Source organism: Sphingobium sp. PNB (genome assembly GCF_019873065.1).
In the GTDB taxonomy this organism is placed as follows: Bacteria; Pseudomonadota; Alphaproteobacteria; order Sphingomonadales; family Sphingomonadaceae; genus Sphingobium; species Sphingobium fuliginis.
The window spans coordinates 1-111,784 of record NZ_JAINEZ010000003.1 but is presented as its reverse complement, the minus strand read 5'-3'; the positions used below and the strand labels follow the sequence as shown (position 1 = coordinate 111,784).

Genomic DNA, 111,784 nt, shown 5'->3' with positions numbered 1-111,784 from the left:
GCTCTATGCGCGGCAGGCGCTGCCGCGTGGACGGCGGCTGGGGCTGCATCTGGCGGCTGGCGCGATGCTGCATGGCTTCTACCTGACGCTGAGCTGGTGGGCGGTGAACAACGGCATGCCGGCGGGCGTCATGGCGCTGCTGGGTTCGCTGCAACCGCTGATGGTGGCGGTGGCGAGCGTCGCCTTTCTGGGCGACCGGCTGCCCGGACGCGCCTGGGTCGGTCTGGCGATCGCGATCGGAGGGGTCGGTTGCGTGCTATTGCCGGCGATCGAGCGGTCGGGCGCCGGATCGATCGCGACAGGACCGGCTCTCGCCGGCGTGCTCGCCGTGCTCGGCATGGCGGGGGGCACGCTGATCCAGCGCGGATCGATAGCAGGCGACGGCATCGCGATTTCCGGGGCGGTGCAGAATGGGGGCGGCGCGCTGCTCGCCATCGCGGCCACGCTGTTCGCCGGGGAATATCGCTGGGACGGCACGCCTGTGCTGTGGATCGGCCTTGCCTGGTCGGTGCTGGGGCTGTCGGCCGGCGGACTGTCGCTGCTGGTGTGGCTGGTGCGGCATCAGGGGCCGACGCGCATGTCGATGCTGTTGCTGCTGGTGCCGCCGCTTGCCGCGGTCGAGGCATGGCTGCTGTTCGGGGAACGGCTGGGTCCGGTGCAGCTCATCGGCTTCGGGCTGGCGCTGGGTGGGGTGATGCTGGGCCGGTCGACGCAACCGACGCGCAATCAGGACATCGCCGAACCGGCCTGAACTCAGCCCTGCCTTTCCCGCAGCCGTTCATGGTGGCGGATGACCTCATCGATGATGAAGCGCAGGAATTTCTCGGTGAAATCGGGGTCCAGATTGGCATCGGTAGCAAGCTGGCGCAGCCGGGCGATCTGGCGTTCCTCCCGGCCGGGATCGGCGGGAGGCAGGTCGTGGGTCGCCTTATGCTCGCCGACGGCCTGGGTGATCTTGAACCGCTCCGCCAGCATGAAGACGAGCGCCGCGTCGATATTGTCGATGCTCTCGCGATAGCGCTTCAGGGTCTCGTCCACTTTGGTCCTCCGCAGAGCATCGCCGGCGAAAATGGACGCGGGTTTTGCGCCCTGACGATGCGTCGATCAAATATCGCGCGCTTTTTGCCGCTTCCGGACGCCCGTGCAAGCTATTCCCGCTTGCCTTTAGCATTTTGCGCCGCCACATGGCGCTTGTCATGACAGCATCCGCCACCGGCAATGTCCACCCCATCGGCCGCGCCAGCAGCGCGCCTTCGCTCGCCCCCATGATGGCGCTGGTCGCCGAGGGCATGAATCAGGTGAACGCCGTCATTCTGGACCGGATGCAGTCGCGCATTCCGCTGATCCCGGAACTCGCCGGGCATCTGATCGCGGGCGGCGGCAAGCGGATGCGGCCGATGCTGACGCTCGCCTGCGCCGATCTGGTCGGTTATGCCGGGTCGCGCCATTACAAGCTGGCCGCCGCGGTCGAATTCATCCACACCGCAACCCTGCTGCATGACGATGTGGTCGACGGATCGGGGCTGCGCCGGGGCCGCAAGACCGCCAATATCATCTGGGGCAACAGCGCCAGCGTGCTGGTGGGCGACTTCCTCTTTTCCCGCTCCTTCGAACTGATGGTCGAGGCGGAATCGCTGAAGGTGCTGAAGATCCTCTCCAACGCGTCCGCCGTGATCGCGGAGGGGGAGGTCAACCAACTCACCGCCCAGCGCAAGATCGACACCAGCGAAGAGCAGTATCTCGACATCATCGGCGCGAAGACCGCTGCCCTGTTCGCCGCCGCCTGCCGCATTTCCGCCGTGGTCGCCGACCGCACCGAGGCCGAGGAGCAGGCTCTGGACGTCTATGGCCGCAACCTCGGCATCGCCTTCCAGCTTATCGACGACGCCATCGACTATGAATCGGACGGCGCGACCATGGGCAAGGATGCGGGAGACGATTTCCGTGACGGCAAGGTGACGTTGCCCGTGATCCTCGCCTACGCCCGGGGTTCGGAAGATGACCGCGCCTTCTGGAAGCAGGCCATTGCAGGCAACCGGGTGAGCGACGAGGATCTGGCGCATGCTACGGGCCTGCTGCGCAAGACGGGCGCAATCGCGGATACGCTGGCGCGGGCGCGGCATTATGGGCAGAGAGCCGTCGATGCGCTGGGCATGTTCGACAATGGCAAGGCCAAGGCTGCGCTGACCGAAGCGGTCGGGTTCGCCATCGCGCGGGCTTATTGAGGGTCTGGCAGGCCGGTTCGTTTCCATCGTCGTGTTCCTGCGCAGACAGGTGCACTTAGCGCTTCCTTCCGCCAAGACCTCCTGCCGATCATGATCCCTTCTCCTGAAACCATCGCCTTCCTCATGGCCGCCGCGCTTATGGCGGGATGCATCGACGCAATGGCGGGCGGCGGCGGGCTGATCGCCCTGCCTGCCTTGCTCGCTGCCGGAATCCCGCCCGTTCCGGCGGTCGCCACCAACAAGCTGCAATCCTCGCTCGGCACCTTCGGCGCCTGCGTCGCCTATGCGCGGGCGGGACATATGGATCTGAAGGCCTATCGCTGGCCGATATTCGCCGCCTTCGCAGGATCGGTCGGCGGGGCGTGGCTGGTGCAGCGGGTCGATCCATCCATCCTCGCGGGGCTTATGCCTGTGCTGCTGATCGCGCTGGCGGCCTATTTCACCTTTTCGCCCAAGATGAGCGAGATCGACCGGCACCAGCGCATCGGCATGGTGCTGCTGAGCCTGCTGATCGGCGTCATCGGCTTTTACGACGGCTTTTTCGGACCGGGTGCGGGCGCCTTCTACACCAGCATCTTCATTGCGCTGGGCGGCCTGGGCCTCGTGCGCGCCACCGCGCAGACCAAGGCAGCCAATTTCGCCAGCAACCTCGCCGGCCTGCTCACCATGATCGCGGGCGGGCATGTGATCTGGATCGTCGGCCTTGCCATGGCGGTGGGCAGCATCGCCGGCGGGCAGATCGGATCGCGCCTCGCCATGCGCTTCGGCAGCCGCCTGATCCGGCCGCTGCTGATCGTCATGTCGCTGGCGCTGACGGCGAAGATGCTGCTCGATCCTGAAAACCCCATTCACGCGCTGCTGTTCGGCTGATCCTTGCACTCGGCCGGGAATGGCGCGAGAGGGACAGCCATGACTGCCCTGCCCATCGATGCCGTGCTGCCCGACCTGCTTGCCGCCCTGCGCGAAGGCAGCAACGCCGTGCTGGTGGCGCCGCCGGGCGCGGGCAAGACGACGGCAGTGGCCCCGGCGCTGCTGAACGAACCCTGGTGCACCGGGCAGGTGCTGCTGCTCTCCCCTCGCCGGCTTGCGGCCCGCGCGGCGGCGGAACGGATTGCCGAACTGATGGGCGAACAGCCCGGCGGCACGGTGGGCTATGCGACGCGGATGGATTCGCGGATGTCGGCCCGGACCCGCCTGCTGGTCCTGACCGAAGGCATTTTCGTGCGGCGGATCCAGGACGATCCGGAGCTTTCGGGCGTTTCCGCGGTCCTCTTCGACGAAGTGCATGAGCGCAGCCTGGACAGCGATTTCGGACTGGCGCTGGCGCTGGACGCCCAGGGCGCGCTGCGGCCGGACCTGCGGATCGTGCCGATGTCCGCCACCCTGGACGGGGCGCGTTTTGCCGCGCTGCTCGCCCATGACGGGAAGGACGCGCCGGTGGTGGAGAGCGAAGGCCGCATCCAGCCGCTGGAACTGCGCCATGTCGGACGCGCTGCCGAAAAGCGGATAGAGGATGCAATGGCGGCCACCATCCGCCGGGCGCTCAACGAAGAGGCGGAAGGCGACCTGCTCGCCTTCCTGCCCGGCGTGGCGGAAATCGAACGGACGGCGGAACGGCTGGAGGACGCCGGGGCGGAGGTTCACAAACTCCACGGGTCGCTCGATCCGGCGGCGCAGCGCGCGGCGATCCGCCCCTCGCGGGAGGGACGGCGGAAAGTCATCCTCGCCACCTCCATTGCGGAGACCAGCCTGACCATCGACGGCGTGCGGATCGTGGTCGACAGCGGGCTGGCGCGGCGGCCACGCTACGACCGGGCGGCGGGGGTGACGCGGCTGGTGACGGAGCGGGCGAGCCAGGCGGCGGCGACCCAGCGGGCGGGGCGGGCCGCGCGGCAGCGGCCGGGTGTCGCCTATCGGCTATGGGAAGCGGCTGCGACGGCCGGGATGCCGCCCTTCGACCCGCCGGAAATATTGGAGAGCGACCTGTCGAGCCTGATGCTGGACTGCGCGCTTTGGGGGGTGAGCGATCCGGGCGAGCTGCGTTGGCTGGACCCGCCGCCCGCTGCCGCCGTGGCGGAGGCGCGCAAGCGGCTGACGGTGCTGGAAGCGCTGGACGAGGATGGACGCATCACCGCCCATGGCAAGACGCTCGCCACCCTGCCGCTGGAGCCGCGCATCGGCCATATGCTGGTGCGGGCAGGCGAAATGGGTTTGGCGGAGATCGCGGCGGAGGTTGCCGTGCTGCTGGGCGAGCGGGGAATCGGCGGACAGGACACGGACCTGTCGCAGCGGCGGATGCGCTGGCGGCGGGAAAGCGGCAAGCGCGCCGATGCGGCGCGGGCGATGGCGAAGCGATGGGCGAAACTGGCCCCGACGGATTCATCCGGCGCAATCCCTGTCAGTGCGGCGGGAGGCCATGAAACCGGCCTCTGCCTTGCCCTCGCTTTCCCGGACCGGGTCGCAAAGCGCCGCTCCGCGGACGGAGCCGATTGGGCAAGCGTCGGGGGACGCGGCTTCCGGCTCGACCCGCTCAGCCCCCTGGCGCGGGAGGAATGGCTGGCGGTGGGCGAAGTGCAGGGCAGCGCCGCGGGCGCCCGCATCCTTTCCGCCGCGCCGATCGGCGAGGCGGAGGTGATCGACCTGTTCAGCGCTCGCGTCGCGGAACACCGCACCGTGCGCTTCCGGGCCGCCAATGGCGGGATAGAGGCGCTGCGCGAAAGGCGGCTGGGCGCGGTGCGGCTCTCTTCCGGTTCCGACGACCGGCCCGATCCGACCGCCGTGGTCGCCGCCCTGACCGACGGCGTGCGGCAGGGTGGGCTGGATCTGCTTCCCTGGTCCGACGCCGCGCGGTCGCTCAGGATGCGCGCCGCCTTTGCCGGGGTGGAGGCGCTGTCAGATAGCGCGCTGATGGAAACGCTGGACGAATGGCTGCCCCCGCTGCTGCAGGGCAGGCGCCGCCTTTCCGACATCGACCGTTCGCAGCTTTCGGGCGTGCTGGAAGGGCTGATCGGCTGGGACGGGAAGCAGCAGGTCGACCGGCTGGCCCCGCCCGAATTCCGTTCCCCCGCCGGCAGCGGCCATGAGATCGACTATGCGGCGGAGGGCGGCCCCCGCGTCGAACTGCGCGTCCAGGCCCTGTTCGGCCTCAACGAGCATCCGGTGGTCGGCAGCGGGCGCATTCCGCTAGTCCTCTCCCTCACCTCGCCGGCCGGCCGGCCGATCCAGACGACGCGCGACCTGCCGGGCTTCTGGAAGGGCAGTTGGAGCGCCGTGGCGAAGGAGATGCGCGGCCGCTATCCCAAACATCCCTGGCCGGACGACCCGGCGGCCGCCGGCGCCACGCTGCGCACGAAACGCGCCGACGCCAAGGGGAAGCCTTGACTTCGATCCAGTCGCTGGTGCAACGCAACCCGATCTTCCCTCAGGAGTCTCTATCGCGATGAGCGCGCGCATCTATCAGATCCAGAAGAACGCCCTGCAGTCCGGCAAGGCGCTGACCCGCAAATGGGTGCTGGAATATGTGGCGGCCGAAGCGAAGAAGCCCGATCCCCTGACCGGCTGGGCGGGTTCCGGCGACACGAAGCAGCAGATCAGGCTGACCTTCTCCTCGGAGGAAGCCGCCCGCGCCTATGCGGAGCGGGAGGGGATTCCCTATACGGTCATTCCGACCGCGCCGAAGACGCTGAAGATTCAGGCTTACGCGGACAATTTCCGCTAAGCCGCCCGGCAGGACAGGCCTGCGCCTTCAGCATCACCTGAGCGCCAGATCCGCTATCAACGCCGCGAAACTCGCCACCACGCCTGCCAGAAACAGCCGGTAGGCATAGCCCAGCCAGCGATATTTCCGCCGCTGGAGCACCTGCCCGTTCTGGTACATGTCGCGCAGCATCGCCCGGCACAGCGCGTCGTCATCCGCGACAAGCCGCATCATCCGATCGCTGAACTCCGCTTCGCCGAGGCTGGTGAAGACGCCGAAGAACAGGAGATTATCCCCCTCTCCCACGCCGCCGCGTGGCTGGCTCACGCTCGGCAGCACCGCCAGGATCGCGCAGGTCGCGGCCAGGAACACGCCCACCGCCAGCACCGCCACCGGCCAGACCAGCGCGCCCGAGCGCAACTGCGCCACGCAAAGCGTGAAGATCACCATCGACGCGCCGATCAGCATGTTCGCCTTCTGGTCGGCCATCTGGCTGAGTTGCATATTGGTCTGCACCGCCGTGCGCAGCAGGTGGATCGCATTGGGCACCGGCGCATTCGCCCCATCGGCCATAGTCCCCCCTTCCCCTTTTTTCGCGACAGTCATGCCCGATTGCCGCCTTATTCCCTTGCCAAAGAGCGACGCTTGAGGGCAAAAGCCGCTCTTTCACGGAAAGCACCACGGATAATGACGGATCGCCAGCCAATTTTCGACAGCGTTTTGAGCCAGATCGCGCCTTTCAACAAAAAGGGCGTCGAACTGACCGAAGCCACCACCTTCGCCGGCGATCTGGAATGGGACAGCCTGACGGTGATGGATTTCGTCGCCGCGATCGAGGATGAGTTCGACATCATCATCACCATGAACATGCAGGCCGAGATCGAGACCATCGGCCAGCTCGTGGACGCCGTGGCGAAGCTGAAGGGCTGATCCGCCTGAGACTTTAACCGCCGTTCGGGCTGAGCGAAGTCGAAGCCCTTTGCTGAGCCAAGGCGAAGCATGGAGCCGCGGCTCCGCTCGGCAAGAAGCTTCGACTTCGCTCAGCCCGAACGGTTTTGGGACGATTGAGACAATGACCGACGCCACGCAAGCCCGCGACCTTTTCTCCAAATTCGATGCCCTGATCGCAGAGCGCGAGGCGCTGCTGGCGACCGGCGTGCGCGATCCCTTCGCCATCGTGATGGACGAGGTGAAGTCCCCGACCCAGGCGGTGATCAAGGGGAAGGACACGATCCTGCTCGGCACCTATAACTATATGGGCATGACCTTCGACCCGGACGTGGTCGCCGCGGGCAAGAAGGCGCTGGACGACTTCGGCGCTGGCACCACCGGCAGCCGCGTGCTGAACGGGACCTATCAGGGTCACAGGCAAGTCGAGGAAGCGCTCAGGGACTTCTACGGCACCAGCGGCGCGATGGTCTTCTCGACCGGCTACCAGGCTAATCTCGGCATGATCTCCACCCTCGCGGGCAAGGGCGACTATGTCGTGCTGGACGCCGACAGCCACGCCTCCATCTACGACGGCTGCTTCCTGGGCGATGCGGAGATCGTCCGCTTCCGCCACAACAGCGTCGAGGATCTGGACAAGCGCCTGGGCCGCCTGCCCGCCGACGCGCTGAAGCTGGTGGTGCTGGAGGGCGTTTATTCGATGCTGGGCGACGTCGCCCCCCTGCCGGACATGGTGGCGGCGGTCCGCAAGCATCCCAATTGCATGATCCTGGTCGACGAGGCCCACGGCATGGGCTTTTTCGGCCCCAACGGCCGCGGCGTCTATGAGGAGCAGGGCGTCGAGAAGGATGTGGACTTCGTCGTCGGCACCTTCTCCAAGTCGGTCGGCACGGTGGGCGGCTTCTGCGTCTCCAACCATCCGAAGTTCGAGGTGCTGCGCCTCGTCTGCCGTCCCTATGTCTTCACCGCGTCCCTGCCGCCCAGCGTCGTCGCCACCGCCGCGACGTCGATCCGCAAGCTGATGCATGCGGGCGAGAAGCGCGCCCATCTGTGGAAGAACAGCCAGCGGCTGCACAAGGGCCTGACCGACCTCGGCTTCAGGCTGGGCACGGAAACGCCGCAATCCGCGATCATCGCCGTCATCCTGACCGACCAGACGCAGGCGGTCGCCATGTGGCAGGCGCTGCTGGAACTGGGGCTCTACGTCAACATGGCGCGCCCCCCGGCAACTCCCGCTGGAACCTTCCTGCTGCGCTGCTCGCTTTGCGCGGAACATAGCGATGAACAGGTCGGCCAGATCATCGCGATGTTCGAGGCCGCGGGCAAGGCGACGGGGGCGATCGGCTGATCGCGCCTTCCCGTCGCCGCCGCGACCGGACGGGCATTTAACGCGACGGAATTTGCGGCGAAATCGGAACCTTTCACCTACGGCATTTCTCCATTAATATTGTTCATCTAGTGTAACTGTCGATGGCGGACGGGTTTTTCATGGATGAACATGCGACAGGGTGGCGAGCGTTCGTTGCACGCTTCCTGCCGCTGGTGCTCGTCGTCCTGCTGGTGGGTTCTCTCGGCACGCTGCTCTACAGCGCCAGCCATGCGGCCCGCGACCATGAGCGCGCGCTGAAGGAACAGCGCCGCAGTTTCGAGATCATCGCCCTCGCTCGCGCGTTCGAGGCGAAGACCGCCCGCGCCGAAGTGACGCTGGCCCGCTATGTCATCAGCCTTGACCCCGATACCGGCCGCCTGTTCCAGGACCAGTGGCGCACCGCCGCAAGCCAGCTCAAGACGCTGAACTACACCACCCGCCATTCCGACTGGCAGCGCGGCAATGTCATGGCGTTGCAGGCGGCGTTCGACCAGCGCGGCAAGACGCTGAGCGAGATCGGCCTGCGCACCACCTACGACCAGAAGATGGCGGCGCTCGCGCAATTCCATCAGGCGGGCAGGTCCCGCGACCTGATGCGCATCACGGCGCTGCTGGACCGCGTCATCCAGGCGGAGAATGCCCGCTTGCAGGAGCGCAGCCAGGCCGTGTCGCTGGCCGGGGATCGCAACGCCTGGTTCGGCAAGACATCGCAGCTTTTCGGGCTGGTGCTGCTCGTCTGCGTGCTGTTCGCGCTCTGGTTCGCCAATGCCGCCTATAGCGAGCGGCGCAATGCCCGCAGGCAGGCGGATGACGAGGCGGAGCGCGCCGACCGGCTGGAGGAGGCCGTCGCCACCCGCACCGCCGAATTGTCGGACGCCTATGAACGGCTCAAGAAGGAGACCGCCGAACGCGCCGCCGCCGAGGAAAATCTGCGCCAGATGCAGAAGATGGACGCCGTTGGCCAGTTGACCGGCGGCATCGCCCACGACTTCAACAACATGCTGGCGGTGGTGGTCGGCGGTCTGGAACTCGCCAAGCGCAAGCTGCGGCTGAAACCGCAGGAGGCGAACCGCCATCTCGACAATGCGATGGAGGGCGCCAATCGCGCCGCCGCGCTGACCCGCCGCCTGCTGGCCTTCGCCCGGTCGGAACCGCTGCTGCCCAGCCCGGTCGATCCCGATGCGCTGGTGGCCGGCCTGTCCGACCTGATCGACCGGTCCATCGGGGACCAGATCACCATGGCCTTCGAAAATGAGGCGAAGGGCTGGCGGATCTTCGTCGACCAGCATCAGATGGAAAATGCGATATTGAACCTGTGCGTCAACGCCCGCGATGCGATGGACGGGCGGGGTCGGCTGATCATCAGGACAGGGCAGGCCGAACTCGCGCAGCATGAGATCGGGGAATGCGCCGGCGGGGAATATGTGACCCTGAGCGTCAGCGACGACGGCTGCGGCATGACGCCCGACATCCTCTCCCGCGTGTTCGAACCCTTCTTCACCACCAAGCCGGTCGGCAAGGGCACGGGGCTTGGCCTCAGCCAGATTTTCGGCTTCGTGCACCAGAGCGAGGGTGAGATCCGCATCGAATCCGAACCCGGCAAGGGCACTAGCGTCCACCTCTATCTGCCCCGTCATATCGGTGCGGAAGGCGAAGACGCGATGGATGCGTCTGCGCCGGACCGGGAACCGGTGCTTCACCCACCGATGCGCATCCTGGTGGTTGAGGACGATCCGCGCGTCCTCAACCAGACGATGGCGGCGCTCTCGGAACTGGGCCACCTGCCGGTCGCCTGCGATCATCCGTCGAAGGCGGCGAAGCTGCTCACCAGCCATCGGGACATCGGCCTGATCGTCAGCGACGTGCTGATGCCGGACATGACGGGGCCGGAGATGATCCGCACCCTGCCCCCCATCTATGCGCATCTGCCGGTGCTGTTCGTCACGGGCTATGCTGGCGATACCGCTGAAAGCGCCGATTTCGGGGGTCATGAGGTGTTGCGCAAACCCTATACGCTGACAGGGCTGGCACAGGCGCTGTCGAATGCGCTCAGCGGATCGCACCACCCCGGAACAGCCGCGGCAGCAGAGTAAGCGCGCCGATCAGCGGCCAGCGGCGCTGCCAGGGCTTGATCTGGATAGCGGTGCCGGCGTGGCGGTTGATCTTCCAAGCCAGATAATCGATGCCGCCGGCATAGGTGAAGCTCGCCTTGGCGAGGCGGACGACCGACAGCCATTTGCCGCGCCTTTGCAGCCGCCGCCAGAGGGCGGCCGCCTGATCCGGCTCCGGCGACGGGGGCAGGCCCTGGGCCAGCGCGGCTTCCCCGAAGCGCCGGTAACGATCCGGATCGGCATCGACGATGGAAAGGGAGCGGCCCTTGCGCTCGGCCCGCAGTTCCGCGCCATAGGTCAGGGTGAAGCCGGTCTTCCACAGCGACAGCGCGTCCTGCTCCCGCACCATCGGGCGAGCGAGCGAAAGCAGCGTCGGCGCGGCGCCGGCAACGGCGGCGATGGCGCGCTGGCGGGCAAGGTCGTCCGCCGCCCAGAGCAGCCGCGCAGGCTGGGCAAAGCGCGCCCAGACCGACACATTGTCGGCGGCAGGGCTGTTGAGGCGCGCGAAGTCGGCCTCCGAAAGCACCGCATATTTGGCGATCAGGCCGTTATGTTCGAAGGGAAAGACATTGGGCGGGATCAGCCGGTTGGCGGCCGCGAGCCAGCGCTTTCCATAAGCGGCGCGATAGTCGGATACGATCAGGTAGAAATCCAGCATCAAGCCGTCGAGATTCTCCTCCCGCAGGCAGGAGCCGTAGAAGAGCACCGCCCGCGAAGCGTCGGGATATTGGGCCGCCAACGCGCCCGCCATCGCCGCCGCGCGCGGATCGGCGGGCGCGGCCAGTTCGGCGGTGACGAGGGAGAGGAGAGTGTGGGGCATCGGTCCTTGGGCTCCCCCCTTCGCAGGAGCGCGGCAGTCTTTCAATCCCGCCGCCGGAATATCAAGGACAGATTGTTCGCGGGCATTTCGACCAGTCGCTGAAATGCCAGCCCCTCGCCCTCCGCAATCGCAATGACATCCTCGGCCCGACGCAGGCCCCACTCGGGATCGCGCGCCCGAAGGGATGCGTCGAAGGCAAGATTGCCTGGCGCGGTTTCGACATCCTCCCGCAGATAGGGCCCATAGAGATAGAGCAGGCCACCCGGCGGCAGCGCGGCCCCCGCCGCCTTCATCAAACCGAGCGTCGCTTCCCAGGGGCTGATGTGCACCATGTTGATGCACAGGATCGCGTCCGTCCTTTCCACCGGCCAGCCGGCGCTGGCATCGAGCCTGAGTGGCCGACGCACATTGGGGAGCCCCGCTTCCTGCCGCCACGCTTCTATGGATGCCAGCGCAGCCGGATCGGAATCGCTCGGTTGCCAATCGAGCGCGGGCAGGGCGGCGGCGAAGTACATCGCATGCTCGCCGCTGCCGCTCGCCACTTCCAGCACCAGGCCGGAGGATGGCAGTTCCTCCCGAAGCACCGCCAATATGGCGTCGCGATTGCGCTCCGTCGCGGGGGCGTGGCGCTTGCCCGCGGCGGCGAGGCCGGAACCGGGTTCCCACGGCTCCGGCCCGTCCGTCATTCGGCCGCTTCCGCCAGCGCCGGCTCGGTCCATGTGAGGACCGGCTTGCGCGCAGCCAGCGTTTCGTCCAGGCGGCGGCGCGGGGCGAAATAGGGCGCGCCTTTCAGCGCCTCGTCACCTGCCTTGGCGCGTTCGGCCAGGCTGCGCAGCGCCAGGATGAACTGGTCGAGCGCGGCCTTGCTCTCCGTCTCCGTAGGTTCGACCAGCATCGCGCCATGCACCACCAGCGGGAAATACATGGTCATGGGGTGGAAGCCCTCGTCGATCAGCCCCTTCGCGATGTCGAGCGTGGTGAAGCCTTCCGCCAGCCCCTTGTCACTGAACAGCGCCTCATGCATGCAGGGGCCGCTGCCGCCGAAGGGCGCGTCCAGCACATCGTCCAGGCTGCGCAGGATATAGTTGGCGTTCAGCACCGCATCGCTGGCGACCTGCCGCAGGCCGTCCGCGCCATGGCTGAGGATGTAGGTCAGGGCGCGGGTGAACATGCCCATCTGGCCATGGAAGGCGACCATGCGGCCAAAGGTCTGGCCGTGATGGTCTTCCGCCGTCTCTTCCTCGACCAGCACGAATTTGTCGCCCTGCTTTTCGACGAAGGGCAGCGGCGCGAAGGGGGCGAGCGCTTCGGACAGCACCACCGGGCCGGAGCCGGGACCGCCGCCGCCATGCGGCGTGGAGAAGGTCTTGTGCAGGTTGATGTGCATCGCGTCGACGCCCAGATCGCCGGGGCGGACCCGCCCGACGATGGCGTTGAAGTTCGCGCCGTCGCAATAGACGAAGGCCCCGGCGGCATGCACCGCGTCGGAGATCGTCTTCATGTCCCGCTCGAACAGGCCGCAGGTATTGGGATTGGTGATCATCACCGCCGCGACGTCGGGGCCGAGGCGGCCCTTCAGCGCTTCCAGATCGACCCGCCCGTCCGGTGTCGCCGGAATATCCTCGACCTTATAGCCGCAGAAGGCGGCGGTCGCAGGGTTGGTGCCATGAGCGCTTTCCGGCACCAGGATGACGCTGCGCGCATCGCCCCGCGCTTCCAGCGCCGCGCGGATCGCAAGCAGGCCGCATAATTCGCCATGCGCGCCCGCCTTGGGGCTCATCGCGACGGAATGCATGCCGGTCAGAGTCACCAGCCAGGCGGCCAGTTCATGGATCACCGCCAGCGCGCCCTGCACCGTCGATTGGGGTGCAAGCGGGTGAAGGTCCGCGAAACCGGGCATCCGCGCCACCTTCTCGTTCAGGCGCGGATTATGCTTCATCGTGCAGGAGCCGAGCGGGAACAGGCCAAGGTCGATGGCGTAGTTCTGCCGGCTGAGACGGGTGTAATGGCGCACCGTTTCCTGCTCCGACAGGCCGGGCAGGCCAATGCTGTCAGTGCGGGCCAGATCGCCGAGACGGCTGGCGACCTCCGGCGCTTCGGCAAAGTCGACGCCAGTTGTCTCGGTCGAGCCGATTTCGAAGATCAGCGCTTCCTCCAGCATCAGCGCACGGTTGCCCGTGGCGGTCGCGGGCGCGCTGTCGGCTTTGGTCAGAGCCTGCGGCGTGGTCGGCCGGCCTTCCTTGAGCATGGTCATGCCAGTTCCTCCTCCAGCGCCTTCGCGAAGATTTCGATATCCTCCACCGTCACGGTTTCGGTGACGGCGACGACCAGTCCGTTGCCGATTGCCGGCGCGTCCGGGAACAGGCGACCGAGCGAGACGCCGCCCAGCACGCCCTTGTCCGCCAGGTTGCGGACGACTTCGCGGGCGTCCTTCGACAGGATCAGGGTAAATTCGTTGAAGAAACTGTCGTTGAGCAGCGTGACACCGGGCACCTGGGCCAGCCGGTCGGCCGCCTGAACGGCCAGCCCATGGTTGAGCGCCGCCAGTTCCCGCAACCCCCTTTCGCCCAGCAGCGTCATATGGATGCTGAACGCCAGCGCGCAGAGGCCGGAATTGGTGCAGATGTTCGACGTCGCCTTTTCACGGCGGATATGCTGCTCGCGCGTAGAAAGCGTCAGCACGAAGCCGCGCTTGCCCGCCGCGTCCACCGTCTCGCCGCAAAGGCGGCCCGGCATCTGGCGGACATATTTCTGCTTGCACGCGAACAGGCCGAGATAAGGCCCGCCAAATTGCAGGCCGACGCCGATGGACTGCCCTTCCCCGACGACGATGTCCGCATCCATATGGCCCGGCGCCCTGATCGCACCCAGGGCGACCGGCTCGGTGACGACCGCGACCAGCAGCGCGCCCGCCGCGTGGGCGGCATCGGCGAGCGGCGTCAGGTCGGCGATGCGGCCAAGAATGTCGGGATATTGGACGACGACGCAGCTTGTATCCTTGTCGATCCCGGCGATCAGCGCGTCGATGTCGGTGGCGGCGTCCAGCGTCGGCGCCTGATGCACCAGCGCGTCGCCGGTGAATTTCGCCATGGTGTTGGCGACCGAGACATAATGGGGGTGCAGGCCGGAGGACAGGATCGCCTTGCCGCGCTTGGTGATGCGGCGGGCCATGCCGATCGCTTCCCAGCAGGCGGTCGACCCGTCATACATGGAGGCGTTCGCGACGTCGCAGCCCAGCAGGCGCGCCACCTGCGTCTGGAATTCGAACAGCACCTGCAAGGTGCCCTGTGCGATTTCCGGCTGATAGGGGGTGTAGGCTGTCAGGAACTCGCCGCGCTGGATCAGATGATCGACGCTGGCGGGGACATGATGCCTGTACGCGCCCGCACCCAGGAAGAAGGGCGCTTCCCCCGCCGACAGATTCTTCCGCGCAAGGGCCGCCATGTGGCGCTCGACCGCCAGTTCGCTGGCATGGTCGGGCAGGCCGGCGATCTTGTCCGAAAGGCGGGCCTCGGCAGGAACGTCCACGAACAGGTCGTCAATGGAGGACGCCCCGATGACGGACAGCATGTCCTGCCGGTCGGTGTCGGTAAGGGGTAGGTAGCGCATTTCACATATCTCCTCTCCCCTCCCCTTCAGGGGAAGGGCCGGGGGTGAGGACTATCCACCAGACGCGGCGCCCGGGACGGTCCCCAACCCCTCCCCCGAAAGGGAGGGGCTATTTGCTTCTCAAAGGCTCGCGACGAACTTCTTGTAGGCGGCTTCGTTCATCAGGCCTTCCAGTTCGCTGGCATCCGTGACGCGCAGCTTGAAGAACCAGCCATCCTCTTCGGCATCGCTGTTCACCAGCGCAGGCTCGTCTTCCAGCGCGCTGTTGGTTTCCACGACCTCGCCGGAAATCGGCGCATAGACGTCCGAGGCGGCCTTGACCGACTCCACCACGGCCGCGTCATCGCCCTTTTCGAAGGTCGTGCCCTCCGCAGGCAATTCGACGAACACGATGTCGCCCAACTGCTCCTGCGCATAATCGGTGATGCCGACCGTGGCGATTTCGCCCTCGACATCGATCCATTCATGTTCGTCGGTGAAATAACGGCTCATAAATCAATCCCCTTCCGAAAAGGACTCAGGCTTTGCGGCGATAACGGTGCGGAACGAACGGCATCGGCGCAACCTCCGCCGCGATGCGCTTGCCGCGCACTTCGATTTCGAGCGCCGTGCCGATCGCGCTGTGGGGCAGGCTGACCCAGCCCATCGCGATCGGCGCGCCCACCGTGGGCGCGAAGCCGCCGGACGTGACTTCGCCCACCTGCGCGCCGCCGGCATGGATCGTCGCGCCCTCCCGCGCCGGCAGGCGGCCCTCGATCCTCAGGCCCACGCGCTTCGAACCCGGTCCGTCGGCCAATTCCTTCATCACCCGCGCATGGCCGATGAAGCCGCCTTCTTCCCGCCTGCGCTTTTGGATGGCGAAGCCCAGATCGGCGCCGATGGTGCTGACGGCAGGCGTCAGGTCATGGCCGTAGAGCGGCAGCCCGGCCTCCAGGCGCAGGGAATCGCGTGCCCCAAGGCCGATCGGCTTCACCTGCGGCAACGCGCAGAGCGCATCGGCCAGCAGCGTCACATCCGCGGCGGGCACGCTGATCTCGAAGCCATCCTCGCCGGTATAGCCCGACCGGCTGATCCACAGCGGAACGCCGCGCCAGGTGAAGAGGCCGGACTGCATGAAGATCAGATCTTCGGTTTCCGGGACCAGCGTGGCCATCGCCTCCCCCGCTTCCGGCCCCTGCAAGGCGAGCAGGGCCTGCTCGTCCATGTGATTCATCACCACTTCATCGGGCAGATGCTCGATCATCCAGCCGATGTCGTCATATTTGGTCGCGCCGTTGACCACCATATAGATGTCCGCGCCGTCGAAGGCGCCGTCTCCCAGGCGGGAGACCATCAGGTCGTCCAATATGCCGCCTTCTTCATCGAGCAGCATCGAATAGCGCTGGCGAAAGGGCTTCAGCCCCTTGATGTCGCTCGGCAACAGGATTTCCAGCGCGTCGTCCACGCCTTCGCCGGAAAAGCCGATCTGGCCCATATGGCTGACGTCGAACAGCCCGGCATGTTCGCGGGTCCAGGCATGTTCGGCCATGATGCCTTCATATTGGATCGGCATGTGATAGCCCGCGAAGCCGACCATCCGCGCGCCCCTGGCGCGGTGCCAGCCATCCAGCGGCAGGTCCTGCAACGGCAATTCTTCTTCGAGATGGGCGATGTCGTCATTGCCGGACATGAGGGGCGGCCTTTCCGTGCGAGGGTCATTGGCGACAGACGCGCCCGTCCGGAGTCGGACTCATCGCGTTTGCCACCCCCTCTGTCACGGAACCTGAGAGCTTTGACCACCAGTCAGGCGACCGGATGGCTTACCCCTTCGGTGGGACGGCGCGAACCGTCCGCTTTCCAGAGTGCCTGCCCATGATGCGGTCCTTTGGCCTGAGAGATTCCGGGGCGGTTGCTCCTTCGGCGACGGGGCGGCCTGAAAGGCTTCCCATGCTCTCCCGCATCAAGTCCGATGACCGAATCCACGGCACCGGCGACAGTTCCGCATTGCGTGAAACGCGCCGCGCCGTCAATCGCTCAATCGGCGCCTTCCTCTTTTGCCAGCCGTTCGGCCAATATGCGCGCGGCCTGCCGCCGTTCGATCAGCCGCCGGTTGGCCGATGCGTCGTTCAGGACCAGGGCGCCAAGCCCCTCCTCCCCTTCGAACAGGCGCAGGAAGCGTTCGACGCCGGCGAAATTGGAGTCCGCGACCAGATGTCGCACCAGGTCGATCCGCCCCGACCAGAGCCGGTCGCCCTGCGCGCGCAGCAGGTCGGCAAGATCCTCAAGCTGGGCCGCGAGCGCGGCGATCTGCGGATGAAGGGCCATGACCCGATGCGTAGAGCGGTTTCAGGGCAAAGGAAATGCCGGACCGTCGCGAATCTCCGGACAATGGCTCAGGCCAGCGCCAGTTCACCGAAAATCTCGGCATGCCGCTTTTCGGCATAGCGGTCGGTCATGCCCGCGATGAAGTCCGCTATATGGCGGCTGCGCCGGGGTTCCAGCGTCGCGCAATCGTCGCGCCACTCCTGCGGCATCAGTTTCGGGTCGGCCTGATAGGCGCGAAACAGATCGGTCACGATCACGCGCGCCCGGTCGGCGGCCGCCAGTTGCGATGGGTGGTGATAGAGCGTCGCATACATGAACCGCTTGAGATCGCGCTCCTGCGCGGCGAGTTCGGGCGAGAAGCCGACCAGCGGGCGTCCGGCCCGGCGAACGTCGTCGGCGGTCTCCACGCCCGCCGCAAGGATGTTGGCGCGGGTGGCGGCGATCAGGTCGTTCGCCATCACGCCGATCTGTTCCCGCACCAGTTCGCGCAGCAGGCGATCCTCCGGCACATCGGGATAGCGCGCGCGAACCCGGTCCCAGCAGCCTTTCACCAGCGGCACGCCCAGAAGCTGGTCCAGCGTCAGCAGGCCCGCGCGCAGCCCGTCGTCGATGTCGTGATTGTCATAGGCGATGTCGTCCGCGATCGCCGCAAGCTGCGCCTCCAGCGAGGCATGGCTGGCAAGGTCGAGCGGGAACAGCGCATCCACCTCCCGCATGGCCCAGCCGGGCCGCGTGACCGGGCCATTATGCTTGGCCAGCCCCTCCAGCATCTCCCAGCTCAGATTGAGGCCGCGGAACAGCGGGTAGGGACTTTCCAGCAGCATCAGCGTGCGCAGCGTATGCGCATTATGGTCGAAGCCGCCATGCGCGTCGAGCGCCGCCTCCAGCGCATCCTCCCCTGCGTGGCCGAAAGGCGGATGGCCGATGTCGTGCGCCAGGCAAAGCGCTTCGGTAAGGTCTTCGTTGAGGCCCAGTGTCCGCGCCGTCGTGCGGCCGATCTGCGCCACCTCCAGGCTGTGGGTCAGCCGGACGCGGAAATGATCGCCGTCGGGCGACACGAACACCTGCGTCTTGTGGCGCAGGCGGCGAAAGGCGATGCTGTGGATGATGCGGTCGCGGTCCCGCTGGAACATGTCGCGGGGCCCCCGCACCTCCCCGCCGGGTTCGGCATGGAGGCGGCCCCGGCTCCGGCCGGGATGCGAGGCATAGGATGCAAGCAGCGTCATGCCGCGCCCTTTAATGCCGTTTTCGACCATTGCCGAGTCGTTCGATGTTCCGATCGATGGGAAATCGCCCTATTTCGCCGGAAGCCGCTCAACCACTTCCCCGGCATCGCTTTTCCAGGCGAACACGTCCGCGCCCGTCGCCTTCAGCTTGTCCTCCAGCGCCCTGGCCCGCGTGAAGCTGCTGAACGGCCCGACAAGCAGGCGATTGGTGCGGCCCCAGCTCGCCACCCAGGCGTCCTGCGGTTCGAGCGAGTCATATTTCTTGCGCAATCCCTTCATGGTGAAGGCCAGTGCGCCCTTGTTCGCACCCGTACCGACCTGAAGCCAGTTGCGCGAGGGATTGGCGGCAAGGCGGGCCTTTTCCTCGGCCGCCTTCTTCTTTTCCTCAGCCAGTTGCCTGGCCTTGGCATCCGCTTCGGCCTTCGCCTTGGCGGCGGCGGCCTTCTTCGCCTTTTCCGTGGCAGCGGCGGCGGATGCCTCCCGCTCGGCGCGGCGGGCGGCCTGGATCCGGGCGACCTCCGACAGGTCGACCGCGACGACGCTCGACTGGCGTTCGGATTCCGGCACATCGATGGCGTGGATGATGTCCGCCAGCGAATGGGTGACGGCCGGATCGATCTGCGGCTGCGGCGCAGGCGTTGCGGTTGGTGGCGGAGCGGCCGGCTGAGCCGACGGCGCGTCCACCCCGCCCTGTGGCGGGCTGGACGTGGGGGGCGCCGATGCCTGCGCCAGCGTGATCGCGTTGAGCTGGCTCGGCGGCGGGCTGGCGGGCGCCGGGCTTTGCGCCGGGACGGATTCGAAGCCGGGCGCCGGCGGGCCCTGCACATTGGAGGTGGCGGGAGCGGCGGCGGAGGCGGCAGCTTGCGGCGCGCGCTGCGGCGGAGGCGGCGTCTGGGTCTGGGTCTGTGGAATGGTGGAGGTGGGATCGGGCTGGCCTGGCGCTGGCGCGTTACGGGCCGGCGCTTCGGCCTGCGCAAGCCTCGTGGCGGTTTCGGTGCCGCGCGAACGACGATCCTGCTGCGCGGATCGGGCCGGCGGCGGCGTCCGGGCAGCGGGTTGGCTGGCTGGCGGTGCGGCAGGCGTGGCGGACGCGAAAGCGGGCGGCGTGGGCGTGATGGCGGCGACGGTCGAACCGACATTGGCCGGGAAATGCCCGAAATGCACCGCCGCCGCCTTCTGGGCAGCGGTCAGATAGGGCATTTTCTGCATATAGGGCAGGATTGCCGTGGCAAGCTGCGACGGCATGGTCTGCTCCGCGATCTTCCTGGCGTCGGCCTGTCGGTTGTTCATCGCCAGGATGAACGCCCGGTAGCGCCAAGCCGCCCGGTCGCTCTTGTAGAGCAGCGGTTTCAGCACTCGTTCCGCCGCATCGACCTGGCCGGAAATACCAAGCGAGGCGGCATAGCGGTGCGTGAGTTCGACATCGTCCGGTGTCCGCTGGAGCGCCGCCTGATAGTCGCGCTGCGCGCCCGCCTGATCGCCGGTCATATCCTTGGCAAGGCCCCGGTCGGACAACAGGGTCGCTTCGGGAAAGCCCAGCCGCGTCGCCTGATCGAACAGGCGCAGCGCTTCGGCGGGGTTCTGGTTCTTCAGCATGACGCGGCCAAGGCCCGCCTTCACCTTGCCGTTGTTCGGCGCCAGCGTGTCGGCCCGGGCAAAGAAACCCGCCGCCGCCCGCGCGTCGTCCATGTCCAGCGCAGCCTCGCCCGCGCCGATCAGCGCCGTCACGTCACGCGGATTGGACGCCAGCCGCGCCAGATGATTGTTGAGGTTTTCCGCGCTGGAAGGACGCATCGCCTGCACCTGGGCGGGCTGCGCCAGAACCGGTTGCGCCAGCGCGGTGCCCGCTAGAAGCAGTCCGCGGAGAATCCATATGTCATAACGTCTCACAGACAGCCCTTTAGCGGATGGAGGCGGGACAAGGGAATATGTCGAAAGAAAAAGCGCGCCCGGTTGCCCATGGCAGCCGATGGCGCGCTTGTCAGTATGCCCCGGGGCGAACCCCGCAGCCGATTACTGGTTGCTCTGACGGTTCAGGAAACGCGGAATGTCGGGCGTCGGCGCGCCCTCATCGCTGGCGGCGGCGCCCTTGTCGGCGCCGCGGGTCAGGCCCGCCATCCGCTCGAACAGCGTGCCACCGGTGGCGACGCGCGGCGCGGCCTGCGGCGCCGGAGCGGGCTGAACCGGCGCTTCTTCAGCCGCATCCTCACCCAGCAGCAACTCGTCCTGCGAAGGGTCTTCATCCGAAAACACTGCGGCAGGACGCTGCGGACTGAAAGGCGCAGGCTTCGCCGCCGCCGGCGCTGCGGCAGGCGGGGTCAGCGGAGCCGGGGCCGGCGCGGCGGGCACGTCGAGTTCCAGCGTTTCAGGCTCGGCTTCCGGCGCGGGCGCAGGAGCCGCGACCGGAGCCGGCGCAGGCTGCGGCGCGGGCTTGGGCGCGGCGGCGGTCGGCACCGCGACGGCCGGACGGCTGGCGAAGCTGAACGGCTGGGTCAGCGGCGCGGCATTGGCTCCCGCATCGCTGTCGATGCCGGTGGCGACCACCGATACGCGGATCTTGCCGTTCAGATTGTCGTTGAAGGCCGAACCCCAGATGATGTTCGCATCGGGATCGACCAGTTCGCGGATGTGGTTGGCGGCCTCGTCCACTTCCATCAGGCGCATGTCGTCGCCGCCCACGATGGAGACGATCACGCCCTTGGCGCCACGCATCGACACGCCGTCCAGCAGCGGATTGGCGATGGCCTTTTCAGCAGCCTGCAGAGCGCGGCCGTCGCCTTCGGCTTCGCCGGTGCCCATCATCGCCTTGCCCATTTCGCCCATCACGGAACGGACGTCCGCGAAGTCGAGGTTGATGAGGCCCGGCATGACCATCAGGTCGGTGATGCCGCGCACGCCCTGCTGCAGCACCTCGTCCGCCATCTGGAAGGCTTCCTTGAAGGTGGTGTTCGGGTTGGCGATCAGGAACAGATTCTGGTTCGGGATGACGATGAGGGTATCGACATGCTTCTGCAGTTCCTCGATGCCCGCCTCCGCCGACTTCATGCGGCGATTGCCCTCGAAGGTGAAGGGCTTGGTCACCACGCCGACGGTCAGGATGCCGCGGTCGCGGGCGGCCTTGGCAATGACCGGCGCGGCGCCGGTGCCGGTGCCGCCGCCCATGCCTGCGGCGATGAAGCACATATGCGCGCCGTCCAGCGCCTGCTCGACCGAGGCGATGGTCTCTTCAGCGGCGGCCTTGCCGATTTCCGGGCGAGAGCCGGCGCCCAGCCCTTCGGTGATCTGCGGGCCAAGCTGGATGCGCCGTTCCGCGGGCGAGGCATTCAGCGCCTGCGCGTCGGTATTGGCGACGATGAAATCCACGCCCTCGACGGAGGCGGCGATCATGTTCGCGATGGCGTTGCCGCCCGCGCCGCCGACGCCGATCACCGCGATGCGTGGCTTCAACTCGTCCACATGCGGCGGGCTGATTTCAATGCTCATAAATTCTAGCTCCCTCCAGCTTCGGTGACGTGAGCGAAACTGTCATCGAAGGTTAATGCAACAGATGATGGCGTATTTCACCAGTAAAATTCGTCTGACCTGTGTTTATTTCAATAGTTCGTCTTCATCGCCTTCACCATTCTCTGCCACCATGCTGGCGCGCCGATACGATGAACGGTCTGGGGAGCGGGCGCTATCGTTCTAAGATCAACCGGGTTCGAAGCGCCGTAAAGCGCAAGTCCGGCCAGCGTCGCGAAGGCCGGGCCGCTATGCGCCTCCGGCATGGCGGCCAGGCCGCGCGGCCGTCCGATCCGCACCGCGCGGCCCAGCGCGCCCTGGGCATAGTCGGCAATGCCCTTCATTTCCGCGCCGCCGCCAGTCAGCACGACCTGCCGTCCGGTAGGCGTGTTGAAGCCCATGCCGGCGAGCGCCGCATTCACCTCCACCATGATCTGGTTCAACCGCTCGCAGATCACCGCCACCAAAGCGGCGCGGGTGATCTTGCCGCCATCGGCATTGGGGCCGGCGCTCTGCCCCGGAATGGCGACGTCGCCATGGGGCGCGGCGATCTCTATCATGTCGCGGAAGTCGCGGCGGTTCTGCATGGCCGACCCATAGAAGCATTTAATCCGCTCCGCCTGGCTGCGGCGGATGCCGAAGGCGGAGGCGATGTCGTCCGTGATGTCGGACGCGCCGATCGGAATGCTGTGCAGCCCGACCAGCATGCCGCCTGCATAGAGCGAGACATTGGTGACGCCGGCGCCCAGTTCGACCAGCGCCACGCCCAGGTCCCGCTCCTCTTCCGACAGGCAGGCGAGGCCTGTGGCAATGGGGGAAGCCACGATGGAGTTGACGTTCAGATAAGCGCCGCGCACGCAGAGGTCGAGATTGGCGAGCGGCGCCCCGTCGGCCAGCACGACATGGATGTCGACGCCCAGCAGGTCCGCATGCATGCCTAGCGGCTTCTTCACCGGCACGCGGCCGTTGATGGTGAAGCAGGTCGGCTGGGCATGCAGAACCACGCGCCCGTCCGGATCGATCCCCTGCTGGCCGGTGGTCAGAAGGTCATCGATGTCCGCCTGTTCGACGCGATAGCCGCCCATGTCGCGCTCGACCGTGACGACATCGCTGACCAACGAGCCGCCGGAGAAGCTGACCCACACATCCTCGATATTCGTGCCCGCGACGCGTTCCGCCTGTTCCACGGTTTCCCGGACGGCGAGTTCGGTCCGCTCCATGTCCGCGATGAAGCCGCGCCGCACCCCCCGGCTTTCGCGCTGGCCGGTGCCCAGGATCGCCAGTTCGCCATTTTCGGTGCGCCCCGCAATCAGCGCGGACACCTTCCACGATCCGATGTCGATCGCGGTGACGAACTTCTCGACCTTGGGTTGAGCCATGGGGGTTCAGCCTTCCTCGCCCTTGGCGGGCGCTTCGGCGCTCGCATCGGGCTTGTCGCCGGACGAACCGCTTCCCTGGCCCTGCGGCAGGCGCAGCACGAAACGGTCGGGATCGCGCATGTCGAACTTGACGATGCCCCGGCCCAGCAGGCGGTTCACCCCGTCCATCCGCGCGAAATTGACCAGCGCCGTGGCCGACGGCTTGTCGCCTTCCGGCAGGGAAAGCGTCTCCCCCGACTGAAAGCGCAGGTCCCAGCGCCGGTTCCCGACCCAGGTGGCGCCCGCCAGCATGGGTTTGAGCGCGGGCGCATTTTCCATCAGCCTGTTGAGGCCCGCGGTCTGGAGATTGGCGTTGGGACCGACCACCAGCGGCAGGTCCGGCATCGCCCCGGCGGACACCGATTGCAGCACCACGCCGGCCACGTCGATCAGGTGAAGCTGTCCATCATGCTGCCACACCGCGACAGGATCGCGTTCGACGATGTCTACCACCAGCGTATCGGGCAGGCGGCGGGAAATGCGCGCATCCTTGACCCAGCCGAGCTTCAGCATGTCGGCCCGCACCTTGGGCAGGTCGAGCGAAAGCATGGACCGGCTCACCTGGCCCAGGGCGATATTGTAGATGGGCAGTTCGTCCATCCGCTCGACGCCGCGCACTTCGACCTTCTCGACTTCGAAACCGGCCTGGGCGGCAAGTTCGGACGCCTTCTGCCCGGCCATGGCGGGAACGCCCATCAGCATGGCGATGCCGACCAGCGCCGCCAGCACGATGCCGACGATGGTCCAGCTCGCCATGCGCTGGAGCGCTTCCTCGCTCACCGGCAGCTGGTCGATCAGGCCGTCGATCCAGCTCCGCTGCTTGACCGAACGCCCTCGCCCCCCGCTGCGGCCGCGCGCGCCGGTCGTTCGCGTCAGCCGCGCCGTTCCGCCACGCCGGATGCGTGCTTCAGCCATGCTTCGCCCCCCCATTGGCTGCAATTCGGGCGCCGTTCAGCGCGTCCTCGACTATACGCTCCACCAGCTCGGCATAGTCAATGCCCAGCCTGACCGCCTGTTCGGGCACGAGACTGAGCGGCGTCATGCCCGGCTGGGTGTTCACCTCCAGCAGGAACAGCCCGTCGATCCCCTGTTCGTCGTCCCAACGGAAATCGGCGCGCGACGCCCCCTTGCAGCCCAGCAACCGATGCGCGCGCAACGCGATTGCCTTGCAGGCTTCGCTGATCTCCTGCGGAATATCGGCGGGACACACATGCTCGGTCATGCCGTCGGTATATTTGGCGTCGAAATCGTAGAAGCCGCTTTTCGGGCGCAATTCCGTGACGAGCAGCGCTTCGTCGCCCAGCACGGCGGTCGTGAGTTCCCGGCCGCGAATATAGGGCTCGGCCAGCAATTCCTCGAAATGCAGCCACGGTCCCTCGACATCCCGGCCGATGGGCGATCCATAATTGCCGTCCCGGGTCACGATGGCGACGCCGACCGAACTGCCCTCATTGACCGGCTTCACCACATAGGGGCGCGGCAGGGGATCGCCCTCGAACAGGCTTTCGCTGGGCACGATATGACCGCCGGGCATGGGGATGCCATGGGGCACCAGCGCCTGCTTGGTAAGCTGCTTGTCGATCGCGATGACCGAGGTGGCGAGGCCGGAATGGGTGTAGGTGAGGCCCATCAGGTCCATCATGCCCTGCACCGTGCCATCCTCGCCGGGCACGCCGTGAAGGGCGTTGAACACGACATCCGGCCTGGCCTCCGCAAGGCGCAGCGCGACGTCGCGGTCCATGTCGATCCGCGTAACCCTGTGGCCGCGCGATTCCAGCGCCTTGGCGACGCCCTCGCCCGACGAAAGCGAAACGGGCCGTTCGGCGGACCAGCCCCCCATCAGGACGGCAACATGCCAGGGGCCACGAGTCATGTATCTGTTCCTTCAACCAGCTGAACGCCCACCCTTTGAATTTCCCATTCGAGGTCAATGCCGCTCTTTTCCTTCACCCGGCGGCGTACCTCCTCGCCCAGCGCCTCTATATCCGCGCTGGTCGCATCGCCCAGGTTGAGGAGGAAATTGGTGTGCTTTTCCGAAACCTGCGCGCCCCCCCGTTGCAGCCCCCGGCACCCGGCCTCATCCACCAGCTGCCAGGCCTTGTGACCGGCCGGGTTCTTGAAGGTGGACCCTCCGGTCTTGCTGCGGAGCGGCTGGCTTTCCTCGCGGGCGGTCGCGATGCGGTCCATCTCCGCCTGGATGGCCGCGGGCTCGCCGGGAAAGCCCCGGAAAACCGCGCTCACCACGACAGCGCCGTCGGGAAGAGTGCTGTGGCGGTAAGTGTAGCCCAATGCATCGACCGGCAATGTCACCCGCTCGCCGGACCGCAGTACAACCTCGCATTCCACGAGAATATCGCAGGTCTCACGACCATAGGCGCCCCCGTTCATCCGCACGAAGCCGCCGACCGTGCCCGGAATGGAGCGCAGGAATTCAAGCCCGGCGATCCCTGCATCCCGCGCAGTCGATGAAACGAGGATGCCCGAGGCCCCTCCCCCGCAGCGCAGGCTGGTCGCATCGACCTGCTCCACCTTGGCAAGGGGCTTGCCAAGACGCACCACAACGCCCGGAACGCCGCCGTCCCGCACGATCAGGTTGGAACCGAGCCCCAGCGCCATCACCGGGATCGCCGGGTCCAGCCGGGTGAGGAAATCGGAAAGATCGTCCGCGTCCTTCGGCTCGAACAGCCATTGCGCGACGCCGCCCGCCTTGAACCAGACGAGCGGCGCCAACGGCGCATCGGCCTTGAGCGAACCGCGAACCGGAGGAAGGGACATTGCCGCCAGCGTCAATCGCGCATCCCCCAAAGCCGCATCCAGCCCTTCATCGCCTTCATGCCCGCCTCGCCCGCGCGGGTCGCGGCGAGGCCCGCATCCACATTGCGCTGGGCGGCGTCGACCATCTGCTGCGCCGCTTCGACGCCCTGCATCTGGATGTCGATCATCCGTTTCTGCATTTCCAGCCCGACATTGAGCAGTTCGAACATCAGGCGGCTTCCCTCTCCGCAACGGCGGAGGCCAACCCCGCCGCCCATTTGGTAATGTCGCCCGCGCCAAGGCAGATGATCATGTCATCCGCCTGCACATCGGCGGCGATCAGGCGGGCAAGATCGTCCGCGCCCTCGACCGTCGCGGCGTTGCGATGGCCCCGGCGCTTCAGCCCTGCGACCAGTTCCGCGCTGTCCACGCCCTCGATCGGCTGCTCGCCGGCTGGATAGACCGGGGCGGCATAGACGATGTCGGCATCGTTGAAGGCCTGCTGGAACTCGTCCATCAGGTCGCGCAGGCGGGTGAAGCGATGCGGTTGGACCACGGCGATGACCCGGCCTTTCGCCCCTTCGCGGGCGGCAGCCAGCACCGCCTTGATCTCGACCGGGTGGTGGCCGTAATCGTCGATCACCGTCGCGGCGCCGCCACCGACCGCGATTTCCCCGACCTTGGTGAAGCGTCGCTTGACGCCGCCGAACTTGGCGAAGCCGGTCTGGATCGTCGCGTCATCGATGCCCATCTGCAACGCCACGCCGATCGCCGCCATGGCGTTCAGCACATTGTGGCGGCCCGGCATCGGCATTTCGATACCCTCGATCCGGCGGAGCGAACCGTCGCGTTCCCGGATCTGCACGTCAAAGCGGTTGCCGCCGGGAATCGGCTGCACATTTTCGCCGCGAATATCGGCCTGGGCGGAGAAGCCATAGGTGACGATGCGCCGGTCCTGCACGCGCGGCAGGATCGCCTGCACCTCCGGATGATCGAGGCACAGCATCGCCGCGCCGTAGAAAGGCACATTCTCGACGAATTCGACGAATGCGTCCTTCACCTTGTCGAAACTGCCATAATGGTCGAGATGCTCGGGATCGATATTGGTGACGACCGCCAGCGTGCCGTCCAGGCGCAGGAAGCTGCCGTCACTCTCGTCGGCTTCCACCACCATCCATTCGCTGTTGCCGAGGCGGGCGTTGGAGCCGTAGCTGTTGATGATGCCGCCATTGATGACGGTCGGGTCCACCCCGCCCGCATCCAGCAACGCCGCGACCATCGATGTGGTCGTGGTCTTGCCGTGCGTGCCCGCGACGGCGACGGTCGATTTGAGGCGCATCAGTTCCGCCAGCATTTCGGCCCGGCGGATGACGGGGACGCGGCGCTCCAGCGCCAGATCGACCTCCGGATTGCCCTTCTTGATCGCGGTGGAGGTCACGACCACGGCGGCATCGCCCAGATTTTCGGCCTTGTGACCGATCATCACGGGGATGCCCTTCTTGCGCAGCCCCTCGACCACATAGCCTTCGGCGACGTCGCTGCCCTGAACCCTGTAGCCCAGATTATGCATCACCTCAGCGATGCCGGACATGCCGATGCCGCCGATGCCGATGAAATGGATCGTGCCGATGTCGGTGCCGACACCCTTCATGCGTGGGATTCCTTGCTGACAGAATAGAGAGAGCCGTGGGGGGAGGGTTTGGCGTTCTTCATGCAGGAACACCCTGCAAATTGAGGCTGGTGGGCGTCGGACCGACACGCAGCGGGTCATTGATGATGGGCGCCGGGCCAATGCTTTCCAGCAGATCCGCCATGTCGCGGGCCGCATTCGGGCGACCGCAGGCGCGGGCGCGCTTGGCCGCATTCTGGAGCGCGCCGGGTTCCAGCGCCATCTTCTGCATCTGCTTGGCAAGTTCCACAGCCGTGAAGCGCGCCTGCGGAATGGTGCGGGCGCCGCCGGCCTCGGTCATCTCGCGGGCATTGGCGGTCTGGTGGTCGTCCATCGCGCTCGGCAGCGGTATCAGGATCGCCGGACGCCCCGCACAGGTCAGTTCCGCCAGCGTCGAAGCGCCCGCCCGCGCGATGACAAGGTGCGACCAGCCCAGTTTTTCCGGGACATCGTTGAAATAGGTCGCCAGGTCCGCCGGGATTTCGAGATCGGCATAGAGCCGGCGCACCCGCTCAATATCCTCCGCCCGGCATTGCTGCGTCACCTGCAGGCGCCGGCGCAGGCTGAGCGGCAGCATGCCCAGGCCATCGGGCACGACGCTGGAAAGGATCGTCGCCCCCTGGCTGCCGCCGATGACCAGCACACGGAACACGCTCTCGTCGGTCAGCGCGGGAAAATCCTCCTCGCGAAGCTGCTTCACCTCCTCGCGCACCGGATTGCCGACGAGGTGGACCTTGCCGGCATATCTGTCCTTGAGCCGCTCGACATCCGGATAGGCGGTCGCGATGGCATCCACCCGTCCCGCCAGATAGCGGTTCACCCGGCCAAGCACGGCATTCTGTTCGTGAATGGCCGTCGGAATGCCATCGGCCAGCGCGCCCAGCAACGCGGGCATGGCCGGATAGCCGCCAAAACCCACAACGGCCGTCGGGCGGAACGTCTCGTTCAGACGCCGCGCCATCGCCCGGCCCGCCAAAATCGCCTTCAACGCGCCCGGCCAGCTCCTGGGATTCCGGGTCATCCGCCCGGCGGGCATGACATGGACCTGTGCCCGGTTGTCAGGGGCCTTGTCGAAAATGCCAGGTATCTTGGCGCCGCGCTCATCCGTCACCAGCGCGACATGATGGCCGCGCAGCATCAGCTCTTCAGCAACGGCATGCGCCGGAATCATATGACCACCCGTCCCGCCGGCGGCGAGGACGAAGTGTCGGGAAATGCTCATCGACCACTCCATTTGACGACCGTGTGCCGACCCATGAAGGGGTTGCGCCGCGTGAATGCGAGCAACAGGCCGACGCCGATACAAAGCGCCAGCATAGAGGAGCCGCCATAGCTGATAAAGGGCAGCGTCATGCCCTTGGACGGAAATATCTGGGCATTGACGCCCATGTTGATGATCGCCTGAAGCCCGAACTGGGTGGTGAGGCCCGCCGCCGCGAGAATGGTGAAATTATCGTCCTCGTCCAGCATGCGCAGGAACACCCGCACGACGATCGCCAGATAGACGCAGGCGATGCCGATGCAGGCGAGCAGGCCGAACTCTTCCCCGATGACCGAGAAGATATAGTCGGTATGCGCTTCGGGCAGGCGGAACTTGTTCTGCCCGCCGCCCGGCCCGACGCCCAGGAAGCCGCCATGGGTGATGGTGCGGAAGGCCAGTTCGGTCTGGTCCGGCCCGACATCCTGCGCGACGCCGATGCCCAGGAAGTCGTTGATGCGCTGACGTCCGTTCTCATAGAACATGTACATCAGCACCAGCCCGCCAAGCCCCGCGCCCGCCATCCCGCCGATGAAGCGCATGGACACGCCCGACAGCAGCAGCAGGCCGCCCCAGCAGGCGAGGAAGATCACCGTCTGGCCGAAGTCCGGCTGCTTCATCAGGATCGCCGCGATCAGCAGCGTCAGCACGCCGGTCAGCGGGATCACGGGCAGCGTCATGTCCTTGCCGCGCAGCGACAGCAACCAGGCCATGGTGACGACATAGACGGGCTTGAGGAATTCCGACGGCTGGAACCGGAAACCCGGCAGGTCGATCCAGCGCTTGGCGCCGTTCACCACGGAACCCAGCACCGGCACCAGCAGCAGCGCCACGGCAAAGACGATGCACAGGATAAAGGCCAGCCGGCGCGCCTGCGTCCGGGGCAGCATGGAGATCACCAGCATGATCGGCAGGCCGATGAACACCCACATTAACTGGCGGTAGAAATAGATGAGCGGCGTCACCGAAACCGTACTGGTCGACCGGTCGATCGCCGCCACCGGGGAGGCCGCCGCCACGGCGACCAGCCCGATCGCCATCAGCGCGACGATCAGCGACAGCAGCACGCGGTCGATTTCCCAGAACCAGATGGCCAGCGCCGTACGCTCACGCGGGACGGTGCGGTTCCTGAACTCCTTTACAAGATCGCCTGCCCTCGACATGCCCCCCAAAGCTCCTCCGATTCCCTTTATTCCAGCGCGGCGACGGCAGCGGCGAAGGCATCGCCCCTCGCCTCGAAATCGCGGAACTGGTCGAAACTCGCGCAGGCTGGCGACAGCAGCACCACGTCACCCGGCTGCGCCACCCGCGCAGCGCGGCGAACGGCGGCCGATAGCATTTCCGAATCGTCCACCGCCATATGCGGGCGCAACAGCTCAGCGAACATGGGGCCCGCTTCGCCGATGGTATAGGCCTGGGCCACATTGGCGAACCAGGGCGCGCACTCGTCCAGATTGTCGGTCTTGGCCAGGCCGCCGACGATCCAGTGCAGCCGCCTGCGGCCATCGACCGGCGGATAGGCGGCCAGCGCCGGCGCGGTCGAGGCGGCGTTGGTCGCCTTGCTGTCGTTGACGTAGAGGACGCCGTTCAGTTCCCGCACCCGCTGCATCCGGTGGGGTAGGCTGGCATAGCTTTGCAGGCCCTGTTCGATTGTCGCTTCGCCGATGCCCAGCGCGCGGGCGACCGCGATGGCGACGGCGGCGTTCTGGGCGTTATGCGGGCCTTGCAATGCGGGCCAGCCGGCCTGAGCGGAGGGATCGATGTCGCCCGATCGCACCTTCACAACCCCGCCATTCCCGCCTTGCCGGGAATGACGGATGGAATGGAATATCCCCCGGCTCGGCTCATCTTCCGTCGCGATTACCGCAACATGCCCGGCTGACTGCATCGCGAACAGCCGCGCCTTGGAGGCTACATAGCCTTCAAAGCCATTATAACGGTCGAGATGATCCGGCGTGATGTTGAGCAGCACCGCCACATCGCAATCCAGGCTGCCCGTCAGGTCGATCTGGTAGCTCGACAGCTCCAGCACATAGACGCCGCCCTCCGGCAACGGGTCCTGTCCCAGGATCGGCAGCCCGATATTGCCGCCCATCCGCGTGGGAATGCCCGCCGTCTCGACGATATGATGGACCAGAGCGGTCGTGGTGGACTTGCCGTTGGTTCCGGTGAGCCCCACCACCCGATGCTTGGGCAGGCTGGGCCGGGCGAGCGCGAACAGCTCTATGTCGCCAATGACCGGCACCCCCGCGAGCTTCGCATGCATGGCGATGGGATGCTTGTTGAGCGGCACGCCGGGCGACACCACCACGCCGTCAAAGCCCTTGAGGTCGATTTCGGTGGGATCGGCCAACTCCGCCTTGCCCATAACGGCGGCGCGCGCCTCGTCCCGGCTGTCCCATGCCACGACCTCAGCCCCGCTCGCCGCCAGGCACTCGACCGTGGCGAGGCCGGACCGCGCCAGCCCCAGCACCGCATATTTCCTGCCTGCAAAGACGTCGGAAACGATCCCCATGGCGCTCACCGCAGCTTCAGCGTGGCGAGGCCGGCCAGCGCCAGCACGAAGGAAATGATCCAGAAGCGGATCACGACGGTCGGCTCGGCCCAGCCCAATTGTTCGAAATGATGGTGGATCGGCGCCATCTTGAACACGCGCTTGCCGGTGCGCTTGTAGAAGAAGACCTGGATGATGACGGACATCGCCTCCACCACGAACAGCCCGCCGATCACGCCCAGCACGATCTCATGATGCGCGGTGACGGCGATCACGCCGATCGTGCCGCCGAGCGCCAGGCTGCCGGTGTCGCCCATGAAGACGGCGGCGGGCGGCGCGTTGAACCAGAGGAAGGCGAGGCCCGCCCCGATGATCGCGCCGCACAATATGGTGAGGTTGCCCGCCCCCGGCACATGCGGAATGCCAAGATAGCCCGCAAAGTCGGCGCGCCCGACCAGATAGACGATGGCCATGAACGCCATGCAGGCGATGATGACCGGCATCGTCGCAAGCCCATCCAGACCGTCGGTCAGGTTCACCGCATTGCCGAACGCCACGATCACGAAGGCCGCGAAGAGGAAATAGAACGGCCCCAGTTCGATCGCCGGACCGTTGTAGAAGGGCACGTACAGCGCGGTATTGCCATGCTGGCTGACGATCAGCCACGCCGCGAAACCGGCGATCAGGAACTCGAAGGCCAGGCGCATCTTGCCCGAAAGCCCCTTGTGGCTGGCTTTCGTCACCTTGTCATAATCGTCGAGGAAACCGATGGCGCCGAAACCCAGCGTCACGAATAGGCAGGCCCAGACATAGATGGAGGAAAGGTCCATCCACAGCAGCACCGACGACACCATGGACGTCAGGATCATGAGGCCGCCCATGGTCGGCGTGCCGCGCTTGGCGAGGTGCGTCTGCGGGCCGTCGTCACGGATCGGCTGCCCCTTGCCCTGCCGCACGCGCAGCCATCCGATGAAGCGCGGCCCGATCAGCAGGCCGATGATGAGCGCGGTCGCGATCGCCGCGCCCGCCCGGAAGCTCAAATAGCGGATGAGGTTGAACACACCCGCGAAATCCATGGTCTGGGCAAGCCAGTAGAGCATCAGTTCTTTGCTTCCTGTAGCGCGGCGACAAGGCGCGAGAGGCCGATGCCGTTCGATCCCTTCACCAGGACCGCATCGCCCGCGCGTATTTCATGTCGAATGAGGTCGGTGGCGCTGGCTGCGTCGGATACATGGTCGAAGGCGATGATGCCGCCCAGCGCTTGCGCCAGCGGCTCCATCTCCTCGCCCACCAGCACCGCATAATCCACTTGGCCCGCCGTCAGCGGTTCGACCAGCCCGGCATGCAATTCGCGGCTGCGGTCGCCCAGTTCGCGCATCCCGCCCAGCACGGCAATGCGGCGCTCCGCCTGCTCCCGGCCCAATTGCCTGAGCGTCGCCGTCATGCTCAACGGATTGGCGTTATAGCTTTCGTCGATCAGCAACGCCTCGCCGCCCTCGACAGGCAGGATGCTCCGCTGACCCCGACCCGGAAGACCCGGCATTTCCGCCAGCGCCAGTCCCGCCGCCGCCAGATCGCCGCCCAGCGCCTCCACCGTCGCCAGCACCGCCAGAGCGTTGGAAACCCAATGTTCGCCCGGAGCCCCCACGGTGAAGCACAGTTCGACGCCCGGCAGCGCCGCCGTGACCAGCGTGCCGCCGCCCACCGCAGGCACGGTTTCGCGGGCGCGGACATCGGCCTCCGGATCGAAGCCGAAGGTCAGGATTCGTGCCGCATGCTTCTCCGCCTTGGCATAAAGGGTCGCGACATGCGGGCTGTCATAGGGGATGACCGCCGTGCCGCCCGGCTCCAGCCCTTCGAAAATCTCGGCCTTGGCCTCCGCGATCTTCTCCTCGGTGCCGAAAAATTCGATATGGGCCGGCGCGATGGCGGTGACGATGGCGACATGCGGCCGTACCTGCCGGGTCAGCGCCGCCAGTTCGCCGGCATGGTTCATGCCCATTTCGAACACGCCAAAGGCGGATTGGCGCGGCATGCGCGACAGGCTCAGCGGCACGCCGACATGATTGTTGTAGCTCTTGACGGAGCGGTGGACCTCCCCCGGACAGGTACGGTCGAGCGCATGGAACAGCGCCTCCTTGGTGCCGGTCTTGCCCACCGATCCGGTGACGCCGACCACCTTGCCCCGCATCCGCGCGCGGGAGGCGCGACCAATATCCTCCAGCGCCGCCGCGCTGTCGGGCACCAGCACATGCGGCTGCGCGATCGGCTGGCTGACGATGGCGCCCGCCGCGCCCTGACCGAACGCCTTGTCGACGAAGCGATGGCCATCCGTGGCCTCGCCCTTCATCGCGACGAACAGGTCGCCGCCCGTCACTTCGCGGCTGTCGAACGCCACGCCAGAAACGGCGAAGGGCGCCGAAGCGACGCCCCCCGTGGCCTGCGCAATCTCTTCGGAGGTCCAGAGTGCGCTCATCCGGCGCATTCCCGCGCCACGGTCACATCGTCGAAGGGCAGCACCCGGTCCCCGATGATCTGGCCCTGCTCATGCCCCTTGCCTGCCAGGAGGACAATGTCGTCCGCGCCTGCCTGAGCGATGGCGGCGGCGATGGCGGCGCGGCGACCGCCAATCTCCTCCGCGCCCGGCGCGCCCGCCATGACGGCGGCGCGGATGGCGGAGGGCTCCTCCGAACGCGGATTGTCGTCGGTGACGATCACATGGTCGGCAAGGTCCGCCGCCACCTTGCCCATTTGCGGCCGCTTGCCCGCGTCGCGATCCCCGCCCGCGCCGAACAGCGCGATCAGCCGACCCCGCGTATGCGGCCGCAGCGCCTCGATGGCGGCACGCAACCCGTCGGGCGTATGGGCATAGTCGACATAGACCGGCGCGCCCGTCCTGGTGATGACGGCCCGCTCCAGCCGCCCGCGCACGGGCTGCACCCGGCCCAGCAGTTCCAGCACCTTGCCCGCATCCTCGCCGCCGGCAATCACCAGACCGGCGGCGGTGAGCGCATTGGCCGCCTGATAGGCGCCGATCAGCGGCAGGTTGACCTTGTGGCTTTTGCCTTCAACCTCGACGTCCAGCGTCTGGCCCAACTGGGTCGGGGTGCGGTTGGCAAGGCGCAATGCCTGCCCCTGCACCCCGACGCTCAGCACACGAAGCCCCCGCTTCGTAGCCCGCTGGATAACCTTTTCCGACCATGCGTCATCGGCCCAGACGACCGCCGCGCCCTGCGGCTCGACCACCTCGTCGAACAGCCGCATCTTGGCATCGAAATAGCTGTCCATGTCGCCATGATAATCGAGATGATCCCGCGACAGGTTGGTGAAGGCGGCTGCGGACACGGGCAGTCCTTCAGTGCGATATTGCGCCAGCCCGTGGCTCGACGCCTCGAACGCGGCATGGGTGATGCCCTCGCGCTTCAGGCCCGACATGTTGGCGAGGAAGGTCACGATGTCCGGCGTGGTGAGCCCGGTGGAAACCTGATCCACGGAGGTGGTCACGCCCAGGGTGCCGATGGAGGCGGATTTATGCCCCAGCATCCGCCAGAGCTGCCGGGTCAGTTCGACGGTGGAGGTCTTGCCGTTGGTCCCGGTGACGGCAACGGTCACCTCCGGAAACGGCGCGAAATAGCGTGCGGCGAGCTGCGCGAACAGGCGGCGGGGGTTGTCCGACGCGATATGGATCGCGCCGTCCACCCGCGCCTCCGGCCGGGCGACGACCGCCACCGCCCCTGCCTGCACGGCGGCGGGAATGAAGTCCTCGCCATTGACCCGCGCTCCCTGGAAGGCCCCGAACACCGTGCCCGGCGCGACCTTCCGGTTATCGATCGCGAAGCCCGATACCGGCAGGTCCAGCGACGCGCCTGTATCGAGCTTCGCATCCAGCCCCTCGATAAGCGACCCGAGGCGCATTATTCTTTCTCCTTGTCGCCGTGCAGCAGCGGCATGAGGTCGGAAATGTCGACGTCGCGCCGCTCGTCGGGCAGCACGCCCAGCATCGGCCCGGTGCGTTCCACCACCCGCTTCACGACCGGCGCCGCCGTCCAGGCGGCCGTGCGCAGGCCATATTGACCCGTCGCCTCGTCCATAGTGACGAGGACCACATAGCGCGGATTGTCCATGGGAAAGGCAGAAGCGAAAGTCGTCACCAGCGAAGTCTTGTTATACCGGCCCTCTTGGGGCTTTTCGGCGGAACCCGTCTTGCCGCCCACCCGGTATCCCTTGGCGTCGGCGCTGCGACCTGTACCCGCCGCCACGATCATGCGCAACAGTTGGCGCATGCGCGCGCTGGTCGCGGCGGAGAAGACGCGGCGGCCCTCCGGCACCTCGTCCGCCTTCAATTTGCGCAGGGTAGCGGGCCGCCACAGTCCCCCATTCACCAACGCCGCATAAGCCGAAGCGAGATGCAAAGGCGTTACGGCGATGCCATGGCCATAGGAAACGGTCAGCGTCGTGATGCGCCCCCAATTGGCCGGCCAGAGCGTGCCTGCCCGTTCGTTGAGCTCGATCGGCGCGCGCTGATCGAAGTGCAACTCCCGGAAAAGATGCTGCAAAGGCTCCGCGCCCATCTGGTCGGCGATCCGCGCAGTACCGATGTTGGAACTGTGCACCAGGATTTCCGGCACGTTGATCCAGCGGCCGAGCGGATGGTCGTCCTTGATCCGGAAGCCCGCAATGGCGAGCGGCGCCGTCGCGTCATAGGTCTTCGCCATGGAAGTGACGACGCCGCGATCCATCGCCGCGGCAATGGACAGCGGCTTGAACGCCGATCCCAGTTCATAGCGCGCCTGCACCATATGATTGCAGAGCGGCGATTCGCTGCAACTCTTGCCCGCATAATTTTGCAGCTTGTTGGGATCGAACACGGGGATAGACGCCATGGCGATCACCTCGCCGGTATTGGCGTCCAGTATCACGCCGCCCGCCCCCTTTGCGCGGGTCTGGACGAGCTGCGCGTACAGCTCGCTTTCCAGCGCGCCCTGCACGCGGCTGTCGATGGACATGGCGAAGGGCTGGCCGCGCAGCGCCGCATCGGTCAGCCGGTCGTTGAACGCCGCTTCCACGCCCATGCCGCCCTTGCCGTCCGTATTGGGCGCAAAGCCCATCACATGCGCCGCCAAGGTGCGCTGCGGATAGAGCCGCTCCTTCTCGCGCGGGAATTCGATGCCGATCTCGCCCAGGGCGTTCACGGCCGCCACCTCTTCCGGCAACGCGCGACGGCGCAGATAGGCCCAGCCGCGCCCGGTCAACTTCTTGTGGAAGGCGGCTTCCGGTTCGTCGGGGAATATCTCATGCAGCTTGCGCGCCAGTTCAGACGGGTCGCCGATCAGTCGCGAAGGCCGCACCGCAATCGAATAGGCATCCATGGTGCGCGCCAGCGGCACGCCGTTGCGGTCGACAATGTCGGCCCGCGCAGGAAGGCCGCCCATCGCGTCGCCGCCCCGCCCGTTGCCGGCGAAGACCCCCACCCAGGTCAGGCGCAGGATCAATACCGCCGTGATCGCCATGAACAGGATCAGCAGCAACATCAGCCGGTTATGCGCGATCGCCGTCAGGTCGACGCGCTGCTTGCCCGCTCTCGCGCCGCCCGGCTGAACGATGATCGTCGCCATCTAGCGATCCCCCTTGGCGCGCTCGCGCTTCGCCTTGGCGCTGATGTCCCCCAGCGTGCTGTCGTCGAGCAGCTTCGCGTCCAGCATCGCCATCCGCTCCGCGCGGCGGGCGACGGGGTTGGGCTTCGTCGTATCGGCGTCCTCCTTCGCCTTTTCCTTGGGCGTCTTGACGGGCGGCGCCTTGGCGATCTTGTCGACATTGTCCGCCGCATGCGCCTCCCGGATCACGGCGATGTCGCTGCGGATCTGGGTCGGCGCGGGGCTGGCGGGCGCGGCCTGCGGCGCCGACGGCAGATCGGCGGGCGTCTGCACCATCGCCACCATCACCGGCGGCGCGACATAATCGGGCCCATTGGGCTGCACCCCGTCGAGATGCGCCAGCGCCCGCTCGCCCGCCAGATATTGCTGGGCGGTGGGCGTCGCATACATGAAGTCGTCCTGGTTCCAGCGCTCAAGCTGCCGCATGTTCGCCCGCGCGCTGAACTCGGTCTCCAGATAGCGGATGTCGGCCTTCGCCCGCGCGATCTGCGCCCGCACCTTCATCAACTCATTACGCTCGGTCGCGACCTTGAGCGACACCAGATAAGCGCCCAGCGCCCCCAGCGCGACCAGAAGGATCCAGATCAGGCTCTGCAATCTCTTGACCGCGATCATGAGCGGGGTTTCCTGTCTTGGGTTCGGCGGGGGGAAACAGGGGCGGACGTGCGAACGGCGCTGCGCAGCGTGGCGGATCGGGAGCGGGGGTTGCGCGCCAGTTCCGCCATGCCGGGCCGCACCGCCTTGGCTGGCCTTTCGAAAGTCGGCACGGGACCGGACTGGAGCTGGGGCAAATGGCGCGATCCGCTCGCCTCGCTGCCGCTGCGGTTGCGCAGGAACTGCTTGACGATGCGGTCTTCCAGGCTGTGGAAGGTGACGACCGCCAGCCGGCCGCCTTCCTCCAGCATCGCCTCGGCCGCTTCCAGCCCCCGCTCCAGTTCTTCCAGCTCGCGATTCACATGGATGCGGATCGCCTGGAAGGTGCGGGTCGCGGGGTCCTTCTTGTCATGCGGCTTGTGGCCAAGCGCCTTGCGCACGACGCCGGCAAGCTGCCCGGTACGCTCCAGCGGCCGCGCCTCGACGATCGCCTTCGCCACGCGGCGCGAGCGGGGCTCCTCGCCATAGCGATAGAGGATGTCGGCAATCTCCTGCTCAGGGGCATTGTTCAGGAAATCGGCGGCGCTCATCCCGCTCCGGCTCATCGTCATGTCGAGCGGCCCGTCGCCCTGAAAGGAAAAGCCCCGCTCCGGCCGGTCGAGCTGCATGGACGAAACGCCGATGTCCAGCGTGACGCCGGAAACCGATGTCACGCCCCGGTCCGCCAGCAGTTGCTCCATCCGCGAAAATTCGCCCGCGATCAGGGTGATGCCCTTTGCGTCGGCCAGCGCCTGCCCTTCGCGAATCGCGTCGGGGTCGCGGTCGAAGGCGAAGACCCTCGCCCCCTTGTCCGCCATGGCGCCCGAATAGCCGCCCGCGCCGAACGTGCCGTCGACATGGACCTCGCCGGGGTTGATGGCGAGGGCGTCGAGCACTTCGTCGATGAGCACCGGAATATGGCGCTCGGGGTCCTTGGCATGATCGGCGGAAGCGCTCACCTGGCCCCTCCCGCCGTCCGCTGGTCCAGCCAGCGGCGAACCTTGTTGCGGATCAGTTCCGGCCGGTCCTTGCTGTCGACCAGCGTTTCCGGCTTCCAGATCTGGATGTAGCGACCCACGCCGTAGAAGAAGACGGCGTCGGCGATGCCATATTCCTCCTTGATGTCGGGATGCATGGCGAAGCGGCCGCCGTCATCGAAATTGACCTCCTCGATCGTGCCGAGGCGGCGCTCCAGTTCCAGATCGGCATCATAGTCGCGCCCCGCGGCGCGCGCTTCGCGGGCCAGTTCCTCGACTTCGGTGAACAGGTGGCGGCGGTGCGATTCGCCAAAGCCAGTGGCGCAGGGGTTGCCGCCATGGACCGAGAGAAAAAGCCGGGTTTCATTGCCGCTGGACAGCTTGACCTGCCGGCGCATCTCCAGGGGCAGCACGAAACGGCCCTTGCCGTCCGCGACGCTGAATGCGTTGCCCGTATAGAGAATGACTTCCGACACTTTTGGACTGCTGCCCCTCTGTTCCCGGGGCGCAGGCTATCGCCAGCCGGATTCGCGCAGAGACGAACCGGCTCACAGGACTAGCAAAGCCTGACAAACCCCTATGGCTTTCAAATACCAAGCCACGGGGTGCAAGAAAAGGGATATTTTGGGAAAAGCCGGGAAATCCTGTTTTGTTCTGGTAATTAACCCTCTTTAAATGGCGTTGGCCGGGCAGGACGTGGCGAAGAAAGGTCCAAGGGAGCCGCCCCGCGCCGCCGGAAAAACACGGTTCCCAAGGCCGCCCAGAAAATCCCGACGAGGACCGCCCAGCGAACGGCGTTGACCAGCGCGTCACCCGACCGGACCCAGCGCCGCCCTGCCGGAAGCGTGGCGCCCAAAGCTTCCGCCACGAACTGCGGGGTATCGGCGGTCCATTGTCCGGGCTCCAACGACGCGGCGGCATCCGCGAGCCAGAGCCTGTCGTCGATCAGATCGGCATCCGCGACGATGGTTGCGCTGCCCTTCCCCACCATGCAGCGCGCCACCAACCCCCGCCCCACGATGCGGCACTTCGGCCCCGCATCCTCGAAACCGGAGGCGGAATAGACGGTCAACACCCGCCCATCGCCCAGAAAATGACGCTTTTCGCCCGCGCTGGGGGGCGTCAGCCTGACGCCCCAATATTCGATCATCGCCGCGAGCAAGGTGACGGCCGGCGGTCGCCGCCGGTCGCCCAACGGCAGGTCCATCGGCCAACGCAGTTCCGGATCGGCCAGGACCAGCGCCTTGCCGCCCCGGCCGATCCATCCGTTCAACGCGACCAGTTCATCCATCGAAAAAGCCCGCGGCTGGGCCAGGAGAAGCGTCTTGGCAGGGCTGTTTTCCAGAGCGAGCGGCGAATCGAGGGGGCTCAGATCGAATCGCTGGCGGAGGACGGTGACGATGGGCGCATCCACCTGGGCGCCATCGCGCCAGAATAGCGGCAGTCCGGTGATGACGGACAATTTGGCAGGATGAGGCGCGCGCTGAACAGCCGGCTCCTGAGCCAGCCAGCACGCCGCGAGAGCCAGCAAGGCCAGGCCCATCGCAGCAATCCGCCCTGTTCCTGCGAAGGCAGGAACCCAGTCCCGCCATTTGGACCGGGCGGTCGCGAGCCATTCGTCTCTCTCGAGCGCGTTGGTGGGAACACGGAACATCAATCCCGCAAACGTGGCCGCCAGCACCACCGCAAGCAACCAAAGCACGGGCAGCAAAGCCGGCACGCGCCAAGCCGCCAGAAACGCGCAGGACAGCACCGTCCCAACCGTTCCCAGCCCGGCCCACCACGCCGCCCAGTCCCCCCGCCGCGCCTTCAGCACAGCGGCCATCGGGATCGACAGCAGCGCCGGAACCATCCAGCCCCGAGGATCGACCTGCCCGGTCCGCAGCAGCGCGGGCAACCCGCCGAGCAGCACCAGGAGCCCGGGCAGAGCCAGCATCACAAATGTCCGAAGCGCAGCCTTCAAGCCGAACCCGCCAGCATCAGCGCGAAGCCGGCGGAATCTCGCGATCCATGGGTTTCTTGAGATTGGGGTCGGGTTGCAGGTCCGGTACGATCGGCGCCTGCTCCGGCGCGGGCTGCACGCCCAGTTCCGCCAGCGGCTCCTTGGGCGATACCGCATTCACGTCCAGCGTAGGCACGGTCGGCGGCGGCACCGCCGGATCGTCTATCCGCGCCTTGTCGATCACGATATTCGCCAGACCCACGAGCAACACCACGCCCGCCAGCCCGGTGAGGCCAATCTGGACACGCTGCAACCCTTCCTGTTGGCGGGGTGTTTCAGCCATGAAGCGCTCTTTTTTATCGCCGCCGCGACCTGTGTCGGCGGTCAACGAGTTTGCGCGAGCCAGGGGAAGACAGTCAAGCCCTTCAATTCCAGCCATTCGCGATTATAAAGCGTTGAAAGATAACGGAATCCGGTATCGCACAGGATCGTGACGATCCGCTTGCCGGGCCCAAGACGCTTCGCCAGCGCCACCGCGCCCGCGACATTGATGCCCGACGACAGGCCCAGGCACAGCCCTTCCTCGGCCAGCAGACGCCGTACCCAGAGCAGCCCTTCCTCATCGGAAATGCGGAACTGGGTATCGATCGGCGCGCCCTCCAGATTGGCGGTGATGCGTCCCTGCCCGATGCCCTCGGCCACCGAAGACCCCTCCGCCTTCAGCTCGCCATGGGCATAATAATTGTAAAGCGCCGCGCCATGCGGATCGCTGAGCGCGATGGTGATATTCTCGTCATGCGCCTTCAGGCCCAGCCCGACGCCCGCGATCGTCCCGCCCGTACCCGCCGCGCAGGTGAAACCGTCGATCTGCCCGTCCATCTGGGTCCAGATCTCCTCGGCCGTGCCGATGATATGCGCCTTGCGGTTGGCGATATTGTCGAACTGGTTGGCCCAGATCGCACCTTCCGTCTCTTCCGCCAGGCGGCGGGAGGTGTGGACGAAATGGCCGGGGTTGGAATAGGGCGCCGCCGGCACCGTCACCAGCTCTGCGCCCAGCGCGCGCAGCGTGTCCATCTTCTCGCGGCTCTGCGTCTCGGGCATGACGATGATCGTCCGATAGCCCTTGGCGTTGGCGACCAGCGCCAGCCCGATGCCGGTATTTCCCGCCGTCCCCTCGACGATGGTGCCGCCGGGCTTCAACAGCCCCTTTTCCTCCGCATCGTTGACGATGAACAGCGCCGCGCGATCCTTTACCGAAGCGCCGGGATTGGCGAATTCGCATTTGGCGTAAATGTCGCAACCCGTCTCTTCCGAAGGGCCGGCAAGGCGCACCAACGGCGTGTTGCCAATCAGGGCGAGACTATCTTTCTGAACCAGCATGGCTTCCGCATAGCGGACCAGATACGCGCTTGCCAAGCAACGGATTGATGGCCGCGCGAAAGTCGGGATTGTCGCTGGACTCGTTAAGCTTTGCATCCTCCACCGTCTCAGAGCGGGACAGGCCGGATTCCGCAGGGGAACTGGCGAGGCTTTTCCCCTATGATAAGCGCCAACATGCGGATTTTCGGGGGAAAAGGGGCTTTGAAGGGCCAGCGGACAGGGGTGAGGCACGGCGTCGTCGCCGCGCTGGCGCTGCTCGCCCTCGCTGCGCCGCGCCTGATCACTGCGGCACCGCTTGACCTGCTGGCCGCCAACCATGCGCAGGATGATCCCGCGGAGAAGCCCGGTGAGAATTTCCCCGGATCCGCCTTCTTCTTCGCGCAGGGCGCCTTCGATCCCGCGCCCGGCGCCGCAACGCTGCGAAGCGAGCATGTACTTGGGCTTGATGCCGTGCAGGCTGCTCCCGCCATGGCTTTCCGGGGCCTGACCGCGCTCGACAGCTATCGGGCGCTCAACTGCCTGACATCCGCCGTCTATTATGAGGCGGGGAGCGAGCCGGAGGACGGGCAACGCGCCGTGGCGCAGGTGGTGCTGAACCGCGTCCGCAACCCCGCCTGGCCCAAGAGCGTGTGCGGCGTCATCTACCAGGGGTCGGAACGCACCGACTATCGCTGCCAGTTCACCTTTAGCTGCGACGGCTCCATGACGCGCGGCGCGAGCGCGGACGGATGGGCGCGCGCCCGCCGCATCGCCGCTCAGGCGCTTTCCGGCATGGTCTATCGGCCTGTCGGCCTTGCCACCTATTATCATACGCTGGCGGTGCGACCCGAATGGGCCGGCGCGATGCGGCCGGTTGCCGTGATCGGCGCGCATATCTTCTACCGCCCGCCCGGCGCCGGTGGCACGGCCGCCGCTTTCCGCATGGCTTATTCGGGGCGCGAAACACAGTCGGGGCCTGCCCGGCTGGCATTGACCGCGAAGTCCCCGATGTTCGATCCCATGGTGGCGGAACCCGTCACGGCATCCCCCTCGCCGGCCGCGCCCGTTACCGGGCCTTTTGTCCCTCTGTATCCCGATGCGCCGGGCCTTCCCCAATCGACGGTTCGCCCCGAATATCGCAACAGCGGCCGGCCGCTGATCTGACGAGCTTTTTTTGCGGAAAAATGCCGATTATTTTATGGTTACCGTTTCAGAAACCAATCAAACCGTTGAAAAATAACGAAATAAATTTCTCATCATTTTTTTGGACTTGGGGAACCTAATCCTTCCTTCATGGGTTCTGCACTGCGGATAGCAAATCTTTTGCCCCCCGCTCTTGCTATCCAAAAAAACATGAGCCCGGAACGCATCTCCCCCCCCCGACGCGTTCCGGGCTCAGAATTTTTTAGCCAACCCCCCGGAAATCAGAGATATTTTCGCTCTCGGAACGCTTTTCCGGGCAGCGGGTTGTTCACTGGTCACCGGCATGACGCCCGGTTGAAGCATTTCCTGCCAGCTATGCAGGACAAGGCTCTGAAAAGGAGACGATGATGACCAGGAAGATATTGGCCGCCCTTCTATTGACCGGTTCGTTGATGGTCGCGGCCTGCAACACGGTCGAAGGCGCCGGCAAGGATGTGCAAAGCGCCGGCCAGGCGGTCGAAAACGCCGCCAACTGATCCGATGGAAAGGCTCGCTTCACAGCGAGCCTTTTTTCAACCCGCAGCGTCAGCCGCTTCGCTGGTGGCCAGATCCTTGGCCTGCTTCCGGTCGGTGAACCAGATGGCGACGATGGTGATTTCATAAAGCGCCAGCAGCGGAATCGCCAGCATGAGCTGCGAGACCACGTCCGGCGGCGTCAGCACCGCCGCCAGCACGAAGGCGGCCACGATCATGTAGCGGCGCAGGCCAATCAACTGCGCCCGGCTCACAAAACCAGCGCGGTTGAGCAGCATCAGCAGCACCGGCATCAGGAAGCTGATGCCGAAGGCGAGGATGAACTGCATCACCAGCCCCAGATAACTGTCCGCGCTCGGCAACGCCTCCACCTGCAGGCCGCTGCTGTTGCCCTGAAATTCCAGGAAGAAGTGGAAGGCCGTGGGCATCACCACGAAATAGGCCAGCGATGCGCCCATGGCGAAGAGGAAGGGCGTGGCGATGAGGAACGGTAGCAGCGCCTTCTTTTCCTTCGCATAGAGCCCCGGCGCGACAAAGGCCCAGAGCTGGTTCGCGATGATCGGAAAGGACAGGCAGAAAGCGCCGAAGACCGCGATCTTCACCTGAACGAAAAAGGCTTCATACAGCTTGGTGTAGACCAGCCGCCCGCCATCGTCGCCAAAGGCTTCCTTCAGCGGATGGACCAGGATCGCGAACAACTGCTCGGAGAAATAGAAACAGATCGCGCCCGTTATGAACAGCGCATAGACGCATTTGAGCAGCCGTCCGCGCAGTTCGATCAGATGGTCGAGCAAAGGCGCCTTGCTGTCGTCGATGTCCTTCATGCCGCCGCGTCGTCCTTCCGCACCGGTTCCTGCGCCACATAGGGCGGTCCGTCCGTCGCTGGCGGGGCGACATAGGGGGGCGCTTCGCTCGCCGGGGCCGATTCAGCGACGAAGGGCGGCACCTCTCCGGCTGCCGCTGCGGCGGCGGGTGCTGGCAAGGCTCCGGTTTCACCGGCGGTTTCAGGCGCAAGCGTCTCCGGCGGATGCTCTTCCATGATCCGCTTGTTCTGCGCGGCCCATTTCTTCTCCAGTTCCTCCAGCTCCACCTCGCGGACCATCGCATCGATGCCGGTGCGGAAATGGCGCGCCATGGACTGCGCCTTGCCCACGATCTGCCCCACCTTGTAGAGCGCGCGCGGCAGGTCCTTCGGGCCGATGACGATCACCGCGATGATGACGATCACCAGAAGTTCAGACGAATCGATACCAAACATGCGTGCCTACCGCCCCGGCCGAAGGAAAAATCAGGCCTTGGTCTTTTCTTCCGTCGCGGTGGGCGCGTCCTGTTCGGGCACGCGATGGCCCTCGATGCGCGTGGCGGGCTTGGTGGGCACGTCGTCGTCCTCCATGCCCTTCTTGAAGCTCTTGATGCCCTTGGCGACGTCGCCCATCAACCCGGAGATGCGGCCGCCGCCGAACAGCAGCATGACCACCAGGAGAACGATGACCCAGTGCATCAGCGAAAAGGAACCCATTTGAACACACTCCTGAAACTGCGTCTTATCTAGAGTGATTTCGCGTGAAATGGAAATATTTCACGGCCCGGAAATCACGGCGAACAAACCCGCAGATCATGTTTCGGCCCGACAGGGGCCGAAGCATGATCTAGGCGTCTTCCTCGTCATTTTCCACAACGGATTGGGCGCCCAGACCCTCAAGCGCCAAATCGACGGGATCGAGCAGGCCGGCGGCCCGCAAGTCGTCGATACCCGGCAGGTCCCTGCGGCTGCTAAGGCCGAAATGTGACAGAAATTCTACCGTGGTGGTGTAGATCAGCGGCCTTCCCGGCACCTCCCGCCGCCCGGCGGGCCTGACCCAGCCCGCCTCCATCAGCACGTCCAGCGTGCCTTTCGCCACCTGGACGCCGCGAATGGCCTCTATCTCGGCCCGGCTGACGGGTTCATGATAGGCGATGATCGCCAGCGTCTCCATGGCGGCGCGCGACAGCTTGCGCGTTTCGTCCTTCTCCCGGCGAAGGATATGGGAAAGGTCGGCCGCCGTCTGAAAGTGCCAGCGCCCGCCCCGCTCGACCAGATTGACGCCGCGCCCCGCATAATGACCGCTGATCGTCGCCAGCGCGGCGGCAAGATCGCCCGCCTCCCCCACATGCAGCTTGATTTCGCCAAGGGTCAGCGGCTGTTCCGATACGAACAGCACGGCCTCCACCGCACGAAGGAAATCGTCCTGTTCCTCGATCACAATAGGCGCCCCGCATTCGGTTCCGGCACGGCGGCCCGCAGGAAAATGGGTTCGAAAATCCCGTCCTGCTGGATTTCCAGCCGCCCCTGCCGCGCCAGTTCCAGCGCGGCGACGAAACTGCTGGCCAATGCCGATCGTGCCATCGGCCCATCCTGCCCGCTCGGCAGGAAGGCTTCAAGCGCGGTCCAGTCGATCGCCGCCCCCACCAGCGTGCCGACGCGCTGTATCGCCTCGTCCAGGGTCATGACCGGCCGCACCGCGACCATATGCACCACCGGCTGCGTCCGCGCACGGACCTGGCCGTAGGACTGGATCAGGTCGAACAGGCTGGCCGCCCATTTCGCCTTGCGGACGAGGCGCAGGCCTTCGGGCCTTTCGCGGACGAAAACGTCGCGGCCGATGCGGTCGCGCGCCATCAGCCGGGCGCCCGCCTCCCGCATCGCCTGAAGCCGCTGGAGCCGCAATTGCAGACGCAGCGCCAGTTCCTCGGGGCTGGGTTCGGGCTGCGCCTCCCTCGGCAGCAGCAGCGAGGATTTGAGATAGGCCAGCCACGCCGCCATCACCAGATAGTCGGCCGCCAGCTCCAGCTTCAGCTTCCGCGCGCCCTCTATATAGGCGAGATATTGTTCGACCAGCGCGAGGATGGAGATTTCGCGCAGGTCGACCTTCTGCGTCCGCGCCAGCGCCAGCAACAGGTCGAGCGGCCCCTCCCAGCTTTCGAAACTGACGGTCAGCATGTCGGGCCGGGCCGCGGCGGCAGGGGCGAAGAGGTCGTCCATCGCTAGCAGGGCGCTTTCCGGCAATCGGCGCCCCGCCTCACGCCGGCACCATCGCCAGCAAGGCGTCGCGGGTGGCGAGCAGTTCCTCCAGCGGCGGTCCCCCGGGCGGTGCGCCGCTCGACGCCATCGCCCGGTCCAGCCTTGCCTTCGCCTCGGTCCCGATGTCCGGCAGCAGGCCGGCAATGCCGACCATATCGTCCATCCGCCCCCAGCAATTGAGCGCCAGATCGCAGCCTGCCGCCACCGTTGCCGCCGCCAGTTCCGGGATGCTGCCCTTCAACGCCTTCATGTCCAGATCGTCGGACATCAGCAGCCCGGCGAAGCCGATCCGCCCACGGATGATCGTGTCGATCACGGAACGGGAGAGGCTGGCCGGCAGGTCAGGGTCCCAGGCCATATAGACGACATGCGCCGTCATCCCCATGGGCGCATCCTTCAACGCCTGGAACGGCGCCAGATCGATCGCCAGGGCATCCTCGTCGGCGGTGACGATGGGCAGTTCATGATGGCTGTCGACCATCGCCCGGCCATGCCCGGGCATATGCTTGACGATGCCGACCACGCCGCCATCGGCCAGCCCCTCGATCACCGCCCGCCCCAGCGCGGCGACCCGCATCGGCTCCGCGCCGAGGGTGCGGTCGCCCATGATGTCGCTTGCCCCTTCCTGCCGCACGTCGAGCAACGGCAGCGCATCGACGGTAATGCCGACTTCCGCCAATGTGGTGGCAATGGCCCGCGCATTGGCATGGGCCGCCGCGATGGCGCTGGACGGAGCGATTTCGTAGAGCTTGTCGAACACCGCGCCAGGAGGAAAGCTGGGCCAGACCGGCGCCTGCATCCGCGCGACCCGGCCGCCTTCCTGATCGATCATGATGAGCAGATCGGCCCGGCCATGCAACGCGCGCAGATCGTCGGTCAATGCGCGAAGTTGCCCCCGATCCACGATATTGCGGCGGAAGAGGATGTAACCCGCCGGATCGGCCTCCGCGAAGAAGGCGCGTTCATCGGAAGTCAGTGTCTCGCCGGAAAGGCCGAAGATAACGGGTTTCATGCGGAGCGATGGTAGCGGCTGAAAGCGGCTCTGTCGAAGGGGTTGTTCCGGCCTTGCCGCAGGATCGGTGGGATTTGGCCGAGGGACATAAATGGGCGGGTCCAAGACATTCCCCCTCCCGCCTGCGGGAGGAGGAATGTTTCAGGACGGCCATTCCCCTAATTCACCACCATGCAGCTTTCGCCCGCGACCTTGAGCTTGCCGCAGAGCGTACTCGCCTGCCCGCCCGCCGCCGCGCGCAGGCGATATACGGTGCTGCCGCCCACCTCGGCCTGCTCGATCGACATGGGCAACGGCTCCAGATAGGTGAAGCGCTTGGACAGCCGCTTCCACGCATCCTTGGCGAAGGCCTGGTTGCCATAGGCGCCAAGCTGGATCATGCCGCCGCCCGCCGGCCGGGCCGCCGCCGTCGCCGGCCTCGCGCTGGTCTCGTCCGCCACGCGCGCCGTGACGCTCTGCGACGGCTTGCCCTGCACCGCAGGTCGCGCATTATCCGCTGTCCCGGTCGGCGTGATCGGCGCCTCCGGCACGCGGGTCGGATCGATTCGCCCGTCACGCGCCACGCCCTCGCTCGCGGCATAGCTGGCATCGCCCTCACCATCGAACTTCTTGGCGTCGGCTTCCTTGGCCGGAATCTTATAGTCGCCGGCAGGCGCGGCGATCAGCTTACCCTCGCCCCCGGCGCCGCCCGTCCGGTTCTGGATCAGCCAGACCCCCGCGACGACCGCGCCGATCAGGACCAGGCCAAAGAGAATGAAGCCCAGCAGCCGCAGCGGCGACAGCCCCGGTTCCTCCTCATCCTCGATGGCGGGTTCCAGCCAGGGCAGACGCTCCTCATCGTCCAGGTCCAGCCTTCCCCGCGCATAATCGCCCATCTCGATCAAACTCCGCCGGTCATTGCATCTCGTTCAGGGCCGCAACGCCCATCAGCGCCAACCCGTTGCGGATGATCTGCCCGATTCCCCGGCTCAAGAAAAGCCGCGCGGAAGTGGTGGCCGGGTCGTCCGTCAGGATGACCCGCGCCCGCGGATTGTCGTTGCCCAGATTCCACCAGCTATGGAAGGCCGAAGCCAAGTCATTGAGATAGAAGGCAATGCGATGCGGTTCACGGGCCGAAGCCGCCCCCTCCACCACACGCGGGAACTGCGCGGCGAGCTTCACCAGCCCCAACTCCTCCGTCCCAAGGCGGGACAGGTCGGGCGCGGGCAGGTCGATCCCCGCCTCCTCCGCCCGCCGTCCGAGCGAGGAAATGCGGGCATGGGCATATTGCACATAGAAGACCGGATTGTCCTTCGACGCCTCCACCACCTTGGCGAAGTCGAAGTCCATCTGCGCGTCGGCCTTGCGCGTCAGCATGGTGAAGCGGACCACATCCTTGCCCACTTCGCGAACCACATCGGCCAGCGTCACGAAATTGCCGGCGCGCTTGGACATCTTCACCGGCTCCCCGTCGCGCAGCAGGCGGACCATCTGGATCAGCTTGACGTCGAACCGCGCCTTGCCCTCCGTCAGCGCGGCGACGGCGGCCTGGATGCGCTTCACCGTGCCGCCATGGTCCGCGCCCCAGATGTCGATCAACTGGTCGGCCGTCTGCGCCTTCTGGAAATGATAGGCCATGTCGGCGCCGAAATAGGTCCAGCTTCCGTTCGACTTCCTGATCGGCCGGTCCTGGTCGTCTCCGAATTTCGTCGAGCGGAACAGCGGCAGTTCGACCGGCTCCCAATCCTCCGGCGTCTCGCCCTTGGGCGCTTCCAGCACGCCGTCATAGACGAGGTCGTGCGCGCGCAGCCATTTTTCGGCCGCTTCGGGCTTGCCTGCCGCCTGCAACTCGGCCTCGGAAGAGAATATGTCATGATGGATGCCCAGCAGCGCCAGATCGCTGCGGATCATCTCCATCATCGCCGCGACCGCTCTGGTGCGGAACGGCACCAGCCATTCGCTCTCCGGCGCACCGACATATTTGTCGCCATATTCGGCGGCCAGAGCCTGCCCCACCGGCACCAGATAATCGCCGGGATAAAGACCCTCGGGAATCTCTCCTACCGCCTCGCCCAATGCCTCGCGATAGCGCACATGCGCCGACCGGGCGAGCACGTCCACCTGCCCGCCGGCATCGTTGATATAATATTCGCGGATCACCTTGTGCCCGACATGCTCCAGCAGCGTGGCGAGCGCGTCGCCCACAACCGCGCCCCGGCAATGGCCCATATGCATGGGGCCGGTCGGATTGGCGGAGACATATTCGACGTTGACCGTCACGCCCTCGCCCGTCGAGGAGCGGCCATATTCCTCCGCCTCCGCATGGATCGCGGCGAGTTCCGCCCGCCAGGTGGCGTCGGTCAGCTTCAGGTTGATGAAGCCTGGGCCGGCAATCGATGCGCTCTCTACCTCGTCCAGCCTTTCCAGGCCCGCGACGATCTTCTCCGCCAGCGCGCGCGGATTGCTGCCGGCGGGCTTGGCCAGCACCATGGCGGCGTTGGTGGCAAGATCGCCATGGCCTGGATCGCGCGGCGGTTCGACCGTCACCGGCTTGCGGTTGAGGCCGGCGGGCAGCGTGCCGTCAGCCTCCAGCGCGTCGAGCACGGCATCGAGATGGGCGGTGAAGCGGTTGTAAAGAGACACTGGGCGAACTTTCTACCAGGACCCGTTCACCCTGAGCCTGTCGAAGGGTCGCCCTTTTTCTTCAAGAAACAAGGGCTTCGACAAGCTCGGCCCGAACGGGGAAATGAACTGAGCTAAGCTTAGCGGGTCGCGTTGTAACGGAGCTGATCCTGGGTCAGGTTGAAACCCACGAGCAGCTCGAAGCTGGTTCGCTGCAAGGCCGCCTTGACGTCCGGCTGCGCGAAGGGGTCGATCGCCGCGTCGGCATCCCCCGCCTTGCGCTTCTCCGTGATCTTGCGCTGGATGTCGGCCGGCAGCGTCGCGGCGGCCCTGTTCACATAGGAGCCGGCCTTGGCGGTCGTGGTGGCGCGATATTGCCCCGCCGGAAAGTCGAGCACCACCTGGCCAACACGCTTGGCGACGACGGCGTTGCCGCCCCGCACCACAGCGGAATAATAAGGCAGCGTCACCTGCCGCGCCGCGCCCGCATCGCTGCGGCGGGCGTTCACGGTGAAGGTCGCCTCCGTGTAAAGCTGGTCCCCTTCCGAGCAGGTGGAGCGCAGGTTGGTGATCTCCGCCACCACGTCGATCGCACGGGCATCCGTGCTGCCCGCCGGATTGAACAGGGTGACGTCGCCGGTCTGCGCCGGGATCGCCGCGACGGGACAGGCCGATCGCACGGCCACGATGCCGCCGGTGGGATCGATTTCGCCCCGCTGGGAACAGCCCGCAAGGGCCATGGCGATCATTCCGGTCAGCGCAAATCGAGAAAAGGTCACAGGCAATCCCTTGGGAACAGGCGTTGGGCTTCTTATCCATAGCCCGTCCCCCACGCAACTCAAACTGCACAGCGCGGCAAGGAAGCGGCTTTCCTCCAAAGCCACATTGGCCTAAGCGGCAGGCATGACCGATCTTCCGCCCATGAAGCTGCTGATCGCCGCCCCGCGCGGCTTTTGCGCCGGTGTCGACCGCGCCATCGTCATCGTCGAAAGGGCGATCGAGAAATATGGCGCGCCTGTCTATGTCCGGCACGAGATCGTCCACAACAAATATGTGGTCGACGGACTGAAGGCGAAGGGCGCGATCTTCGTCGAGGAACTGGACCAGGTTCCCGACGGCTTGCCCGTGGTCTTTTCCGCCCACGGCGTTCCCAAGACGGTCCCGGCCAAGGCGGAGGAGCGCGGGCTCGACTATCTGGACGCCACCTGCCCGCTGGTCAGCAAGGTCCACCGCCAGGCCGAACGGCAGGTGGAAGCGGGGCGCCATATCCTCTTCATCGGCCATAAGGGCCATCCGGAGGTGATCGGCACCTTCGGTCAGGTCGAGGCGGGGCATATGACCCTTGTCGAAACGGTGGAGGACGCAGAGGCCTTTACCCCCGCCGATCCCGACAATCTCGCCTTCCTGACGCAGACGACGCTGTCCGTCGACGACACTGCCGCGATCGTCGCCACGCTCCAGCGCCGCTTCCCCACCATTCATGCGCCCAAGGGGGAGGATATCTGCTACGCCACCTCCAACCGGCAGGCGGCGGTGAAGGCCATCGCCGCCCGGTGCGACGCCGTCTATGTGATCGGCGCGCCCAACAGCTCCAACTCGCTGCGGCTGGTCGAGGTTGCGGAGCGCGAAGGCACGCCCGCTCGCCTGATCCAGCGCGCGGACGAGATCGACTTCGCCTGGCTGAAGGGCGTGAACACGCTGGGCCTTACCGCCGGCGCATCCGCCCCCGAAGTGCTGGTGCGGGAAGTGGTGGACCGGATCGGCGAAAGATTTTCCGTGGCCGAGGAACAGGTCGAAACCGCGCGGGAAAGCATTGCGTTCAAACTCCCCCGCGGACTGGAGGCCGCGTAACTCCATGGCCGTCTATACCCAGGTTCCCGCCGAAGAGATCGACGCTTTCCTCACCCGCTACGACGCCGGACGCCTCATTTCCGCCAAGGGCATTGCGGAGGGAGTGGAGAACAGCAATTATCTGCTGGAGACCACCGGCCCGGACGGCAATGGTCATCGCTATATCCTCACCCTCTACGAAAAGCGGGTGAATGAGGCGGACCTGCCCTTCTTCATGGACCTGCTCGACCATCTGGGCGCACGCGGTTGCCTCGTCCCCCGTTTCATCGCGGACCGGGAAGGCGGGCGGCTTCAACAGCTTGCCGGTCGCCCCGCCTGCCTGATCGAATTCCTGACCGGCATCTCCGTGACCGAACCGACCGCGGGCCAGGCCCGGGCCGCGGGCGCGGCGCTGGGCGCGATGCACCGGGCGGCGGAGGGCTTTGCCGGCACGCGCCGCAATGCCCTCGATCTCCCCGGCTGGCATGATCTGGCCGCCAGATGCGGCGCGGACTTCGACCGGATCGCGCCGGGCCTCAAGGCCCGCGTGGCGGAGGAACTCGCTTTCCTCGACGCCCACTGGCCCGCCGAGCTGCCTCGCTCCGTGATCCATGCCGACCTCTTCCCGGACAATGTGCTGATGCTGGGCGATCGGGTGACGGGCCTCATCGACTTCTATTTCAGTTGCACCGACATCCGCGCCTATGATCTGGCCGTCACCCACAGCGCCTGGGTGTTCAGCAATGACGGCGCGACATGGCACGGCGATCGGGCGGCGGCGCTGGGTGCCGGCTATCGGGAAACGCACGGCCTGACCGAAGCCGAACGGGCCGCCTTTCCCGTCCTCTGCCGGGGTGCGGCGCTCCGCTTCCTGCTGACGCGCGCCTATGACTGGATCAATACGCCCGCCGATGCGCTGGTGACGCGCAAGGACCCGCTGGCCTATCTGCGCCGCTTGGAATTCTACGCCGCTGCCGATCCGGCCATGCTGCTCGGCGCATGAGCCCCCTTCCCCAGGTCGAGATCTTCACCGACGGCGCGTGCAAGGGCAATCCCGGCCCCGGCGGCTGGGGCGCCGTGCTGCGCTTTGGCGAGACGGAGAAGGAGATCTCCGGCGGTGAAGCGCAGACGACCAACAATCGCATGGAGATGATGGCGGCCATGCAGGCGTTGGAGACGTTGAAGCGCCCATGCCAGGTGACGCTCTATACCGACAGCAAATATGTGATGGACGGCATCACCAAATGGGTGTTCGGCTGGCAGAAGAATGGATGGAAGACGGCCGACAGGAAGCCGGTGAAGAATGCGGAACTCTGGCAGGAGCTGGTCAGGGCCGCGGCCCGCCACAAGGTGACGTGGCAATGGGTGAAAGGCCATGCCGGCCACCCCGAAAATGAGCGGGCCGATCAACTCGCCTGCGCGGCGGCGGAGCAATTCCGCAAGTAGATGGGTTGACCCAGCCGGCGATCGGCGGCGCTGGGGCCCCTCGACTGGCTCCATCCCGTCAGGATTGGACGCCATCCTCCCCATCCAGGGGGTTGCGGCCGAATATATTGCCCGCCGGATAATAGCGGCAGACGAGATAGTCGTAGCTCTGCCCCTCCGCCAGGGCGCAGCCGACCTTGCGGGTGCCGCGCCAGATGATCTGGGTATAATGGCCGACATCTTCCCATCGGCCGGTGACGCTGAGGTCGGGCAGCTTGCCGCTCCGCCGGAACAGCCGCTTCTCATCGATGAAGGAGCCCACCATCAGCTGATAATCATAGAGGCCGCGCGATCCCATCCAGAGATTCTCGCCGCTGGGAACGGCGCGGCTGGCGCGGGCGGAATGGCGGAAGATGTTGGTCTGCGCCATCTGCCGGGCATAGCGGGCCGCATCGGCGGCCAGGGCGCTATCCCAGGCCAAGGGCGAAAGCCCCAGCGATTCCCGTTCCTCATTGTGCATGCCCAGCACGACGTCGCGCATCAGACCCTCGTCCCGATCCGCTTCCTCAAGACCATAATAGGAAGCGGGCCTGGCCGGAGGCAATTGCCGCGCCCCGGGCGACGGCTCCGCGCCGCCATGCTCCGGCGCTGCCGCCAACAGGCCGAGCAGCGCTAGCCGCGCAGGCCAAAGCCGTTTAAGAAGGCCCCCATTCATGTCGCCCGACCCCTTTATCCCCGCTGCCGCGCCCGATGAGCCCCTGGCTTTATATGTGCATTGGCCATTTTGCGTTTCCAAATGTCCTTATTGCGATTTTAACAGTCATGTCCGGGCCGAGATCGACAGCGATGCCTGGCGCGCGGCGCTGCTGAGCGACCTTGCCCATGAAGCGGCGCTGAGCGGCGGCCGGCCGCTCTCCTCGATCTTCTTCGGCGGGGGCACGCCGTCGCTGATGCCGCCCGACATCGTGGAGGCGCTGATCGACGCGGCCACGCGCCATTGGCGACCGACGAGCGACATCGAGATCACGCTGGAGGCCAATCCCAGTTCGGTCGAGGCCGCCCGCTTCGCGGACCTGGCGGCCGCCGGGGTGAACCGTGTGTCTCTGGGCCTTCAGGCGCTGGAGGATGAGGCGCTGCATTTCCTCGGCCGCGCCCATGACGTGCGGGAAGGGCTGGCCGCGCTAGACGTGGCGCAATCGGTGTTCGGCCGGGTGAATTTCGACCTGATCTATGCCCGTCCCGGCCAGAGTCTGGCGGATTGGGAAAGCGAACTGGCGCGCGGACTGTCCTTCGGCACCGATCATCTCTCGCTCTATCAGCTCACCATCGAACCGGGCACCCGCTTTGCGACGCTGGTGGCGCGGGGCGAGTTGAATCCAGCCGATCCGGACCATGCCGCCGACCTTTACGAACGGACGCAGGCGATGACCGCCGCCGCCGGCATTCCCGCCTATGAGATCAGCAACCACGCCCGGCCGGGGCAGGAAAGCCGGCATAACCTTACCTATTGGCGCTATGGCGACTATGTCGGCATAGGCCCCGGCGCCCATGGCCGGCGCGATGGGCTGGCGACGCTGCGGCACAGGAAACCGGAAAACTGGATGAACGCCGTCGCGCGCAATGGCCATGGCCTGCAAAGCGAAGACCCGCTCGATGGGCACGACAGGGCCAGGGAAGCGCTGCTGATGGGGCTGCGGCTGGGCGAAGGGGTAGAGCTGGAGAGGATTGCGCGGATGTCGAGGATGGCGGTCGAGGCTCTGGTGGATGCCGAGGCGGTGGCGCGGCTGGCCGACCATGGGCTCGTGCGGCGAGAGGGTCAGCGGCTCCGCATCGAGCCTGCCGGGATGCTGCTGCTCGACGCCATCCTGCCGGAGATCGTGGCGGTCTGAACGACGGGCGCGGCATCCGCCACAAACGCGTCATGCTGAACCCGTTTTCAGCATCCATCCAGCCTTCAGGCAGCCTATGCCTGCGGAGAGAAATGGATGCCGGAACAATCGGGGCAGGCAGGTGCATGGGATAGTGGCGGCGGCGCCCTCCGGATCTTACCCGTCAATCCTCGCCATCCATATGCGCGATCTCCTTGTCCAGATCGCGCAACACCTCGGCCCGGACCTTGTCCGACATCCGCGCAGCCGCAGCGATCTGGGCGCGGGCGGCCATCAATCCGGCCCGGGCGGCGCGATGGGCCTGCGCCTCAATCTGGTCCTGGCAGATGCGGACGCGGATATGGCGGCGGCCATCGGCATCCACCATCTCCCGCTGGCTTACGCTCTTGCCGTTCTCGCAGCCATTGGCGACGTCGACATGCGGCACCATGCGGCGGATTTCAGCCTCGCTCGGCATGGCGTGGCTCAAGGCGCGGTCGCCCTCGTCGCGCAGGCCGGCGGGCGGCGCCGGGGGAACCGGCGGCGCCATGTCGGCAACGGGCGCCGGAGGAGCAGGCGGAGCGGGAGGCGCCGGCGGCAGGACGGCCATCTCCTCAGCGTCTCTCGCATCAGACGAGGTCGGGGACGGAGGCGTGACCGCGGCTTTCGGCGCTTCGGTCAGGGCGATCTCGCTGGCGGAGGCAGGCTGGGCGACCAGATCGGCCAGCCTGCCGAAGTTCATCGAATCCACCTTGTCGGTGATCGCGGCGACCTGCTGCACCGCCCGGCTGCCGGACGCGGTCAGCGCCAGGCCGGACGCGGTCACCAGGGCGACCGCCGCCATGCCCCAGCTGATGCGGCGCAGCGACACTTCATGGGCAGAGAGCATTTTCAGCCTCCCTTTGAGTGCGGTTATGCGATTGAGATGACAGGCGCCGGCAAACTGGCGGCCGCCCGCAGCCTTCAAGATGGCGCGGCCATAGGCATGCGCCTGATCCCGGCCGTAGAGCGACAGGACCCGGGCATCGCAGGCCTGTTCCTGATCCGCCCGATAGGCGCGATAGGCGATCCACGCGACGGGATTGCACCAGTGCAGGCCCAGCAGCAACAGCGCGACCATATTGGCGACCAGGTCGCCGCCCTGATGATGGGCGCGCTCATGGGCGATGGCCATGGCCTGTTCCTGGGGATCGAAACGCAACGCGAAATCAACGGGCAGCACGATGACGGGGCGGAACACCCCGAAGGCGAGCGGTCCGCCCGCCCGTGGGCTGCTGACGATGCGGATGCGGCCTTCTTTCCCGATCGGCGTCGCGTCCTTCAGGATGAAACGCCGGAAGCGGACATAGCCGACCGCCTGGACGATCAGAAAAAGGACCACGCCCAGCAGCCAGATCGACACCGCGACCTCCAGCCAGGGAATGCTCCATTCCGACCTGACCGGGAGCGCCACCGGCGCCGCATCCAGCAAGGTCGGCAAGCCCGCCTGGTCAACCGCCCGTTGCAGGGGCGAAGGGCTGGCGACCTCTCGCGGCAGGGCCGGCAAGCCCATGCGAGCGAAGGGCAGCAGCCATAGCCAATAGGCCGCCCCTGCACCCAGCCAGCGCGCCACCGGCTGCCGCAGCAGCATGACCAGCGCCATCAGCAGGGTCATGGCGATCAGCGTTTCCGCGATCCAGACGCTCATGATTTCAACCCCTTCAGGATTTCCTCAAGCTGGGCAATATCTTCCGCCGTCAACTGGTCCTGGCTGGCGAGCTGGGCCACCAGCGGCGACACGCGCCCGCCGAACAGCCGGTTCACCAACCGCCCCGACTCGCTGGCAACATACTCCTCCCGCGCGACGAGCGGGCGATATAAAAAGCGACGGCCATCCTGATCGGCGGCGATGACGTCCTTGGCCATCAGCCGGGACAGCAGCGTCTTGACGGTCTGGACGCTCCAGTCGCGCCCGGCGGCGACGCGGTCCGCGACATCAGCGGCGGTCTGCGGCGCACGTTCCCACAGCGCCTCCATCACCACCAGTTCCGCTTCGCTGATCTTCTCGCTCAAGGGACTCGTCCGCATCAGAATCGACTACAGACGTAATCGCATTGATTACATCTGTAGTCAAGTGGATGTCATGAACTGTCGGTGCGGTTTACAGCGCCGGTATCGGCCGGACCGGCATTAACCTTTTCAAGGCGCTGGAACGGGCTATTCGCGATGGTTGGCACAGGCTTTGCTTCGTTTCAGGCATACCCGATCGTTCGACTACCCGGGAGGATGCGGCACCAGTCTCCGCCGCATCCTCCCACCCGGGTTTCCCGTGCAGCGCCGGGCCTTAAACCAGACCTGTCGACTGGCTTGCCTCGATGGCGGCCGAACTCGTCGAAGAAGGACCGGTCTCGACGGCCATTTTCCATGCGGGCCTTCGACAAGCTCCGTCCCCACTCAGCATCCCGTCATCCGAAGGGCCGCATCAGGACCTGGCAGGCATGAAAAAGGCGGCCCGGATGACCGAACCGCCCGCCCATTCGCTTTAGCCAGCGCTCAATTGGCCGCGGCGACGCCCTGATCGGCCATCAACTGCTGCAACTCGCCGGCCTCGTACATTTCCATCATGATGTCGCTGCCGCCGACGAATTCGCCCTTCACATAGAGCTGGGGAATGGTCGGCCAGTCGGAAAATGCCTTGATCCCCTGGCGAACCGCCTGATCCTGCAAGACGTCGACGCTTTCATAGGCGACGCCCAGATGTTCCAGGATCGCATTGGCGCGGCTGGAAAAGCCGCATTGCGGGAACAGTGGCGTGCCCTTCATGAAAAGCACGACATCATTGCCGTTGACGATCTCCGCAATCCGCTGCTGCACGGCGTCGGTCATTATCTGGGTCCATTCCTGTCAGGCGCCGCTATCAAGGCGCATTTCGTCCAATGGCCGTTAATTGGGAACGGCGGTGGTCAGTTGCAAGGCGTGGAGCACGCCGCCCATGCGGCCGCCCAGCGCGGCATAGACCGCCCGCTGCTGCGCAATGCGGCTCATGCCCCGGAAACTCTCCGCCACGACACGCGCCGCATAATGATCGCCATCACCGGCAAGGTCGGTGATCTCGACCTCCGCATCGGGGATCGCGGCGCGGATCATGTCCGCTATTTCCTCGGCTGCCATCGGCATGGCGAAAGGGTCCTGATGCTTATTGGGCTTCGATGAACATGCGGCGGGCGATGACCTGCTGCTCGTCCAATGCGGCGCGAACGCCTGCCTCGTCGATGTCGATGCCCGCCTGCGTCATGTCGCCCAGCAGCTTGCGGATCACATCCTCGTCGCCCGCTTCCTCGAAATCGGCCTGCACGACCGCCTTGGCATAGGCGTCCGTTTCCTCGGGGGTCAGGCCCATCTTCGCCGCCGCCCATTCACCGAGCAGGCGGTTGCGCCGCGCCTGGATGCGGAACTGCATCTCCTGATCGTGCGCGAACATATTTTCAAAGGCCTTTTCGCGGTCGTCGAAGGTTGTCATGCCTGTGCCCTGTAAAAGGTGAAATGGATCGTCCGATCCGAAATAGGAAGATCGGGACGCTTACGCAACGGCGGGGACGAGCCAGGGACGCGTTCCGGCGTCCTTCGCCTCGAACGCGCCGATCGCGTCCGCCTGCCCCAATGTCAGCCCGATCTCGTCCAGACCGCCGAGCAGGCAATGCTTGCGGAAGGGATCGATCTCGAACTGAAAGCGGTCCTGAAACTGTGTCGTGACGGTCTGATGCTCCAGATCGACATGGATGGGGTCCGTCCTGGCCACCTCCATCAGCCGGTCTATCGCCTCCTGCGGCAGGACGACCGTCAATATGCCGTTCTTGAAGGCATTGCCGGAGAAAATGTCCGAGAAGCTGGGCGCGATCACCACCTTGATGCCAAGGTCGGCCAGCGCCCAGGCGGCATGCTCGCGGCTGGACCCGCACCCGAAATTGTCGCCCGCGATCAGGATCGGGCTGCCCGCATAGTCGGGATCGTCGAAGACATTGCCCGGTTCCTTGCGCAGCACTTCGAAGGCGCCCTTGCCCAAGCCCGCACGGGAAATGGTCTTGAGCCAATGCGCCGGGATCACGATGTCGGTGTCGACATTCTTCATCCCGAACGGATAGGCCCGGCCGTCGACGATATTCAGCTTTTCCATCAATGCGCCTGCTTGCTCGCCGGGCGCGGCGTGTCTTCCGCGCGCCCCAGGGTCGCCGCCATGGCGGCACTTGCCAGCGCGCCCAGCGCCAGCAGCCAGAATACCTTCTTCATGCGACCGCCTCTCCCCTTTTTTCACCCATCAGTTCGCGTACGTCCGTGAGATGTCCGGTGATCGCGGCAGCGGCGGCCATGACGGGCGAGACGAGATGCGTCCGCGACCCCGGCCCCTGCCGGCCCATGAAATTGCGGTTGCTGGTGGATGCGCAGCGCTCGCCGGCGGGCACCTTGTCCGGGTTCATGCCCAGGCAGGCGGAGCAGCCCGGCTCCCGCCATTCGAAACCGGCTTCGGTGAAGATGCGGTCCAGGCCTTCGGCTTCCGCCTGGCGCTTGACCAGCCCGGAACCGGGCACGACCATGGCATGCTTGATGCCGCTGGCGATCCGGCGGCCCTTCAGCAGGCCAGCGGCGGCGCGCAGATCCTCGATCCGGCTGTTGGTGCAACTGCCGATGAAGACATGTTCGATCGCCACATCCTCCATCCGCTGTCCGGCGGAGAGGCCCATATAGTCGAGCGACTTCTGCGCGGCCGCGCGCTTGGAGGCGTCGGCAAAGCTTTCCGGATCGGGCACCACGCCAGTGACCGGCACGACATCTTCGGGGCTGGTGCCCCAGGTGACGCTCGGCACGATGTCGGCGGCGTCGATGACCACACTCTTGTCGAAAACCGCGCCTTCGTCCGTCGCCAGCGTCTTCCAATAGGCGATGGCGGCATCCCACTCCGCGCCCCTGGGGGCCATCGGGCGGCCTTCCAGATAAGCGAAAGTCTTTTCGTCAGGCGCGAACAGGCCAGAGCGCGCGCCGGCCTCGATCGACATGTTGGCGACGGTCAGCCGTCCCTCTATCGACATGTCGCGGAACACCGATCCGCGATATTCCATGACATAGCCGGTGCCGCCCGCCGTGCCGATCCGCCCGCAGATCGCCAGCGCGACATCCTTGGGCGTGACGCCATAGCCCAATTCGCCCTCGACCACGACTTCCATGGTCTTGGACTGCTTCAGGAGCAGCGTCTGGGTGGCGAGCACATGCTCGACCTCCGACGTGCCGATGCCGAAGGCCAACGCCCCCAGCGCGCCGTGCGAGCTGGTATGGCTGTCGCCGCAGACCAAAGTCGTCCCCGGCAGGGTGAAGCCCTGCTCCGGCCCGACGACATGCACGATGCCCTGTTCGGGGTCCGCATCCCCGATCAGGCGGACGCCGAATTCCGGCGCGTTCCGCTCCAGCGCCGCAAGCTGCTGCGCGCTTTCCGGATCGGCAATGGGAATGCGGCGGCCCGCGGCGTCGCGCCGCGCCGTGGTCGGCAGGTTGTGATCCGGCACCGCCAGCGTCAGTTCGGGACGGCGCACCTTGCGCCCAGCGATCCGTAGCCCCTCGAACGCCTGGGGACTCGTCACCTCATGCACGAGATGGCGATCGATGTAGATCAGGCAGGTTCCATCGGGACGGCGCTCGACGACATGCGCGTCCCAGATCTTCTCATAGAGTGTGCGGGGCTTGACCATAGTGATTTCCCCCTAGACCCAGACAGGACAGGGGAAAAGGGGAAAAGCGGCCATTTTTTGCTGACGCTGGAGATAGCCCGACCGCAGGACGCCGCGCCGACGGGTTAGCCGGAGGCGGCGTGCACGCTGGACATCGGGCTCAAATCGCCCGGTCGTCCCGCACGATGCGCCCCGCGGCGCCGAGTTCCGCTTCATGGCTTTCCTCGCGCCAGGTTTCGGCCAGCGCCGCGCTTTCCCATTCGCGCATCGCGGGCAGCGCCAGCATATGATCGACCCAGCCAAGCGCCACCGGACCGACATCGAGGCCATAGGTGCGCACCCGGAAAACGACCGGTGCATAGAAGGCGTCGGCGGCAGTGAAGGCGGGCCCGGCCAGGAACGGCCCCCCGAAGCGGGACAGCCCCTCCCCCCATAATTCGGTGAGCCGGGCGATGTTGCGGTTGAGGGAGGGAGAAGGCAGGTGCGGTTCCACCCGCACGCCGACATTCATCGGGCAATCATTGCGCAGGGCGGCGAAACCGCTGTGCATTTCCGCCACGGCCGATTGCGCCCACGCCCGCGCCGCTTCTTCCTTCGGCCAGACTTCCGCATGCCTGTCCGCGAGATAGAGCGTGATGCCCAGCGAATCCCAGACGGTCCGGTCCCCGTCGATCAGGGCAGGAACCTGGCCCGTTGGCGAAAATTCGCGGAAGGCAGCGTAGTTTTCGGCGGCGGCGAATGACGCCATCCGGTCTTCGAAGGCTATGCCCAGCGCCTTCATCAGCACCCAGGGGCGCAGCGACCAGCTCGAATAATTCCGGTTGGCGGTGACGAGGGTATAGGACATCGGCTTCTCCCGGTAGAACGGAGCGTCCGGAATAGACCTGCCTGCCGCCCTGCGAAAGCCGGAACGGGACAAGGGTTTCACAAGCTGGCCTTATGCAAAAAACGGCCCGGAGCGCGAGGCTCCGGGCCGCCAAGTCCTTCCACCCTGATCACGGGAACTGCACTCCCGCGATCCGGACCGTTCGGCAGCCTTCGGGCTGCAAACTGGTTCCCGCCGCAGCCCCTAGGCGGCGAACTGATTCATCGTGTTGTGCGCGCCGCCGGCCTTCAGCGCCGCTTCACCCGCGAAATATTCCTTATGGTCGTCGCCAATGTCCGAACCGGCCATGTTCTGATGCTTGACGCAGGCGATACCCTGGCGGATTTCCTTGCGCTGAACACCCTCGACATAGCCGAGCATGCCTGCCTCACCGAAATATTCCCTGGCAAGATTGTCGGTCGACAGAGCGGCAGTGTGATAGGTCGGCAGGGTGATGAGGTGATGGAAGATGCCGGCCCGCGCCGCCGCATCCTTCTGGAAGGTGCGGATCTTCTCATCGGCCTCGCGGCCGAGGTCCGTCGCGTCGTAATCGGCGCTCATCAGCTTCGCCCGGTCATAGGCGCTGACATCCTTGCCCTCGGCGGTCCAGGCGTCGAAGACCTGCTGGCGGAAGTTCAGCGTCCAGTTGAACGAGGGCGAGTTGTTGTAGACCAGCTTCGCATTGGGCACGACTTCGCGGATGCGGTCGACCATGCCGGCGATCTGCTCGACATGCGGCTTTTCGGTTTCGATCCACAGCAGGTCCGCGCCGTTCTGGAGCGAGGTGATGCAGTCGAGCACGACGCGGTCCTCGCCGGTTCCGGTGCGGAACTGGAAGAGGTTCGACGGCAGGCGCTTGGGACGGAACAGCTTGCCGCCGCGGGCCAGGACGACATCGCCGCGCAGGCTGCCCAAGTCGGTGACCTCCTCGACGTCGAGGAAGCTGTTATACTGGTCGCCCAGGTCGCCATCTTCCTTGCTGTAGGCGATCTGCTTGGTGAGGCCGGCGCCCAGCGAGTCGGTGCGGGCGACGATGATGCCGTCGTCGACGCCCAGCTCCAGGAAGGCGTAGCGGACCGCGCGGATCTTCGCGAGGAAGTCCTCATGCGGAACCGTGACCTTGCCGTCCTGGTGGCCGCACTGCTTTTCGTCCGAGACCTGGTTTTCGATCTGGATGCAGCAGGCGCCCGCCTCGATGAACTTCCTGGCCAGCAGGTAGGTCGCCTCGGCATTGCCGAAGCCCGCGTCGATGTCCGCGATGATCGGGACGACATGGGTTTCGTAATTGTCGATGTCATGGCTGATCTTCTGCGCCTTGACTTCGTCGCCGGCTTCACGGGCGGCGTCGAGGTCGCGGAACATCATGCCCAGTTCGCGGGCGTCGGCCTGGCGGAGGAAGGTGTAGAGTTCCTCGATCAGCGCGGGGACGCTGGTCTTCTCATGCATCGACTGGTCGGGCAGCGGGCCGAATTCGCTGCGCAGCGCGGCGACCATCCAGCCGGAGAGGTAGAGGTAGCGGCCCTTGGTCGTGCCGAAATGCTTCTTGATGCTGATCATCTTCTGCTGGCCGATGAAGCCGTGCCAGCAGCCCAGCGACTGGGTGTAGTTGGCCGGATCGGCGTCATAGGCGGCCATGTCGCGGCGCATGATGCCGGCGGTATAGCGCGCGATGTCGAGGCCGGTGTGGAAACGGTTCTGGAGACGCATGCGGGCGACCGATTCGGCCGCGATGCCGTCCCAATGGCCCTGACCCCCGATGGTGGCGCCAGCCTTGGTGATTTCCTGTTGGTAGGTCATGACAGCTCGATCCCATGAACGATGTGGTGAATGAATGGCGTTTTTCTAATCGGGCTTTCGCGGGTGCGGCAGGGGGCGTGAAGTTCAGTTGTAGAACTTTACAAGAATTGCGTGTAAAGTTGTAAAGGCTGCACAGGAGCGCTTGACGAATGGCCAAGGATCGACCGGTTTACATGGGGCCGCGGCTGCGCAGGCTGCGGCGCGAACTGGGTCTGACGCAGGCGGACATGGCGGCGGATCTGGAGATTTCCGCCAGCTATGTGGCGTTGCTGGAGCGCAACCAGCGGCCGCTGACCGCCGACATGCTGTTGCGCCTTGCCCGCACCTACAAGATGGACATGAGCGAGCTGGCGGGCGACGGCGGCGCCGAGCAGACCGCGCGATTGCAGGCGGTGCTGAGGGACCCGATGTTCGCGGACATCGACCTGCCGGTGCTGGCGACCGGGGATGTCGCGGTCAATTATCCGGGGATCACAGAGGCTTTGCTGCGGCTGCACACCGCCTATCGCGAGGAGCAACTGGCGCTGGCGGACCGGGGCGTGGAGCGGGAAGATGCCGCCGAGGCGCCCGATCCGGTGGCCGAATCGCGGCGATTCCTGGGCGCGCGGCGCAACAGCTTTCCGCTGCTGGACGATGCGGGGGAAAAGCTGGCGCAGGAGGTGGAGACGGCGGGGAGCCTGTCGGCATGGCTGAAGGCGAAGCATAATCTGCGGGTCCGGCGCCTGCCGCCCGACGTCATGGCGGGATCGATGCGGCGGCTGGACCGGCACCGCGACGCGGTGCTGCTGGACGACGCGCTGGACGGGGCGAGCACCCAGTTCCAACTGGCGTTGCAGATCGCCTATCTGGAGATGCGCCGCGATTTCGACGCGGTGCTGAAGGACGGCCAGTTCGCGAGCGAGAGCGGGCGGCGGCTGACCCGCAGGGCGCTGGCCAGCTATGGCGCGGCGGCGATCCTGATGCCCTATACCGCCTTCGCCAAGGCGGTGGAGGCGCGGCGTTACGATGTGGAGGCGCTGGCCCGGCAGTTCGGCGCGAGCTTCGAGCAAACCGCACATCGCCTCACCACGCTGCAAAAGCCGGGGCAGGAGCGCGTTCCCTTCTTCTTCCTGCGCGTCGACCATGCGGGCAATGTCAGCAAGCGGCTGGACAGCGCGGGCTTTCCCTTTGCCCGCCATGGCGGCTCCTGCCCGCTCTGGTCGGTGCATCATGCGTTCGAGCGGCCCAGGGAATTGCTGACGCAATGGCTGGAACTGCCCGACGGGCAACGATTCTTTTCCATCGCGCGGACGGTGACGGCGGGCGGCGGCGGCTGGGGCGCGCCGAAGATCGAGCGGGCGATCGCGCTATGCTGCGCGGCGGAGCACGCCCATCGGCTGATCTACACGACCGGCGAGGCCACGCCCGAACCCACGCCGATCGGCGTCACCTGCCGCCTGTGCCATCGCAGCCAGTGCATGGCGCGATCCGCCCCGCCCATCGGGCGCGACATGCTGCCAGAGGATTTCCGGCGAACCCACGCGCCCTTCGGTTTCGCCGACGGTTGAGCGCGGCGGCGGCGGATCGTGGCGGGTCCGGCTGACCTGCGCCGGACCCGTCCGCCCCTTTTTGGCTTCAGCGCGGATCAGGCCCGCGCACATCGTCCTGCCTCAGCCGCGAGACCGAAGGCGCCATGCGGTGATCGACCGGCTCATGCACCAGATCGTCGAACAGCGCGCGATAATGGATCATGGCGCGACGCAGATCTTCGGTATCCGCGTCGCCCCGCGCATGGCGCAGGGCGATGTCATGGGCCGCGCGATAATTCTGGACGACTTCGGGATGGTCCACCGACAGGTCGGCCGAACGCTGCTCGAAGTCCACGACGGGATAGCCGCGCACCTCCATCACCTCGGCCAGCAGCACATCGGCCCGCGAGACCGCGCCCTGCGGGTCGTCGACGAACTGCGCCTGCACCCGCACCCAGGCGTCGGTGAAGGCATCGGCCTGTTGCGGCGAAAGCGGACGGATGGGGAAGGCGGCGACGCGCTTCTCACGCTGTTGCAGTTCCGCCTCCGCCTTGCGCGCGCTGCCGGTCATTTCCACGGTCCGGCCATATTCCGGGCCGAACCGGGCGCGCAGATCGGCGCGGCGGCGATGGGCGATGGCCATGACGGCGACCGCCACGACAAGAACAAGCGCCAGAAGCGCCAGGCCGACTTCCAGCGGGGTCAGAGTGACCATGACATCTCTCTCCTCCACGGCCTTCGCAAAGCCGCTGTCGACGCCCGCCGCCTGCACGGGATCAACCTGTTTTGCCGGGCTTTGTTCCGGGGTCGAGAGAGGCGCCGATGGCCCCGGAAAGCTAACCCTCCATAAGATCGAGATAAGCCACCACATCATTGTCCGTGGCAAGGAAAAGGCCGTCCTGCACATCCTGCGGCTGCTGCTCCGCGATGCGCAGGGCTTCGCTCAACGGGCCGTAAAAGAGCGTCGTCGCCGCGCCGCCGCCGTCAGCGTCGCTAAGATGATAGAGGCGGACGGTGGCCGAGTTGTAGGTGGTGCGCATGGGCGGGGATTATCGGCGTGGCGGTCAGGCCATGCAAGTCGGATCGGATGCATTTCGGGGTGAGAAGCAACCTTTGCTCCTCAGATCGCAACCCGCCAGCCGTCGAGCGGCTGAATGGTGGCGCAGGACGGGCCGTCATCCCTGGCGCGGCCGGGCAAGTGACATTCCAGCGCCGCAGGCGGCGCCGCCTGTTCCAGAAGATCATGAGAAATATCGTGAACGTCGATCTTGGCACGGCGGCTCCACGGTGACGCAGGATCGCCGGCCTGACCGCCGACGGCGATATAGACGAAGCGACGCTCCGGACCTTCCCGGCGGACGAACTCGCCGCTGAGCTTCGGCCCCGGCGCGAGCTGGACCGGCACATCGAAGCGAAGGGCTTCGTTGCGCGCGACCACCGGGCCTACCGGCGCACCCTTTCTGTCTTGCAGGCTATAGGTGACATCCGGAACCGGATTGTCGATCACCAGACGGAGAATGATCGTCCGCTTCGCCATGATCGCTTGCCCTCCAATCGCTTCGGAAAGGGTCAAGCTTATAGGAGAATGCGAGCCGATAGCGGAATTTGGCGCCGTCAGCGGCGATCGGTGATCCTGATGCCGGCTGCCAGACGGTTCGGGCCGATCTTCACCGCGTCGTCGGTGAAATTGGCGACGAAGCTGCTGTTGCGCTGCAACCCCGGCACGAAGGAGGCGCGGTTGTTCGCGATGGAGAGGTTCGTGCTGTCCTGCTCCCTCCCCTCCGGCGCCACGGTGATGAAGGCGCTGTAATTGTCCTTGTCGCGGCCCTGCACCATTTCATTGCCGCTGATCGTCCCGCTCGCGCCGTTGGAAAGGTCGATCATATAGTTGGTGAGCCGCCCGCCGCTGTCGTCGAAGCTGTTGTCGGTGATAATGACGCGGGGCGTGCGGGTTTTCAGATAATGACCGCCATCGCCCTGGTCGAAGCGGGACCGGGTGACGGTCAGGCTGCCGTAGCGGCCCGCATAGATGCCGTGGGCGCAGGCGAGGTCGCGGTCGCAGCGCCCCAGATGGCGGAAGGTCGACCTGTCGATGCTGATCGCGTTGCCCGGCGCGTCGCCCGTCAAAATGCCTTCCTCGCTGTTGCGGAACAGGCTGTTGGCGACGGTCAGGTTGCCGCTTTCCAGCCGGATGCCCGCGCCATTGCCATCGGGCACGCGCAGATTCTGGAAGATGAGGCCGTCTATGGTGCTCGACCGGCCGCGCAGCACCAGCGCCGCCTTCTGCTCGCAGGCCACGCCGTCGAGGATGGCGGTGCCCGGCTTCTGCGCGCGGATGGTGACGTCGCCGCCCTGCTGCACCGCGCATTGCGCATAGCTGCCCGGCGCCACCAGCACCGTGCCGCGGCCATTGCCGATCGCCCTGATCGCGTCCCCCAGCGTCGCATAGCTTCGCCCGCTTTCCGCCACGGTGAAGGGCGACGTCACCCCCTGCGCCAGCGCGGTTGCCGTCACGGCGGCGGATACAAGCAGGAGAGTCGAAAAAAGGCGCATATCCAAGGATATAGAGGAGCGCCTTTCTGCGGCCAATGCGGAGTCATGGTTAATGAAATATTGTTCCGCTATGGGACAGCGGGGAAAGGCCTCCTTGCGCCTGACCGGGTTCCCGCGATTCCGCGACTTTGAGCGGTCCCCGCACATGCCGCATCATGACGGTTGGCGCGGGCGCGGTTGCGGGTTAAGCCTTGTCCGGACATGGTTTCCGCCCCTTCCCGTCCCTTTCCCGCCTGGCTGACCCTTTGCGGAGCCGCCCTGATGGCGGCGATGACGGGCGGCTGCTCTGACGAGGGGAGCGGACCGGTGACGGTCAGCGTGATCGGCAGCCCCGCCGATTTCGCCACGCCCCTGGAGAATCTGCCGGACCCCGGATCGAAGCTGTTCCTGGAAACCACCGCGCAGGGGCTGGTGGCGTTCGATGCCGGCGGCGAGATCCTGCCCGCCCTCGCCCAGCGCTGGATCGTGGAGGACGATGGCCGCAGCTATATCTTCCGCCTGCGCCGCGCCTTCTGGCCCGATGGCAGCAAGGTGCTGGCGAAGGATGTCGGGCGGCTGTTGACCGCGCGGATAGAGGCGCTGCGCCGGCTGGACCCCGCCGGGCCGCTGGACGCCGTGCAGGACGTGGTGGCGATGACGGGCGAGGTGATCGAGATCAGGCTGGCGGCGCCGCGCCCCTATGTGTTGCAGATGCTGGCCCAGCCGCAGATGGCGATCCTGTCGCGGGAGGGGGGAACCGGCCCCTATCGGCGGGAGAAGCGGGGCGGCGTTCCGGGGAAGGCGCTGGTGCTGACGCCGGTGGAGCGGGCCACGAACGAATCCGGCGACGAACTGCCGGTGCCCGCCTGGCAGACCCGGATCGTCCGGGCGGAGCGGGCGGCGCTCGCCATCACCCGTTTCCAGCAGGGCAAGGCCGCGCTTGTGCTGGGCGGACGTTTTTCCGACCTGCCGCTGCTGGTGCCGGCGGGGGTCGACCGCGACGATGTGCGGATCGATCCGGTGCAGGGGCTGCTGGGACTGGCGGTGACGGGCCGGAGCGGGGCGAGCGGCAAGCTGCTGGAGGATGACGGCGTGCGGCGGGCGATCAACATGGCGATCGACCGCAGCCGCCTGCCGGTGATGTTCCCCGTCGGCGGCTGGGCCACGACGGAGCAGATCGTGCCGGGCCAGCTCGACCTGCCCGCGCCGCCCGCCGTGCCGGATTGGTCCCGCCTGTCGCAGGATGAACGCTGGGCGCAGGGACAGGCGGTCATGAAGCGCTGGCGCAGCGAGCATGGCGATCCGCCGGCGTTGCGCGTGGCACTGCCCAGGGGGCCGGGCTCCACCCTGCTGTTCGGGCTGGTGCGGCATGACCTGGGCATGATCGGCCTGGCTGTCGAGCGGGTCGACATGGCGGCCGATGCCGATCTGCGGCTGGTCGACGAGGTTGCGGCCTATGACAGCGCGCTCTGGTATCTGGGGCGGATCGGCTGCGCCCGGAAGGTGCATTGCTCGGCGGAGGCGGAGGCGCAATTGCAGGCGGCGAGCCTTTCCGCCAGCCTGGACGAGCGCATGGCCCGCGTGGCGCGGGCGGAGGCGCTGATGCAGGCGCATAACGGCTTCATCGCGCTGGGCGCGCCGGTGCGCTGGTCGCTGGTGGCGCGGCGGCTGACCGGCTTCATGGCTTCGCCCCGGGCGCGGCACCCATTGAACCATCTGTTCAGGAGCACCAACTAGAGCATCGAAAGCCGATGCTTGGAGGACGGATGATGGCGATTTCGCAGGACCAGTTCGACCGGATCGTGCGCGACATGCCCGGATTCGGCCGCGATCCGGCTTCGGTGCGCAGGCGGATCGAGATGATGGAGGCGATGCTGGAGGGGCTGTTCGTCCTTCCCGGCACCAACCGGCGGGTCGGGCTGGACAGTCTGGTGGGGCTGATCCCCGTGGTGGGCGATTTCGCCACGGCCGCCATGGGGGCGTGGATCGTGTGGGAAGCGCGGAACCTGGGCATGTCGAAATGGCAGCTCACGCGCATGGCGGCCAATGTCGGCTTCGATACGTTGATCGGTGCCATTCCCTTTGCCGGGGATGTTTTCGATTTCTTCTACAAGTCGAATACGAAGAATCTGCGCATCATCCGCAACCATCTGGACCGGCATCATCCATCGACGGTGATCGTAGAGGGTTAGGCTGTATCGACATGCAGCCCTGGCGGCCTGCAAATGCGCCCAGCGGCGGGCAAGCGCCGGGGCGCATGCGCGACTTCAGGCAAAGGCAAAATCGAGGCCGATGTCGGCGGCGGGGGCCGACTGGGTGAGGCGGCCGACGCTGATATAGGTGACGCCGGTTTCCGCCCTGGCGCGGATGGTGTCGAGCGTGACGCCGCCCGATGCTTCGGTGGGGACGCGGCCGCCGACCAGCGTGACCGCCCCGCGCAGGGTGGGCGCGTCCATATTGTCGAGCAGGAGGTGCGTGGCCCCGGCGGCGAGCGCGGGTTCGATCTGGTCGACGCGGTCCACCTCCACGATGATGCTGGCGATTCCGGCGGCGGCGGCGCGGCGGACGGCCTCCTCCACCGATCCGGCGACGGCGACGTGATTGTCCTTGATCATCGCCGCGTCCCACAGGCCCATGCGGTGATTGGTCGCGCCGCCCATGCGCGTTGCATATTTCTCCAGCACGCGAAGGCCCGGAATGGTCTTGCGCGTGTCGAGCAGCGTCGCGCCGGTGCCGAGGATCGCGTCGACATAGGCGCGGGTCATGGTCGCGATGCCGGTCAGGTGCTGGACGGTGTTGAGGGCGGACCGCTCGGCCGTCAGCATGGCGCGGGCCTTGCCGCGAATGCGCATGATGTCGGTGCCGGCCGCCACGCGATCGCCGTCCTCCTTCAGCAGTTCGATCTCCACAGCCGGATCGAGCGCGCGGAAGAAGGCGGCGGCGATCGGCAGGCCCGCCAGCGTCACGGCGTCGCGGCTGTCCATCACCCCGTCGAAGATCGCGTCGGCGGGGATCACCGCCTCGCTGGTGACGTCGCGGCCATCGGGGCCAAGGTCTTCCGCCAGGGTGGAGGCGATGAAGGCGTCAAGATCGAAGCCGGGGAGAGCGAAGGTCATGCTGCCGCCAGCCTTTTTGCGATCATTTCCATCATGGCTGCCTGCTCGCTGCCGGCCGGGAACGTCCAGAAGTCATGCTTGCGCCGCGGCCATGGCCAGTCGCGGCGCAGAATGCCGCGCAACCGCTTGTCCGATATATGGTGGCGGCGCGCGACTTCCACGGCCGTGACCATCCGTTCCATCAGCGCGTGCCCAAATCGCCCTGCCCGACCGTGCCGCTCGCCATTTCGAGCATGCGGTCGAGGCTCTTCTTGGCGGCGAGGCGCAGCCCCTCCTCCATCTCGATGCGCGGCTGGAGGTCGCGCAGCGCCAGATAGAGCTTCTCCATCGTGTTGAGCGCCATATAGGGGCAGATGTTGCAGTTGCAGTTGCCGTCCGCGCCGGGCGCGCCGATGAAATTCTTTTCCGGCACCGCCTTCTGCATCTGGTGGATGATATGCGGTTCGGTGGCGACGATCAGCGTGTCGCCGGGCATGGTCTTGGAAAATTCCAATATGCCGCTGGTCGAGCCGATATAATCGGCATGGTCGACGATATGGGGCGGGCATTCCGGGTGCGCGGCGACAGGAGCGCCGGGATGCTGGGCCTTGAGCTTCAGCAGTTCCGTCTCGCTGAACGCCTCATGCACGATGCAGACGCCCGGCCAGAGCAGCATGTCGCGGCCCAGCTTGCGCTTCAGATAGCCGCCCAGATGCTTGTCGGGGCCGAAGATGATCTTCTGATCCTTCGGAATCTGCGCCAGGATCTTTTCCGCCGAGGAGGAGGTGACGATGATGTCGGAAAGCGCCTTCACCTCCGCCGAGCAGTTGATGTAGCTGAGCGCGATATGGTCGGGATGCGCCTCCCGAAAGGCCTTGAACTGGGCGGGCGGGCAACTGTCCTCCAGACTGCATCCCGCATCCATGTCCGGCAGCACCACGATCTTTTCCGGCGAGAGGATCTTCGCCGTTTCCGCCATGAAGCGCACGCCGCAGAAGGCGATGACATCGGCGTCCGTCTCCGCCGCCTTGCGCGAGAGTTCCAGCGAATCGCCCACGAAATCGGACAGGTCCTGGATCTCCGGCTTCTGGTAATAATGGCCGAGGATGACGGCGTTGCGTTCCTTGCGCAGCCGGTCGATCTCCGCGCGCAGGTCGATCCCCTGCGGGATTCCGGTGATGGCGTTCATGTCCCTACCCTGCTCCTTGAAGGGCCTTCATCCAGCGCCCCCTAACGGGCGTTGCGGCTGTTGGCCAGTACATCGTTGATGGGCGTCGTCACATCCCATCGATCCCGGTTGCGGTCGGCGCGTTCCGGCGGGAAGGTGACGATCACCCGCGCGTCGCCATAGCCCAGCGCCCCCAGCGGCGCGCCGAGCAGCCTGCCGAGCGCGGCGCGGCCATAATCGCGCGCCTGCGCCATGCGTTCGGGCGAGCGCGCTTCCCTGTCCGCGCGTCCCTGCGCGTGGAGCGAGGTGCGGCGGCTGAGTTCCTCCCCCGCCTGCCGGGTCACGAACAGGCCGTTGGTCTGCACCAGCGTCCGGCGGCTTTCGTCGATATTGGGCCGCCCCGGCTTCACGTCCGGCGCGTTGACGATGAGCGTCCGGTTCTTTTCATTCCATTCCAGATCGCCGGCGCCGATGCCGCCGACGTCGATGAAATAGGCGACCGAAAAGGGCATCTTCACCAGCTGGTCCGACTTCAGCAGCCCGAAGCCGCGCACATCCTGCGCCGTGCTCTGTATCGTGCCGGACAGTTCCGACACCTTGAGGCTGGAAGCGCCCGCGAAACGTTCCGCGATGACCCTGGTGACGGCCGAGCCGTCCTCCTCCACCGTCACCGCATAGTCGCGTTCATAGCGGTGCCAGCCGACCAGCATGGCCGCCCCTGCGGCGAGCAGGGCCAGGACGGCCAGGACGGGGCCGGCGAAGCGCTTCAGCGCAACTGCCATCGTCCGTCCCCCGTCGCGGCGGCGATGCCGCGCCCGTCGAGGTCGATGAGATGCGCCAGCACCGAACGCCCCGCGGCGCTGTGCAGCCGGGGATCGACGCCCCTGTACATTTCCGTGACCATGGCGGGGATTTCCGATGCGCCGTTGCGTTCCAGAAAGCGCAATATCTGGCCTTCGCGCTGCTTTCGGTGGCCCATCATGCCGCGCACCAGCCGCTGCGGATTGTCGACCGCGTCGCCATGGGCCGGATAATAGACCGCGTCGGTCCGGTCGAGCAGCCGCTGCATCGAGGCCATATAGGCGGTCATGTCTCCGTCCGGCGGGGAAACCACGCTGGTGGACCAGCCCATCACATGATCGCCGGTGAACAGGGCATTTTCCTCCGCCAGCGCGAAGCAGAGATGGTTGGAGGTGTGGCCCGGCGTCGCGACGGCCGTCAGCGTCCAGCCCCGGCCGCCAAGCTGTTCGCCATCCGCCAGCACCCGGTCCGGACGATAGGCGGCGTCGAAGGCGGCATCGGCGCGGGGTCCGTCGTCGTCCAGCGTCAGCGGCGCGCAGCCGACGACCGGAGCGCCGGTCCGGGCGCTGAGCGGCGCGGCGGCCGGGCTGTGGTCGCGATGGGTGTGGGTGCAGAGGATCGCGCTGACCGGACGCCCGCCGATCGCGTCGAGCAGCGCGGCCAGATGCGCCGCGTCGTCGGGGCCGGGATCGATGACCGCCACATCCTGCGCGCCCACCAGATAGGTCTGCGTGCCCGTATAGGTGAAGGGCGAGGGATTGGGCGCGAGCACGCGACCCACCAGCGGAGAAAGCCGCATCAGCGCGCCGGTGGGCAGGTCGGCCGGATCGAAGGGTGTTGCCATGTCCGATCCCATGTGCCCATTTCCGGGCGGTTTTCAAGGGCGATCCCCTGCCCTATCATGGCGCCATGGCGGCTTCGGACGATCTTTGCGAACAGTGGCGGCGGCATCTGGCGCTGGACCGGCGGCGGTCGGTGCATACGGTGCGCGCCTATGTGGCGACCGCCGAACGGTTGCTGGCCTTCCTGGAGGAGCATCGCGGCGAAGCGGTGACGGCGGCCATGCTGGCGGGCATCGAACAGGCCGATCTGCGCGCTTTCCTGACGGTGCGGCGGATGGACGGCATCGGCAACGTCTCGGCGGCGCGGGAATTGTCGGCGGTGCGCGGTTTCCTGCGGTTCGTGGGCGGCGAGGATGCCCGCGTCCCGATGCTGAAGGGGCCGCGGGTGAAGCGCGGCCTGCCCCGCCCCGTGTCGCCCGACGAGGCCGTGGCGCTGGCCGGGGACATAGCCGAAACCGCGCGGGAGCCGTGGATCGGCGCGCGGGACTGGGCGGTGCTGCTGCTGCTTTACGGGGCGGGACTGCGCATCGGGGAGGCGATGGGATTGACCGGCGCGGTGCTGCCCCTGGGGAAAACCCTGCGCGTCACGGGCAAGCGGGGCAAGACCCGGATCGTGCCGTTACTGCCGCAGGTGCGGGAGGCGATGGAAGCCTATATGTCGCTCTGTCCCTTTGGGCAGGAGAAGGACGGGCCGCTGTTCCGGGGCGCGCGGGGCGGGCCGCTTTCGCCGGCGCTCATCCGCCGCGCCGTGCAGGGCGCGAGGGGACGGCTGGGCCTGTCGGACCGGACGACGCCCCATGCGCTGCGCCACAGTTTCGCGACGCATCTGCTGGGGCGCGGGGCGGACCTGCGGTCGTTGCAGGAATTGCTGGGCCATGCCAGCCTGTCCTCGACGCAGATCTATACGCAGGTCGACGCGGCGCATCTGCTGGATATTTATCGCAATGCCCATCCCCGGGCGTGAAGCCGTTTCCTCGTCCGGACCGGGTTCCTGCCTGCGCGGGGGCATGACGATCCGGGATCACCCCCTCGGCTTCCAGGTGGCCAGCCGCCAGAGATAGAAGAGGACCGCCCCTACCACGCAGGCGGTCGCCACGGGTCCGACATATTTGTCGATGTCGCGGAAATTCTGGCCCAATATATAGCCTGCATAGGCAAGGACGATGTTCCACACCAGCGCCCCGCCGCTGGTCCAGAGCAGGAAGCGGACATGCCCCATGCGGAACAGGCCGGCGGGCAGCGAGATCATCGTGCGGAAGGCGGGCATGAAGCGGAAGACGAACACCACGATCTGCCCATATTTGCCGAAGATATGGTCGAGCGCCTCGACATCCTTCCACTCCAGCGTCGCCCAGCGGCCATAGCGGTCGACGATCGGCTTCAACCGGCCGAAGCCCAGCCGGTGGCCGATCATATACCAGAAATAATTGCCGATGGTGGTCCCGACGGTGCCCGCGAACAGCAGCCATCCCATCTCCATCCGGCCCTGTCCGACGCGGATGCCGCCAATGCCCATGATGAGTTCGGACGGGATCGGCGGGAAGACATTTTCCAGCACCATCAGGACGAATATGCCCCAATAGCCGCCCGCATCGATCAGGCGGAGAACCCAGTCGGTCATCCGATCGCCCATCCCGTCGCGCGGTCGGCCCTGCCGCATGGCGTCCCCGCCCCGGCCGGGATGACGCCATATCGATTCAAGCGGCTGCCCGCGCCGCCAGCCGGGCGTCGATCGCGTCCCAGATCATCCCGCCGGTGTCCGTGCCGTTGAAGGCGTCGATGGAGACGATGCCGGTCGGGGACGTCACGTTGATTTCCGTCAGCCATTCGCCGCCGATCACGTCGATGCCGACGAACAGCAGGCCGCGCCGCCTGAGTTCCGGACCCAGCGCTTCGCAGATTTCCAGTTCGCGTTCGGTCAGCACCGTCTTCGCGGCCGAACCGCCCACGGCGAGGTTGGAGCGGATCTCGCCCGCGCCGGGAATGCGGTTGACCGCGCCCGCGACTTCGCCGTCGACCAGCACGATCCGCTTGTCGCCTTCCGCGACGCCGGGGATGAAGGCCTGCACCATGAAGGGTTCGACCCAGGAGGATTTGAACAGTTCCACCAGCGCGGAGAGATTCGCGCCGGACCGCCCGACATGGAAGACGGCATTGCCCGCATTGCCGTAGAGCGGCTTCACCACGACTTCGCCATGCTGGGCGAGGAAGGACTTCACCTCCTCCAGGTCGCGGGTGATCATCGTCGGCGGCATGAAGCGCGCATAGTCGAGCACGAACAGCTTTTCCGGCGCATTGCGGACGGAGGCGGGATCGTTCACCACCAGCGTTTCTTCCTGCACGCGCTCCAGCAGGTGCGTGGCGGTGATGTAGCTGAGGTCGAAGGGCGGGTCCTGCCGCATCAGGACCACGTCGACGTCCCGGCCAAGGTCCAGCACCTCCGCCTCCCCGAAGGCGAAATGATCGCCCTCCACCTTCTGCACCCGAACCGGGCGCGCCCGCGCCAGTACGCGGCCGTCGCGATAGGTGAGGTCCGGGGCGAGATAATGATAGAGCCGGTGTCCCCGCGCCTGCGCCGCCAGCATGATGTGGAAGGTCGAATCGCCGCCGATCCTGATGCCCTCCATCGGGTCCATCTGCACGGCGACGGTGAGCGGGTTGAGTTCGGTCGTCATCGACTTGCTTTTCCTACCGTTCGGGTTGGGCCTGTCGAAGCCCATCCCTTTCCTGAAGAGAAGTTTCGCCGTTGAGCAAGCTCGGCCTTCGGGTCGACAGGCTCAGGGCGAACGGAACGGGAGGATCGGTTCAACCTACCCCCCGTGCCAGACATTGGCCAGATGGCGCGGCGGGCGGCCCGGCGCAAGGAGCATCACGTCGATTCGCATGTCGTCGCCCGGTTTTGCAAGGTCGTGGAACAGGATTTCCGCCGCCGCCGCGACGCGGGAGAGGCGGCGTTCGTCTATGGCGAGGTGAAGATCGGCATCCGTCGCCCTTGCCTTGACCTCGACGAAGGCCAGCATCCTGCCGCGCCGGGCGACGAGGTCGACCTCCCCCGCGGGCGTGCGCAGGCGGCGGCCGACGATCTGCCAGCCCTTGAGCCGCAGCCACCAGCCGGCGATGCGCTCCGCCTGTTTTCCGCGCTTTTCGGCTGCCCAGCGCTTTACCCCCCGAATTCCCGTCACCCCCTGAGTTCCAGCGCGCGATCATAGAGGGCGCGGCGATCGAGACCGAGCTTCTTCGCGACCTCCCCAGCCGCCTTGGACAGGGGGAGGCGTTCCATCGCCTCCAGCAGCGCCGCGTCGGCATCCTCGGCGCTGGCGGGCGGCGCCTCGCCGGGGGGGCCGACGGTGACGACGATCTCCCCCCTGGGCGGGGCGTCGGCATAGCGGGCGGAGAGTTCGCTCAGCGTGCCCGTGGCGGTTTCCTCGAAGGCCTTGCTGATCTCCCGCGAGACGGCGGCTTCGCGGTCGCCCAGATGCTCCGCCATGGCGGCAAGGCTTTCCGACAGGCGCGGGCCGCTTTCGTAGAAGACGAGCGTGGCGCGCAGGGCAGCGACTTCGGCGAGGACGTCGCCCCGCGCCTTCTGCTTCGACGGCAGGAAGCCCATGAAGAGGAAGCGGTCGGTGGGCAGGCCCGACAGGGTGAGCGCGGCGATGGCGGCGCTGGGGCCGGGCAGCGTCGTGATCCTGCGTCCGGCGGCGCGGGCGTCGCGCACCAGCTTGTAGCCCGGATCGGAGATCAGCGGGGTTCCCGCGTCCGAGAGAAGCGCCACCGATTCGCGCGCCATCCGCTCGATCAGGCGGGTCCGCACCCCCTCCGCACTGTGGTCGTGATAGGGGACCATCGGCCGGTCGGACCCGGCATGGCGCAGCAGCCGTGCGCTGACCCGTGTATCTTCCACGGCGATCACATCGGCCAGACGCAGGACTTCGGCCGCGCGGGGGGTTAGGTCTGCAAGGTTGCCGATCGGCCCCGCAACGATGTAAAGGCCCGGTTCAAGCCTAGACGGTTCAGTTTCCATAAGGATGCCAGATGACAGAGACGGATGCCCCCCGGCAAGCGGACTTGTTCGCTTCGATGCGACGCGCCGGGCGGATTTTGTTCGCCGCGACGGCTTTGCTGGTCGCCGCCTGTCAGTCGATCGTGCCCAAGGGCCCCGGTCCGGCGCAGCCCAGCGGGCCGGTGCAGACGGGCCCCGACGTCACCGAAGGCCTGCCCACCGACACGCTGCGCCATCGCGTCGCGCTGCTGGTGCCGATGAGCGGTCCCAATGCCGGGGTCGGCCAGTCGATCGCCAATGCGACCACCCTGGCGCTGCTGGACACCAAGGCCGACAAGGTGCGCATCACCACCTACGACACCGGGGTCGGCGCGGCGGCGGCGGCGAACAAGGCGCTGGCGGACGGCAACAAGCTGATCCTGGGGCCGTTGCTGGCGGAGGATGCGCGGATCGTCGGCCCCATCGCGGCGCGGGCCAATGTGCCGGTGATCAGCTTCTCCAACGACACCAGCGTGGCCGGGAACGGCGTCTACATCATGGGCTACAACCCCAACCAGTCGATCGAACGGGTGGTGGAATTCGCCAGGGGCAAGGGCCTGTCCAAATTCGCCGCGCTGGTGCCCAAGGGAACCTATGGCGAGCGGTCGGGCACCGCCCTGTTGCGCGCGGTCGAGGGTGCGGGCGGAACCGTGGTGTCGATGCAGACCTTCGACCGCAGCCCCGCCTCCATCACGGCGGCGGTCAGGAAATTGCAGGCGTCCTCCAGCTATGACGCGCTGCTGATCGCGGACAGCGGCCGGGTGGCGGTGCAGGTCGCGCCGATCGTGCGGAAGAATGGCGGCGCGACGGCGCGGCTGCTGGGCACCGAATTGTGGAATACGGACAGCGGCCTGGCGTCCAGCCCGGTGCTGCGCGGCGCCTGGTTCGCCAGCGTGTCGGATGGCCTCTACCGCCAGCTCGCGACCAAATATCGGGCGCGCTACGGCAATGCGCCGTTCCGATTGTCGGCGCTCGGCTATGACGCGGTGCTGCTGACCGTGCGGATCGCGCGCGACTGGAAGCCGGGGACGACCTTCCCGGCGGCGCGGCTGCGCGATGCGGGGGGCTTTGCCGGGATCGACGGCGCGTTCCGCTTCGGCCGGGACGGCATTGCGGAACGGGCGCTGGAAGTATCGGAGATCGGCGCGGGCACCTTCACGGTCGTCGCGCCCGCGCCACGCGCCTTTGCCGAATAGCGTGCCGCGTGCTCCTGCAACGGCGGGAGCACGCCGCAGATGACGGTCAGGACGCGGTTCGCCCGGTCGGCAGGATCAATGGCCAGTCGCCGTCCGTTTCTATGCGCGCCGAAATGCCGTACACTTTGGCGAGATTCCCCGCCGTCAGCACGTCCAGCGGCGCGCCGTCGGCCACCGGCGAGCCGCGATCCATCAGGACCAGCCGGTCGCAATAGCGCGCCGCCATGCCCAGGTCGTGCAGCACGGTGACGACCAGCGATCCCGCCCGCGCCTCTGCCCTGAGCAGGTCCATGACGTCGATCTGATGCCCCGGATCGAGCGCGGCCAAGGGCTCGTCCGCGATCAGCGCGGGCGCGCCGACCGCCAGCGCCCGGGCCAGCAGCACGCGGGCGCGCTCGCCACCCGACAATTCGGTCGCCACCCTGCCCTTCAGATGCAGTGCGTCGGCGCGCATCAGGGCGGCGTCGATCAGCGCCTCATCCTCCACGGAAAGGCGGGACAGCGGCCCCAGATGCGGCAGGCGGCCCAGCGCCACCAGCCGCTCCACCGCCAGCGGCCAGTGCAGCGTCTGTCCCTGCGGCAGATAGGCGATGCGCCGGGCGATCTGCTGCCGGCTGAGCCGCGCGCTATCGGCGCCGTCGATCAGGACGGAGCCGTTTTCCCGTTTCACAAGGCCCAGCATGGCGCGGATCAGCGTCGACTTCCCTGCGCCATTGGGACCGATGATGCCGACCAGCTCGCCCGGCCCGAGCGCAAGATCGACGCCGCTTACCGCCGGATGGCGGCCCAGCCTGACGGAAAGCCCCTGTGCGCGGATCGTCACCATAGCCGCCTCTCCCGCATCAGATGCATCAGGAACACCGGAACGCCCAGCAGCGCCGTCAGCACCCCCAGCTTGAGTTCGCTGCCGGTCGGTATCAGCCGCACGCCGATGTCCGCCAGCGTCAGCAGCGCCGCGCCGCCCAGCATGGAGGGCAGCAATATGGCGGAGGGGGAGCGGTCGGTCAGCGGCCGCACCAGATGCGGCACGATCAGGCCGACGAAGCCGATCGCCCCGGACACCGCCACCGCGCCGCCGACGCCGATGGCGACGCCCAGCATCAGGCGGATGCGCGCCCGGCGAAGGTCGATGCCGAGCGCCTGCGCCCCATCCTCCCCCAGCGTCAGCGCGTCCAGCGTCCGTCCGTCCGCGATCAGCAGCGCCGCCCCCACCACGACGCAGGGCAGCGCGATCCAGACATGGCCGTAGGCGCGGTTTTCCAGGCTGCCCATCAGCCAGCTCATGATCTCCATGGCGGCGAAGGGATTGGGCGACAGGTTCAGCGACAGGCTGATCCCCGCCCCCGCCAGCGTCGCGATGGCGATGCCGGCGAGGATCAGCGTGAGCGGGCTTTCCGCGGGGCCCGCGAGCAGGAACAGCGCGGCGATGCCGATCAGGCCGGTCATGATGGCCAGCGCGGGAAGCGCCAGCGGATGCGCCTGCGCCAGCCCGAAATAGAGCGCGCCGACCGCGCCCAGCGCGGCGCAGTTGGATGCCCCCAGGACCGAAGGTTCGGCCAGCGGGTTGCGCAGATAGCCCTGAAGCGCCGCGCCCGCCAGCCCGAGCATCGCGCCGACGATCAGGCCAAGCAGCATGCGGGGCAGGCGCAGGTCGAGAAGGATGGCGCGGGCGACGTCATCGCCGCCGCCGCCGAGGACGGCGAAGATGCGCGCCGGGGAGAGCGGAACCGCGCCCAGAGTGAGGGAAGCAAGGGCGGCCAGCAGCGCCATCGCCGTCAGCGTGGGGATCAGCAGCGGGTGACGGCGGGCGCTCATGGCTTGCGCGTCCTTCCCTGCTTGCTACAGCGTGCCGTGCTCCTGCGAAGGCGGGAGCACGTTGGTTTGTTGAGGCACGATCCGGGAGCAGCAGCGTGCGGTGCAGAATGATCTTTACAACGTTCTGCGCCCTGGCCCTGACCGGCGCGGCGCCCGCCCAACCCCGGCGCATCGTGTCGCTCAACACCTGCGCCGACCAATATGTGCTCGCTCTGGCGGACCCGGCGCAGATCGCCGCGCTCAGCCCCTATGGGCACGACCCGGAACTGTCGGCGGCGGTCGGCAGGGCCCGCGCCTTCCGCACCCTCAAGCGCCCGGCGGAGGAAGTGCTGGCGATCCGCCCCGACCTGCTGATCGGCTTTCCTTCCGGCGGCAGCGTCGTCGGCGCGCCGCCGGGCCAGTGGCGGACCCTGGGGCTGGCGAGCGCGGACAGCTATGCCATGATCCTGACGCAGATCCGGCAGGTGGCGGCGGCGGTCGGCCATCCCGAACGGGGCGAAGCGATGATCGCCCGGATGAACAGCGACCTTGCCGCCCTGCCCCGCCCGAAGCGTCGCGGGGTTGCCGCCTATTATCAGCGGCGCGGCTATATGACCGGCACCGGCACGCTGGTCGACGACCTGATGCAGCGGGTGGGCCTGATCAATCTGGCCCGCAGGCTGGGCAAGCCGGCGCTGTCGCAACTGTCGCTGGAGGAGATGATCGCCGCCCGTCCGGACTGGCTGATCGTGGAGACCGGCAGCGAGAAGGTGGTCGATCAGGGGACGGAAATGCTGCACCACCCCATCCTGCGCGCCATCCCGCGCATCCGCGTGCCGCAGGCGTGGACGGTGTGCGGCGGCCCCGCCTATGTCGAGGCGGCGCGGGGCATCGCAGCGCAGCTTGACGGCGCTGCGCACAAGGGCACAGCGCAGCTTGACGGCGCTGTGCACCAAGGCACGGCGCAGCTTGACGGCGCTGCGCGCAAGGGCACGGCGCAGCGCAAGGGCGCGGCGCGGGTGAACGCCGCGCCGCGCCACTAGGCTATTTTCAGAAGCGCGCACGCACGCCGCCGAAGGCCGACCGGCCGTAGGTGCCATAGCCATGGACCGTGGCATATTTCTCATCGGTCAGATTGTCGATGCGGCCGTAGATCTCCAGATTTTCCCGGATCGGGAAGGATGCCCGCACGTCCGTCACGGCATAGCCGTCCAGCCGGATCGCGTTGGTCGCATCGTTGAAGCTGTCGCCCACCATCGTCACGGTCGCGCCGGTCGACAGGCCGAAGGGCCAGACATAGTCCGCCGAAACGCTGACCGCATCGGCGGCGCGGCGCGGCAGCCGGGCGTCGGTATTGCGGTCGCGCGCATCGACATAGCTGTAGGCGGCGGTGACGGTCAGCGCATCGACGGGCTTCAGGGCCAGCATCGCCTCCACCCCCTTGGCGCGGGTGCGGTCGAGATTATTGTAACCGCCGTAAAGACCGATCGAATAATCATAGTTGATCTGGTCTTTGGTGTCGCGGCGGAAAGCCGTGACGGAGAGGATCGCCCGGTCGCCGTCCAGCCTTTGGTCGAAGCCGATGTCGTAGCTTTTCGACCGCTCCGGGCGCAGGCCCGCATTGCCGACGTCGGCGCCGTAAAGCTGGTAGAGCGAGGGGGCCTTGAACCCCTCCCCATAGCTCATGCGGATGTTGGTCGCGCCGGCGTTGGGCGTGTAGTTCGCATTGGCGCCGAAGGTGGTCGCGCCGCCGAACTGGCTGTGATCGTCATGCCGCGCGCCGGCGGTCAGCGACAGGCCGGCGACCGGCTTCACGATGGCCAGCGCATAGACGCTGTCCATATCGGCCCGGTGGCTTTCGGTCGAGCCGAAGCCGGAGAAGTCATAGTCGGGCCGTTCATGTTCATAGCCGAAGACCATCTTCGCCTGATCGACCGGCTGATAGACGCCCTCATATTCGAAGCGCAGATTGGTGCCCGAATAGCCATAAGGGCCGAATGCGGATGTATAGTCGCGGTCCATGCGGAACCAGGTCACGGCCGCCCGGCTGGTGAGCCTGCCGTCGAACAGCGACAGGTTCAGACCGGCATAGCCGACATATTGATCGGATTTCGAGCTGTCGGCGGTGCTGTCCACCACGCCGTTGTCGGTATCCAGATCGGCATGGATATAATAGCCGCGCAGGTCGAGGCTGAGCGTATCGGTAAAGGCCAGCTTGAGCTTGGCATTGGCGGCGATATTCTCATACCCGTCCTTTTCCGTGCCGCTGGCGGCGGAGGAAATGCCGTCGGTGTTGAAATAGGCGATGCCGACGCCGCCCGAAGCGATGCCGCTGCCGCCCGAAACATCCGCCTTGGCGTTCAGCGTATTGCTGTAACCGTAATCGACCGAGGCATTGCCCGCGAAACCGGCGGCAGGCGTGCCGGTCATGATGTTGACGACGCCGCCTATGGCCTGGCTGCCATAGGCGATGGAGTTGGACCCCCTCAAAATTTCGATTCGCCGGATATTGCCGGTCAGCAGATTGCCGAAGTCGTACATGTCGCCGATGCCGCTGGTGTCGTTGACCTTGACCCCGTCGATCAGCACCAGCGTCTGCGTCGTTTCCGCCCCGCGCAACGAAACCCCGGTCACGCCGCCAAGGCTGCCGCTGCGGTTGAAGCGCACCCCCGGCGTGGTGGCCAGCAGGTCGACGACGCTGACGCTCTGGCGGGTGCGGATGGTGTCGGCGTCGATGACCGTGACCGCCTGGCCGACCTCGTCGCGCGGCTGTTCGATGCCCAGCGCGGTGACGATGATCTCATCCTCCGCCAGGGCGGGAGCGGCCGCGAGCAAGGCGGCGATGGAAATGGAAATCCTCAACATGTCTATATTCCCCCAGAGCGCCGGTGCAACATGGCTCAGGGCGTCCGCTCGCGCGGCCGGACGGGGGAAATGGCCGGCGCTCGCGCCCTCCCCCCGCACCGATGCGGCCCTGCGCCGCTTCGTCGCTCAGACGGAGAACACCGTGCCATGGCCATACCCTGGACCAAGGCAAGAGCGACCATGCGCCGGCAGGTCTCCTGGCTCGCGGGTCAATGCGGCGATGCACGCCTTCCCGGACTTGCGTCCAGTGGCCGGCCCCTGGGCCGAAGTGCATCGCGCTCACCGCTTACAGTTGCAGGGACAGCCGCGGAATAGGACGGTTTCCCGTCCGCACCGCATTCCCGTTTTCAGCCCCCTTCGGGGCACCGGCGCGATCTTCTTTTTGCGCGCGAAGGCATTGCCCCGCCCGCGTCCCGCGCCATAAGGGAAAGCGGCGGCCATGCCAAGAGGCAGCCATGGAAGGAGATTGCATGCCGTTCGCCATCAGCCCCGCCGATGTCGAGGATGCGGCGCGGGTCATCGCCCCTGCCGCCATCCGCACGCCGCTGCTGGAAAATGCGGCGCTCAACGCCCGCTGCGGCCGGCGCGTGCTGGTGAAGTTCGAAGGCGCGCAGCACAGCGGATCGTTCAAGTTCCGCGGCGCCTACAACCGGCTGGCCCGCCTGGGCGCGGCGGAGCGAAAGGCGGGGGTCGTCGCCTGGTCTTCGGGCAATCATGCGCAGGGCGTGGCCCTTGCGGCGCGGTTGCTGGGCATGGCGGCGACGATCGTGATGCCGGCCGACGCGCCCGCGATCAAGACGGCGAATACGCGGGCGCTGGGCGCCGATGTCGTGCCCTATGACCGCTTCACCCAAAGCCGGGAGGAAATCGCCACGAGGCTGGCGAACGAACGGGGCGCGGTGCTGGTGCCGTCCTTCGACGATCCCTTCATCATGGCCGGCCAGGGGACGATCGGGCTGGAGATCATGGAACAGGCCGCCGAAGCAGGGGCGGAGATCGGCCAGATCCTCGTCAATTGCGGCGGCGGCGGCATGGTGTCGGGAATCGCGACCGCCGTGAAGGCGCGCCAGCCCGGCGTGGCGATCCTGGCGGTGGAGCCGGAAGCGTTCGACGATACGGCGCGCTCGCTGGCGAGCGGCGTGCGGGAAAGCGTATCGCCCGATGCGCGGTCGATCTGCGACGCCCTGCTGTCTCCCGCGCCGGGGGCGCTGACCTTTCCCATCAACCGGGCCTATCTGTCGGGCGGCCTTGCGGTGAGCGACGATCAGGTGCGCGACGCGATGCGCTTTGCCTTTTCGGCGCTCAAGCTGGTGGTGGAGCCGGGCGGGGCCGCGTCGCTGGCGGCGATGCTGGCCGGGCTGGCTCCGGATGCCGAGGGGGCGAGCGTCGTGGTGATCTCCGGCAGCAATGTCGATCCCGACAGCTATGCCCGGATCATCGCGGGCGGCGCATGATGCGGCTGATGGGGGCGGTTCTGGCCGGCGGGCGGTCCAGCCGGTTCGGCAGCGACAAGGCGCGGGCGATGCTGGATGGGCGCAGCCTGCTGGAGCATGCGGTGGCGGCGCTGGGGCGGCAGGTCGAAACCGTGGCGGTCTGCGGCCGGCAGGTGGAGGGGATGATCGGGCTGGCGGATCGGCCGGCTGCGGACATGGGGCCGCTTGGGGGCCTGAACGCGGCGCTGCATCATGCGCGGGCGCAGGGTTATGACGCGGTGCTGACGACCGGATGCGACGTGCCCGCCTATCCGGACGGGCTGGCGGAGGCGTTGATCGGACAGGGAGCCGCCATCCTCAAGGGGCAGCAGCTGATCGGCTTCTGGCCTGCTTCGCTGGCTGGCGAGCTGGACGCGCATCTGGCGGAGGAGAATAACCGGTCGATCCGTGGCTGGCTGGAGCGGGTGGGCGCGCGGATCGTGGAGCGGCCGGAGTTCGTGCTGCCCAACATCAACCGGCCGGAGGATCTGGAGAGACTCACCCGGCCGGGTCGAGACGGTCGTCAGGCGTGAAGGCCAACATGCGCGGCGAGGTCGGCAGGCGCATGCGTCCCGGCCACCGCCTCCCCGATCAGCAGCAGGGTCGGGTCGTCGTCGCTGATCGTCCGCACCAGAAAGGCGAGCGCCGACAGCTTGCCGCGGATCAGGCGTTCATTGGGCAGGGAGACGTTGACCGCCACCATCACCGGCGTTTCGGGATCGCGTCCGGCGGCGATCAGGCAGCGGCCGATCTCGCCCGCCGCCGCGCGGCCCATATAGATGCCGAGCGTGCCGCCCGGACGGGCCAGCGCTTCCCAGTCGAGCCGCAGCGGCTCGCCCGCCTTGAGATGCGCCGTCACCAGCGTCAGCCCCCGCGCCACGCCGCGCAGGGTGAGCGAGGCATGGCCGCTCGCCGCCGCCGCGCTGGCCGTGGTGACGCCGGGGCAGATGCGCACGGCAACGCCCGCCTCCGCCAGATGGGCGATCTCCTCCGCCGAGCGGCCGAAGACCGAGGGGTCGCCGCCCTTGAGGCGGACGACGCGGCGGCCCGCCCTGGCGGCCGCGAGCAGCAGGTCGTTGATGCTGCCCTGCGCCTTCGAATGGCGGCCCGAACGCTTGCCGACGCTGACCCGCTCGACGCCTGGGGGGATGAGGTCGATCACGCCCGGCCCGACCAGCGCGTCGTGGAAGACGACATCCGCCGCCGCGATCAGCCTTTCGGCCTTGCGGGTGAGCAGGTCCGGATCGCCCGGCCCCGCGCCGACCAGCCAGACCTGTCCGGGGGCGATAAGATCATTCGGCTGCATGAAGCGTCTCCTGCATGTTTTGGGCAAGGATATTGGCGAGCGCGGGCCGGCACGATCCGCAATTGGTGCCCGCGCCCAGCGCCCTGCCGATGGCGGGCACATCGACCAGTTGCCGTTCGCGGATCGCGGCGACGATCTGGTTGAGGCCGATGTCGAAGCAGACGCAGACGGTCGCGCCCTTGTCTCCAGCGGCGCCCGGTCCCCGCGCCGCGAGGACGGAGCCGCCCACCCCCTCTGCCTGCAACTGGCCGATCAGCCAGTCGCGCGAGGGCAGCAGGCCGCTGCGCGTCACGAACAGCACGCCGTTCAGCCTGCCTTCGCCGATGGTCGCGATGCGGCGCGTGCCGCGCGATGCGTCCATCGCCTCGACGCGGTCGCCCTTCGGAAGAAAGGCGTCGAGGCGGGCGGGGTCGCCATTGCCGGCGATTTCGTAGAGCGCGCCGCCCGGCACGGCGATGCGGGTGGACCAGAGGCAGGGCAGCTTCACCGGCTGCCCGATCCCTTCCCGATCGCGCAGGATGAGGAAACCGCTCCACCCGGTCGCGACCTTCCCGATGCTGGCCGGGGTGGATTTGAAGCCCGGCTGGCCCGAATGGGGATCGACCAGCGGACGCGGGAGCAGGCCGGTGCGCCCGCCGCTGGACGTCTGGTCCGTCCAGTGGATCGGGGTGAAGATTTCGCCGCGCCGCTGGCCTTCGTTCAGGCTGACGCGGAAGATGCTGTTGCCCTGCGCCGTCTCGACGCGGGCAAGGTCGCGGTCGGCAATCCCCAGCGCCGCCGCGTCCCGCGGGTGGATTTCCACCAGCGGCTCTTCGCGATGGCGGGCGAGTTTCGGGGACAGGCCGGTGCGGCTCATCGTGTGCCACTGGTCGCGATAACGGCCGGTGTTGAGCGTCATCGGCCACTGTTTCAGCGGCTCCTGCATGTCCATCTGCTTCGTCAGGACCAGCCGCGCCCGGCCGTCCGGCGTCGGGAAGCGGCCGTCGGCAAAGGGCGTGCCGCCCCAGCGGAAAGGCTCCATGGCGTCATAGGCATCATTGCCGATGGCGGCCCAGGCGCGCAGGTTCAGCACCCGCTGCCCATCATTGCCATAAGCGGTGAGCCGCGCATGTTCGCGCCAGATGTCGGCGGGCCGATCATAGGCGAAGGCATTGCGCCACCCCATGCGGCGGGCGACCTCCTTGACGATCCACCAGTCCGGCTTCGCCTCTCCGGGCAGCGGCAGGAAGGGGCGCTGGCGGCTGATCGTGCGGTCCGAATTGGTGACGGTGCCGTCCTTTTCCCCCCAGCCGGCGGCGGGCAGGCGGACATGGGCATGCGCGCCCGTATCGGTGTCGGCCATGATGTCCGACATGACGACGAAGGGACAGGCGGCCAGCGCGTCCCTGACCCGGTTCGCGTCGGGCATGGAGACGGCCGGGTTGGTCGCCATGACCCAGAGCGCCTTGATCCGGCCCTCATCCACGGCGCGGAACAGGTCGACGGCCTTCAGGCCCGCTTTGGTCGCCATTTTCGGCGCGGCCCAGAAGCGGCCCACCCGCGCCACATTGTCCGGCGCGAAGTCCATATGCGCGGCGAGCGTCGAGGCGAGGCCGCCGACTTCCCGCCCGCCCATGGCGTTGGGCTGGCCGGTGATCGAGAAGGGCGCCGCGCCCGGCTTGCCGATGCGGCCGGTGGCGAGGTGGACGTTGATGATCGCGTTCACCTGATCGGTGCCGCGGATCGACTGGTTGATGCCCTGGCTGAACAGCGTCACCGCGCGCGGCGTGGCGGCGAACAGCGTGTAGAACTGCTCCAGCAGCGCGGGCGCGACGTCGCAGGTCTTCGCGGTCGTCCAGAGATCGTGCCCGGTGCGGACATGTTCCCAGAAACCCTCGGGCGCGCTGACATGATCGGCGAGGAAGGCCGGATCGGTGAGCCCCTGCTGCGCTATCCAGGCCAGCAGGCCGTTCATCAGAGCAACGTCGGTGCCGGGCTTCACCGGCAGATGCAGATCGGCCCCTTCGCAGGTTTCGGTGCGGCGCGGGTCGATGACGACCAGTTTCGTGCCGCGCGCGGCGCGGGCCGCCTGTATGCGCTGATAGACGATGGGGTGGCACCAGGCGGTGTTGGAACCCACCAGCACGATCAGATCCGCCTGCTCCAGATCGTCATAGCTGGCGGGCACGACATCCTCGCCGAAGGCCCGGTTGTGTCCGGCGACGGCGCTGGACATGCAGAGGCGGCTGTTGGTGTCGATGTTCGCCGAACCGATAAAGCCCTTCATCAGCTTGTTGGCGACATAATAATCCTCGGTCATGAGCTGGCCGGAGACGTAGAAGGCCACGCTGTCGGGACCGTGGCGGTCGATGGTTTCGCGGAATTTCCGCGCTACCAGGTCCAGCGCCTTGTCCCAGCTTGCGCGCCTGTTGCCGATCATCGGGTGCAGCAGGCGGCCGGTCAGGCCCACCGTCTCGCCCAGATGCGTGCCCTTGGAACAGAGGCGGCCGGCATTGGCGGGATGCGCCTCATCGCCCTTGATTTCGGCCGAGCGAGGCCCGGTCGGCGTGGCCGAAATGCCGCAGCCGACGCCGCAATAGGCGCAGGTGGTGCGGACATTTGTCATAGCCCCTCCCTTGAAAGGGAGGGGAGAAAGGAGATTGGCCTTCATGCAGCCGCCTTGAGCGAGGCCGGGCGGGCGATGAGGATGCGGCCGCCCTCCTGCTTGACCGCGACGGTCGGGGTGCAGCCCTCGTCATTGCCCTGCGCTTCACCCGTCTTGAGCGCGATGTTCCAATTGTGCAGCGGGCAGGCGACGCTGTGGCCGTGAACGATGCCCTGACTCAGCGGGCCTTTCTTGTGCGGGCATTCGTTGATCAGCGCGAAGACTTGGTCGTCGCCGGTGCGGAAGACAGCGATTTCCTTCTGCCCGGCAATCCGCACCGTGCGGGCGCCGCGCTGGGGAATGTCGGCCAGCGTTCCGATGTCGATCCAGTCGGTCATGTCGTTCACTCCGCAGCGATGGCGCCAAAGGGCATTGGGGGTTCGAGGGGCTGGTGCAGTTCGCTGTCCGCACCGGCTGCGCGCTGCGCCCAGGGATCATCCTGGGAGAAGCTCTGCGAATAGAGGAAGCGGCTGCGCAGCGCCTCGCGGCCTGCTTCGTCCTCGACGATCCGCTGTTTCACATAGTCGACGCCGACGCGCTCTATCCACGGCGCGGTGCGCTCCAGATAGCGGGCTTCCTCGCGGTAGAGCTGGATGAAGGCGGCGCAATGATCGAGCGCCTCCTGCTCGGTCGCGACCTTGCAGAGCAGGTCGGTGGCGCGGACATGGATGCCGCCATTGCCGCCGACATGAAGTTCATAGCCCGAGTCGACGCAGACCACGCCGAAATCCTTGATCGTCGCCTCCGCGCAGTTGCGGGGGCAGCCCGACGCCGCGATCTTGAACTTGTGGGGCATCCACGATCCCCAGGTCATCCGCTCGATCCTGACCCCCAAGCCCGTGGAATCCTGCGTGCCGAAGCGGCACCATTCGGACCCGACGCAGGTCTTCACGGTGCGCAGCGACTTGCCATAGGCATGGCCCGACACCATGCCGGCGGCGTTGAGATCGGCCCAGACGGCGGGCAGGTCTTCCTTCCTGATGCCGAAGATGTCGAGCCGCTGGCCGCCCGTCACCTTCACCATGGGCGCGTTGTACTTCTCGACCACGTCGGCGATGGCGCGCAGTTCCCTGGGGCTGGTGAGGCCGCCCCACATGCGCGGCACGACCGAATAGGTGCCGTCCTTCTGGATGTTGGCGTGCATCCGTTCGTTGACGAAGCGGCTCTGCTGGTCGTCCCGATATTCGCCGGGCAGCGCGCAGAGCAGATAATAGTTCAGCGCGGGGCGGCAGGAGGAGCAGCCGTCCGGCGTCGACCAGTGCAGCAGTTGCATGACTTCCGGGATGGAGCGCATATTCTGCGCCACGATTTCCCGCCGGACATCGTCATGGGTGAAGCTGGTGCATTTGCACAGGGTCTTCGGGCCGGACTGGACCTCATCGCCCAGCACGACGCTCAGCAGATTTTCGACAAGGCCCGTGCAGGAGCCGCAGCTTGCCGACGCCTTGCAGGTGGCGCGCACCGCGTCGAGGCTGCATGCGCCCTTTTCGATGCAGGCGACCACCTGGCCCTTGGCTACGCCGTTGCAGCCGCAGATCTCGGCATCGTCCGAGAGCGCCGCAACGGCGGCCTTAGGGTCCAGCGCGCCCCCTCCCGAGGCGCCAAGGGCGGCATAAGCCTGACCGAAGATCAGCAGGTCGCGAATGCCGCTGACATCCTCCTCGCGCTTCAGCAGGTCGAAATACCAGCCGCCATCGACCGTGTCGCCATAGAGCACCGCGCCCACGATCCTGTCGTTCCTGACGACGACGCGCTTGTAGACCCCGCGCGAGGCGTCGCGCAAGACGATGTCCTCGCACCCCTCTCCGCCCGAAAAGTCGCCGGCGGAGAAGACGTCCAGGCCCGCGACCTTGAGCTTGGTGGAGGTGACGGAACCCCTGTAGCCGCTGTGCCGGTCGGTCAGGCCGTCAGCGAGGCTGCGGCACATCTCCCACAGCGGGGCGACGAGGCCGTAGACATTGCCGTCATGCTCGACGCATTCGCCGACAGCGAGAATATCGGGGTCGCTGGTGACCATATGGTCGTCGACCCTGATGCCGCGATCGACCTCCAGCCCGGCTTCGCGGGCAAGAGCGGTCGAGGGACGGATGCCCACAGCCATCACCACCAGACTGGCGGGGATTTCGCGGCCGTCCTTCAGCCGGACGCCCTCGACCTTGCCGTCGCCATAGATAGATTCGGTGTTGGCGCCGGTCAGGATGGTCTGGCCCCGGCCCTCCAGAGCAGACTTCAGCAGCCAGCCCGCCGCTTCGTCGAGTTGCCGCTCCATCAGCGTGTCCATGAGGTGGATGACGGTCACCTTCATGCCGCGCAGGGTCAGGCCATGTGCGGCTTCGAGGCCGAGCAGGCCGCCGCCGATCACCACCGCGTCGCCGCCCTTTCCGGCGGCCTCCAGCATGGCGTCGACATCCTTCATGTCGCGGAAGCTGATGACGCCGGGCAGGTCCTTCCCCGGAACCGGGATGATGAAGGGGTCGGACCCGGTGGCGATGAGCAGCTTGTCATAGCCGACGGTGCGACCCGATTGGCTCGTGACGGTCTTTCCGGCGCGGTCTATCGCCGTCACCGGATCGCCCGCGATCAGTTCGATATTGTTGTCGCTGTACCAGTCGCGGCTGTTGATGATGATGTCGTCGAAGCTCTTTTCCCCGGCCAGAACCGGCGAGAGCATGATGCGGTTATAATTTACATGGGGCTCCGCGCCCAAGATGGTGACGCGGTAACGGTCCCTGTCCCGCGCCAGCAGTTCCTCGACCGCGCGGCAGCCGGCCATGCCGTTGCCCACCACCACCAGATGTTCGCGAACATCGTCCGAAGGCGTGAAGAGCGCCTCTTCACTGGCCGTTTCCGGTCCGGCGTTGTTCTGAAAATCCATCCTTCGACTCCAGAAAAGAAAAAGGCCGCCATCCGGACCCCCGGTCCTGAAACCGGAAGTCTGGATGGCGGCCTTGCCATCATAAGCGCCTTGATCGTCCGTCTGTGGACCACCGCGGCTATGGAAGAAGGACAACCCTGTCCCTTGCATTGCAGCATATGCTCTTGACGATTCGGGTCAAGCGATTCCTCGCAGCACGATGTATTTTTGTTGCGGCGCCCCTGCGCCTTGCCGCAGGCGCGAAAAGGGCGGCGGCCTGTCGTGGGCCGCCGCCTCCCTCTCCTTGCCGTAACCCGGTCAGATGCGCGCCGCGCCGGTCCAGGTCGCGCGCCAGCGGGCGCGGACCAGCGTGATGCCGAGGAAGGCGGCCAGCGCAAGGCCCGCGAAGATCAGGAAGCCGGGCGCGAAGCTGCCGGTGAACTGTCTGGCGATGCCCAACGACGAGGCGAGATAGAAGCCGCCAATGCCGCCCGCCATGCCGACCAGCCCGGTCATGACGCCGATTTCCGCCTGAAAGCGCTGCGGCACGAGCTGGAAGACCGCGCCGTTGCCGACGCCCAGCGCCAGCATCGCGGCGACGAAGAAGCCCAGGGCGGAGAGCAGCGTCGGCGCATAGGCGACGCCCGCCAGAGCCAGCGCGGCAGCGATATAGACCATCATCAGCGCCTTGACGCCGCCGATCCGGTCGGCCAGCGCGCCGCCCATCGGGCGCACCAGCGACCCGGCGAAGACGCAGCCGGCGGTGCAATAGCCCGCGACCACCGGGGTAAGGCCGAATTGATCGGTGAAGTAGATCGGCAGCGAGGCGGCCAGTCCCACGAAACCGCCGAAGGTCACCGAGTAGAAGCCCATCAGCCACCAGGCGTCGGCGCTTTTCAGCGGATGGAAATAATCGACCAGCCGCTTGGGCGCGGGCGCATCGGGCGCGTTGCGGGCCATGACCATATAGAGGATGAAGACGATGGTCAGCGGAATGCAGGCAAGGCCCAGCACCGCGTTCCAGCCGAACAGCCTGGCCAGCATCGGCGCGAACAGCGACGCCAGCACCGTGCCGGAATTGCCCATGCCGGCAAGGCCCATCGCCTTGCCCTGATGTTCGGCGGGATACCAGCGGCTGGCGAGCGGCAGCGCGATCGCGAAGCTGGCCCCGGCAAAGCCCAGGATCACGCCCAGCGCCAGCGTGCCGCCGAAGCTGTCGACGCCGAGAAGCCATGCCGTGAAGAGGCCGAGGATGACGACCACCTGGCTGATCGCCCCCGCCTGCTTGCAGCCGATCCGATCGACCAGCAGGCCGTTGACGACCCGCAGCACGGCGCCCGCCAAAGTCGGGACGGCGACCATCAGCCCCTTTTCGGCCGGCGTCAGGCCCAGGCTTTTGGAGATGGAGGGCGCCAGCGGCCCCAGCAGCACCCACACCATGAAGGCAAGGTCGAAATAGAGGAAAGCGGCGATAAGCGTGGGCGTGTGCCCGGCCTTCCAGAAACTGGTCTGGCCGGCTTCTCCTTCAACCCCCGGAGCCTGGTCCTCCGGACGCTCCCAATATGCAGTTGCCATGATGACGTCCCTCGAATCTTGTGAAATGGGCACGAAAAAAGCCGCTTCCGGACCTCGCTCCTGCGAAATCCGGCCAGCGGCTTTGCTGTATGATCGGAGGGAGAACGCGATCCCGACCTTGGGAAGGGCTCATCCCGGAAAACGCGCCTCGTCGCGCGACTCTCGTCTTATCTCGTGATTCGATCCATGTTGCAAGGCACAAATTGGCGAGCGCGAGGGTGGGTTTTCAGAAGCTGGCGAGGAAATCCTCGATCCGCTCCGGATCGAATATCCGGCCGTCGAAGAAACGGTCCGGCCCCAGCGTCAGTTCGCCCCGTTTCGATCCCACCGCGAGCGGAGAGGCCACCGCCCCTTCCACCTTCATGCTGGCGCCCGGCATCGCGACGTCGCTGTCCGCCAGCGCCCGGCGGAAGATGTCCGGCCGGAACACCGACGCGGCCCGGGCGGCATTGTCCGCGCTATGGTCCACCATCTTCCAGCGGACGAGCTGCGAATAGATCCACAGCGCCTGGCTGCGCCACGGAAAGGGCGTCGCCTCCCGCGAGAAGAGCATGAAATCGGGCATGGAGAGCGGCGCCATGTCGATGCGGGGCACGATCCTGCCCGACAGCGCGCGCAGGATCACCTCCGCAGGCTGGTCCACATATTGGGGGCGCGAGAGAAGATGCGCCAGCGCCTCCTGATTTTCCGGGTCGTCGCACCAGCCCGCCGCCCGCACCAGCGCCCGCAGCAGCCGGTCGACGCTGTCGGGATTCTCCTCCAGCCAGGGCGTGCGGAAAGCCAGCACCTTCTCCACCCCGCGCCGCCAGATGCGCTCGCCAATGGCCACGGCTTCGGCCAGCCCGGCATCGACGGCCGCGCTGCCCCAGGGTTCGCCCGCGATGAAGCCGTCAATCTCCCCCGCCCCGATCGCCTCCACCGTCAGCGAGGGGGGAAGCACGCGCAGGATGACGTCGCGATCCGGATCGACCCCCGCGCTCGCCAGCCAGTAGCGCAGCATGACGGAATGGCTGGAAAAGCGATGGACGACGCCGATCACCGGCTTGCGCTTCCAGAGGCCGATGGCCGCCGCGAAATCATGCGCGGTGCCCAGCGGGTCGTCCAGCCGCGCCGCTATGTCCGGGTCCAGCGCCTGCGCGAACGCGCTCGCCATCACCAGCATGTTGCCGTTGACGTTGAGCTTGTAGGGCGCGGCAAGCGGCGCGGCCTGCTGGCTCAACCCCAGGGTCACGGCGACGGCGAGCGGCGCCAGCATATGGGCGGCCTGCACCTGGCCGAACACCAGCCGGTCGCGCAACGTCGCCCAGCTTGTCGTGCGGACCAGGTCGAGATGCAGCCCCTCCTCCTCCGCGAAGCCCCTTTCCCGCGCCACCGCCAATACGGCGGCGTCGGTCAGCGGCAGGAAGGCGATGCGCAGGTCGGTCGTCATCACATCCCTCCCAACAGGTCGCTGGCGGTGATGAGGGCCTGGGCGACGTCCACGATCTTCTTTCCCTGATTCATCGCGCTCGACCGCAGCAGCGCATAGGCGTCCGGCTCCGAAAGGCCGCGCTGGCTCATCAGGATGGACTTGGCGCGATCGACGATCCTGCGGTCGGACAGCGCGGTGCGCGCCTCGTCCAGTTCGGACTGCAATTTCGCGAAGGCGTTGAAGCGACGCACCGCCAGTTCCAGCACCGGCTTCACCCTCTCCTTCCGCAGCCCGTCGACGACATAGGCGGATACGCCCGCGTCGATGGCCGCGCCGATCATCGCCTCGTCGGACTGGTCGACGAACATGGCGATGGGACGGGCGAGCGCCCGGCTGACCGTCAGCATCTCCTCCAGCGTATCGCGGCTGGGGCTGCCCAGGTCCATCAGCACGACGTCCGGGGCCATGCGTTCCAGCCGCGCGACGAATCCGCCGCGCGGGGGGACGATATGAATATCGTCATAGCCCGCCTCGCGCAGCCCTTCCTCCAGAACCGTCGCGCGCAGGCCGCTGTCGTCGATGATGACGATTCGCATGAGACCCCAAGCCTTTTTCGCCACTCAGTGGCCGCGATGTTGCGCCGCGTCAATCGGGCGCGACCGACGACAGTTGCCAAGGATGACGCGCCGCTGTATCCCCCGATCCCGTTTCCCGGAGGATGACGTCATGGACAACTATCTGATCGCAAAGCCCAATCGCTCTGCCCTCAGGAAAGTTGCCGTCCATGCCCTCCATCGTCATTTCCCAGCTCGGCTGGTCCGCGCCTGACGGCACGGCCGTCCTTTCCGGGCTCGATTTTCGTTTCACCGCCGAACGACTCGGCCTTGTCGGACGCAATGGAGTCGGCAAGTCGACCTTGCTCGCCCTGATCGCCGGGCAACGCGCGCCCGCCAGCGGCACGATCCGCATCGACGGCGGCATCGCGACGCTGCGCCAAACCGTTCAGGTCGACCCGGAGGAACGCATTGCCGACCTGTTCGGCGCGCGGGAGGCGCTGGCCCTGCTCGGCAAGGCGGAGCGGGGCGAGGCCGATATGGCGGAGCTGGAGGCCTGCGACTGGACGCTGCCCGGGCGGATGGAGGAAGCGCTGGCCTCCGTCGGGCTGGCGGCCGATCCCGACACGCCATTGCTGGCCTTGTCCGGCGGCCAGCGCAGCCGCGCCGCGCTGGCCGGAGCGGCCTTTGCCCGGCCCGACTTCCTGTTGCTGGACGAGCCGACCAACAATCTGGATGCCGAGGGGCGCGCTGCCCTGTCCGACCTGCTTTCGCGATGGAAGGCCGGCGCGATCGTCGTCAGCCACGACCGCGCGCTGCTGGAGCAGATGGAGGCCATTGCGGAACTGACGAGCCTTGGCATCCAGCGCTATGGCGGCAACTGGACCGCCTATCGCGAGCGCAAGGCCGTCGAACTCGCCGCGGCGGGCCAGCAACTGGACCAGGCCGAACGGCGCATGACGGACATCGCCCGCCGGACGCAGATCGCAGCCGAGCGCAAGCAGCGCCGGGACGCCGCCGGAGCGCGCAAGGGTGCGAAGGGCGACATGCCGCGCATCCTGATCGGCATGCGGAAGAACCGGGCGGAAGGGTCCGGCGGCGATGCCGCGCGATTGGCCGACCGCCTGCGCCGGGAGGCGGAGGAGGCGGCGCAGGCGGCGCGCAGCCGGATCGAGATCGTCGAAAGCCTGACCGTCGCCATGCCCTCGACCGGATTGCAGGCTGACCGGCAGATCGTGCGGATCGACAGGGTGTCGGCGGGCTATCGCGCCGATGCGCCGGTGCTGCGCGACTTCAGCCTGCGGATCGACGGGCCGGAGCGGATTGCCGTCACCGGGCCCAATGGCGCGGGCAAATCGACGCTGCTGAAGCTGATCGCCGGTCTGATCCCGCCGCTGTCCGGTACGGTGCAGCTATCGGTCGATTGCGCGCTGCTGGACCAGAGCGTCGGCCTGCTCGACCCGCGGGCCAGCATTGCCGCCAATTTCGCCCGGCTGCACCCCCGCGCCACCGAAAATGCCGTGCGCGCGGCATTGGCGCGGTTCCGGTTCCGCGCCGATCTGGCGCTGCAGAGGGTGGGGACGCTCAGCGGCGGGCAGTTGTTGCGCGCCGGGCTCGCCTGCGTGCTTGGCGGCGACACATTGCCGCCGCTGCTGATGCTGGACGAGCCGACCAATCATCTCGATCTCGATTCCGTCGCGGCCATCGAGCAGGGGCTTGCCGCCTTCGACGGCGCGTTGATCGTGATCAGCCATGACTCCGCCTTTCTGGAAGCGGTCGGCATCGGCCGGGAGGTCAGCCTGAAATAGGCGCGCCGGTCAGTGCGCCGCCGAACGATCGACATTGCCGGTGGGGCGCGGGGCAAGCCACACCACGGCGGCGGCCAGGAACAGCACCAGCGCGGCGATGAAGAAGACATGGTTCATCGACACCACCTGCGACTGGGCGTCGACCAGATTGCCCACCGTCTGCCGCGCCTGTTCCTGCGTGAAGCCGCGGCTGGCCAGGTCGGCCATGGTCGCATCGCCATGCAGCGTCCCGACCACCTCATTGCGCCACACCCGCTGCCCGTTCCCCCAGCCGGTCAGCACGATCGACGTGGAAATGGCGATGGCCAGCGTGCGCAGGAAATTCTGCATGCCCGCCGCAGAGGCGGTTTCCTCCGGCCGGACCGACCCCAGGGTCAGCGTCGTCAGCGGGATCATGAACAGGGGCATGCCGAAACCCTGGGCCAGTTGCGGAAGGGAGATCGTCCAGAAATCCGCATCGGTGGTCCAGTGCGCCCGCCAAAGCGTCATCAGCCCGATCCAGGCGACGCCGGTCGAAATCATCAGGCGCACGTCGACCTTGCTCACCAGCCGCCCGACAATGGGCGCCACGAGCATGGCGGTCATCGCCGTGAACGCCGTCGCCAGCCCCGCCCAGGCGGCGGTATAGCCCATCGAAATCTGCAGCCATTGCGGGATGACGACGATACCCGCGAAATAGGCCCCGAAGCAGAGCGCGAGCGTGAACACCCCGGAGGTGAAGCCGATATGGCGGAACACGCGCAGGTCGACGATGGGATGTTCCTCGGTCAGTTCCCAGATCAGGAAGACGCAGAAGCCGATGGCCGCCAGCACCGCCAGCGCGACGATCAGCGGATCGCCGAACCAGTCATGGTCGCGCCCGATGTCCAGCATGATCTGAAGGCAGCCGATCCAGAAGATGAGCAGCGCAAGGCCGATATAGTCGATGGGCAGCTTCATCCGATCCGTCTCCACCGGGGGCAGCAGCACCATGGCGGCAAAGACGCACAGGGCCGCGATGGGCAGGTTGATGAAGAAGATCCAGTGCCAGCTCCAGTTGTCGCTGATATAGCCGCCGACGATGGGACCGAGCGCGGGGCCGAGCAGCGTCGTCATCGCCCACAGCCCCATGACGCGCCCGCGCTGTTCCGGCGGAAAGATGCGCATCAGCAGGGTCTGCGACATCGGCATCAGCGGCCCGCCGCACAGGCCCTGGCCGATGCGGCAGACGACGATCATGCCCAGCGTCATGGACAGGCCGCACAGCAGGGAGAACAGGCCGAAGCCCAGCATGCCGAAGGTGAACAGCCGCACGGCGCCGAAACGCTGCGCCAGCCAGCCGGTCAGCGGCACGCAGATCGCCTCCGCCACGGCGTAGCTGGTGATGATCCAGGTGCCCTGATCGGCGGAAATGCCCAGATTGCCCGCGATATGCGGCACCGAGACATTGGCGATGGTAAGGTCGAGCACGACCATGAAATTGCTGAGCGCCAGCGTCAGCCCCGCCAGCAGGCGATGACGGGGCGACAGGAGCGTGAAGGTTTCGGCCGGGCGGCTCACCACGGGCCTCCCTATTCGCCCGAAAGGTCGATTTCGGCTTCCATGGAAAGCCCGATGCGCAGGGGATGTTCGGCCAGTTCCCTGGGATCGAGCGCGATGCGCACGGGCAGGCGCTGCACCACCTTGATCCAGTTGCCGGTGGCATTCTGCGCCGGGATCAGCGCCATCGACGCGCCGGTGCCGCCGGCGAAGCCGATCACCTTACCATGATAGACGACGTCGCCGCCATAAAGGTCCGAAGTGACCGTGGCGGGCATGCCGACCTTCACCCGGCCGAGCTGGCGTTCCTTGAAATTGGCGTCGACATAGACCTGGGCGAGCGGCACGATGCTCATGATCGGGCTGCCCTGCGCGACGCGCTGGCCGACCTGCACCGACCGCCGGATCACGACGCCGTCGATCGGGGCGCGGATGATGGAGCGGTCAAGGTCGAGCCGGGCATTGTCCAGCTTCGCCTTCGCGGCCAGCACGGCGGGATCGGTGTCGACGGTCGACCCGCGCACCAGCGCGTCATTGGCGGCAAGCTGACCGCTGGCCGCGCCGCGTGTCGCCTCGGCCGTCGCCACCCCGGCCTTCGCCAGATCGAGCGCCGCCTGCGCCGCGGCATAGGCCTTGCGCGCGCTGGTCAGTTCCTCGCCCGAGACGGCGCCGTTGGGGGCCAGCGCCTCCCGCCGACGGAGGTCGATGCGCGCCTTGTCGAAATCGGCCTGCGCCGTCGCGAGCTGGGCCCGCGCCTGGTTGATGTCGGCGCCGCGCGCCTCCACCTGCGCCGCCAGCGAGCCGCTGGTCGCGAGGGTCTGGCGGAAGCGGCGGCGGGCTTCGGCAAGGTCGGCCTCCGCCTGCGCCACGGCGATGCGGGCGTTGGTGGGGTCGAGCTTCACCAATATGTCGCCGCGCTTGACCGCCTGGGTATCCGTCACCAGCACTTCGACCGCCTGGGCGGAAATGAGCGGCGTCACCTGCGCCACTTCCGCATTCACATAGGCATTGTCGGTGCTGACATGGTTGCGGCCGACCAGCAGGTACCAGAGGGCATAGGCCGCGCCGACGACCAATATGACCAGCGCCAGCCGCACGAGCCATTTCTTGCGGGTTTCCATGCGCCGGGCGGCGGCATCGGCCGCATCGTCGGCCTTGCTCGCTTCGGACGTGAATTCGGGCTTGGCGTCAGCCATGGGGCGTATCCTTGGGCAACTGGAGCGGGTTCTGCGCATCGCTGGCGGCAAAGCCGCCGCCCAGCGCGCGGATGAGGGCGATGTCGAGCGTGAAGGCGCTGGCCTCCAGCTCCGCGACGGTCTGGCGGGCGGCCAGAAGCTGGTCCTCCACGTTCAGCACGTCGAGATAGGTGTTGAGCCCGCCTTCATAGCGCTGGCGGGCGATGTCATAGGCTTCCTCCGACGCGGTCAGCGCCGCGCGGGCATCGGTCAGCCGCTGGTCCAGCGTCCGCCGTCCGGTCACGGCGTCGGCCACCTGTTGATAGGCGCCGAGCACGGTCCGGTCATAGCTGGCCACCGCCTCTTCATAGGCGGCGCGGACGCCGCGATATTGGCCGCTGAGCGCGCCGCCATGGAAGATCGGCAGGCTGACCGCCGGCCCCGCATTGCCGAACAGCGAATCCTTCTTGAACAGCGTGTCCGCGAAGGAGCTCGATCCGCCGGAGAAGGCGCCGTTCTGGAGCACCGTCTGATAGCCGAGCGATTGCACGCCGATCAGCGCGCTCAGGCGAATGGCCGGAAAGAAGTCGGCCCGCGCCACCTTGATCCGCTTGGCCGCCGCTTCGGTCCGGGCGAGCGCCGCGGCGACATCGGGGCGGCGGGCGACCAGATTGGTGGTGACGTCCGCCGGCAGGCCGAGCGGACCGGGTCTGCCGAGCCGGGGCCTTGCAATGGCGAGACCCCGGTCGGGTCCGGCGCCGATCAATGCGGCGATCTGATGCTGGCGGACGGCAATCGCCTGGTCGGCGGCGGCGAGCTGCGCCTTGGCGGAGAATAGGGTGGCGTCGGCCTGCCGCTCGCTGCCGCGCGTTTCCAGCCCGTTGGCGCGGCGGTCCGCCACCAGCTTCCGGCTGGCGGTGCGGATTTCCAGCGCGCGGGCCTGAATGTCACGCTCGTCATAGAGCCGGGCGAGATCGGCATAGGCGTCGGCCACGCCGGCCGCCAGCGCCAGCCGGGCCTGCCGCGCATCGATCTCCGCCGCGCGGGCTTCCGAAGTCGCCGCCGCCAGCGCCGCCCGGTTCCTGCCCCACAGATCGAGGTCGAAGCCGAAATCCAGCGCCACCCGGCCGGTACCCAGCCAGCCCTTGGGAACGAATTCCTTGGGCATGCCCATATTATAGCTGGATTTGGTGACGCCGCTGCTGGCGTCCAGATCGCCCGAAGGCAGCAACGGCGCGCCCGCCTGCTGCGCGGCGGCATTGGCCTGGGCGAAGCGGGCGGCGGCGGCGCTGACGTCCGGCGAACCCTTCAGCCCTTCCTCGATCAGCGCGTCCAGTTGCGGATCGCCATAGCCCTTCCACCAGCCTTCGGACGGCCATTGCGCGGAACCGTCGGCCTGAAGGCTGCGCTCCGCCGCGATGCTGGCGGGCGCGCGCACGACCGGCTGGGGGCCAAGGTCGGGCACCGCCGCACAGGCGGACAGCAGGGCCACGCCCCCGGCAAGAAGCCCGGCGCGAGCGGAAGGGGGAAAGGGATTTGGAAGGCGACTCACGGGCATAAAACCGTACCAAATAGTATGAAATGAGCCTTTGCGCCTGATGCGAATCCTTGTCAACCAAAATAGCGTACTATATGGTACGATTTCATGACGGAGCCCATTCCCCCGATCAGCCGCCGCGAAGCGCGGCGCCGCGACCGGCGCAAGACCATATTGAAGGTCGCGTCGCGTTCCTTCATGGAAAAGGGCTATGCCGCGACGACCATGTCGGGGATCGCCGCGGCGCTGGGCGGATCGAAGGGCACCCTGTGGAGCTATTTCCCGTCCAAGGAAGAGCTGTTCGCCGCCGTTCTGGACGACGCGACCACCGCTTATCGATCGCGCCTCGCTGAAATCCTCGATCCCGACGGCGACCTTGCAGGCACGTTGCGGACCCTGGGCGTCAACCTGCTGACGAAGATCACCTCGCCCGAAAGCGTCGCGCTATACCGGCTGGTGGCGTCCGAAGCGGGCCGCTTTCCCGAAATGGGGGCGATCTTCTACCAACATGCGCCGGGCAATACCCGGCGATTGGTGGCCGAATTCCTGGAAAGGGCGATGGATCGCGGCCTTTTGCGCCGGGCAGACCCCGAACTGGCGGCGCGCACCTTCACGATGCTGATGCTTACGGGCTGTCACCAGTCGCTGGTCTGGGGACAGATCGAGCGGGCGACGGCAGAGCAGATCGAGGCCGATGTCGACAATGGGCTGGACTGTTTCCTGCGCGCCTATGCGCCGGAGCCGCGTTAACCATTTCTTTGCCCGCCGATCCTATGCTGCGCGGTGGCAAGAGGTGGGACGTCATGCAATTCTGGAAACGCGACAGCATCAGCAGGCCGCAACAGGCGCAGGGTCCGGACGGCGGACGCGCGCCCCGGCGATTGCGTCTTCTGCTGGTCGATGAAGACGCCACGTCCCGCGCCGTCGTGGCCCGGCGGCTGTCGCATCTGGGCTATGACGTCGCGCTGGCGGAAAGCGGTTTCACCGCGCTCAACATGCTGGTCACGCGGCCGGTGGACATCATCCTGATCGACATGGGACTGGCGCTGCTGCCCGGCCTGACGACGATGCGGAAGATCCGCGCGGCGGGACTGGCCGAAAATGCCTGCTTCGTCATGATCGGCGGGCGGAACGACAGGGTGTCCGCGGTCGACGCGCTGGATGCGGGGGCCGACGACCATGTGGTGAAGCCCTTCGATTTCGACCTGCTGGATGCGCGGCTGCGCCATTTGTGCGCAAGGGCGGAGCAGGTCGGTGCGCTGGCACGGCATAATGCGGAACTGGACGCGCGGATCGCCCGCCGCGCGCTGGAACTGGGCGAAACGCGCGATGCGCTGGCGGAGATGCAGGCGGACAGGGCGCGGCTGGTGTCATCGATCCAGGCGCTGCATGACGAGATCGCCCGGCTCAACGCGGCACGGAACTAGGCCCTGAGGCCGTCATCCCGGCGCAGGCCGGAATGACGGGCCGGAATCACTTCAGCCACTGGGTCGCCGCGAACCAGCCGGCAATGCCGGCCGCCATGGCCATGCACACACCGACCACGCCCCAAAAGGCCCAGGGTTCATGGGCATAGGGTATGCCGTCCACATTCATCCCCAGCAGCCCGGTCAGGAAGGTCAGCGGCAGGAACACCAGCGCCACGACCGAGATGATCAGCGCCTGCCGGTTCATCTGCTCCGCGCGCAGGTCGGTCAGTTCTTCATGGGCGAGCGCCGACCGTTCGCGCACCGCTTCCAGCTCCTCCGCCATGCGGGCGCAGCGGTCGGCCGCTTCCTGGAGGTGCAACCGGTCGTCGGGTTCCAGCCATGACGCATCGGCGGCGGACAGTCTTTCCAATGCCTGCCGCTGTGGCGCGATGAAGCGGCGATAGCCGATCGCCGTCGCGCGGATTTCCGACACGCGCCGCCGCGCCTCCGCCGGGCCATGTTCGGTCAGCGCGCTTTCGATCTCGTCCAGGCCGTCGCCCAGTTCGGCGACTTCCGGGTCGAGCGCTTCGGTGATCTGCTGCGCGAAGGCGGCGATCAGGTCGCCCGGATCGCGGATCAGACCCCGCAGCATCTGCTGCATGACGGGCTCCATCGCCGCGAGCGGCCGATAGCTGACGGAAATGACCCGCGCCTCTTCGGCCCAGAGGCGGATCGACACCAGCGGGTCGCCTCCATCGTCATCCGCCGCGCCAAGCCCGCGCAGGTTCACCAGCGCGCCATGGGCCATCAGCGTGCAGCGCGGCCGGGTCTCCTGCGCCAGCAGCGCGGACAGCGCCGCTTCGGGCATATGGTCGCAGCGGGACGCGACGTGGCGGGCATCCTCCTTCCAGCCATCGGCATGGACCCAACTGAACGGCGCGTCCTGCGTCCGCGCGCAGAAATCGTCGAGCGAGATTTCCTGCGCCCGAGCGCCGTCGAAGAGGAAGACCCGGCTTATGGCGTCCTCTCCATCCAGAGCGACAGGCCTGCCCCCGGATCGTCGGGCGGCGCGTCTGCCAGGATGCGCACGGCATCGGCCCGCGCCCGGTCCAGTATCGCGGCAGGCACGTCCGGCGCGTGATAGACGCGATCCGCCTCGCCCAGCAGGCGGGCGGCGCGCAGGCTGAGATCGTCGGGATCGCCCGACAGCAGGCGGATGTTTTCCAGCCTGTCGGCCCCGGTCCCGAGCCCGCCCCCTTCGGAAAGCCAGTGCGGCACGGCGTCCACGGCTTTGTCGGACAGCGGATCGATCGGCCCGCGCACGGCAAGGCCGGCGTCGATCGCCCGCCGCCTTGCCGCGGCATCGGGCCAGCGCTGGCGGATCGCGGCGCGCGCATCGTGAAGCGCCGTCGCCAGCAGCCCCAGACGGGCCGGCAGCAAAGCTTCGATGCGTTGCCTGAGCGCCTTGGCGAGACCCGCCGAAGCGCCGCCCGTGCCGATGGCGATCAGCACCGGCTCCCGGTCGACAATGGCGGGCAGGGTGAAGTCGCAAAGTTCCGGCCTGTCGGTCGCGTTCACCAATATGCCCCGGGCCCGGAGCCGCTGCACGGTCGCCGCATCGCCATCCGACACGATAGCGAGCGTGGCCTCAGCCGCCTCCCCCACGATCCGCGCGCCCGCGCGTTCGAGCAGGCGGCGCTTGGCGTCCGCCGCCTCCCCTTCGCCGGTCAGGATGACGGCCCGCCCTTGCAACCGCAGGAAGACGGGCAGGCTGTGCATCAGTCCTGCACATCCTTCGACGCTATCCAGGCCGGAATGCTGTCCCCCTCGATCAGCGCCTCTACCGGCGGACGGGCGCGGACCACGGCCCATTTGTCGCCCGACACCAGCACTTCGGGCGTCAGCGCGCGGCTGTTATAGGTGCTCGCCATGGTCGCCCCATAGGCCCCGGCGGTCATGAAGGCGACCAGATCGCCCGCCCCCACCACATCCATGTCGCGGTGCATGGCGAAGGTGTCGCCCGTCTCGCACACCGGGCCCACCACATTGGCGGCGGCGCGCTCGCCCTTCGGTTGCACGGCGCGGATGTCGTGCCAGGCGTCGTAGAGGCTGGGCCGCAGCAGGTCGTTCATCGCCGCGTCGACGATCACGAAGGGGGCCTGCGCGCCCTGCTTCACCCGCACCACCTGCGACAGCAGCACGCCCGCATTGCCGACGATCAGGCGGCCCGGCTCGAACATCAGGCGGACGTTCCAGCCCTGCGTCACCCGCGTCACCATCGCGCCATAGTCGGCGGGGCTGGGCGGCAGCGGCTGCGAGGGATCATAGGGCACGCCCAGCCCGCCGCCGAGATCGGCGGTGCGGATGTCATGGCCTTCGCCGCGCAGCCTTTCGATCAGCGCGCCGACCTTGGCGAAGGCGGCTTCCAGGGGCGCGAGATCGGTGAGCTGGCTGCCGATATGCACCGCCACGCCCTGCACGTCGAGGCCGGGGAGGTCGCGCGCCGCGGCATAGCTGGCCAGCGCCCGGTCATAGGGGATGCCGAACTTGTTTTCCGACTTGCCGGTCGAGATCTTGGCATGGGTTCCCGCGTCGACATCGGGGTTGATGCGATAGGCGACCGGCGCCCTCTTCCCCATCGACAGGGCCACTTCGGAGAGCATTTCCGCTTCGGGCTCACTCTCCAGATTGAACTGGTAGATGCCCTTTTCCAGCGCGATGCGCATTTCGTCGGCCGTCTTGCCGACGCCTGAAAAGACGATGCGGTCCGCCGGAATGCCCGCCGCCATGGCGCGCAGCAGTTCGCCCACGGACACGACGTCGGCGCCGAGGCCCAGCTTCGCCAGCGTCGCCAGCACGGCGGCGTTGGGATTGGCCTTCACCGCGAAGGCGATCAGCGGATCATGGAGCTGCGACAGTCCTTCGCGGAACACGCCGACATGGCGGGTCAGGGTCGCGGTCGAATAGATGTAGACGGGCGTGCCGACCTGCGCGGCGATCTCCGCCATCGGCACCTGCTCCACCAGCATCGCGCCGTCGACATAGGTAAAATGGTCCAAGTCAGTCTATCCTAGAATCTGAGCGCCAAAATCAGCGGGGGTCGCTTTCGGGCGGCAGGTCGAACGGGTCGTCGCCGCGCACCTTCGATTGGGTCAGCAGTTCGACATTCCGTTCCGGCCGCGCCTGGATCGTGGGCGTGGTGAGCTGCGCGGCGGTGGGCGCCGTCGCCGCGCCCACCGGCACGGCGGGCAGGCGCTGCCCCTGCACCGGCTTCAGCGGCTGGCGACCGCCGCAGGACGCCAAGGCCAGCGCAAGCGCCGCCAGCGCAACCCCTTTGGCGATCCGTGCCGTCATCACTTCTTCTGCCCTTTCGCATCGTTCCGGGCCTCAGCGATCCGCGCGCGCACCTGATCGGGCGCGGTGCCGCCATGGCTCCTGCGGCTGGCGACCGAGGCGTCGACCGTCAGCACCGCATAGATACGCTCATCGATCCGCGCATCAATGGCCTTGAGCGTTTCCAGCGGCAGATCGGCAAGCTGAACGCCCGCCGCCTCCGCCGCCGCGACCGCGCGGCCCGTGATATGATGCGCCTCGCGGAAGGGAATGTCGCCCTCCCGCACCAGCCAGTCGGCGAGGTCGGTCGCGGTGGCGAAGCCGCTTTCCGCCAGGCCGCGCATCCGGTCGGTGCGGAACGTCACCGTCTCGATCATGCCGGTCATCGCCGCGATGGACAGGCCCAGCAGGTCATGCGCCTCGAACACCGGCGGCTTGTCGTCCTGCATGTCCTTCGAATAAGCGAGCGGCAGGCCCTTCATCGTGACGCAGAGCGCATTCATGCAGCCCATGATCCGCCCGGCATGGCCGCGCACCAGTTCGGCGGCGTCGGGATTGCGCTTCTGCGGCATGATCGAGCTGCCGGTCGAATAGGCGTCGGGCAATTTCACGAAGCCGAAGGGCTGGCTCGCCCAGATGATGAATTCCTCGGCCAGCCGCGAGAGGTGCAGGCTGCACTGGGTCGCCGCCATCAGATAATCGAGCGCGAAGTCGCGGTCCGACACGCTGTCGAGGCTGTTGTCGGTCGGCTTGGCGAAACCGAGCGCCGCCGCCGTGGCGTGGCGGTCGATCGGGAAGCCGGTCCCGGCCAGCGCCGCCGCGCCCAGCGGGCACTCGTTCAGCCGCTCCCGCGCGTCGGCGAAGCGGCTGCGGTCGCGGCGGACCATCTCATGATAGGCCATCAGGTGATGACCGAGCGTCACCGGCTGCGCGGACTGGAGATGGGTGAAGCCGGGCATCACCGCATCGGCATGCTCCTCTGCGCGGGTGAGCAGCATGGCGGACAGGCCCTGCAGGCCCGCCTCCACCTCATCGATGGCGTCGCGCACCCAGAGGCGGAAATCGGTCGCCACCTGATCGTTGCGCGAGCGCGCCGTGTGCAGCCGTCCCGCCGCCGGACCGATCAGTTCGGCCAGCCGCGACTCCGTGACCATGTGGATGTCTTCCAGGTCCAGATCGACCGGCACGCCGTCGGCTTCATATTCGGCGGCGATGCGGTTCAGCCCCTCGGTGATGGCCTGCGCGTCCTCTCCGTCGACGATGCCCTGTTTGGCGAGCATCGCGACATGCGCCTTCGACCCGGCGATGTCCTGCTTCCACAGGCGCTTGTCGAACGGGATCGACGCATTTATCTCCCGCATGACCGAAGCCGGACCGGCCGCGAAGCGTCCGCCCCACATGCTGTTGGAGCTTTTCCCCGTGCGATCATCCTTACGCTGCGTAATGACACTGCTCCTGCTGGCCGGCCTTGGCGCGTGCGATAAGCAATCCCCGCCCGCCGGGCAAGGCCAGAACGCCACCAGCGGCGAGGCGACGGGACCGGCGCAAAGCGGGAAAGGCGCGTTCAGCTACACGCTCGACAGGTCGAAGGCCGGAACCGCTGCCCCCGATTTCACCTTCCAGAATCCGGACGGCAGCGATGCCAGCCTCAAGGATTTCGCGGGCAAGCCGGTGCTGGTCAACCTCTGGGCGACCTGGTGCGCGCCCTGCGTGGCGGAAATGCCGACGCTGGATGCCGTGGCGGCGGATTATGGCAGGAAGGGGCTCGCCGTGCTCACCATCTCCCAGGACAGCCAGGGGGAGACGGTGATCAAGCCCTTTTTCGAAAAGCATCCGTTGCCGCATCTGAAGGGCTGGATCGACCCGGAAAACCAGTTCGGCTTCCACTACAACACCGGCATGCTGCCGACGACCGTCATCTATGATGCGCAGGGCAAGGAAATGGTCCGGGTGGTCGGCGCGATGGATTGGGCCAGCAGGGAAGGCCGCGCGCTGATCGAAGCGGCGATGGCGAGCTGATCCCCTGCTCCCCCTGTCCACTCGTCATGTCGATAGGTTCGGCATGACGAACAGGGGCAAGGTTTTCCTGAAACGAACTTCCGTCAAAAATCCGCCATGTGCGCTGCTTGCAAAATGCGCCGCGCTACATGCACCCTAATCAATTGCCATTCTACCTCATGGCGTCGCAATCTGTCTGATTTTCCTCCTAGAAATAAAGAAGAAATATTTAATTTTTCTATTTTTTGTGCGATGCGGTAGAGGTTTCATCCTAAAAGTTCGTTGATCCCCCTGTCATGGATAAATGCAAAACAGGGGGCATAGATGACAAGATTATCCGCTCTTCGCCTTTCATTGGTGCTGGCCTCGTCCTGGTCGGCCTGTGCGATGGCGCAGGAGGCGCAGACCGCGCAAGCCGATGATGGCGCCGCCATCATCGTCACCGGCACCCGCGCCGTCGGCATGCAGGCGGCCGAAAGCGCCGCGCCGATCCAGGTGCTGAGCCAGGAGGCGATCAGCCATGTCGGCCAGCCGAACCTCAACCAGGTCCTGACCCAGATCGTCCCGAGCTTCACCGCCCAGACGCAGGGCACCGACCTTTCCAGCTTCTCGCTCTCCGCCCGTCTGCGCGGCCTCAGCCCCAACCACACGCTGGTGCTGGTCAACGGCAAGCGCCGCCACGGCAACGGCATCCTCCAGGTGATCTCCGGCGCGTTCCAGGGTTCGGCGGCGCCCAGCATCGACCTGATCCCGCCGGACGCCATCGCCCGCGTCGAAGTGTTCCAGGAAGGCGCAGCCGCCGTCTATGGCACGGATGCCATCGCGGGCGTCATCAACTTCATCCTGAAGGACAATAATGAAGGCGGCAGCTTCAAGGTCACGGGCGGCCAATATTATGACAGCGAAGGCGAATTGTTCTCCGCCTCCGGCAATATGGGCTTCAAGCTGGGCGAGGACGGCTTCTTCAACCTGAGCCTGTTCCACCGCCGCCAGGATTACACCACGGTCGGCACCGGGCAGGTCCAGATCACCAGGCCGGACGGCACGCTTCAGCCCAACACGCCCGCCCAATGGTCGAACCTGGCGGGCGATGCGCTGTCGGGCATCAACGGCGGCCAGCCCAAGACCTATCTGACCGAAGCCTTCTACAATATGGGCTATGATTTCGGCGGCATCGAACTCTACAGCTTCGGTGATTATGCCCGCCGCATCGGCTATGCCAAGCAGGGCTACCGCCATCCCAAGCGCATCTGCTATAATCCTGCGAACCCGAACGGCGTTATAAATACGGCTGCTTATGATCCCAGCACCTGTTACAGCGATACCGGCATCTACGGCATGGTTCCGCTCCAGCATGTGATCGAGGATGAATATAGCTTTACCGTCGGCGCCAAAGGCGAAGCTGCGGGCTGGAACTACGACCTCAGCACTACTTACGGCTATCAGAAAGACGACATCTGGACAGAACAGTCAGCGCACCGTGAACAGTGGATCGAATCTTATACTGACTCGCTAAAGCCCGGCGCGACCACGGTTCCCAATAGCCCGGATAAGGCCTATGACGGCGGCTTCCGCCTGAGCCAGACCACCGTCACCGCCGACATCCGCAAGGAATTCGAAGTCGGGCTGGCAGGCCCCCTCACCTTCGCCTTCGGCGGCGAATATCGCCGGGATACCTATGAGATCGTCGCGGGCGATTATTATTCGACCTACAAGACCGGCGTCCAGTCCTTCCCCGGATACAAGGCGACCGACGCGGGCAAGTTCCGCCGCAGTTCGCGCGCGGGCTACATCAACCTGATCGCGGAGCCGGTTGAAAACTGGTCCGTCGACCTTGCCGGCCGTTACGAGGATTATACCGACTTCGGCGACACCACCATCGGCAAGATCACCACGCGCTACGACTTCAGCCCCGCCTTCGCGGTTCGCGGCACGGTCAGCACCGGCTTCCGCGCCCCGACGCTGGCGGAACAGAAATATTCGACCATCAACGTCGGTCCGACCAGCGCCGTCGCGCAGCTTCCCGCCGGCACGCCTGCCGCCGCGCTGCTGGGCTTCAACTCGCTGAAGCCTGAAAAGTCGAAGAACTTCTCGGCCGGCGTCGTGCTGCGGCCGGTGCCGAAGCTGGCCATCACGGTCGACGGCTATATCATCAAGATCAAGGACCGCATCACCGGCACGGCGGCGCGCAACGCCGTCCTAAACGGCGTACCGCAGGCTGGGGGCAGCGAAATTCTGAACGCCCTGAACGCGGCGGGCATCGTCCTCGACAGCGCGCTGTTCACCAGCGGCACGATCGGCGTGTCCAGCTTCACCAACGGCATCGACACCCGCACTTGGGGCATCGATTTCTCGGCCGCCTACCCCGTCGCGCTGGACTTCGGCACGCTGAACCTGTCGCTGACGGCGAATTACAACAAGACGAAGATCACCAACAACAAGGTGGGCTACCCCATCTTCAACGCGGCGTCGGAAAGCAATATCGAACGCTCCAACCCCGATTATAAGATCGTCGCCGGGGCGCTGTTCAAAAGCGGCAAATTCGCGCTCAACCTGCGTGAAACCTTCTACGGCAAGACCAGCGTGCTTGTCCGCCCGGCCTTCACGCCGTCCGCTGGCTTCATCCCGAATGGCGGCTTCCTGATCGCGGACGGCGCCATTGTCAACGGGATCAACGCCAACCAGCTCTACTTCAACGGCGTGGTCAAGGCGACCGCGCTCACCGATCTGGAGGCAAGCTACGACTTCACCGATGCCGTCACCTTCTCTGTGGGTGCGAACAACCTGTTCAACAAGCGGCCGGAAGTGCCCGCGCTGATGCAAGGCGTCACGCCGGGCGCTGGCGTCTCGCCCTATATCAACGGCGCCGGGGCCTATAACAGCTATTATGGCCACGGACCCTACAGCACGTCGGGCGGCTATTATTACGCCCGGCTCGACTTCAAATTCTGACGCGTCACGAAGGAAGGGCCGGTCCGCCAAAGGACCGGCCCTTTTTGCATCGGGGAAATAGGCATATGAAGAAATGGTTCGCCCTGGTCCTGGCTGTTGGCGCCACGCCGCTGGCCGCGCAGCAGCCTCCCTTCTCCCCTGCCGTGCGGGCAGGCGATACCCTGTATCTTTCCGGCCAGATCGGCCGGGTGCCGGATGGCATGGACCCCCATAAGGAGGGCTTCGATGCCGCAGTCCGCAATTCCATGGATTCCATCGGCAAGATCCTGAAGGACAATGGCCTCGACTTCGGCCATGTCGTCAAATGCACGGTGATGCTGGACGACATGGCGGATTGGCCACGATTCAACGGCATCTATGTCAGCTATTTCCAGGGCAAGCGGCTGCCCGCCCGAAGCGCGTTCGGCGCGGACGGGCTGGCGATGGGCGCGCCGCTGGAGATCGAATGCATCGCGAGCTTCAAATAGCCGAAGGCCATCCGGCTTTTGGGCCGCGTGGACAAATTCGGAATGTCGGGAAATGGCCAATCCAAGACATTCCCCTCCCGTAAACGGGAGGGGTTAGGGGTGGGCGCGAGCGTAGCGAGCTTCCAGCTTAG

Annotated in this window: 109 protein-coding genes and 2 riboswitches (1 of these 111 cut by a window edge); of the genes, 28 read left to right on the top strand and 81 right to left on the bottom strand. The window is 66.7% G+C overall.

What is annotated here, in order from left to right; translation table 11 throughout:
* Positions 1-751, top strand: partial view of a DMT family transporter gene (locus K7W03_RS02100; protein ID WP_222885415.1) — the 3' portion only. It extends 146 nt beyond the left edge of the window; 751 of the gene's 897 nt are visible here — the last part of the coding sequence; the start codon falls outside the window, past its left edge; its stop codon occupies positions 749-751.
* Between the two features lie 2 nt (positions 752-753).
* Here K7W03_RS02100 and K7W03_RS02095 read toward each other — a convergent pair whose 3' ends face one another.
* Positions 754-1,038 carry a chorismate mutase gene (locus K7W03_RS02095; protein WP_025549589.1) on the bottom strand — a complete coding sequence of 95 codons (285 nt, stop codon included), beginning with the start codon at positions 1,036-1,038 and terminating at the stop codon, positions 754-756.
* A gap of 158 nt (positions 1,039-1,196) precedes the next feature.
* Here K7W03_RS02095 and K7W03_RS02090 point away from each other — a divergent pair, with 158 nt between their 5' ends.
* The 4 genes from K7W03_RS02090 to K7W03_RS02075 all read left to right on the top strand — a co-directional run bounded on the left by K7W03_RS02090 (position 1,197) and on the right by K7W03_RS02075 (position 5,943).
* Positions 1,197-2,225: a polyprenyl synthetase family protein gene (locus tag K7W03_RS02090; RefSeq protein WP_222885414.1), complete on the top strand. Its 1,029-nt coding sequence runs from the start codon at positions 1,197-1,199 to the stop codon at positions 2,223-2,225.
* A 90-nt stretch (positions 2,226-2,315) separates the two neighbouring features.
* Positions 2,316-3,095, top strand: a complete 780-nt coding sequence (locus K7W03_RS02085) for a TSUP family transporter (RefSeq protein WP_222885413.1) — start codon at positions 2,316-2,318, stop codon at positions 3,093-3,095.
* 39 nt (positions 3,096-3,134) lie between these two features.
* The gene (hrpB, locus tag K7W03_RS02080; RefSeq protein WP_222885412.1) at positions 3,135-5,606 is read left to right on the top strand and encodes an ATP-dependent helicase HrpB; all 2,472 of its coding nucleotides are present in this window, start codon (positions 3,135-3,137) and stop codon (positions 5,604-5,606) included.
* A gap of 58 nt (positions 5,607-5,664) precedes the next feature.
* Positions 5,665-5,943: an ETC complex I subunit gene (locus K7W03_RS02075; protein WP_025549586.1), complete on the top strand. Its 279-nt coding sequence runs from the start codon at positions 5,665-5,667 to the stop codon at positions 5,941-5,943.
* 33 nt (positions 5,944-5,976) lie between these two features.
* On the opposite strand, the gene K7W03_RS02070 is transcribed toward K7W03_RS02075, so the two are convergent.
* Positions 5,977-6,495 carry a Pycsar system effector family protein gene (locus tag K7W03_RS02070; protein WP_226869627.1) on the bottom strand — a complete coding sequence of 173 codons (519 nt, stop codon included), beginning with the start codon at positions 6,493-6,495 and terminating at the stop codon, positions 5,977-5,979.
* A 114-nt stretch (positions 6,496-6,609) separates the two neighbouring features.
* Between K7W03_RS02070 and K7W03_RS02065 the strand changes: the two genes are divergently transcribed.
* The 3 genes from K7W03_RS02065 (at position 6,610) to K7W03_RS02055 (ending at position 10,332) form a co-directional block, all read left to right on the top strand.
* Entirely contained in the window at positions 6,610-6,852 is a 243-nt protein-coding gene (locus tag K7W03_RS02065) for an acyl carrier protein (protein WP_044660120.1), read from the top strand.
* Between the two features lie 142 nt (positions 6,853-6,994).
* Entirely contained in the window at positions 6,995-8,218 is a 1,224-nt protein-coding gene (spt, locus tag K7W03_RS02060; protein WP_025549585.1) for a serine palmitoyltransferase, read from the top strand.
* A 122-nt stretch (positions 8,219-8,340) separates the two neighbouring features.
* Positions 8,341-10,332 carry an ATP-binding protein gene (locus K7W03_RS02055; protein WP_025549584.1) on the top strand — a complete coding sequence of 664 codons (1,992 nt, stop codon included), beginning with the start codon at positions 8,341-8,343 and terminating at the stop codon, positions 10,330-10,332.
* On the opposite strand, the gene K7W03_RS02050 is transcribed toward K7W03_RS02055, so the two are convergent.
* The 29 genes from K7W03_RS02050 to K7W03_RS01910 all read right to left on the bottom strand — a co-directional run bounded on the left by K7W03_RS02050 (position 10,289) and on the right by K7W03_RS01910 (position 41,989).
* The gene (locus tag K7W03_RS02050) at positions 10,289-11,170 is read right to left on the bottom strand and encodes a hypothetical protein (protein ID WP_222885410.1); all 882 of its coding nucleotides are present in this window, start codon (positions 11,168-11,170) and stop codon (positions 10,289-10,291) included. The two genes, K7W03_RS02055 and K7W03_RS02050, sit on opposite strands and share 44 nt — an antisense overlap.
* 41 nt (positions 11,171-11,211) lie before the next feature.
* Positions 11,212-11,856 carry a DUF938 domain-containing protein gene (locus K7W03_RS02045; RefSeq protein ID WP_222885409.1) on the bottom strand — a complete coding sequence of 215 codons (645 nt, stop codon included), beginning with the start codon at positions 11,854-11,856 and terminating at the stop codon, positions 11,212-11,214.
* Complete coding sequence (gcvPB, locus tag K7W03_RS02040; protein WP_044660124.1) at positions 11,853-13,424, bottom strand: aminomethyl-transferring glycine dehydrogenase subunit GcvPB; 1,572 nt, start codon at positions 13,422-13,424, stop codon at positions 11,853-11,855. The genes K7W03_RS02045 and gcvPB overlap by 4 nt, the downstream gene beginning before the upstream one ends.
* Positions 13,421-14,779 carry an aminomethyl-transferring glycine dehydrogenase subunit GcvPA gene (gene gcvPA / locus K7W03_RS02035; RefSeq protein ID WP_025549580.1) on the bottom strand — a complete coding sequence of 453 codons (1,359 nt, stop codon included), beginning with the start codon at positions 14,777-14,779 and terminating at the stop codon, positions 13,421-13,423. The genes gcvPB and gcvPA overlap by 4 nt, the downstream gene beginning before the upstream one ends.
* Positions 14,780-14,899: 120 nt before the next feature.
* Entirely contained in the window at positions 14,900-15,271 is a 372-nt protein-coding gene (gene gcvH, locus K7W03_RS02030; protein WP_013040940.1) for a glycine cleavage system protein GcvH, read from the bottom strand.
* Positions 15,272-15,296: 25 nt separating this feature from the next.
* Positions 15,297-16,448 (bottom strand): glycine cleavage system aminomethyltransferase GcvT, encoded by a 1,152-nt coding sequence (gene gcvT / locus K7W03_RS02025; protein ID WP_222885408.1) that lies wholly within the window; start codon positions 16,446-16,448, stop codon positions 15,297-15,299.
* A gap of 178 nt (positions 16,449-16,626) precedes the next feature.
* A riboswitch (glycine riboswitch) is annotated at positions 16,627-16,726 on the bottom strand.
* Positions 16,727-16,792: 66 nt separating this feature from the next.
* Positions 16,793-17,083, bottom strand: a complete 291-nt coding sequence (locus K7W03_RS02020) for a hypothetical protein (RefSeq protein ID WP_025549578.1) — start codon at positions 17,081-17,083, stop codon at positions 16,793-16,795.
* A gap of 68 nt (positions 17,084-17,151) precedes the next feature.
* A complete protein-coding gene (locus K7W03_RS02015) occupies positions 17,152-18,309 on the bottom strand; it encodes a deoxyguanosinetriphosphate triphosphohydrolase (RefSeq protein ID WP_025549577.1) in 1,158 nt (385 codons plus the stop codon).
* A gap of 69 nt (positions 18,310-18,378) precedes the next feature.
* On the bottom strand, positions 18,379-20,199 hold the full coding sequence (locus tag K7W03_RS02010) for a tetratricopeptide repeat protein (protein ID WP_319024282.1): 1,821 nt from the start codon (positions 20,197-20,199) through the stop codon (positions 18,379-18,381).
* A 123-nt stretch (positions 20,200-20,322) separates the two neighbouring features.
* The gene (gene ftsZ, locus K7W03_RS02005; protein ID WP_140042427.1) at positions 20,323-21,792 is read right to left on the bottom strand and encodes a cell division protein FtsZ; all 1,470 of its coding nucleotides are present in this window, start codon (positions 21,790-21,792) and stop codon (positions 20,323-20,325) included.
* A 110-nt stretch (positions 21,793-21,902) separates the two neighbouring features.
* Entirely contained in the window at positions 21,903-23,189 is a 1,287-nt protein-coding gene (gene ftsA / locus K7W03_RS02000; protein ID WP_025550635.1) for a cell division protein FtsA, read from the bottom strand.
* A gap of 6 nt (positions 23,190-23,195) precedes the next feature.
* On the bottom strand, positions 23,196-24,143 hold the full coding sequence (locus K7W03_RS01995; protein ID WP_222885407.1) for a cell division protein FtsQ/DivIB: 948 nt from the start codon (positions 24,141-24,143) through the stop codon (positions 23,196-23,198).
* Complete coding sequence (locus tag K7W03_RS01990; protein WP_222885406.1) at positions 24,136-25,101, bottom strand: D-alanine--D-alanine ligase; 966 nt, start codon at positions 25,099-25,101, stop codon at positions 24,136-24,138. Before K7W03_RS01990 ends, K7W03_RS01995 begins: the two co-directional genes overlap by 8 nt.
* Positions 25,098-26,003, bottom strand: a complete 906-nt coding sequence (gene murB, locus K7W03_RS01985; protein WP_413469293.1) for a UDP-N-acetylmuramate dehydrogenase — start codon at positions 26,001-26,003, stop codon at positions 25,098-25,100. Before murB ends, K7W03_RS01990 begins: the two co-directional genes overlap by 4 nt.
* Positions 26,004-26,014: 11 nt before the next feature.
* On the bottom strand, positions 26,015-26,212 hold the full coding sequence (locus K7W03_RS01980) for a hypothetical protein (protein WP_025550630.1): 198 nt from the start codon (positions 26,210-26,212) through the stop codon (positions 26,015-26,017).
* On the bottom strand, positions 26,212-27,633 hold the full coding sequence (gene murC, locus K7W03_RS01975; RefSeq protein ID WP_025550629.1) for a UDP-N-acetylmuramate--L-alanine ligase: 1,422 nt from the start codon (positions 27,631-27,633) through the stop codon (positions 26,212-26,214). Before murC ends, K7W03_RS01980 begins: the two co-directional genes overlap by 1 nt.
* Before the next feature lie 58 nt (positions 27,634-27,691).
* Positions 27,692-28,873, bottom strand: a complete 1,182-nt coding sequence (gene murG, locus K7W03_RS01970) for an undecaprenyldiphospho-muramoylpentapeptide beta-N-acetylglucosaminyltransferase (protein ID WP_025550628.1) — start codon at positions 28,871-28,873, stop codon at positions 27,692-27,694.
* Positions 28,870-30,072 (bottom strand): FtsW/RodA/SpoVE family cell cycle protein, encoded by a 1,203-nt coding sequence (locus K7W03_RS01965; protein WP_025550626.1) that lies wholly within the window; start codon positions 30,070-30,072, stop codon positions 28,870-28,872. Before K7W03_RS01965 ends, murG begins: the two co-directional genes overlap by 4 nt.
* A gap of 26 nt (positions 30,073-30,098) precedes the next feature.
* On the bottom strand, positions 30,099-31,424 hold the full coding sequence (gene murD, locus K7W03_RS01960; RefSeq protein ID WP_222885445.1) for a UDP-N-acetylmuramoyl-L-alanine--D-glutamate ligase: 1,326 nt from the start codon (positions 31,422-31,424) through the stop codon (positions 30,099-30,101).
* A 5-nt stretch (positions 31,425-31,429) separates the two neighbouring features.
* Positions 31,430-32,503, bottom strand: coding sequence for a phospho-N-acetylmuramoyl-pentapeptide-transferase (mraY, locus tag K7W03_RS01955; protein ID WP_025550622.1), 1,074 nt, complete (start codon positions 32,501-32,503; stop codon positions 31,430-31,432).
* Positions 32,503-33,879 (bottom strand): UDP-N-acetylmuramoyl-tripeptide--D-alanyl-D-alanine ligase, encoded by a 1,377-nt coding sequence (locus K7W03_RS01950; protein WP_222885404.1) that lies wholly within the window; start codon positions 33,877-33,879, stop codon positions 32,503-32,505. The genes mraY and K7W03_RS01950 overlap by 1 nt, the downstream gene beginning before the upstream one ends.
* Positions 33,876-35,318: a UDP-N-acetylmuramoyl-L-alanyl-D-glutamate--2,6-diaminopimelate ligase gene (locus K7W03_RS01945; RefSeq protein ID WP_044660137.1), complete on the bottom strand. Its 1,443-nt coding sequence runs from the start codon at positions 35,316-35,318 to the stop codon at positions 33,876-33,878. Before K7W03_RS01945 ends, K7W03_RS01950 begins: the two co-directional genes overlap by 4 nt.
* Entirely contained in the window at positions 35,318-37,018 is a 1,701-nt protein-coding gene (locus K7W03_RS01940) for a peptidoglycan D,D-transpeptidase FtsI family protein (protein WP_222885403.1), read from the bottom strand. The genes K7W03_RS01945 and K7W03_RS01940 overlap by 1 nt, the downstream gene beginning before the upstream one ends.
* The gene (locus K7W03_RS01935; protein WP_025550614.1) at positions 37,019-37,672 is read right to left on the bottom strand and encodes a hypothetical protein; all 654 of its coding nucleotides are present in this window, start codon (positions 37,670-37,672) and stop codon (positions 37,019-37,021) included. It abuts the gene before it with no gap.
* Positions 37,669-38,649, bottom strand: coding sequence for a 16S rRNA (cytosine(1402)-N(4))-methyltransferase RsmH (rsmH, locus tag K7W03_RS01930; RefSeq protein ID WP_222885402.1), 981 nt, complete (start codon positions 38,647-38,649; stop codon positions 37,669-37,671). Before rsmH ends, K7W03_RS01935 begins: the two co-directional genes overlap by 4 nt.
* Positions 38,646-39,143 carry a division/cell wall cluster transcriptional repressor MraZ gene (locus K7W03_RS01925; protein WP_025546944.1) on the bottom strand — a complete coding sequence of 166 codons (498 nt, stop codon included), beginning with the start codon at positions 39,141-39,143 and terminating at the stop codon, positions 38,646-38,648. The genes rsmH and K7W03_RS01925 overlap by 4 nt, the downstream gene beginning before the upstream one ends.
* A gap of 185 nt (positions 39,144-39,328) precedes the next feature.
* On the bottom strand, positions 39,329-40,603 hold the full coding sequence (locus K7W03_RS01920) for a hypothetical protein (RefSeq protein WP_226869626.1): 1,275 nt from the start codon (positions 40,601-40,603) through the stop codon (positions 39,329-39,331).
* 43 nt (positions 40,604-40,646) lie between these two features.
* Positions 40,647-40,952 (bottom strand): hypothetical protein, encoded by a 306-nt coding sequence (locus K7W03_RS01915; protein ID WP_020821203.1) that lies wholly within the window; start codon positions 40,950-40,952, stop codon positions 40,647-40,649.
* Positions 40,953-40,993: 41 nt separating this feature from the next.
* On the bottom strand, positions 40,994-41,989 hold the full coding sequence (locus K7W03_RS01910; protein WP_044662761.1) for a cysteine synthase A: 996 nt from the start codon (positions 41,987-41,989) through the stop codon (positions 40,994-40,996).
* Between the two features lie 174 nt (positions 41,990-42,163).
* Between K7W03_RS01910 and K7W03_RS01905 the strand changes: the two genes are divergently transcribed.
* Both K7W03_RS01905 and K7W03_RS01900 read left to right on the top strand, forming a co-directional pair.
* Complete coding sequence (locus K7W03_RS01905) at positions 42,164-43,132, top strand: cell wall hydrolase (RefSeq protein WP_222885443.1); 969 nt, start codon at positions 42,164-42,166, stop codon at positions 43,130-43,132.
* 386 nt (positions 43,133-43,518) lie between these two features.
* A complete protein-coding gene (locus tag K7W03_RS01900) occupies positions 43,519-43,647 on the top strand; it encodes an entericidin A/B family lipoprotein (protein ID WP_025546951.1) in 129 nt (42 codons plus the stop codon).
* 36 nt (positions 43,648-43,683) lie between these two features.
* On the opposite strand, the gene tatC is transcribed toward K7W03_RS01900, so the two are convergent.
* The 9 genes from tatC to K7W03_RS01855 all read right to left on the bottom strand — a co-directional run bounded on the left by tatC (position 43,684) and on the right by K7W03_RS01855 (position 51,068).
* Positions 43,684-44,469, bottom strand: coding sequence for a twin-arginine translocase subunit TatC (gene tatC, locus K7W03_RS01895; protein WP_025546953.1), 786 nt, complete (start codon positions 44,467-44,469; stop codon positions 43,684-43,686).
* Positions 44,466-44,903 carry a Sec-independent protein translocase protein TatB gene (tatB, locus tag K7W03_RS01890; protein WP_025546955.1) on the bottom strand — a complete coding sequence of 146 codons (438 nt, stop codon included), beginning with the start codon at positions 44,901-44,903 and terminating at the stop codon, positions 44,466-44,468. The genes tatC and tatB overlap by 4 nt, the downstream gene beginning before the upstream one ends.
* Before the next feature lie 30 nt (positions 44,904-44,933).
* Positions 44,934-45,164, bottom strand: coding sequence for a twin-arginine translocase TatA/TatE family subunit (locus K7W03_RS01885; protein WP_007685564.1), 231 nt, complete (start codon positions 45,162-45,164; stop codon positions 44,934-44,936).
* A gap of 130 nt (positions 45,165-45,294) precedes the next feature.
* Positions 45,295-45,888, bottom strand: coding sequence for an SMC-Scp complex subunit ScpB (gene scpB / locus K7W03_RS01880; RefSeq protein ID WP_222885401.1), 594 nt, complete (start codon positions 45,886-45,888; stop codon positions 45,295-45,297).
* Positions 45,885-46,667, bottom strand: coding sequence for a segregation and condensation protein A (locus K7W03_RS01875; RefSeq protein ID WP_044660143.1), 783 nt, complete (start codon positions 46,665-46,667; stop codon positions 45,885-45,887). The genes scpB and K7W03_RS01875 overlap by 4 nt, the downstream gene beginning before the upstream one ends.
* Positions 46,668-46,704: 37 nt before the next feature.
* Positions 46,705-47,718 carry a beta-N-acetylhexosaminidase gene (nagZ, locus tag K7W03_RS01870; RefSeq protein ID WP_222885400.1) on the bottom strand — a complete coding sequence of 338 codons (1,014 nt, stop codon included), beginning with the start codon at positions 47,716-47,718 and terminating at the stop codon, positions 46,705-46,707.
* A 158-nt stretch (positions 47,719-47,876) separates the two neighbouring features.
* Positions 47,877-48,593, bottom strand: a complete 717-nt coding sequence (locus K7W03_RS01865; protein ID WP_025546963.1) for an SPOR domain-containing protein — start codon at positions 48,591-48,593, stop codon at positions 47,877-47,879.
* 19 nt (positions 48,594-48,612) lie between these two features.
* Positions 48,613-50,340, bottom strand: coding sequence for an arginine--tRNA ligase (gene argS / locus K7W03_RS01860; protein WP_044660145.1), 1,728 nt, complete (start codon positions 50,338-50,340; stop codon positions 48,613-48,615).
* 119 nt (positions 50,341-50,459) lie between these two features.
* Positions 50,460-51,068 (bottom strand): hypothetical protein, encoded by a 609-nt coding sequence (locus K7W03_RS01855; RefSeq protein WP_037481428.1) that lies wholly within the window; start codon positions 51,066-51,068, stop codon positions 50,460-50,462.
* A 154-nt stretch (positions 51,069-51,222) separates the two neighbouring features.
* Here K7W03_RS01855 and ispH point away from each other — a divergent pair, with 154 nt between their 5' ends.
* The 3 genes from ispH to rnhA are packed head-to-tail and all read left to right on the top strand — an operon-like array spanning position 51,223 to position 53,595.
* Positions 51,223-52,170, top strand: a complete 948-nt coding sequence (ispH, locus tag K7W03_RS01850) for a 4-hydroxy-3-methylbut-2-enyl diphosphate reductase (RefSeq protein WP_025546969.1) — start codon at positions 51,223-51,225, stop codon at positions 52,168-52,170.
* A 4-nt stretch (positions 52,171-52,174) separates the two neighbouring features.
* Positions 52,175-53,152 (top strand): homoserine kinase, encoded by a 978-nt coding sequence (gene thrB / locus K7W03_RS01845; protein ID WP_222885399.1) that lies wholly within the window; start codon positions 52,175-52,177, stop codon positions 53,150-53,152.
* Positions 53,149-53,595, top strand: coding sequence for a ribonuclease HI (gene rnhA / locus K7W03_RS01840; RefSeq protein WP_222885398.1), 447 nt, complete (start codon positions 53,149-53,151; stop codon positions 53,593-53,595). Before thrB ends, rnhA begins: the two co-directional genes overlap by 4 nt.
* Before the next feature lie 58 nt (positions 53,596-53,653).
* On the opposite strand, the gene K7W03_RS01835 is transcribed toward rnhA, so the two are convergent.
* Positions 53,654-54,289 (bottom strand): CAP domain-containing protein, encoded by a 636-nt coding sequence (locus K7W03_RS01835; protein WP_226869625.1) that lies wholly within the window; start codon positions 54,287-54,289, stop codon positions 53,654-53,656.
* Here K7W03_RS01835 and hemW point away from each other — a divergent pair.
* A complete protein-coding gene (gene hemW, locus K7W03_RS01830) occupies positions 54,288-55,463 on the top strand; it encodes a radical SAM family heme chaperone HemW (RefSeq protein ID WP_048575440.1) in 1,176 nt (391 codons plus the stop codon). The two genes, K7W03_RS01835 and hemW, sit on opposite strands and share 2 nt — an antisense overlap.
* Before the next feature lie 163 nt (positions 55,464-55,626).
* Here hemW and K7W03_RS01825 read toward each other — a convergent pair whose 3' ends face one another.
* The 9 genes from K7W03_RS01825 to K7W03_RS01785 all read right to left on the bottom strand — a co-directional run bounded on the left by K7W03_RS01825 (position 55,627) and on the right by K7W03_RS01785 (position 63,800).
* Positions 55,627-57,129 (bottom strand): M56 family metallopeptidase, encoded by a 1,503-nt coding sequence (locus K7W03_RS01825; protein WP_222885397.1) that lies wholly within the window; start codon positions 57,127-57,129, stop codon positions 55,627-55,629.
* Positions 57,126-57,494 (bottom strand): BlaI/MecI/CopY family transcriptional regulator, encoded by a 369-nt coding sequence (locus K7W03_RS01820; RefSeq protein WP_025546982.1) that lies wholly within the window; start codon positions 57,492-57,494, stop codon positions 57,126-57,128. Before K7W03_RS01820 ends, K7W03_RS01825 begins: the two co-directional genes overlap by 4 nt.
* Positions 57,495-57,974: 480 nt before the next feature.
* Positions 57,975-58,307, bottom strand: coding sequence for a Grx4 family monothiol glutaredoxin (gene grxD, locus K7W03_RS01815; protein ID WP_222885396.1), 333 nt, complete (start codon positions 58,305-58,307; stop codon positions 57,975-57,977).
* Between the two features lie 57 nt (positions 58,308-58,364).
* Positions 58,365-58,598, bottom strand: a complete 234-nt coding sequence (locus tag K7W03_RS01810) for a BolA/IbaG family iron-sulfur metabolism protein (RefSeq protein WP_025546986.1) — start codon at positions 58,596-58,598, stop codon at positions 58,365-58,367.
* 19 nt (positions 58,599-58,617) lie between these two features.
* Positions 58,618-58,941: a DUF1476 domain-containing protein gene (locus K7W03_RS01805; protein ID WP_025546988.1), complete on the bottom strand. Its 324-nt coding sequence runs from the start codon at positions 58,939-58,941 to the stop codon at positions 58,618-58,620.
* Positions 58,942-59,001: 60 nt separating this feature from the next.
* Positions 59,002-59,595, bottom strand: a complete 594-nt coding sequence (leuD, locus tag K7W03_RS01800; protein ID WP_048575443.1) for a 3-isopropylmalate dehydratase small subunit — start codon at positions 59,593-59,595, stop codon at positions 59,002-59,004.
* A 109-nt stretch (positions 59,596-59,704) separates the two neighbouring features.
* Positions 59,705-61,159 (bottom strand): 3-isopropylmalate dehydratase large subunit, encoded by a 1,455-nt coding sequence (gene leuC / locus K7W03_RS01795; protein ID WP_103001903.1) that lies wholly within the window; start codon positions 61,157-61,159, stop codon positions 59,705-59,707.
* A gap of 139 nt (positions 61,160-61,298) precedes the next feature.
* Positions 61,299-61,985, bottom strand: coding sequence for a glutathione S-transferase family protein (locus K7W03_RS01790; RefSeq protein ID WP_222885395.1), 687 nt, complete (start codon positions 61,983-61,985; stop codon positions 61,299-61,301).
* 222 nt (positions 61,986-62,207) lie between these two features.
* A complete protein-coding gene (locus K7W03_RS01785; protein WP_025546991.1) occupies positions 62,208-63,800 on the bottom strand; it encodes an isocitrate lyase in 1,593 nt (530 codons plus the stop codon).
* A 149-nt stretch (positions 63,801-63,949) separates the two neighbouring features.
* Between K7W03_RS01785 and K7W03_RS01780 the strand changes: the two genes are divergently transcribed.
* A complete protein-coding gene (locus K7W03_RS01780; RefSeq protein ID WP_222885394.1) occupies positions 63,950-65,347 on the top strand; it encodes a helix-turn-helix domain-containing protein in 1,398 nt (465 codons plus the stop codon).
* 67 nt (positions 65,348-65,414) lie between these two features.
* On the opposite strand, the gene K7W03_RS01775 is transcribed toward K7W03_RS01780, so the two are convergent.
* The 4 genes from K7W03_RS01775 to K7W03_RS01760 form a co-directional block, all read right to left on the bottom strand.
* On the bottom strand, positions 65,415-66,023 hold the full coding sequence (locus tag K7W03_RS01775) for a hypothetical protein (protein ID WP_222885393.1): 609 nt from the start codon (positions 66,021-66,023) through the stop codon (positions 65,415-65,417).
* Positions 66,024-66,144: 121 nt separating this feature from the next.
* The gene (locus K7W03_RS01770; protein ID WP_025546994.1) at positions 66,145-66,348 is read right to left on the bottom strand and encodes a hypothetical protein; all 204 of its coding nucleotides are present in this window, start codon (positions 66,346-66,348) and stop codon (positions 66,145-66,147) included.
* 80 nt (positions 66,349-66,428) lie between these two features.
* Positions 66,429-66,845, bottom strand: a complete 417-nt coding sequence (locus tag K7W03_RS01765) for a DUF5990 family protein (protein ID WP_222885392.1) — start codon at positions 66,843-66,845, stop codon at positions 66,429-66,431.
* 77 nt (positions 66,846-66,922) lie between these two features.
* Positions 66,923-67,861, bottom strand: coding sequence for a right-handed parallel beta-helix repeat-containing protein (locus tag K7W03_RS01760; RefSeq protein ID WP_048575448.1), 939 nt, complete (start codon positions 67,859-67,861; stop codon positions 66,923-66,925).
* A 201-nt stretch (positions 67,862-68,062) separates the two neighbouring features.
* On the opposite strand from K7W03_RS01760, the gene K7W03_RS01755 reads away from it, so the two are divergent.
* Complete coding sequence (locus tag K7W03_RS01755) at positions 68,063-69,577, top strand: ABC transporter substrate-binding protein (RefSeq protein ID WP_020821201.1); 1,515 nt, start codon at positions 68,063-68,065, stop codon at positions 69,575-69,577.
* Positions 69,578-69,609: 32 nt separating this feature from the next.
* A complete protein-coding gene (locus K7W03_RS01750; protein ID WP_025547000.1) occupies positions 69,610-70,032 on the top strand; it encodes a DUF4112 domain-containing protein in 423 nt (140 codons plus the stop codon).
* A 75-nt stretch (positions 70,033-70,107) separates the two neighbouring features.
* Here K7W03_RS01750 and nadC read toward each other — a convergent pair whose 3' ends face one another.
* From nadC to K7W03_RS01725, 5 genes are read right to left on the bottom strand one after another with little or no spacing between them, the layout of a single operon-like run.
* Complete coding sequence (nadC, locus tag K7W03_RS01745) at positions 70,108-70,956, bottom strand: carboxylating nicotinate-nucleotide diphosphorylase (RefSeq protein WP_222885391.1); 849 nt, start codon at positions 70,954-70,956, stop codon at positions 70,108-70,110.
* Positions 70,953-71,138 carry a hypothetical protein gene (locus tag K7W03_RS01740; RefSeq protein WP_025547004.1) on the bottom strand — a complete coding sequence of 62 codons (186 nt, stop codon included), beginning with the start codon at positions 71,136-71,138 and terminating at the stop codon, positions 70,953-70,955. The genes nadC and K7W03_RS01740 overlap by 4 nt, the downstream gene beginning before the upstream one ends.
* Complete coding sequence (gene nadA / locus K7W03_RS01735; RefSeq protein ID WP_044660157.1) at positions 71,138-72,124, bottom strand: quinolinate synthase NadA; 987 nt, start codon at positions 72,122-72,124, stop codon at positions 71,138-71,140. The genes K7W03_RS01740 and nadA overlap by 1 nt, the downstream gene beginning before the upstream one ends.
* Positions 72,125-72,165: 41 nt before the next feature.
* A complete protein-coding gene (locus K7W03_RS01730) occupies positions 72,166-72,885 on the bottom strand; it encodes a DUF4230 domain-containing protein (RefSeq protein WP_222885390.1) in 720 nt (239 codons plus the stop codon).
* Positions 72,870-73,748, bottom strand: a complete 879-nt coding sequence (locus K7W03_RS01725) for an MBL fold metallo-hydrolase (protein WP_226869624.1) — start codon at positions 73,746-73,748, stop codon at positions 72,870-72,872. The genes K7W03_RS01730 and K7W03_RS01725 overlap by 16 nt, the downstream gene beginning before the upstream one ends.
* Before the next feature lie 65 nt (positions 73,749-73,813).
* Between K7W03_RS01725 and K7W03_RS01720 the strand changes: the two genes are divergently transcribed.
* Positions 73,814-74,710 carry a tyrosine recombinase XerC gene (locus K7W03_RS01720; RefSeq protein ID WP_222885442.1) on the top strand — a complete coding sequence of 299 codons (897 nt, stop codon included), beginning with the start codon at positions 73,814-73,816 and terminating at the stop codon, positions 74,708-74,710.
* A gap of 57 nt (positions 74,711-74,767) precedes the next feature.
* Here K7W03_RS01720 and K7W03_RS01715 read toward each other — a convergent pair whose 3' ends face one another.
* The 4 genes from K7W03_RS01715 to rsmI form a co-directional block, all read right to left on the bottom strand.
* Entirely contained in the window at positions 74,768-75,367 is a 600-nt protein-coding gene (locus K7W03_RS01715; RefSeq protein ID WP_025547012.1) for a DedA family protein, read from the bottom strand.
* A gap of 76 nt (positions 75,368-75,443) precedes the next feature.
* Positions 75,444-76,421: a glutathione synthase gene (gene gshB / locus K7W03_RS01710; RefSeq protein WP_025547014.1), complete on the bottom strand. Its 978-nt coding sequence runs from the start codon at positions 76,419-76,421 to the stop codon at positions 75,444-75,446.
* Between the two features lie 135 nt (positions 76,422-76,556).
* Positions 76,557-76,928, bottom strand: a complete 372-nt coding sequence (locus K7W03_RS01705) for a YraN family protein (protein WP_319024281.1) — start codon at positions 76,926-76,928, stop codon at positions 76,557-76,559.
* Positions 76,925-77,767: a 16S rRNA (cytidine(1402)-2'-O)-methyltransferase gene (gene rsmI, locus K7W03_RS01700; protein WP_222885388.1), complete on the bottom strand. Its 843-nt coding sequence runs from the start codon at positions 77,765-77,767 to the stop codon at positions 76,925-76,927. The genes K7W03_RS01705 and rsmI overlap by 4 nt, the downstream gene beginning before the upstream one ends.
* 11 nt (positions 77,768-77,778) lie before the next feature.
* Between rsmI and K7W03_RS01695 the strand changes: the two genes are divergently transcribed.
* A complete protein-coding gene (locus tag K7W03_RS01695; RefSeq protein ID WP_025547021.1) occupies positions 77,779-78,981 on the top strand; it encodes a penicillin-binding protein activator in 1,203 nt (400 codons plus the stop codon).
* A 46-nt stretch (positions 78,982-79,027) separates the two neighbouring features.
* Here K7W03_RS01695 and K7W03_RS01690 read toward each other — a convergent pair whose 3' ends face one another.
* Together K7W03_RS01690 and K7W03_RS01685 are read right to left on the bottom strand one after the other, a co-directional pair.
* Complete coding sequence (locus K7W03_RS01690) at positions 79,028-79,807, bottom strand: ABC transporter ATP-binding protein (RefSeq protein ID WP_025547022.1); 780 nt, start codon at positions 79,805-79,807, stop codon at positions 79,028-79,030.
* Complete coding sequence (locus tag K7W03_RS01685) at positions 79,801-80,796, bottom strand: FecCD family ABC transporter permease (RefSeq protein ID WP_222885387.1); 996 nt, start codon at positions 80,794-80,796, stop codon at positions 79,801-79,803. The genes K7W03_RS01690 and K7W03_RS01685 overlap by 7 nt, the downstream gene beginning before the upstream one ends.
* 107 nt (positions 80,797-80,903) lie before the next feature.
* Between K7W03_RS01685 and K7W03_RS01680 the strand changes: the two genes are divergently transcribed.
* Positions 80,904-81,818, top strand: a complete 915-nt coding sequence (locus tag K7W03_RS01680; protein WP_222885386.1) for an ABC transporter substrate-binding protein — start codon at positions 80,904-80,906, stop codon at positions 81,816-81,818.
* 7 nt (positions 81,819-81,825) lie between these two features.
* Here the strand turns inward: K7W03_RS01680 and K7W03_RS01675 are convergent, their stop codons facing one another.
* Complete coding sequence (locus K7W03_RS01675) at positions 81,826-83,640, bottom strand: TonB-dependent receptor plug domain-containing protein (RefSeq protein ID WP_222885385.1); 1,815 nt, start codon at positions 83,638-83,640, stop codon at positions 81,826-81,828.
* Positions 83,641-83,809: 169 nt separating this feature from the next.
* Positions 83,810-84,025, bottom strand: a riboswitch (cobalamin riboswitch).
* An 85-nt stretch (positions 84,026-84,110) separates the two neighbouring features.
* Between K7W03_RS01675 and K7W03_RS01670 the strand changes: the two genes are divergently transcribed.
* Positions 84,111-85,094 carry a threonine/serine dehydratase gene (locus K7W03_RS01670; RefSeq protein ID WP_222885384.1) on the top strand — a complete coding sequence of 328 codons (984 nt, stop codon included), beginning with the start codon at positions 84,111-84,113 and terminating at the stop codon, positions 85,092-85,094.
* The gene (locus K7W03_RS01665) at positions 85,094-85,645 is read left to right on the top strand and encodes a molybdenum cofactor guanylyltransferase (RefSeq protein WP_082718793.1); all 552 of its coding nucleotides are present in this window, start codon (positions 85,094-85,096) and stop codon (positions 85,643-85,645) included. The genes K7W03_RS01670 and K7W03_RS01665 overlap by 1 nt, the downstream gene beginning before the upstream one ends.
* Here the strand turns inward: K7W03_RS01665 and cobA are convergent.
* From cobA to K7W03_RS01630, 7 genes are all read right to left on the bottom strand, one after another.
* Positions 85,636-86,418: a uroporphyrinogen-III C-methyltransferase gene (cobA, locus tag K7W03_RS01660; RefSeq protein WP_099186131.1), complete on the bottom strand. Its 783-nt coding sequence runs from the start codon at positions 86,416-86,418 to the stop codon at positions 85,636-85,638. The genes K7W03_RS01665 and cobA overlap by 10 nt on opposite strands.
* The gene (locus tag K7W03_RS01655) at positions 86,405-89,023 is read right to left on the bottom strand and encodes a nitrate reductase (protein ID WP_222885383.1); all 2,619 of its coding nucleotides are present in this window, start codon (positions 89,021-89,023) and stop codon (positions 86,405-86,407) included. Before K7W03_RS01655 ends, cobA begins: the two co-directional genes overlap by 14 nt.
* Positions 89,024-89,064: 41 nt before the next feature.
* A complete protein-coding gene (gene nirD / locus K7W03_RS01650) occupies positions 89,065-89,400 on the bottom strand; it encodes a nitrite reductase small subunit NirD (protein ID WP_222885382.1) in 336 nt (111 codons plus the stop codon).
* 5 nt (positions 89,401-89,405) lie between these two features.
* A complete protein-coding gene (gene nirB / locus K7W03_RS01645; RefSeq protein ID WP_222885381.1) occupies positions 89,406-91,937 on the bottom strand; it encodes a nitrite reductase large subunit NirB in 2,532 nt (843 codons plus the stop codon).
* Between the two features lie 297 nt (positions 91,938-92,234).
* Complete coding sequence (locus K7W03_RS01640) at positions 92,235-93,491, bottom strand: nitrate/nitrite transporter (protein WP_222885380.1); 1,257 nt, start codon at positions 93,489-93,491, stop codon at positions 92,235-92,237.
* 226 nt (positions 93,492-93,717) lie between these two features.
* A complete protein-coding gene (locus K7W03_RS01635) occupies positions 93,718-94,920 on the bottom strand; it encodes an ABC transporter substrate-binding protein (protein WP_099186134.1) in 1,203 nt (400 codons plus the stop codon).
* Positions 94,920-95,498, bottom strand: a complete 579-nt coding sequence (locus tag K7W03_RS01630; RefSeq protein WP_025547041.1) for an ANTAR domain-containing response regulator — start codon at positions 95,496-95,498, stop codon at positions 94,920-94,922. Before K7W03_RS01630 ends, K7W03_RS01635 begins: the two co-directional genes overlap by 1 nt.
* 188 nt (positions 95,499-95,686) lie before the next feature.
* Here K7W03_RS01630 and K7W03_RS01625 point away from each other — a divergent pair, with 188 nt between their 5' ends.
* Positions 95,687-97,264: an ABC-F family ATP-binding cassette domain-containing protein gene (locus K7W03_RS01625; RefSeq protein ID WP_222885379.1), complete on the top strand. Its 1,578-nt coding sequence runs from the start codon at positions 95,687-95,689 to the stop codon at positions 97,262-97,264.
* 9 nt (positions 97,265-97,273) lie between these two features.
* Here K7W03_RS01625 and K7W03_RS01620 read toward each other — a convergent pair whose 3' ends face one another.
* From K7W03_RS01620 to K7W03_RS01610, 3 genes are read right to left on the bottom strand one after another with little or no spacing between them, the layout of a single operon-like run.
* Positions 97,274-98,803: a DHA2 family efflux MFS transporter permease subunit gene (locus K7W03_RS01620; protein WP_025547043.1), complete on the bottom strand. Its 1,530-nt coding sequence runs from the start codon at positions 98,801-98,803 to the stop codon at positions 97,274-97,276.
* Positions 98,804-98,814: 11 nt separating this feature from the next.
* Positions 98,815-99,978, bottom strand: coding sequence for an EmrA/EmrK family multidrug efflux transporter periplasmic adaptor subunit (locus K7W03_RS01615; RefSeq protein ID WP_222885378.1), 1,164 nt, complete (start codon positions 99,976-99,978; stop codon positions 98,815-98,817).
* A complete protein-coding gene (locus tag K7W03_RS01610; protein WP_222885377.1) occupies positions 99,971-101,515 on the bottom strand; it encodes an efflux transporter outer membrane subunit in 1,545 nt (514 codons plus the stop codon). The genes K7W03_RS01615 and K7W03_RS01610 overlap by 8 nt, the downstream gene beginning before the upstream one ends.
* An 87-nt stretch (positions 101,516-101,602) precedes the next feature.
* Between K7W03_RS01610 and K7W03_RS01605 the strand changes: the two genes are divergently transcribed.
* Complete coding sequence (locus K7W03_RS01605) at positions 101,603-102,244, top strand: TetR/AcrR family transcriptional regulator (protein WP_025547049.1); 642 nt, start codon at positions 101,603-101,605, stop codon at positions 102,242-102,244.
* 53 nt (positions 102,245-102,297) lie between these two features.
* Complete coding sequence (locus K7W03_RS01600; protein ID WP_048575479.1) at positions 102,298-102,921, top strand: response regulator transcription factor; 624 nt, start codon at positions 102,298-102,300, stop codon at positions 102,919-102,921.
* Positions 102,922-102,967: 46 nt separating this feature from the next.
* On the opposite strand, the gene K7W03_RS01595 is transcribed toward K7W03_RS01600, so the two are convergent.
* Genes K7W03_RS01595 through argH form a run of 5 tightly spaced genes read right to left on the bottom strand, consistent with a single transcriptional unit; the run spans position 102,968 to position 107,636 of the window.
* Positions 102,968-103,921 carry a zinc transporter ZntB gene (locus tag K7W03_RS01595; protein ID WP_044662771.1) on the bottom strand — a complete coding sequence of 318 codons (954 nt, stop codon included), beginning with the start codon at positions 103,919-103,921 and terminating at the stop codon, positions 102,968-102,970.
* Positions 103,918-104,682, bottom strand: a complete 765-nt coding sequence (locus K7W03_RS01590; protein ID WP_222885376.1) for a bifunctional precorrin-2 dehydrogenase/sirohydrochlorin ferrochelatase — start codon at positions 104,680-104,682, stop codon at positions 103,918-103,920. The genes K7W03_RS01595 and K7W03_RS01590 overlap by 4 nt, the downstream gene beginning before the upstream one ends.
* Positions 104,682-105,962, bottom strand: a complete 1,281-nt coding sequence (gene lysA, locus K7W03_RS01585; RefSeq protein ID WP_222885375.1) for a diaminopimelate decarboxylase — start codon at positions 105,960-105,962, stop codon at positions 104,682-104,684. Before lysA ends, K7W03_RS01590 begins: the two co-directional genes overlap by 1 nt.
* Positions 105,963-105,993: 31 nt before the next feature.
* A complete protein-coding gene (locus tag K7W03_RS01580) occupies positions 105,994-106,257 on the bottom strand; it encodes a hypothetical protein (protein WP_025547053.1) in 264 nt (87 codons plus the stop codon).
* Positions 106,257-107,636 (bottom strand): argininosuccinate lyase, encoded by a 1,380-nt coding sequence (argH, locus tag K7W03_RS01575; RefSeq protein ID WP_140042454.1) that lies wholly within the window; start codon positions 107,634-107,636, stop codon positions 106,257-106,259. Before argH ends, K7W03_RS01580 begins: the two co-directional genes overlap by 1 nt.
* A 43-nt stretch (positions 107,637-107,679) precedes the next feature.
* Between argH and K7W03_RS01570 the strand changes: the two genes are divergently transcribed.
* The 3 genes from K7W03_RS01570 to K7W03_RS01560 all read left to right on the top strand — a co-directional run bounded on the left by K7W03_RS01570 (position 107,680) and on the right by K7W03_RS01560 (position 111,653).
* A complete protein-coding gene (locus tag K7W03_RS01570) occupies positions 107,680-108,255 on the top strand; it encodes a TlpA family protein disulfide reductase (RefSeq protein ID WP_222885374.1) in 576 nt (191 codons plus the stop codon).
* Positions 108,256-108,558: 303 nt separating this feature from the next.
* Entirely contained in the window at positions 108,559-111,186 is a 2,628-nt protein-coding gene (locus K7W03_RS01565; RefSeq protein WP_222885373.1) for a TonB-dependent receptor plug domain-containing protein, read from the top strand.
* Between the two features lie 65 nt (positions 111,187-111,251).
* Positions 111,252-111,653 carry a RidA family protein gene (locus tag K7W03_RS01560; protein WP_222885372.1) on the top strand — a complete coding sequence of 134 codons (402 nt, stop codon included), beginning with the start codon at positions 111,252-111,254 and terminating at the stop codon, positions 111,651-111,653.
* Positions 111,654-111,784: the final 131 nt, after the last annotated feature.

Excerpts from the sequence above, each read along its gene's own strand:
- K7W03_RS02090 (WP_222885414.1), top strand. The coding sequence starts at position 1,197 with ATGACAGCATCCGCCACCGGCAATGTCCACCCCATCGGCCGCGCCAGC.
- K7W03_RS02085 (WP_222885413.1), top strand. The coding sequence starts at position 2,316 with ATGATCCCTTCTCCTGAAACCATCGCCTTCCTCATGGCCGCCGCGCTT.
- hrpB (WP_222885412.1), top strand. The coding sequence starts at position 3,135 with ATGACTGCCCTGCCCATCGATGCCGTGCTGCCCGACCTGCTTGCCGCC.
- K7W03_RS02075 (WP_025549586.1), top strand. The coding sequence starts at position 5,665 with ATGAGCGCGCGCATCTATCAGATCCAGAAGAACGCCCTGCAGTCCGGC.
- K7W03_RS02070 (WP_226869627.1), bottom strand. The coding sequence starts at position 6,495 with ATGGCCGATGGGGCGAATGCGCCGGTGCCCAATGCGATCCACCTGCTG.
- K7W03_RS02065 (WP_044660120.1), top strand. The coding sequence starts at position 6,610 with ATGACGGATCGCCAGCCAATTTTCGACAGCGTTTTGAGCCAGATCGCG.
- spt (WP_025549585.1), top strand. The coding sequence starts at position 6,995 with ATGACCGACGCCACGCAAGCCCGCGACCTTTTCTCCAAATTCGATGCC.
- K7W03_RS02055 (WP_025549584.1), top strand. The coding sequence starts at position 8,341 with ATGGCGGACGGGTTTTTCATGGATGAACATGCGACAGGGTGGCGAGCG.
- K7W03_RS02050 (WP_222885410.1), bottom strand. The coding sequence starts at position 11,170 with ATGCCCCACACTCTCCTCTCCCTCGTCACCGCCGAACTGGCCGCGCCC.
- K7W03_RS02045 (WP_222885409.1), bottom strand. The coding sequence starts at position 11,856 with ATGACGGACGGGCCGGAGCCGTGGGAACCCGGTTCCGGCCTCGCCGCC.
- gcvPB (WP_044660124.1), bottom strand. The coding sequence starts at position 13,424 with ATGACCATGCTCAAGGAAGGCCGGCCGACCACGCCGCAGGCTCTGACC.
- gcvPA (WP_025549580.1), bottom strand. The coding sequence starts at position 14,779 with ATGCGCTACCTACCCCTTACCGACACCGACCGGCAGGACATGCTGTCC.
- gcvH (WP_013040940.1), bottom strand. The coding sequence starts at position 15,271 with ATGAGCCGTTATTTCACCGACGAACATGAATGGATCGATGTCGAGGGC.
- gcvT (WP_222885408.1), bottom strand. The coding sequence starts at position 16,448 with ATGTCCGGCAATGACGACATCGCCCATCTCGAAGAAGAATTGCCGTTG.
- K7W03_RS02020 (WP_025549578.1), bottom strand. The coding sequence starts at position 17,083 with ATGGCCCTTCATCCGCAGATCGCCGCGCTCGCGGCCCAGCTTGAGGAT.
- K7W03_RS02015 (WP_025549577.1), bottom strand. The coding sequence starts at position 18,309 with ATGACGCTGCTTGCATCCTATGCCTCGCATCCCGGCCGGAGCCGGGGC.
- ftsZ (WP_140042427.1), bottom strand. The coding sequence starts at position 21,792 with ATGAGCATTGAAATCAGCCCGCCGCATGTGGACGAGTTGAAGCCACGC.
- ftsA (WP_025550635.1), bottom strand. The coding sequence starts at position 23,189 with ATGGCTCAACCCAAGGTCGAGAAGTTCGTCACCGCGATCGACATCGGA.
- K7W03_RS01995 (WP_222885407.1), bottom strand. The coding sequence starts at position 24,143 with ATGGCTGAAGCACGCATCCGGCGTGGCGGAACGGCGCGGCTGACGCGA.
- K7W03_RS01990 (WP_222885406.1), bottom strand. The coding sequence starts at position 25,101 with ATGACTCGTGGCCCCTGGCATGTTGCCGTCCTGATGGGGGGCTGGTCC.
- murB (WP_413469293.1), bottom strand. The coding sequence starts at position 26,003 with ATGTCCCTTCCTCCGGTTCGCGGTTCGCTCAAGGCCGATGCGCCGTTG.
- K7W03_RS01980 (WP_025550630.1), bottom strand. The coding sequence starts at position 26,212 with ATGTTCGAACTGCTCAATGTCGGGCTGGAAATGCAGAAACGGATGATC.
- murC (WP_025550629.1), bottom strand. The coding sequence starts at position 27,633 with ATGAAGGGTGTCGGCACCGACATCGGCACGATCCATTTCATCGGCATC.
- murG (WP_025550628.1), bottom strand. The coding sequence starts at position 28,873 with ATGAGCATTTCCCGACACTTCGTCCTCGCCGCCGGCGGGACGGGTGGT.
- K7W03_RS01965 (WP_025550626.1), bottom strand. The coding sequence starts at position 30,072 with ATGTCGAGGGCAGGCGATCTTGTAAAGGAGTTCAGGAACCGCACCGTC.
- murD (WP_222885445.1), bottom strand. The coding sequence starts at position 31,424 with ATGGGGATCGTTTCCGACGTCTTTGCAGGCAGGAAATATGCGGTGCTG.
- mraY (WP_025550622.1), bottom strand. The coding sequence starts at position 32,503 with ATGCTCTACTGGCTTGCCCAGACCATGGATTTCGCGGGTGTGTTCAAC.
- K7W03_RS01950 (WP_222885404.1), bottom strand. The coding sequence starts at position 33,879 with ATGAGCGCACTCTGGACCTCCGAAGAGATTGCGCAGGCCACGGGGGGC.
- K7W03_RS01945 (WP_044660137.1), bottom strand. The coding sequence starts at position 35,318 with ATGCGCCTCGGGTCGCTTATCGAGGGGCTGGATGCGAAGCTCGATACA.
- K7W03_RS01940 (WP_222885403.1), bottom strand. The coding sequence starts at position 37,018 with ATGGCGACGATCATCGTTCAGCCGGGCGGCGCGAGAGCGGGCAAGCAG.
- K7W03_RS01935 (WP_025550614.1), bottom strand. The coding sequence starts at position 37,672 with ATGATCGCGGTCAAGAGATTGCAGAGCCTGATCTGGATCCTTCTGGTC.
- K7W03_RS01920 (WP_226869626.1), bottom strand. The coding sequence starts at position 40,603 with ATGCTGGCTCTGCCCGGGCTCCTGGTGCTGCTCGGCGGGTTGCCCGCG.
- K7W03_RS01915 (WP_020821203.1), bottom strand. The coding sequence starts at position 40,952 with ATGGCTGAAACACCCCGCCAACAGGAAGGGTTGCAGCGTGTCCAGATT.
- K7W03_RS01910 (WP_044662761.1), bottom strand. The coding sequence starts at position 41,989 with ATGCTGGTTCAGAAAGATAGTCTCGCCCTGATTGGCAACACGCCGTTG.
- K7W03_RS01905 (WP_222885443.1), top strand. The coding sequence starts at position 42,164 with ATGCGGATTTTCGGGGGAAAAGGGGCTTTGAAGGGCCAGCGGACAGGG.
- K7W03_RS01900 (WP_025546951.1), top strand. The coding sequence starts at position 43,519 with ATGACCAGGAAGATATTGGCCGCCCTTCTATTGACCGGTTCGTTGATG.
- tatC (WP_025546953.1), bottom strand. The coding sequence starts at position 44,469 with ATGAAGGACATCGACGACAGCAAGGCGCCTTTGCTCGACCATCTGATC.
- tatB (WP_025546955.1), bottom strand. The coding sequence starts at position 44,903 with ATGTTTGGTATCGATTCGTCTGAACTTCTGGTGATCGTCATCATCGCG.
- K7W03_RS01885 (WP_007685564.1), bottom strand. The coding sequence starts at position 45,164 with ATGGGTTCCTTTTCGCTGATGCACTGGGTCATCGTTCTCCTGGTGGTC.
- K7W03_RS01875 (WP_044660143.1), bottom strand. The coding sequence starts at position 46,667 with ATGGACGACCTCTTCGCCCCTGCCGCCGCGGCCCGGCCCGACATGCTG.
- nagZ (WP_222885400.1), bottom strand. The coding sequence starts at position 47,718 with ATGAAACCCGTTATCTTCGGCCTTTCCGGCGAGACACTGACTTCCGAT.
- K7W03_RS01865 (WP_025546963.1), bottom strand. The coding sequence starts at position 48,593 with ATGGGCGATTATGCGCGGGGAAGGCTGGACCTGGACGATGAGGAGCGT.
- K7W03_RS01855 (WP_037481428.1), bottom strand. The coding sequence starts at position 51,068 with ATGATCGCCATGGCCCTTGCGGGCTGTTCCCAGCGGGGCGAAATCGAT.
- ispH (WP_025546969.1), top strand. The coding sequence starts at position 51,223 with ATGACCGATCTTCCGCCCATGAAGCTGCTGATCGCCGCCCCGCGCGGC.
- thrB (WP_222885399.1), top strand. The coding sequence starts at position 52,175 with ATGGCCGTCTATACCCAGGTTCCCGCCGAAGAGATCGACGCTTTCCTC.
- rnhA (WP_222885398.1), top strand. The coding sequence starts at position 53,149 with ATGAGCCCCCTTCCCCAGGTCGAGATCTTCACCGACGGCGCGTGCAAG.
- hemW (WP_048575440.1), top strand. The coding sequence starts at position 54,288 with ATGTCGCCCGACCCCTTTATCCCCGCTGCCGCGCCCGATGAGCCCCTG.
- K7W03_RS01835 (WP_226869625.1), bottom strand. The coding sequence starts at position 54,289 with ATGAATGGGGGCCTTCTTAAACGGCTTTGGCCTGCGCGGCTAGCGCTG.
- K7W03_RS01825 (WP_222885397.1), bottom strand. The coding sequence starts at position 57,129 with ATGAGCGTCTGGATCGCGGAAACGCTGATCGCCATGACCCTGCTGATG.
- grxD (WP_222885396.1), bottom strand. The coding sequence starts at position 58,307 with ATGACCGACGCCGTGCAGCAGCGGATTGCGGAGATCGTCAACGGCAAT.
- K7W03_RS01810 (WP_025546986.1), bottom strand. The coding sequence starts at position 58,598 with ATGCCGATGGCAGCCGAGGAAATAGCGGACATGATCCGCGCCGCGATC.
- K7W03_RS01805 (WP_025546988.1), bottom strand. The coding sequence starts at position 58,941 with ATGACAACCTTCGACGACCGCGAAAAGGCCTTTGAAAATATGTTCGCG.
- leuD (WP_048575443.1), bottom strand. The coding sequence starts at position 59,595 with ATGGAAAAGCTGAATATCGTCGACGGCCGGGCCTATCCGTTCGGGATG.
- leuC (WP_103001903.1), bottom strand. The coding sequence starts at position 61,159 with ATGGTCAAGCCCCGCACACTCTATGAGAAGATCTGGGACGCGCATGTC.
- K7W03_RS01790 (WP_222885395.1), bottom strand. The coding sequence starts at position 61,985 with ATGTCCTATACCCTCGTCACCGCCAACCGGAATTATTCGAGCTGGTCG.
- K7W03_RS01785 (WP_025546991.1), bottom strand. The coding sequence starts at position 63,800 with ATGACCTACCAACAGGAAATCACCAAGGCTGGCGCCACCATCGGGGGT.
- K7W03_RS01780 (WP_222885394.1), top strand. The coding sequence starts at position 63,950 with ATGGCCAAGGATCGACCGGTTTACATGGGGCCGCGGCTGCGCAGGCTG.
- K7W03_RS01775 (WP_222885393.1), bottom strand. The coding sequence starts at position 66,023 with ATGGTCACTCTGACCCCGCTGGAAGTCGGCCTGGCGCTTCTGGCGCTT.
- K7W03_RS01770 (WP_025546994.1), bottom strand. The coding sequence starts at position 66,348 with ATGCGCACCACCTACAACTCGGCCACCGTCCGCCTCTATCATCTTAGC.
- K7W03_RS01765 (WP_222885392.1), bottom strand. The coding sequence starts at position 66,845 with ATGGCGAAGCGGACGATCATTCTCCGTCTGGTGATCGACAATCCGGTT.
- K7W03_RS01760 (WP_048575448.1), bottom strand. The coding sequence starts at position 67,861 with ATGCGCCTTTTTTCGACTCTCCTGCTTGTATCCGCCGCCGTGACGGCA.
- K7W03_RS01755 (WP_020821201.1), top strand. The coding sequence starts at position 68,063 with ATGGTTTCCGCCCCTTCCCGTCCCTTTCCCGCCTGGCTGACCCTTTGC.
- K7W03_RS01750 (WP_025547000.1), top strand. The coding sequence starts at position 69,610 with ATGGCGATTTCGCAGGACCAGTTCGACCGGATCGTGCGCGACATGCCC.
- nadC (WP_222885391.1), bottom strand. The coding sequence starts at position 70,956 with ATGACCTTCGCTCTCCCCGGCTTCGATCTTGACGCCTTCATCGCCTCC.
- K7W03_RS01740 (WP_025547004.1), bottom strand. The coding sequence starts at position 71,138 with ATGGAACGGATGGTCACGGCCGTGGAAGTCGCGCGCCGCCACCATATA.
- nadA (WP_044660157.1), bottom strand. The coding sequence starts at position 72,124 with ATGAACGCCATCACCGGAATCCCGCAGGGGATCGACCTGCGCGCGGAG.
- K7W03_RS01730 (WP_222885390.1), bottom strand. The coding sequence starts at position 72,885 with ATGGCAGTTGCGCTGAAGCGCTTCGCCGGCCCCGTCCTGGCCGTCCTG.
- K7W03_RS01725 (WP_226869624.1), bottom strand. The coding sequence starts at position 73,748 with ATGGCAACACCCTTCGATCCGGCCGACCTGCCCACCGGCGCGCTGATG.
- K7W03_RS01720 (WP_222885442.1), top strand. The coding sequence starts at position 73,814 with ATGGCGGCTTCGGACGATCTTTGCGAACAGTGGCGGCGGCATCTGGCG.
- K7W03_RS01715 (WP_025547012.1), bottom strand. The coding sequence starts at position 75,367 with ATGACCGACTGGGTTCTCCGCCTGATCGATGCGGGCGGCTATTGGGGC.
- gshB (WP_025547014.1), bottom strand. The coding sequence starts at position 76,421 with ATGACGACCGAACTCAACCCGCTCACCGTCGCCGTGCAGATGGACCCG.
- rsmI (WP_222885388.1), bottom strand. The coding sequence starts at position 77,767 with ATGGAAACTGAACCGTCTAGGCTTGAACCGGGCCTTTACATCGTTGCG.
- K7W03_RS01695 (WP_025547021.1), top strand. The coding sequence starts at position 77,779 with ATGACAGAGACGGATGCCCCCCGGCAAGCGGACTTGTTCGCTTCGATG.
- K7W03_RS01690 (WP_025547022.1), bottom strand. The coding sequence starts at position 79,807 with ATGGTGACGATCCGCGCACAGGGGCTTTCCGTCAGGCTGGGCCGCCAT.
- K7W03_RS01685 (WP_222885387.1), bottom strand. The coding sequence starts at position 80,796 with ATGAGCGCCCGCCGTCACCCGCTGCTGATCCCCACGCTGACGGCGATG.
- K7W03_RS01680 (WP_222885386.1), top strand. The coding sequence starts at position 80,904 with ATGATCTTTACAACGTTCTGCGCCCTGGCCCTGACCGGCGCGGCGCCC.
- K7W03_RS01675 (WP_222885385.1), bottom strand. The coding sequence starts at position 83,640 with ATGTTGAGGATTTCCATTTCCATCGCCGCCTTGCTCGCGGCCGCTCCC.
- K7W03_RS01670 (WP_222885384.1), top strand. The coding sequence starts at position 84,111 with ATGCCGTTCGCCATCAGCCCCGCCGATGTCGAGGATGCGGCGCGGGTC.
- K7W03_RS01665 (WP_082718793.1), top strand. The coding sequence starts at position 85,094 with ATGCGGCTGATGGGGGCGGTTCTGGCCGGCGGGCGGTCCAGCCGGTTC.
- cobA (WP_099186131.1), bottom strand. The coding sequence starts at position 86,418 with ATGCAGCCGAATGATCTTATCGCCCCCGGACAGGTCTGGCTGGTCGGC.
- K7W03_RS01655 (WP_222885383.1), bottom strand. The coding sequence starts at position 89,023 with ATGACAAATGTCCGCACCACCTGCGCCTATTGCGGCGTCGGCTGCGGC.
- nirD (WP_222885382.1), bottom strand. The coding sequence starts at position 89,400 with ATGACCGACTGGATCGACATCGGAACGCTGGCCGACATTCCCCAGCGC.
- nirB (WP_222885381.1), bottom strand. The coding sequence starts at position 91,937 with ATGGATTTTCAGAACAACGCCGGACCGGAAACGGCCAGTGAAGAGGCG.
- K7W03_RS01640 (WP_222885380.1), bottom strand. The coding sequence starts at position 93,491 with ATGGCAACTGCATATTGGGAGCGTCCGGAGGACCAGGCTCCGGGGGTT.
- K7W03_RS01635 (WP_099186134.1), bottom strand. The coding sequence starts at position 94,920 with ATGACGACCGACCTGCGCATCGCCTTCCTGCCGCTGACCGACGCCGCC.
- K7W03_RS01630 (WP_025547041.1), bottom strand. The coding sequence starts at position 95,498 with ATGCGAATCGTCATCATCGACGACAGCGGCCTGCGCGCGACGGTTCTG.
- K7W03_RS01625 (WP_222885379.1), top strand. The coding sequence starts at position 95,687 with ATGCCCTCCATCGTCATTTCCCAGCTCGGCTGGTCCGCGCCTGACGGC.
- K7W03_RS01615 (WP_222885378.1), bottom strand. The coding sequence starts at position 99,978 with ATGGCTGACGCCAAGCCCGAATTCACGTCCGAAGCGAGCAAGGCCGAC.
- K7W03_RS01610 (WP_222885377.1), bottom strand. The coding sequence starts at position 101,515 with ATGCCCGTGAGTCGCCTTCCAAATCCCTTTCCCCCTTCCGCTCGCGCC.
- K7W03_RS01605 (WP_025547049.1), top strand. The coding sequence starts at position 101,603 with ATGACGGAGCCCATTCCCCCGATCAGCCGCCGCGAAGCGCGGCGCCGC.
- K7W03_RS01600 (WP_048575479.1), top strand. The coding sequence starts at position 102,298 with ATGCAATTCTGGAAACGCGACAGCATCAGCAGGCCGCAACAGGCGCAG.
- K7W03_RS01590 (WP_222885376.1), bottom strand. The coding sequence starts at position 104,682 with ATGCACAGCCTGCCCGTCTTCCTGCGGTTGCAAGGGCGGGCCGTCATC.
- K7W03_RS01580 (WP_025547053.1), bottom strand. The coding sequence starts at position 106,257 with ATGACGGCACGGATCGCCAAAGGGGTTGCGCTGGCGGCGCTTGCGCTG.
- argH (WP_140042454.1), bottom strand. The coding sequence starts at position 107,636 with ATGTGGGGCGGACGCTTCGCGGCCGGTCCGGCTTCGGTCATGCGGGAG.
- K7W03_RS01570 (WP_222885374.1), top strand. The coding sequence starts at position 107,680 with ATGACACTGCTCCTGCTGGCCGGCCTTGGCGCGTGCGATAAGCAATCC.
- K7W03_RS01565 (WP_222885373.1), top strand. The coding sequence starts at position 108,559 with ATGACAAGATTATCCGCTCTTCGCCTTTCATTGGTGCTGGCCTCGTCC.
- K7W03_RS01560 (WP_222885372.1), top strand. The coding sequence starts at position 111,252 with ATGAAGAAATGGTTCGCCCTGGTCCTGGCTGTTGGCGCCACGCCGCTG.